The sequence below is a fragment of the Actinomadura decatromicini genome, assembly GCF_008121305.1.
Classification (GTDB): Bacteria; Actinomycetota; Actinomycetes; order Streptosporangiales; family Streptosporangiaceae; genus Spirillospora; species Spirillospora syzygii.
Genome location: NZ_VSRQ01000003.1, coordinates 167998 through 283340, shown reverse-complemented (window position 1 = coordinate 283340; position 115343 = coordinate 167998). Strand labels below are relative to the sequence as shown.

The 115343-nt window shown below is 72.5% G+C and carries 102 protein-coding genes and 2 tRNA genes (2 of these 104 only partly in view); 50 read left to right on the top strand and 54 right to left on the bottom strand.

Going from position 1 to position 115343, the window contains the following annotated elements; all coding sequences use genetic code 11:
• The 4 genes in view from FXF68_RS15110 to FXF68_RS15095 are tightly spaced (at most 16 nt apart) and all read left to right on the top strand, a layout consistent with a single transcriptional unit that may run on beyond the window.
• Positions 1-488, top strand: the 3' portion of a protein-coding gene (locus FXF68_RS15110) for a DUF6758 family protein (protein WP_148759626.1). It extends 160 nt beyond the left edge of the window; 488 of the gene's 648 nt are visible here — the last part of the coding sequence; its start codon lies beyond the left edge, outside the window; it ends in the stop codon at positions 486-488.
• Between the two features lie 16 nt (positions 489-504).
• Positions 505-1371, top strand: a complete 867-nt coding sequence (locus tag FXF68_RS15105; RefSeq protein WP_148759625.1) for a PHP domain-containing protein — start codon at positions 505-507, stop codon at positions 1369-1371.
• A 10-nt stretch (positions 1372-1381) separates the two neighbouring features.
• Positions 1382-2089, top strand: coding sequence for an MBL fold metallo-hydrolase (locus FXF68_RS15100; RefSeq protein ID WP_148759624.1), 708 nt, complete (start codon positions 1382-1384; stop codon positions 2087-2089).
• A gap of 1 nt (position 2090) precedes the next feature.
• Positions 2091-2966 (top strand): RecB family exonuclease, encoded by an 876-nt coding sequence (locus tag FXF68_RS15095; RefSeq protein ID WP_148759623.1) that lies wholly within the window; start codon positions 2091-2093, stop codon positions 2964-2966.
• 6 nt (positions 2967-2972) lie between these two features.
• Here the strand turns inward: FXF68_RS15095 and FXF68_RS15090 are convergent, their stop codons facing one another.
• From FXF68_RS15090 to FXF68_RS15065, 6 genes are all read right to left on the bottom strand, one after another.
• Complete coding sequence (locus FXF68_RS15090) at positions 2973-3881, bottom strand: oxygenase MpaB family protein (RefSeq protein ID WP_148759622.1); 909 nt, start codon at positions 3879-3881, stop codon at positions 2973-2975.
• A gap of 111 nt (positions 3882-3992) precedes the next feature.
• On the bottom strand, positions 3993-4811 hold the full coding sequence (locus tag FXF68_RS15085) for an alpha/beta fold hydrolase (protein ID WP_148759621.1): 819 nt from the start codon (positions 4809-4811) through the stop codon (positions 3993-3995).
• A gap of 95 nt (positions 4812-4906) precedes the next feature.
• Entirely contained in the window at positions 4907-5548 is a 642-nt protein-coding gene (locus FXF68_RS15080) for a class I SAM-dependent methyltransferase (RefSeq protein ID WP_148759620.1), read from the bottom strand.
• 54 nt (positions 5549-5602) lie between these two features.
• Positions 5603-5794, bottom strand: a complete 192-nt coding sequence (locus FXF68_RS15075) for a DUF1059 domain-containing protein (protein ID WP_148759619.1) — start codon at positions 5792-5794, stop codon at positions 5603-5605.
• Positions 5795-6095: 301 nt separating this feature from the next.
• On the bottom strand, positions 6096-6926 hold the full coding sequence (locus tag FXF68_RS15070) for a helix-turn-helix domain-containing protein (protein ID WP_148759618.1): 831 nt from the start codon (positions 6924-6926) through the stop codon (positions 6096-6098).
• Between the two features lie 118 nt (positions 6927-7044).
• On the bottom strand, positions 7045-7926 hold the full coding sequence (locus tag FXF68_RS15065) for an alpha/beta fold hydrolase (RefSeq protein ID WP_148759617.1): 882 nt from the start codon (positions 7924-7926) through the stop codon (positions 7045-7047).
• A 68-nt stretch (positions 7927-7994) separates the two neighbouring features.
• Between FXF68_RS15065 and FXF68_RS15060 the strand changes: the two genes are divergently transcribed.
• Positions 7995-8681 carry a glycerophosphodiester phosphodiesterase gene (locus FXF68_RS15060; protein ID WP_148759616.1) on the top strand — a complete coding sequence of 229 codons (687 nt, stop codon included), beginning with the start codon at positions 7995-7997 and terminating at the stop codon, positions 8679-8681.
• 142 nt (positions 8682-8823) lie between these two features.
• On the opposite strand, the gene FXF68_RS15055 is transcribed toward FXF68_RS15060, so the two are convergent.
• From FXF68_RS15055 to ligD (FXF68_RS15020), 8 genes are all read right to left on the bottom strand, one after another.
• Positions 8824-10434, bottom strand: a complete 1611-nt coding sequence (locus FXF68_RS15055) for a DEAD/DEAH box helicase (protein ID WP_148759615.1) — start codon at positions 10432-10434, stop codon at positions 8824-8826.
• A gap of 383 nt (positions 10435-10817) precedes the next feature.
• Positions 10818-11111, bottom strand: a complete 294-nt coding sequence (locus FXF68_RS15050; protein ID WP_148759614.1) for a GlsB/YeaQ/YmgE family stress response membrane protein — start codon at positions 11109-11111, stop codon at positions 10818-10820.
• Positions 11112-11281: 170 nt separating this feature from the next.
• Positions 11282-11515, bottom strand: coding sequence for a DUF3107 domain-containing protein (locus FXF68_RS15045; RefSeq protein ID WP_148351338.1), 234 nt, complete (start codon positions 11513-11515; stop codon positions 11282-11284).
• Between the two features lie 130 nt (positions 11516-11645).
• Positions 11646-12272, bottom strand: coding sequence for a TetR/AcrR family transcriptional regulator (locus FXF68_RS15040; RefSeq protein ID WP_148759613.1), 627 nt, complete (start codon positions 12270-12272; stop codon positions 11646-11648).
• A 230-nt stretch (positions 12273-12502) separates the two neighbouring features.
• Entirely contained in the window at positions 12503-12727 is a 225-nt protein-coding gene (locus FXF68_RS15035) for a hypothetical protein (protein WP_148759612.1), read from the bottom strand.
• Entirely contained in the window at positions 12727-14091 is a 1365-nt protein-coding gene (locus tag FXF68_RS15030) for a dihydrolipoyl dehydrogenase family protein (RefSeq protein ID WP_246178704.1), read from the bottom strand. Before FXF68_RS15030 ends, FXF68_RS15035 begins: the two co-directional genes overlap by 1 nt.
• A gap of 110 nt (positions 14092-14201) precedes the next feature.
• On the bottom strand, positions 14202-15110 hold the full coding sequence (gene ligD / locus FXF68_RS15025) for a non-homologous end-joining DNA ligase (RefSeq protein ID WP_148759611.1): 909 nt from the start codon (positions 15108-15110) through the stop codon (positions 14202-14204).
• Between the two features lie 26 nt (positions 15111-15136).
• Complete coding sequence (ligD, locus tag FXF68_RS15020; RefSeq protein WP_148759610.1) at positions 15137-16111, bottom strand: non-homologous end-joining DNA ligase; 975 nt, start codon at positions 16109-16111, stop codon at positions 15137-15139.
• A 112-nt stretch (positions 16112-16223) separates the two neighbouring features.
• Here ligD (FXF68_RS15020) and ku point away from each other — a divergent pair, with 112 nt between their 5' ends.
• A complete protein-coding gene (gene ku / locus FXF68_RS15015) occupies positions 16224-17126 on the top strand; it encodes a non-homologous end joining protein Ku (protein WP_148759609.1) in 903 nt (300 codons plus the stop codon).
• Between the two features lie 37 nt (positions 17127-17163).
• Here the strand turns inward: ku and FXF68_RS15010 are convergent, their stop codons facing one another.
• Positions 17164-17682, bottom strand: coding sequence for a superoxide dismutase family protein (locus FXF68_RS15010; RefSeq protein ID WP_187437933.1), 519 nt, complete (start codon positions 17680-17682; stop codon positions 17164-17166).
• 269 nt (positions 17683-17951) lie between these two features.
• Entirely contained in the window at positions 17952-20144 is a 2193-nt protein-coding gene (locus tag FXF68_RS15005; RefSeq protein ID WP_148759607.1) for an MMPL family transporter, read from the bottom strand.
• Between the two features lie 155 nt (positions 20145-20299).
• On the opposite strand from FXF68_RS15005, the gene FXF68_RS15000 reads away from it, so the two are divergent.
• Positions 20300-21034, top strand: a complete 735-nt coding sequence (locus FXF68_RS15000) for a TetR/AcrR family transcriptional regulator (protein ID WP_148759606.1) — start codon at positions 20300-20302, stop codon at positions 21032-21034.
• On the opposite strand, the gene FXF68_RS14995 is transcribed toward FXF68_RS15000, so the two are convergent.
• The 7 genes from FXF68_RS14995 to FXF68_RS14965 all read right to left on the bottom strand — a co-directional run bounded on the left by FXF68_RS14995 (position 21025) and on the right by FXF68_RS14965 (position 29819).
• The gene (locus FXF68_RS14995; RefSeq protein WP_148759605.1) at positions 21025-22071 is read right to left on the bottom strand and encodes a sensor histidine kinase; all 1047 of its coding nucleotides are present in this window, start codon (positions 22069-22071) and stop codon (positions 21025-21027) included. The two genes, FXF68_RS15000 and FXF68_RS14995, sit on opposite strands and share 10 nt — an antisense overlap.
• Entirely contained in the window at positions 22068-22754 is a 687-nt protein-coding gene (locus FXF68_RS14990) for a response regulator transcription factor (RefSeq protein ID WP_246178703.1), read from the bottom strand. The genes FXF68_RS14995 and FXF68_RS14990 overlap by 4 nt, the downstream gene beginning before the upstream one ends.
• Before the next feature lie 163 nt (positions 22755-22917).
• Positions 22918-24225 carry a cation:proton antiporter gene (locus FXF68_RS14985; protein ID WP_148759604.1) on the bottom strand — a complete coding sequence of 436 codons (1308 nt, stop codon included), beginning with the start codon at positions 24223-24225 and terminating at the stop codon, positions 22918-22920.
• On the bottom strand, positions 24197-25576 hold the full coding sequence (locus FXF68_RS14980; protein WP_148759603.1) for a cytochrome P450: 1380 nt from the start codon (positions 25574-25576) through the stop codon (positions 24197-24199). The genes FXF68_RS14985 and FXF68_RS14980 overlap by 29 nt, the downstream gene beginning before the upstream one ends.
• Positions 25570-26619: an alpha-hydroxy acid oxidase gene (locus FXF68_RS14975; RefSeq protein ID WP_148759602.1), complete on the bottom strand. Its 1050-nt coding sequence runs from the start codon at positions 26617-26619 to the stop codon at positions 25570-25572. Before FXF68_RS14975 ends, FXF68_RS14980 begins: the two co-directional genes overlap by 7 nt.
• Position 26620: 1 nt before the next feature.
• Positions 26621-28204: an NAD(P)-binding domain-containing protein gene (locus tag FXF68_RS14970; protein ID WP_222869951.1), complete on the bottom strand. Its 1584-nt coding sequence runs from the start codon at positions 28202-28204 to the stop codon at positions 26621-26623.
• A gap of 82 nt (positions 28205-28286) precedes the next feature.
• On the bottom strand, positions 28287-29819 hold the full coding sequence (locus FXF68_RS14965; RefSeq protein WP_148759601.1) for a class I adenylate-forming enzyme family protein: 1533 nt from the start codon (positions 29817-29819) through the stop codon (positions 28287-28289).
• 98 nt (positions 29820-29917) lie between these two features.
• On the opposite strand from FXF68_RS14965, the gene FXF68_RS14960 reads away from it, so the two are divergent.
• Complete coding sequence (locus FXF68_RS14960) at positions 29918-30607, top strand: sulfotransferase family protein (protein WP_187437932.1); 690 nt, start codon at positions 29918-29920, stop codon at positions 30605-30607.
• A gap of 3 nt (positions 30608-30610) precedes the next feature.
• On the opposite strand, the gene FXF68_RS14955 is transcribed toward FXF68_RS14960, so the two are convergent.
• On the bottom strand, positions 30611-32035 hold the full coding sequence (locus tag FXF68_RS14955) for an APC family permease (RefSeq protein WP_148759600.1): 1425 nt from the start codon (positions 32033-32035) through the stop codon (positions 30611-30613).
• A gap of 99 nt (positions 32036-32134) precedes the next feature.
• On the bottom strand, positions 32135-33277 hold the full coding sequence (locus FXF68_RS14950; RefSeq protein ID WP_148759599.1) for an ABC transporter substrate-binding protein: 1143 nt from the start codon (positions 33275-33277) through the stop codon (positions 32135-32137).
• Between the two features lie 49 nt (positions 33278-33326).
• Here FXF68_RS14950 and FXF68_RS14945 point away from each other — a divergent pair, with 49 nt between their 5' ends.
• A complete protein-coding gene (locus tag FXF68_RS14945; RefSeq protein ID WP_222869950.1) occupies positions 33327-33788 on the top strand; it encodes a MarR family winged helix-turn-helix transcriptional regulator in 462 nt (153 codons plus the stop codon).
• A gap of 60 nt (positions 33789-33848) precedes the next feature.
• On the opposite strand, the gene FXF68_RS14940 is transcribed toward FXF68_RS14945, so the two are convergent.
• Positions 33849-34574: a hypothetical protein gene (locus FXF68_RS14940; protein ID WP_148759597.1), complete on the bottom strand. Its 726-nt coding sequence runs from the start codon at positions 34572-34574 to the stop codon at positions 33849-33851.
• Positions 34575-34646: 72 nt separating this feature from the next.
• Positions 34647-35828 (bottom strand): adenylyltransferase/sulfurtransferase MoeZ, encoded by a 1182-nt coding sequence (gene moeZ, locus FXF68_RS14935; RefSeq protein ID WP_148759596.1) that lies wholly within the window; start codon positions 35826-35828, stop codon positions 34647-34649.
• 221 nt (positions 35829-36049) lie between these two features.
• Between moeZ and FXF68_RS14930 the strand changes: the two genes are divergently transcribed.
• The 7 genes from FXF68_RS14930 (at position 36050) to FXF68_RS14900 (ending at position 46653) form a co-directional block, all read left to right on the top strand.
• Positions 36050-36970 carry a hypothetical protein gene (locus FXF68_RS14930; RefSeq protein ID WP_187437931.1) on the top strand — a complete coding sequence of 307 codons (921 nt, stop codon included), beginning with the start codon at positions 36050-36052 and terminating at the stop codon, positions 36968-36970.
• Positions 36970-38337: a S8 family peptidase gene (locus FXF68_RS14925; protein ID WP_148759594.1), complete on the top strand. Its 1368-nt coding sequence runs from the start codon at positions 36970-36972 to the stop codon at positions 38335-38337. The genes FXF68_RS14930 and FXF68_RS14925 overlap by 1 nt, the downstream gene beginning before the upstream one ends.
• On the top strand, positions 38337-38645 hold the full coding sequence (locus FXF68_RS14920) for an MGMT family protein (RefSeq protein ID WP_148759593.1): 309 nt from the start codon (positions 38337-38339) through the stop codon (positions 38643-38645). The genes FXF68_RS14925 and FXF68_RS14920 overlap by 1 nt, the downstream gene beginning before the upstream one ends.
• Positions 38646-38809: 164 nt before the next feature.
• On the top strand, positions 38810-41959 hold the full coding sequence (locus FXF68_RS14915) for an ATP-dependent helicase (RefSeq protein WP_246178702.1): 3150 nt from the start codon (positions 38810-38812) through the stop codon (positions 41957-41959).
• A gap of 36 nt (positions 41960-41995) precedes the next feature.
• Positions 41996-45376 (top strand): ATP-dependent helicase, encoded by a 3381-nt coding sequence (locus FXF68_RS14910; protein ID WP_148759591.1) that lies wholly within the window; start codon positions 41996-41998, stop codon positions 45374-45376.
• Between the two features lie 92 nt (positions 45377-45468).
• The gene (locus tag FXF68_RS14905) at positions 45469-46248 is read left to right on the top strand and encodes a class I SAM-dependent methyltransferase (RefSeq protein ID WP_148759590.1); all 780 of its coding nucleotides are present in this window, start codon (positions 45469-45471) and stop codon (positions 46246-46248) included.
• Positions 46249-46347: 99 nt separating this feature from the next.
• Positions 46348-46653: a hypothetical protein gene (locus FXF68_RS14900; protein ID WP_148759589.1), complete on the top strand. Its 306-nt coding sequence runs from the start codon at positions 46348-46350 to the stop codon at positions 46651-46653.
• A 15-nt stretch (positions 46654-46668) separates the two neighbouring features.
• On the opposite strand, the gene FXF68_RS14895 is transcribed toward FXF68_RS14900, so the two are convergent.
• Entirely contained in the window at positions 46669-48234 is a 1566-nt protein-coding gene (locus tag FXF68_RS14895; protein ID WP_246178701.1) for an AMP-binding protein, read from the bottom strand.
• A 273-nt stretch (positions 48235-48507) separates the two neighbouring features.
• Between FXF68_RS14895 and FXF68_RS14890 the strand changes: the two genes are divergently transcribed.
• A complete protein-coding gene (locus tag FXF68_RS14890) occupies positions 48508-49077 on the top strand; it encodes a maleylpyruvate isomerase N-terminal domain-containing protein (RefSeq protein WP_246178700.1) in 570 nt (189 codons plus the stop codon).
• 32 nt (positions 49078-49109) lie between these two features.
• Here FXF68_RS14890 and FXF68_RS14885 read toward each other — a convergent pair whose 3' ends face one another.
• The 6 genes from FXF68_RS14885 to FXF68_RS14860 form a co-directional block, all read right to left on the bottom strand.
• Positions 49110-49997 (bottom strand): TIGR03620 family F420-dependent LLM class oxidoreductase, encoded by an 888-nt coding sequence (locus FXF68_RS14885; RefSeq protein ID WP_222869949.1) that lies wholly within the window; start codon positions 49995-49997, stop codon positions 49110-49112.
• A 79-nt stretch (positions 49998-50076) separates the two neighbouring features.
• On the bottom strand, positions 50077-50406 hold the full coding sequence (locus FXF68_RS14880; RefSeq protein WP_148759586.1) for an ArsR/SmtB family transcription factor: 330 nt from the start codon (positions 50404-50406) through the stop codon (positions 50077-50079).
• Positions 50407-50486: 80 nt separating this feature from the next.
• Positions 50487-51563, bottom strand: coding sequence for a type III PLP-dependent enzyme (locus FXF68_RS14875; RefSeq protein WP_148759585.1), 1077 nt, complete (start codon positions 51561-51563; stop codon positions 50487-50489).
• Positions 51560-53170 (bottom strand): IucA/IucC family protein, encoded by a 1611-nt coding sequence (locus FXF68_RS14870; RefSeq protein WP_148759584.1) that lies wholly within the window; start codon positions 53168-53170, stop codon positions 51560-51562. Before FXF68_RS14870 ends, FXF68_RS14875 begins: the two co-directional genes overlap by 4 nt.
• Positions 53161-54744: an IucA/IucC family protein gene (locus FXF68_RS14865; RefSeq protein ID WP_246178699.1), complete on the bottom strand. Its 1584-nt coding sequence runs from the start codon at positions 54742-54744 to the stop codon at positions 53161-53163. Before FXF68_RS14865 ends, FXF68_RS14870 begins: the two co-directional genes overlap by 10 nt.
• Positions 54741-55886, bottom strand: a complete 1146-nt coding sequence (locus FXF68_RS14860; protein WP_246178698.1) for an ATP-grasp domain-containing protein — start codon at positions 55884-55886, stop codon at positions 54741-54743. Before FXF68_RS14860 ends, FXF68_RS14865 begins: the two co-directional genes overlap by 4 nt.
• Positions 55887-56046: 160 nt before the next feature.
• On the opposite strand from FXF68_RS14860, the gene FXF68_RS14855 reads away from it, so the two are divergent.
• Positions 56047-56655, top strand: a complete 609-nt coding sequence (locus tag FXF68_RS14855) for an HD domain-containing protein (protein WP_148759582.1) — start codon at positions 56047-56049, stop codon at positions 56653-56655.
• Positions 56656-56662: 7 nt separating this feature from the next.
• Here the strand turns inward: FXF68_RS14855 and FXF68_RS14850 are convergent, their stop codons facing one another.
• The gene (locus FXF68_RS14850) at positions 56663-56938 is read right to left on the bottom strand and encodes a DUF4031 domain-containing protein (RefSeq protein WP_148759581.1); all 276 of its coding nucleotides are present in this window, start codon (positions 56936-56938) and stop codon (positions 56663-56665) included.
• 159 nt (positions 56939-57097) lie between these two features.
• On the opposite strand from FXF68_RS14850, the gene FXF68_RS14845 reads away from it, so the two are divergent.
• Together FXF68_RS14845 and nudC are read left to right on the top strand one after the other, a co-directional pair.
• Entirely contained in the window at positions 57098-58483 is a 1386-nt protein-coding gene (locus FXF68_RS14845; protein ID WP_246178697.1) for a dipeptidase, read from the top strand.
• A gap of 50 nt (positions 58484-58533) precedes the next feature.
• Positions 58534-59448 carry an NAD(+) diphosphatase gene (gene nudC / locus FXF68_RS14840; protein ID WP_148759579.1) on the top strand — a complete coding sequence of 305 codons (915 nt, stop codon included), beginning with the start codon at positions 58534-58536 and terminating at the stop codon, positions 59446-59448.
• Positions 59449-59512: 64 nt separating this feature from the next.
• Here the strand turns inward: nudC and FXF68_RS14835 are convergent, their stop codons facing one another.
• A complete protein-coding gene (locus tag FXF68_RS14835) occupies positions 59513-59794 on the bottom strand; it encodes a mycoredoxin (RefSeq protein WP_148351374.1) in 282 nt (93 codons plus the stop codon).
• A gap of 192 nt (positions 59795-59986) precedes the next feature.
• On the opposite strand from FXF68_RS14835, the gene FXF68_RS14830 reads away from it, so the two are divergent.
• From FXF68_RS14830 to FXF68_RS14810, 5 genes are all read left to right on the top strand, one after another.
• Entirely contained in the window at positions 59987-62053 is a 2067-nt protein-coding gene (locus tag FXF68_RS14830; RefSeq protein WP_148759578.1) for an ATP-dependent DNA helicase UvrD2, read from the top strand.
• 68 nt (positions 62054-62121) lie between these two features.
• Positions 62122-62997 (top strand): acyl-CoA thioesterase II, encoded by an 876-nt coding sequence (gene tesB, locus FXF68_RS14825; protein ID WP_148759577.1) that lies wholly within the window; start codon positions 62122-62124, stop codon positions 62995-62997.
• Positions 62998-63333: 336 nt separating this feature from the next.
• Positions 63334-63711: a hypothetical protein gene (locus FXF68_RS14820; RefSeq protein ID WP_148759576.1), complete on the top strand. Its 378-nt coding sequence runs from the start codon at positions 63334-63336 to the stop codon at positions 63709-63711.
• Positions 63712-63830: 119 nt separating this feature from the next.
• Positions 63831-64109 (top strand): WhiB family transcriptional regulator, encoded by a 279-nt coding sequence (locus tag FXF68_RS14815; RefSeq protein WP_067891475.1) that lies wholly within the window; start codon positions 63831-63833, stop codon positions 64107-64109.
• A gap of 6 nt (positions 64110-64115) precedes the next feature.
• Positions 64116-64340, top strand: coding sequence for a hypothetical protein (locus FXF68_RS14810; protein ID WP_148759575.1), 225 nt, complete (start codon positions 64116-64118; stop codon positions 64338-64340).
• Positions 64341-64643: 303 nt separating this feature from the next.
• Here FXF68_RS14810 and FXF68_RS14805 read toward each other — a convergent pair whose 3' ends face one another.
• On the bottom strand, positions 64644-65999 hold the full coding sequence (locus tag FXF68_RS14805; RefSeq protein WP_187437930.1) for an ABC1 kinase family protein: 1356 nt from the start codon (positions 65997-65999) through the stop codon (positions 64644-64646).
• Positions 66000-66177: 178 nt separating this feature from the next.
• Here FXF68_RS14805 and FXF68_RS14800 point away from each other — a divergent pair, with 178 nt between their 5' ends.
• The 3 genes from FXF68_RS14800 (at position 66178) to FXF68_RS14790 (ending at position 68359) form a co-directional block, all read left to right on the top strand.
• On the top strand, positions 66178-66978 hold the full coding sequence (locus tag FXF68_RS14800; RefSeq protein WP_148759573.1) for an enoyl-CoA hydratase/isomerase family protein: 801 nt from the start codon (positions 66178-66180) through the stop codon (positions 66976-66978).
• 194 nt (positions 66979-67172) lie between these two features.
• The gene (locus tag FXF68_RS14795) at positions 67173-67706 is read left to right on the top strand and encodes a M48 metallopeptidase family protein (RefSeq protein ID WP_148760716.1); all 534 of its coding nucleotides are present in this window, start codon (positions 67173-67175) and stop codon (positions 67704-67706) included.
• Positions 67703-68359 (top strand): nucleotidyltransferase family protein, encoded by a 657-nt coding sequence (locus FXF68_RS14790; protein ID WP_246178695.1) that lies wholly within the window; start codon positions 67703-67705, stop codon positions 68357-68359. Before FXF68_RS14795 ends, FXF68_RS14790 begins: the two co-directional genes overlap by 4 nt.
• Here FXF68_RS14790 and FXF68_RS14785 read toward each other — a convergent pair.
• From FXF68_RS14785 to FXF68_RS14775, 3 genes are read right to left on the bottom strand one after another with little or no spacing between them, the layout of a single operon-like run.
• A complete protein-coding gene (locus FXF68_RS14785) occupies positions 68341-68904 on the bottom strand; it encodes an NUDIX hydrolase (protein ID WP_187437929.1) in 564 nt (187 codons plus the stop codon). The two genes, FXF68_RS14790 and FXF68_RS14785, sit on opposite strands and share 19 nt — an antisense overlap.
• On the bottom strand, positions 68901-69086 hold the full coding sequence (locus tag FXF68_RS14780; RefSeq protein WP_148759572.1) for a hypothetical protein: 186 nt from the start codon (positions 69084-69086) through the stop codon (positions 68901-68903). Before FXF68_RS14780 ends, FXF68_RS14785 begins: the two co-directional genes overlap by 4 nt.
• Positions 69083-70483: a zinc-dependent metalloprotease gene (locus FXF68_RS14775; protein WP_148759571.1), complete on the bottom strand. Its 1401-nt coding sequence runs from the start codon at positions 70481-70483 to the stop codon at positions 69083-69085. Before FXF68_RS14775 ends, FXF68_RS14780 begins: the two co-directional genes overlap by 4 nt.
• Before the next feature lie 89 nt (positions 70484-70572).
• Between FXF68_RS14775 and FXF68_RS14770 the strand changes: the two genes are divergently transcribed.
• Positions 70573-71655, top strand: a complete 1083-nt coding sequence (locus FXF68_RS14770) for an NAD-dependent epimerase/dehydratase family protein (protein WP_148759570.1) — start codon at positions 70573-70575, stop codon at positions 71653-71655.
• A gap of 18 nt (positions 71656-71673) precedes the next feature.
• On the opposite strand, the gene FXF68_RS14765 is transcribed toward FXF68_RS14770, so the two are convergent.
• The gene (locus FXF68_RS14765; protein WP_148759569.1) at positions 71674-74583 is read right to left on the bottom strand and encodes a UPF0182 family membrane protein; all 2910 of its coding nucleotides are present in this window, start codon (positions 74581-74583) and stop codon (positions 71674-71676) included.
• 112 nt (positions 74584-74695) lie between these two features.
• Here FXF68_RS14765 and FXF68_RS14760 point away from each other — a divergent pair, with 112 nt between their 5' ends.
• The 4 genes from FXF68_RS14760 to FXF68_RS14745 all read left to right on the top strand — a co-directional run bounded on the left by FXF68_RS14760 (position 74696) and on the right by FXF68_RS14745 (position 76905).
• On the top strand, positions 74696-75235 hold the full coding sequence (locus FXF68_RS14760; protein ID WP_148759568.1) for a PPA1309 family protein: 540 nt from the start codon (positions 74696-74698) through the stop codon (positions 75233-75235).
• 10 nt (positions 75236-75245) lie between these two features.
• Complete coding sequence (locus FXF68_RS14755) at positions 75246-75686, top strand: molybdenum cofactor biosynthesis protein MoaE (protein WP_281292209.1); 441 nt, start codon at positions 75246-75248, stop codon at positions 75684-75686.
• Positions 75687-75713: 27 nt separating this feature from the next.
• A complete protein-coding gene (locus FXF68_RS14750) occupies positions 75714-76763 on the top strand; it encodes a YlbL family protein (protein WP_148759567.1) in 1050 nt (349 codons plus the stop codon).
• Positions 76764-76828: 65 nt separating this feature from the next.
• Positions 76829-76905, top strand: a tRNA-Met gene (locus tag FXF68_RS14745).
• Between the two features lie 264 nt (positions 76906-77169).
• Here FXF68_RS14745 and FXF68_RS14740 read toward each other — a convergent pair.
• The 6 genes from FXF68_RS14740 to FXF68_RS14715 all read right to left on the bottom strand — a co-directional run bounded on the left by FXF68_RS14740 (position 77170) and on the right by FXF68_RS14715 (position 84090).
• Complete coding sequence (locus FXF68_RS14740; RefSeq protein WP_148759566.1) at positions 77170-78060, bottom strand: hypothetical protein; 891 nt, start codon at positions 78058-78060, stop codon at positions 77170-77172.
• Positions 78057-79481: a phenylacetate--CoA ligase family protein gene (locus tag FXF68_RS14735; protein WP_148759565.1), complete on the bottom strand. Its 1425-nt coding sequence runs from the start codon at positions 79479-79481 to the stop codon at positions 78057-78059. Before FXF68_RS14735 ends, FXF68_RS14740 begins: the two co-directional genes overlap by 4 nt.
• 774 nt (positions 79482-80255) lie before the next feature.
• Positions 80256-81377, bottom strand: a complete 1122-nt coding sequence (locus FXF68_RS14730; protein WP_148759564.1) for a sensor histidine kinase — start codon at positions 81375-81377, stop codon at positions 80256-80258.
• Positions 81378-81504: 127 nt separating this feature from the next.
• Positions 81505-82491: a D-alanine--D-alanine ligase family protein gene (locus FXF68_RS14725; RefSeq protein ID WP_148759563.1), complete on the bottom strand. Its 987-nt coding sequence runs from the start codon at positions 82489-82491 to the stop codon at positions 81505-81507.
• A gap of 13 nt (positions 82492-82504) precedes the next feature.
• Complete coding sequence (alr, locus tag FXF68_RS14720; RefSeq protein WP_148759562.1) at positions 82505-83632, bottom strand: alanine racemase; 1128 nt, start codon at positions 83630-83632, stop codon at positions 82505-82507.
• The gene (locus tag FXF68_RS14715) at positions 83629-84090 is read right to left on the bottom strand and encodes a M15 family metallopeptidase (protein WP_246178694.1); all 462 of its coding nucleotides are present in this window, start codon (positions 84088-84090) and stop codon (positions 83629-83631) included. Before FXF68_RS14715 ends, alr begins: the two co-directional genes overlap by 4 nt.
• Positions 84091-84332: 242 nt before the next feature.
• Here FXF68_RS14715 and FXF68_RS14710 point away from each other — a divergent pair, with 242 nt between their 5' ends.
• A complete protein-coding gene (locus FXF68_RS14710) occupies positions 84333-84755 on the top strand; it encodes an AMP-binding enzyme (protein WP_222869948.1) in 423 nt (140 codons plus the stop codon).
• On the opposite strand, the gene FXF68_RS14705 is transcribed toward FXF68_RS14710, so the two are convergent.
• Positions 84752-85843, bottom strand: coding sequence for a PucR family transcriptional regulator (locus FXF68_RS14705; protein ID WP_148759559.1), 1092 nt, complete (start codon positions 85841-85843; stop codon positions 84752-84754). The two genes, FXF68_RS14710 and FXF68_RS14705, sit on opposite strands and share 4 nt — an antisense overlap.
• A 117-nt stretch (positions 85844-85960) precedes the next feature.
• Here FXF68_RS14705 and FXF68_RS14700 point away from each other — a divergent pair, with 117 nt between their 5' ends.
• Entirely contained in the window at positions 85961-86869 is a 909-nt protein-coding gene (locus FXF68_RS14700; protein WP_148759558.1) for a proline dehydrogenase family protein, read from the top strand.
• Between the two features lie 82 nt (positions 86870-86951).
• Positions 86952-88583: an L-glutamate gamma-semialdehyde dehydrogenase gene (pruA, locus tag FXF68_RS14695; RefSeq protein ID WP_148759557.1), complete on the top strand. Its 1632-nt coding sequence runs from the start codon at positions 86952-86954 to the stop codon at positions 88581-88583.
• A 10-nt stretch (positions 88584-88593) separates the two neighbouring features.
• Here the strand turns inward: pruA and FXF68_RS14690 are convergent, their stop codons facing one another.
• Entirely contained in the window at positions 88594-89802 is a 1209-nt protein-coding gene (locus tag FXF68_RS14690) for a cytochrome P450 (protein WP_148759556.1), read from the bottom strand.
• Positions 89803-89868: 66 nt separating this feature from the next.
• Between FXF68_RS14690 and FXF68_RS14685 the strand changes: the two genes are divergently transcribed.
• The 6 genes from FXF68_RS14685 to FXF68_RS14665 all read left to right on the top strand — a co-directional run bounded on the left by FXF68_RS14685 (position 89869) and on the right by FXF68_RS14665 (position 97484).
• Positions 89869-90507: a TetR/AcrR family transcriptional regulator gene (locus FXF68_RS14685; protein WP_148759555.1), complete on the top strand. Its 639-nt coding sequence runs from the start codon at positions 89869-89871 to the stop codon at positions 90505-90507.
• A gap of 32 nt (positions 90508-90539) precedes the next feature.
• Positions 90540-90616, top strand: a tRNA-Met gene (locus FXF68_RS14680).
• Between the two features lie 469 nt (positions 90617-91085).
• Complete coding sequence (locus tag FXF68_RS14675; RefSeq protein ID WP_148759554.1) at positions 91086-92300, top strand: hypothetical protein; 1215 nt, start codon at positions 91086-91088, stop codon at positions 92298-92300.
• A gap of 100 nt (positions 92301-92400) precedes the next feature.
• Complete coding sequence (locus tag FXF68_RS42340; RefSeq protein ID WP_187412397.1) at positions 92401-92571, top strand: hypothetical protein; 171 nt, start codon at positions 92401-92403, stop codon at positions 92569-92571.
• Between the two features lie 25 nt (positions 92572-92596).
• Positions 92597-96499 (top strand): FxSxx-COOH system tetratricopeptide repeat protein, encoded by a 3903-nt coding sequence (gene fxsT, locus FXF68_RS14670; RefSeq protein WP_246178780.1) that lies wholly within the window; start codon positions 92597-92599, stop codon positions 96497-96499.
• 34 nt (positions 96500-96533) lie between these two features.
• Complete coding sequence (locus tag FXF68_RS14665; protein ID WP_148759552.1) at positions 96534-97484, top strand: hypothetical protein; 951 nt, start codon at positions 96534-96536, stop codon at positions 97482-97484.
• On the opposite strand, the gene FXF68_RS42335 is transcribed toward FXF68_RS14665, so the two are convergent.
• The 3 genes from FXF68_RS42335 to FXF68_RS14650 are packed head-to-tail and all read right to left on the bottom strand — an operon-like array spanning position 97481 to position 101350.
• The gene (locus FXF68_RS42335) at positions 97481-99892 is read right to left on the bottom strand and encodes an ATP-binding protein (RefSeq protein ID WP_187437928.1); all 2412 of its coding nucleotides are present in this window, start codon (positions 99890-99892) and stop codon (positions 97481-97483) included. The genes FXF68_RS14665 and FXF68_RS42335 overlap by 4 nt on opposite strands.
• Entirely contained in the window at positions 99882-100892 is a 1011-nt protein-coding gene (locus FXF68_RS14655; protein ID WP_148759551.1) for a P-loop NTPase family protein, read from the bottom strand. The genes FXF68_RS42335 and FXF68_RS14655 overlap by 11 nt, the downstream gene beginning before the upstream one ends.
• On the bottom strand, positions 100889-101350 hold the full coding sequence (locus FXF68_RS14650) for a hypothetical protein (RefSeq protein WP_148759550.1): 462 nt from the start codon (positions 101348-101350) through the stop codon (positions 100889-100891). Before FXF68_RS14650 ends, FXF68_RS14655 begins: the two co-directional genes overlap by 4 nt.
• A gap of 758 nt (positions 101351-102108) precedes the next feature.
• On the opposite strand from FXF68_RS14650, the gene FXF68_RS14640 reads away from it, so the two are divergent.
• Positions 102109-103452 carry an HEXXH motif domain-containing protein gene (locus FXF68_RS14640; RefSeq protein ID WP_187437927.1) on the top strand — a complete coding sequence of 448 codons (1344 nt, stop codon included), beginning with the start codon at positions 102109-102111 and terminating at the stop codon, positions 103450-103452.
• Positions 103449-104633: an FxsB family cyclophane-forming radical SAM/SPASM peptide maturase gene (locus tag FXF68_RS14635; protein WP_148759548.1), complete on the top strand. Its 1185-nt coding sequence runs from the start codon at positions 103449-103451 to the stop codon at positions 104631-104633. The genes FXF68_RS14640 and FXF68_RS14635 overlap by 4 nt, the downstream gene beginning before the upstream one ends.
• Positions 104634-104705: 72 nt before the next feature.
• On the opposite strand, the gene FXF68_RS14630 is transcribed toward FXF68_RS14635, so the two are convergent.
• A complete protein-coding gene (locus tag FXF68_RS14630; RefSeq protein WP_148351409.1) occupies positions 104706-105065 on the bottom strand; it encodes a hypothetical protein in 360 nt (119 codons plus the stop codon).
• Between the two features lie 240 nt (positions 105066-105305).
• On the opposite strand from FXF68_RS14630, the gene FXF68_RS14625 reads away from it, so the two are divergent.
• From FXF68_RS14625 to FXF68_RS14600, 6 genes are all read left to right on the top strand, one after another.
• Positions 105306-105674 carry a DUF3054 domain-containing protein gene (locus FXF68_RS14625; RefSeq protein ID WP_148759547.1) on the top strand — a complete coding sequence of 123 codons (369 nt, stop codon included), beginning with the start codon at positions 105306-105308 and terminating at the stop codon, positions 105672-105674.
• 138 nt (positions 105675-105812) lie between these two features.
• Entirely contained in the window at positions 105813-107465 is a 1653-nt protein-coding gene (locus FXF68_RS14620) for an AMP-binding protein (protein WP_148759546.1), read from the top strand.
• 103 nt (positions 107466-107568) lie between these two features.
• A complete protein-coding gene (locus tag FXF68_RS14615; protein WP_148759545.1) occupies positions 107569-110568 on the top strand; it encodes an AMP-binding protein in 3000 nt (999 codons plus the stop codon).
• Positions 110569-110689: 121 nt separating this feature from the next.
• Complete coding sequence (locus tag FXF68_RS14610; RefSeq protein WP_148759544.1) at positions 110690-112048, top strand: cytochrome P450; 1359 nt, start codon at positions 110690-110692, stop codon at positions 112046-112048.
• Between the two features lie 66 nt (positions 112049-112114).
• On the top strand, positions 112115-112942 hold the full coding sequence (locus FXF68_RS14605) for an SDR family oxidoreductase (protein WP_148759543.1): 828 nt from the start codon (positions 112115-112117) through the stop codon (positions 112940-112942).
• 85 nt (positions 112943-113027) lie between these two features.
• Positions 113028-114494 carry a carboxylesterase/lipase family protein gene (locus FXF68_RS14600; RefSeq protein ID WP_148759542.1) on the top strand — a complete coding sequence of 489 codons (1467 nt, stop codon included), beginning with the start codon at positions 113028-113030 and terminating at the stop codon, positions 114492-114494.
• Between the two features lie 7 nt (positions 114495-114501).
• Here FXF68_RS14600 and lhgO read toward each other — a convergent pair whose 3' ends face one another.
• A protein-coding gene (gene lhgO / locus FXF68_RS14595) for an L-2-hydroxyglutarate oxidase (RefSeq protein WP_187437926.1) crosses the window boundary here: on the bottom strand, positions 114502-115343 show its 3' portion. Its footprint extends 346 nt past the window's final position; 842 of the gene's 1188 nt are visible here — the last part of the coding sequence; the start codon falls outside the window, past its right edge; it ends in the stop codon at positions 114502-114504.

Here is a 115343-nt window from a genome sequence, read left to right as displayed (position 1 = left end):
GGGTCCCCGTCTGGACGCCCTGGCCCCTTCCGCAGGGCTGGCTCGTCACGGGGTTCGCCACGGTCGGGGACGACCGCTCGGGCGCACGCGCGGCGGCCGTCGCCCTGTCCGGGCCGGGGCTGCTCAGCGGCCCCGCCGACATGGCGCTGATCGCCGAGGAGCCCGGCGTCGGGTTCGGCGCCTACCTCGCCGGGCTGGCGGGCCCCGATCCCGGCGCGGGGTTCGACGGCGGCCCGCCGCACGTGAAGCTCGACGTCAGCGGCCCCGCCGCGACCAACGACCACTCGCTGCCGATGTGGGCGGTCGACGGGCGCCCGGACCGCGCCGTCTACGTCGGCGAGGCGATGGGGAACTGGCTGTGGGCGGTGCTCTGGCCCGCCGACGCGGGCGTCCTGATGCTCGACAAGCAGAGCCTCCTCGACCTCCGGGAGCCCGGCATGGAGATCGACCTCCCCTACGGCGCGTTCAGCCCCCGGCTCGACGACTGACGCCGGGGGCCGACCGATGCGCATCGACCTGCACAGCCACAGCGCCATGTCCGACGGGACGCGCCCGCCCGCCGAGGTCGTCCGGCGGGCCCGGGAGCGGGGCCTGGACGTCCTCGCGCTCACCGACCACGACACCGTCGCCGGATGGGACGAGGCCGCCGCCGCCCTCCCTGACGGCCTGACCCTCGTCCCCGGCATCGAGCTGTCCTGCAAGCTGGACGGCCACAGCCTCCACATGCTCGGCTACCTGTTCGACCCGTCCGAGCCCGTCCTCGCCGCCGAACTCGCCCGGATCCGCGACGACCGCGTGATCCGCGCGCAGGGCATGGTCGAGCGCCTCCAGGAGCTGGGCGTGGACGTCACCTGGGACATGGTCCGCGGCCTGGCGGGCGGCGAGGCGATCGGACGTCCCCACGTCGCCCGCGCCATGATCGACGCGGGCGCGATCCGGACGGCCGACGAGGCGTTCACCGGCGACTGGATCGCCCAGGGCGGCCGCGCCTACGTCGAGCGGTACGCGCTCGACCCGGACGAGGCGATCCGGCTCGTCCGCGCGTCCGGGGGAGTGTGCGTCCTCGCGCATCCGCGGGCCCGCCGCCGCGGCTACACGGTCGGGGACGACGCCGTCGAGCGCCTCGCCGCCGAGGGCCTCGCCGGGATCGAGGTCGACCACCCCGACCACGCCCCCGACGACCGCGCCCGGTTGCGCGACCTCGCCGCCGCGCTGGGGCTCGCCGCGACCGGGTCCAGCGACGACCACGGCGCGCTGACCGGCGACCGGCTCGGCGCCGAGACCACCGACCCGGACGCCTTCGCGCAGCTCGCGGAGGCCGCGTCCGGTGATGATCTCCGCGACCGCTACCGGGGGCCCGAAGCACGGTAGGGTGCGAGGCGTGGAAGCGCGCATCGAACAGGTGGTGACGTCGGGCACGCTGTCCCTTGACGACACCGACCACGACGTCGAGAACAACACCTACATCGTCGGCGACGACGACGAGGTCATCGTCATCGACCCGGCGAACGACGCCGAGGCCATCCTCAAGGAGGTCGGCGACCGCGAGGTCATGGCCGTCCTCCTCACCGACGGCAACGAACACCGTCTGAGCGTGGTGCTCGAAGTCGCCGCCGCCGGGGAGGAGGACGAGGAGAACTGGGCCCCGATCGCGCTGCACCGCGCGGACCGGCTGCTCTGGCGTGACTACTTCGGCCGCCTCGCCAAGGAGGAGGAGGACGAGGACGACGCCAAGGCGCTGCGCTCCCTCGAACCCGACATCTGGCTCGAGGACGGCGGCATCTTCGAGATCGCCGACGCCCAGCTGGAGATCGTCCACACGCCGGGCCACACCCCCGGCAGCGTGTGCGTGATCAGCGAGCAGATCGGCGTGCTGTTCGCGGGCGACACGCTGCACCGGGGCCGTCCGGGCTCGATCGGCGGCGTCTACGAGGACCTGCGCAAGCAGCTCAACTCGATCGGCGCCCTGCTCACCCCGCTGCCGAAGGACCTGCGGATCCTGCCCGCCCAGGGCGAGGAGACCACGGTCGGCGACGAGGACTCCCGCTGGGAGACGTGGGGCGCGCTGGCGCGGGAGTCCGACGACTAGCGTGGAGCAGCTCGGCTTCGAGGGCATGCCGCGGCGGCTCTACACCTGCACGCCGTCGAGGCTGAACACCTGGCTCGACTGTCCCCGGCGGTACCGGATGACGTACCTCGATCGTCCGATGCCGCCGAAGGGCCCGCCGTGGGCGCACAACAGCGTGGGCGCGAGCGTCCACAACGCCCTGGCGGGCTGGTGGCGGCTGCCGCTGCGCGAGCGCACCCCCGAGGCGGCCGGACGGCTCCTCGTCCGCGGCTGGCTGACCGACGGCTTCCGCGACGACGCGCAGTCCGCCGAGTGGCGCGAGCGGGCCCGCGAGATGACCGAGCGGTACACGGCCGGGCTCGACCCGTCCGACGAGCCGCTCGGCGTGGAGCGGACCGTCGCGACCCGCACCGACCGCATCGCCGTGTCCGGGCGCATCGACCGGCTGGACGGCCGCGGCGCCGAGCTCGTCGTCGTCGACTACAAGACGGGGCGGCACGTCCTCACCGCCGACGACGCCCGCGGCTCGCTGGCCCTCGCCCTGTACGCGATCGCCGCCGCGCGGGTGCTGCGGCGCCCGTGCCACCGGGTGGAGCTGCACCACCTGCCGTCCGGCGAGGTCGCCGCGTGGGACCACACCGACGAGTCGCTGGCCCGGCACCTGCGCCGCGCCGAGTCGATCGCCGGGGAGGCCGCCGACGCCGACGAGGGGTACCGGGCCCGCGTCCCGAAGCCGCGTCCGGCGGGCGACGTCGACCACGCGCAGCACGACGACCTGTTCCCGCCGCGTCCCGGCAACCTGTGCTCGTGGTGCGACTTCGCCCGGCACTGCCCCGAGGGCCAGGAGGCCGCCCCGCGCAAGGAGCCCTGGGCGGCCCTGCCCGTAGACGCCCCCTGAGCCCGTCTAGGCGTGGGCCAGGGCCGTGCGGTCCGGCCAGCGGCGCGGGTCGCGGAGGCCGTAGAGGCCCTTGCCGACGTCGTAGCCCTCGGCGGCGAGCCGCTGCCTGGCACGTTCCAGCATGTCCCGCGTGTTCTTGGCGAAGGCATAGTCGTGCACCCGCTCCGGCAGCGAGTTCATCGTCAGCCGGAACGACCGAAGTGCCGCCGTCACCACCGGGCGGGGAAGCTCGGGAAGCGCCCCGTACATCTCGCGGGCCCAGTCGGGCAGCGAGTAGTAGCAGAGCGCGCCGAACGGGAAGTATCCCGGCTTCCCCGGCGCGAGGAACCTGAGGTTCTCCGGCATCGCCGGCCACATCAGGAACCGCACCGTGGCCGCCGCCTCCTCGGTGACCCGCAGCTTCGGCCGCGTCTCGGCGAGGTACGCCTCCAGTTCGGCGACGCTGCCGGGGACGTCCTCCGCGTGCAGCCCGACGTAGGTCGCGGTGTGGCGCTGCTCGTCCAGGTAGCGGTCGGCCATGGCGCGGGTCAGCGGCAGCCCGGCCCGCCGCGCCACGTCCAGGTACGAGGACACCTCGGCGCAGTGCACCCAGAGGAGGAGTTCCGGCTGGTCGAGCCGCTCCTTCCTGCCCGTGTCGTGGTTGAGGATCCGCAGGCTCCGGTGGATCTGCCGGACGCGGGACGCCAGCTCGTCGATCTCCTCGTGCGTCCCGAACGTGGAGACGCCGACGAAGTCGGCGGTGCGCTGGAGCCGCCCGAACGGGTCCTCCTGGAAGTTCGAGTTCTGCCAGACGCCCCACATCGCCATGGGGTGCAGCGCTTGGAGCATGAGGCCCCGCACGCCGCCGATCCACATGGTCCGGTCGAGATGGACGCGCCACGTGACGCTCTCGGGGGGCTGGACGGTCGCGGGCATCCTGCGGCACACCTCCATGAGACAGACTCAAGTAAGTGTGTCATTACTTGCCCGCGACCGCGACATGGGGGTCCGGTGAGGCCCGTCACCCCCGGTGGCCCGCCGCGCCGTTTAGACGGACGTCCGGTCGAGCAGCGCCCGCAGGCGGTCGGCGAACCGGGCGGGGTCGTCGGTGAAGCCGACGTGGTCGCCCGGGAACAGCGTCGGCTCGACCCCGAGATGCGCGGCGAGCGCCCGCGACGCCCGGTCGCAGAGCTGCCCCGCCGACGCCTCGCCGATCCCGACGACCAGCCGCTCCCGGACGGCGCGCAGCGCGTCGAGGTCGGGCGTCCAGCGGACGGTCTCGCGCATCTCGTGCGCGAACCAGCGGCGCTCGTCCGCCACCTGCCGGGGGTCGCGCTCCCCGCCGAACATCTGCTCCAGCACCGGGTCGGGCAGGTCGATGCCGGACGTCGCCATGAACTTCCGCCACGCCCCGATGACGTCGCCGTCGAGGTAGGTGGCGATCAGGTCGTCTGTGGCCTTGAGCAGCGCCTCGGCGTCCGGCAGGACCCGGTCGAGCGGCGGCTCGTGCGCGATCACCGTGCTGACCCGCTCGGGGTGCGACTGGGCCAGCGCCAGCACGGTGCAGGCGCCGCCGCTCGTCCCGAAGACGGTCGCCGGGCCCGCGCCCACCTCGGCGATCAGCCGGGCCAGGTCGTCCGCGCGCAGCGGCGGCGTCGAGTCCTGCGCCGGGTCGTCGACGGGGCTGCGGCCGATGCCGCGCGGGTCGGTCGTGAGGACGGTGCGGTCGGCGGCGAGCAGGTCGGCCAGCGGCTCGAACGCCGCGGCGTCCATGGGCGCGCCGACGAGCGCGACGAGCGGCCCCCGCCCGCGCACCTCGTAGTGCAGGCGGGCGCCGGGAACGCGCAGGGTACGGACGGACGTCATCGGGTCTCCTCCAGGCTTCGGCCGTTTGGAGGTGCAGACCTCCGTCCCCGCCGGAACTCATCGCCCCGCCGGGGACGTCGTCCGGCCATCCCCGCTCAGCGGACGGCGGTTCCCGCGATGAAGGCCGTCCCGACCGGCCGGACGCGCGCGGTCCAGCCCCAGCCCGCGAGGTCCCGGACGAGCCGCTCCGGTTCGTGGAAGACCTTCACGACGCGGTGCACGCTGCCGTCGTCCAGCGTCCGCCGGACGGCGGGCACGGGCTCCCCGTCGAGGACCTCCTCGTACACGGCCTCGCCCGGCCCGTTGTCGAGGAACACGGCGGTGCCGCCGGGGGCCAGGGCGTCCGCGACGGTCCGCCAGAACCCCGCGAGCCTTCCGGGCGGGACGTGCGACAGCCAGAACGCGAAGAAGACCGTGTCGTACCGCCGCTCCGGCCGCCACTCGAACAGGTCGGCGCGCGCGAACTCGACGTTCGGCGACGCCGCCCGCTCCCGCGCGATGGCGAGCGCCTCGGGCGCGGCGTCGAGCGCGGTCACGGACCGGGCCCGCGCGGCGAGGGAGCCCGTCCACTGGCCGGTGCCGCAGGCCAGCTCCAGCACGTCCCCGCCGACCGGCAGCTCCTCGAACACCGGCCGCAGTTCCGCGATGTCGTCGCGCTCCTCGTACTCCCTGTCGTACTCGGGCGCGCGGGCCCGGTAGTACGCGATCTGCTCCTGGACCATGGCGTCCGCGTCCATGGCGACACGGTAACCCGATCATGGAGTTCCGGCCATGCCCCCGGGCGGACGGCGTCAGTGGGCGGCCAGGTGCTCGTCCTTGAGTCCGCCCCGGATCATCTCGCGCAGCTCGGGCGTGTCCTCGTGCCCGTGGACGGAGGCCGCGTGCTCGGCGGCGGCGCGGACGACCTCGTCCTCCTCGCCGCTGATGGTGAGCGTGCAGCCCGACTCGCTCGGCATGTCCCGGCAGTCGGCGACCTTCCGCATCGTTCCTCCTCCCCGCACCGCATCGCCAGATTTCCCCCTCTTCGTGTTAAGCGTTACATATCCCCAGGTGAGCGGGAAGGGAGGCGGGGGCACGTCCCGGCCAAGTCTCGGTCACGCGGGCAAAGGAGCGCCCCCGCGCGCGGTCGGTCGCACCGTCGGCGCACCCGGTGTTCGGCCCCGGTGAGGGTGACGACCCACCGGTCGGTGATTCGATGATGATCTTGTATCAGACGCTAGGACCCACCCACCCCGCGCACGATCCAGCAAGCGCACCCATTCCAGGTGCAGCATGCACTATCGGCTAGAGGGCGGCGCGGTGGGCTTCGAGGAGGGCTCGGGAGTCGGCGGGGGAGAGGGTGACGTCTTCGAGGAGCTTCCAGGTGTCCCAGAGGTCGGCCTGGGCGGCGTCGATGCCGAGCGCGGTGTGGACGAGCGAGATCCGGTCGGTGACGCCCGGGAACTCCAGGACGTCGAAGGACCCGTTGAGGCCCGCGTGGACGCCGTTGGCCGTCGGGATGACCCGGACGGTCGACCGTCCGTCGGCGGCGAGGTCGAGCAGGTGCGTGAACTGGGCGCGCATGACGTCGGCGGGGCCGCCGTGGTGCTCCAGCATGTAGCCGTCGAGGATGACGTCCAGGGTGCGGGGCCTGCCGGACGGGGCGTGCCGCTGCCGGTTGCGGAGGAGGTCGAGCTCCTCCTCGACGTCCAGCCGGGGGACGTGGTGCTGGAAGAGCAGCCTGGCGTACTCCTCGCAGCGGACGAGCTCTGGCATCCGCGCGATGCCGAACGTGTGGATGATCGGGGACTCGGACTCGACGGTGTAGATGTCGCGGACGAGGGCCTTCAGCCGTCCGACGTGCCGCGCGAGCCACGGCGGGCCGGCCGGTCGGGACGCGAGGTCGACGAGGACGTCCCGGACCCGCGGCGGCGCGCCGTAGGCGTCCAGGATCTCGCCGACCTGGTCGGGCGTGACCTCGCCGAAGCCCGTCTCGACGCGGGCGAGCCAGTTGGCGTCGCGGCCGAGCAGGGACGCGGCCTCCGGATAGGACAGTTCGAGGATCTCCCGGATCTTCCGCAGGTGCTGCCCCAGGCTCCGGGCATTGATGTTGGGGGCTCGGTAATCCACCGGCATACGCCCAGCCTAGGCCGAATCCGGCTCCGGTGCGCACACTTCCGGTCGCCCAGCGTGCACATGTCGGATGTCCGTCTGGTGGATGTTCGGTGGCCTGGACGCTACCCCGGGCTCCGGCTCAGCCGAGCCCGGTGCGCTCCGCCTGCGCCCAGAAGTCGCGGAGGGCGGTGGCCGTGGTCTCGGGGGCGTCCCAGGCGGGGGAGTGCGCGGCGCTGGGGATCACGACCTTGGACGCGCCGAGCCGCTCGGCCATCTCGGCCTGGGCGGGCGGGAGCCAGACGTCGTCGTTCTCCCCGTAGAGGACGAGCACCCGGAGCCCGGTGTCGGCGCAGTGCTTGACCAGCTCGTCGACCCGGTCGGGCGCGCTGAGGATCTCGTCGGACATCCGGACGAGGCCCGTCTCGGAGTTGCCGAGCGTGCGCGCCTTGACGAAGGCGATGATCTCCTCGGGGACGCCGCGCGAGGAGTAGTCGGGCTCCAGGGCGATCTCCCAGATCGTCGGCATGCCGAGCTCGGGGATCGCGTCGCGCAGCGACTGCGCCCTGGTCGCGGCCTTCCCGGTGACGGCGGACGGCCCGGAGCTCATCAGCGTGAACGACGCGGGGCGCACCCGGTCGGCGAGCACCGCCTCCCGGCACACCAGGCCGCCGAAGGAGTGCCCGACGAGGTGCGCCGGGTCGGGGCCGAGCGCTTCGAGCAGGGCGGTGACGTCCTCGCCGAGGGCGGCGCGGCCGTAGGCGGCCTCGTCGTCCGGCCCGGCGGACTCGTACTGCCCGCGCATGTCGATCGAGAGGACGCGCCGGCCGGACGCCGCGAGGCTGTGCAGGACGGCGAGGAAGTCCTCCTTGCTGCCCGTCAGGCCGGGGACGAGGAGCGCCGGGCGGCGTTCGGGCACCCCGGATCCCGGGAGGGCCTCCAGGGCGGCGAACGAGCCGCGGGGGGTCTCGACGTTCGTCCGGCGCACGCCGGGGGGCAAGGTCAGGAACCGGGGCGTACTCACGGGGGACCACCATACTCAATGCGCGATGCTCACCGTTGGTGAGAAAGCGTCGGTGGTAGCGTCGCAGGGTGCGTCCGAAGCCTGCGATCTCCGCGCACCGCCGTGACGAGGCGGGCCTGGCGGGGCTCACCGAGGCCGTCGAGTCCGGGGCCGAGTACGTCGAGATCGACATCCGCCGGACGGGGGACGGGCGGCTCGTCGTCCACCACGACCCCGAGGTCGGCGGCCTGGCGCTGAAGCGGCTCACCTACCAGCGCGTGCAGGACCTGTCGCCGCGTCCCGTCCCGCTGGTCAGCGACGCCATGCGGATCATCGCGGGCCGCGCGCAGGGCCACCTCGACCTCAAGGAACGCGGCTGCGAGCACGAGACGGTCGAGCTCGCGATGGACGCGTTCGGGCCCGACGACTTCGTCGTCACCACCCGCGAGGTGGTCTCCCTCGTGCAGATCAAGAAGAGCTTCCCGCGCGCCCGGACGGCCCTGTCGGTGGGCCGCAACCTGTGGGAGCGCGGCGTCGCGCACGACTTCGCGCCGCTGCGGCTGATCCGCAAGGCGGGCGCCGACATGGTCGCCGTGAACCACCGGCTCGCCCGCGTCGGCGTGCTGCGCCAGTGCGCCCGCGCCGGGATCCCCGCCATGGTCTGGACAGTCAACGCCGAGCCCGTCATGCGCAGATTCCTGCGCGACCCGAGGGTCGCCGTCCTCGTCACCGACCGCCCCGGCACCGCGCTCGAACTCCGCGACCGCAAGGACTGACCCCAACCGGGGCAGAGACGACCGACCCGGCCGGAGGCGGAGACGGAAGAACCGCGAGACCGGGGCTCCGGTCTCGCGGTTCGGCGCTCTCTTGCTGTGTGCCGGTCGGACCGTGTGCTGGTCAGACCTCGTGTGGTGCTGGTCAGGCCGTCTGGGACTCGGCCTCGGCCGTCCCGGACGCCTGCGCCGCGGGCTTGCCGGCGCGGGTGCGGCGGCGGCTCCGGCTGCGCTTGCGCTCGGTGGCCACGGCGTCGACGACGTTGTCGTCCGCCGGGGCGCCGGCCTTGTGCGCGGCGGTCTCGGCCTCCGCCGCGGCGGCCTCGACCGGCTTGCCGGCGCGGGTCCGGGCCCGGTTGCGCTTGCGGCGGCGGGGCCGCGGGCGTTCCCGCTCGCGCTCCCGCTCCCGGTCGCGGACGTGGGTGCGGACCTTGCCGGTCTCGCCGATGTCCTCCAGCTCCTCGGCGTCCAGCCCGGCGCGCCCGCCGCGGAGCTCCGTGGGCAGCGTGCCCGTCGTCCCCTCGGGAATGCCGAGCGACTCGAAGAAGTGCGGGGACGTGGAGTAGGTCTCCTCCGGGGCGGCGAACGGCAGGTCGAGCGTGCCGTTGATCAGCTTCCACCGGGTGAGGTCGGACCAGTCGACGAAGGTGACGGCGACGCCCTCCTTGCCCGCGCGGCCGGTCCGGCCGATGCGGTGCACGTAGGTGTCGGCGCTGTCCGGGCACTCGTAGTTGACGACGTGGGTGACGTCGTCGACGTCGAGGCCGCGGGCCGCCACGTCGGTGGCCACGAGGACCCCGATCTTGCCGTTGCGGAACGCGCGCAGCGCGCGCTCCCGCTGGCTCTGCCCGAGGTCGCCGTGCACGGCGGCGGCGTCGAAGCCCCGCTTGGCGAGGTCGGCGGCCACCCGGTCGCAGGCCCGCTTGGTCTGGCAGAAGATCATCGTCAGCCCGCGGCCGTCGGCCTGCAGGAGGCGCGCGAGCATCTCCGGCTTGTCCATCTGGTGGGCCTGGAAGACGTGCTGGACGACCTGCGGCGTCGCCTCCGACTCGGTGTGCGACTCGGCCCGCACGTTGGTGGGCCTGGTCAGGTACCGGCGCGACAGCGCGACGATCTCGCCCGGCATCGTCGCCGAGAACATCATCGTCTGGCGCTTGGCCGGGACGCGCTCGATGATCCGCTCGATGTCGGGCAGGAACCCGAGGTCGAGCATGCGGTCGGCCTCGTCCAGCACCAGGACGCCGACCTTCGACAGGTCGAGGTGCTTCTGCTTGACGAGGTCGAGCAGCCGGCCCGGCGTGCCGACGACCACGTCGACGCCCTCGCGGAGCGCGTCGATCTGCGGCTCGTAGGCCCGTCCGCCGTAGACGGACAGGACGCGCGTGCCGAGCTTGCCGCCCGCCACGAGCAGGTCGTCGGTGACCTGGAGGGCCAGCTCGCGGGTCGGCGTCACGACGAGCGCGCGCGGCTCGCGGCCGCCGTGCTCGCTGCGCTGCAGCAGCGCCACGCCGAAGGCGAGGGTCTTGCCGGTGCCGGTGCGGGCCTGGCCGATGATGTCGTGCCCGCCCAGCGCGATCGGCAGGGCGAGCTCCTGGATGGGGAACGCTTCGACGATGCCCTCCGCTTCAAGGGCATCTGCTATCTCGGGGACGACCCCGAGTTCACGAAAGGTAGTCAGGGCTTTCAGCCTCCAATATGCGGGGTCTCCACTCCCGGGTGCGGCGCGGCACGACCGAGGGCGTCGGCGTAGGGACATGCCCGCCGCTCGTTTCCTGTGGCCGCGCGCTCGCGCGGGAGGGACCAGCCGTTGCTCAAAATCTCTCGGCGACCGCAGTCAGGGGTTGAAAGCAGTCACTCGCTGTGGCTGCGTGCGGTCACACTCCGCGACGCAGTGTACCGACCGTTGATTCCATACACCAATAGCCGTTCACCGCACCCAACGTTTCCACGGTTTCGTCTATTCCATGCCCCGCCCGCCAGGGACTATCCGCCGCGGGAAGATCGGCGCGGCGGGCCCGCCGCGCCGCCGCCGCGGCGGCCACATCCGGACACGCCGGTTCCGCCGGGAATGGCCGAAGGCCCCCGCCGCGGACGGCGGGGGCCTTCGGGCAGCGCATCGTCGGCGCCTTCTCCGGACGGTCAGAACGTGCGGCGGCGGGCCCGCAGGCCGTGTCGCCGGCCGCCGCCGATGCCGCGCGTGTTCGCGGACGTGAGCACCGCCACACCGAGCGCGGCGACCAGCACCGAGAATATGAACGCGATGATCGCGCCCGCGCCGAGCGCGTTCGCGATGACGCCGCCGACTATCGCGCCGACGATCCCGGCGAGGATCGTGAGCGGGATGCCGATCGGGTTGCGTCCGGGGAGGAGGAGCCGTGCCAGAGCCCCGATGACGGCACCGACGACGATGAACCAGAGAATCGTCGTGAGCATGTCGATCATCCTTCGTGTTCCGAGGCCCGCGAGGTGCGGTCCGTGGTCGGAGATCGGTGTGCCCACTCAGTCGGAATCAAACAAAGCCCAGGTCAAAAGTTATCTACTGGCGCGAAGACGTCCCGGGCACGGCTCACCCGCACCCGCACCGGCATCGCGTGCCCGGCGGCTCAGGTGTACTGGCCGCCGAAGCCGACGCTGCGCTGCTCGTCCTCGGAGATCTCCAGGTAGGCGAGCCGCGCGGCGGGGACGACGACCCGTCCGGCGCGGCGGTCGCGGAGCACGAGCACGCCGTTCGGCTCGGCGAGCGCGGCGGCCAGCGCGGCCTGCACCTCGTCGGCCGACTGGCCGGTGTCGACCTCGAGCTCCCTCGGAACGTTCTGCACGCCGATGCGGACCTGCACGCGTTGCTCCCGTCGTCCGTCGCGTCCCGCCGACCTCCGGCGGTCCGTCTCCGATGGTCGCATGTGGATCACCGGATGCGCCGCCGCCGGGTTCGGCCCTGGGTGAAACCTCGGCTGTGCGTGAGACCCGTCAGGACGCGTCGGCGCGCGGGAAGCCGGAGATGCCGCGCCAGGCCAGCCGGGCGATGATCTTCTCGGCGGTGTCCTTCGGGACCGCGCGCTGCTGGGACAGCCAGTAGCGGGCGCTGACCTCGGCCATCCCGACGAGGCCCATGCCGAGCAGGTGCGCCTCGTCGTTCGGGGCGTCGGTGTCCTCGGCGATGACCTGGGCGATCATCTCGGCGCACTGCTGGTTGGCGCGGTCGACGCGGGCCCGGACGGGCGCGACGTTGCGCAGGTCGGACTCGAACACCAGCCGGTACGCCTCGCCGTCGCCCGCGACGAAGTCGTAGAACGCCCCTATGCTCGCCTGGACGCGGAGCTTGTTGTCCGTGGTGGACTCCAGCGCCTCGCGGACGGTGTTCACGAGCGCCTCGGCGTGCTCGTCCAGCAGCGCGAGGTACAGCTCAAGCTTGCCCGGGAAGTGCTGGTAGAGCACGGGCTTGCTGACGCCCGCGCGCTCGGCGATCTCGTCCATCGCAGCGGCGTGGTACCCCTGCGCGACGAACACCTCCTGGGCCGCGCCGAGCAGTTGCCTGCGGCGCGCCAGCCGCGGCAGCCTGGTGCCGCGGGGGCGTGCGTCCGGGGTCGCTGTCACCACCATCTCCGATCAGCGGTCGTCGCGGCGGATCCGGGGTCGTCCGCCGCGCGGGAACAATCACCTCATCGTACGCGGGAGTAACTCCGTCGGTCACGGCAAACGGCCGCCGGCGTTCCTTCGCGCAGGTCAGTGTATTTCCGGGGACGGCCTCCGGGCATCCCCGCCCCGGTTTTCGGGAAACCTTCTTTTCAATGCGCCGGCGCACCGGACGGCGCGCCGGCGCGGGGTCAGCGGTACTCGTCCTCGTCGAGACGGACCTCGCGCAGTTGCTCCGCGGCGTCGGCCTCGTTGGCCTCGTCCGGCAACTGCGCGGACCATTCGCGGGGGGCGTCGTCGTCCAGCGCGGCGCGCTGCTCGGCGGCGTCGGCCTCGTTCGCCTCCGCCACCGCGACGTCCTCGGCGGCGTCCTCCACGGCGTCGGACGGCGTTTCCAGGTCGTCGGTCTCGCTCATCACGGGTCCTCCTCGCGCGTGCTCTCGTCGCGGGCCGCCGCGCACGCCGCGGCCAGTTCGCGCAGCGGCGCCTCCACCGACTCGCCGTACGTCGGGAAGGCGTGGACGACGTCGGCGAGCAGGCTCAGCGGCGTCTCCGCGCGGATGGCGAGGGCGATCTCGCTCATCCACTCCTCCGCGCCGAGCCCGGCCGCGGCGGCGCCGACCAGCAGCCCGCGGGCGCGGTCGGCGTACAGCTCGACCCGGCCGCGCTCGTCCGCCCCGACCGCCGCCCGGGCGGTCGCGGCGAGGTCGTACCCGGCGGTGCGGAGGTCTATGCCGAGTTCGGCCGCCCGGCTCGGCGAGATCCCCACCGAGTAGACGGTGGGGTTCGTGTAGACGACGCGGGGGATCGCGCGGTAGTCGGCCTCGCGGCGGTGCCCGAGCAGGTTGGAGAGGACCACCCGCGCCTGGTAGCGGGCCGCGTGGGTGGTGCGCGCGACGCCGGTGACGTCGCCCGCCGCCCACACGCTCCCGGTCGCGGACGGCACCCGGCACGTCTCGTCCACCGGCAGGCCGTGGCCCGGCGCGACCGCGACGCCGAGGTGCTCCAGCCCGAGGCCCTCGACGCGCGGGCGCCGCCCGGCCGCGACGAGGACGCGGTCGGCGTCGAGCGTGCCGCCGTCCGACAGCCAGAGGCGGAGCCCGGTGTCCTTGCGCTCGACGTTGCCGAGACCGGCGCCGAGCCGCAGGTCGACGCCCATCCGGCGGAGCTCGTCGGCGAGCGCCTCGCCCGCGAACGGCGCCTCCGCGGTGAGCAGCCGCCCGGACGCCTCGACCACCGCGACCTGCGACCCGAACGCCGCGTAGACCTGCGCCAGCTCGCAGCCGACCGGGCCGCCGCCGAGGATCACCAGGCGGCGCGGCAGGTCGGGCACGGACAGGGCCTCGTCGCTCGTCCACAGCGGGACGTCGGCGAGCCCGTCCGCCGCCGGGACGACGGGCTCGCTCCCGGTGCAGACGACGAGGTCGGCGAAGCCGTGCTCGACGCCGTCCACCTCGATCCGGCCCGGCGCGGCGACGCGCCCCGCTCCTCGCAGCACGGTGACGCCCGCCTCGGCCATCCGCGCGACGGCGGGGTCGTCGGAGCGGCGGCCGGTCAGCTCGTCCCGCCGGGCGAGCGCCATCTCCCAGGTCTCGCCGCGCCGCGCCGACAGCAGCAGGCTCTTGGACGGCACGCACGCGAAGTACGGCGACTCGCCGCCGACCAGGCGGTTCTCGACGAGCGCGACGTCCCGTCCGGCGCGGGCGAGGCCGGCGGCCACCAGTTCGCCCGCCGTCCCCCCGCCCAGCACCACGGCGTCGTAATGGTGGTTGCGCGCCAACTTGCCCTTCCTTCCGCCCGGTGGATCCCCGGCGACCATGGTGGCGGAATCCGGCGCCGGAGAGTGCCGGTTCGACCACATAGGGCACGTGAATCACGGACGGCGGCGCGTTAGGGAATCGGTCGCCCGCCGTTCAGCAGCGGTTCCAGGAGGTCGCCGTGCTCGTCCACGCGGTCGAGGACGTCGGCCGGGGAGAACACCAGGTCGGCGGCGTCTGCGCAGGAGTCCAGCTCGGCCCATGTGATCGGCGTCGACACCGAGGGGCTGCGCGCGGCGCGCAGGGAGTAGGGCGCGACGGTGGTCTTGGCCGGGTTGTTCTGCGACCAGTCGACGAAGATCTTGCCCTTGCGGAGCCGCTTCTCCATCTTCGCGACGACGAGCTTCGGATGCTCCTCGGCGAGGCGCTGCGCCGCCGCCTTCGCGTACTCGGACGTCCGCTCCGCGTCCTTCGGCTCCTCCACCGGGACGTACAGGTGCAGGCCCTTCTTGCCACTCGTCTTCGGGTACGACTCCAGGCCGTCCTCGGCGAGCAGGTCGCGGAGCAGCCGCGCCACCTCGCACGCCTCCACGATCGTGGCGGGGTCGCCCGGGTCCAGGTCGAAGACGATCAGGTCGGGGGTGTGGACCTTGCCGCGCGGCCCGACCTTCCACTGCGGGACGTGCAGCTCCAGCGCGGCGAGGTTGGCGCACCAGACGAGGGTGGCCAGGTCGTCCACGACGACGAAGTCGAGCGTGTCGCGTCCGGTCGAGCTGCCGGGCGTCGGGATCGTCGCCGTCCGCACCCAGTCGGGCGTGTGGGACGGCGCGTTCTTCTCGAAGAACTTGCCGCCGTCGATACCGTCCGGCCAGCGGATGCGGGTGGCGGCGCGGTCCTTCAGGTGGGGCAGCATCACGGGGGCGACGCGGGCGTAGTAGTCGATGACCTCGCCCTTGGTGAACTCGGGGTACATGTCCTTGTCGAGGTTGGACAGGGACAGGCGCCGCCCGTCCACCTCGACGCTGGTTCGCTTAGAACTCACGGATGCTCCGGTGCGGGGCGTGCCGGTCACTCTTCACTGGTGACCTCCAGGGGGTCCTTGTCGTCGCGCAGGCCGCGCCAGGACGGGAAGCGCAGCCGCCCGTCGCGCGTCCGGGCGCTGTAGGCGACCTCGCCCACGAGCCGGGGCTCGACCCACTGGGCGTCGCGGGCGAACTCGCGCGGGACGGGCTCGTCGTACGGGCTGGTGGGGCGGCGCAGCGGCCAGAGCGTCTCGTACAGCTCGTCCAGGGCCCGGTCGGTGAAGCCGGTGCCGACGTGCCCGACGAAGCCGAGCAGGCCCTTGACGTCGTACTCGCCGAGCAGCAGCGACCCGACCCCGCCCTCGCGGCGGCCCTTGCCGGGCTTCCAGCCGCAGACGATGACCTCGCGCGTCATGAAGTTCTTCACCTTGCGCCAGAAGTCGACGCGGCGGCCTGGACGGTAGGGCGAGTCGAGCCGCTTGGCGAGCAGCCCCTCCAGGTGTTGCTCGCGGGTGAAGGCGAGTAACTCGTCCACTTGGTCGGTGTCGCCGCCGTGCAGATATGGGGGGACCTCCACGGGTCCGGTCCCCGCCAGGTCGAGGTCGGCGAGGAGGGCGCGGCGCTCTGCGTAGGGCATGTCGTAGAGGAGGTGGCCGTCCAGGAACAGGACGTCGAACACCACGTACCTGACGGGCACCTCGCGGATCAGCCGGGGGTCGGGGTGGGTCACGTGCATGCGGCGCTGGAGACGCTCGAAGCTCGGACGTCCGTCGTCGAAGGCGACGACCTCGCCGTCCAGGAGGACGTCGTGGTCGGGGAGGAGGTCGGCCAGCGCGGACAGCTCCGGGTAGCGGCCGGTGACGTCGCCGCCGCGCCGCCCGCCGGCGCGGACGCCGTCCGCGGACACGTGCGCGAGGACGCGGACGCCGTCCCATTTCAACTCCAGCCCCCATCTGTCTCCGTCCGAGGGCAGTTCTCCGGTCGCGGCCATCATCGGCTCAACGGGCCACGGCATCGTCATACCGGCGTCTTACCCTGTCCCGCCCGACGGAAAAGGATCAAGGGCGCGCTGTGGCGCAAATCGAACGGGATTGCGACGCTAGGGGCAAGAACCCGCTGGGTAAGGACGGGACATGCGCAGTATTTGGAAGGGCTCCATCTCGTTCGGGCTGGTCACGATACCGGTGAAGCTGTATTCGGCGACCGAGCAGAGGGACGTCAGCTTCCACCAGGTCCACCGCGAGGACGGGGCGCGCATCAAGTACAAGCGGGTCTGCACGGCGGACGGCGAGGAGGTGTCCTACTCCGACATCGCGAAGGGGTACGAGCTGCCGTCCGGCGAGATGGTCGTGCTGACCGACGAGGACTTCGCCGACCTGCCGCTGACGACCAGCCGCCGGATCGACGTCCTGCAGTTCGTCGAGCGCGAGGAGGTCGACCCGATCTACTTCGCGAAGTCGTACTACCTGGAGCCGGACGCCCAGGGCGCCAAGCCGTACGTCCTCCTGCGGGACGCGCTGGAGAGCTCGGGCCAGGTCGCCATCGTCAAGATCGCGTTGCGGCAGCGGGAGTCGCTCGCGACGCTGCGGGTGCGCGGCGGAGTGTTCGTGCTGGAGACGATGCTCTGGCCGGACGAGGTCCGCGAGGCCGACTTCCCGTTCCTGGACGAGGACATCGAGGTCCGCAAGCAGGAGCTGTCGATGGCGACCTCGCTGATCGAGTCGATGGAGGGCGAGTTCGACCCGACCGAGTACAAGGACGCCTACCGCGAGGCGCTGCAGGCCGTGATCGACGCGAAGATCGAGGGTCGGGAGGTCGCGCGTCCCGCCGAGGAGGCCGAGGAGGCGCCCGCCGCCGACCTGCTCAGCGCGCTGCGCGCGAGCGTCGAGGCGGCGAAGAAGAGCCGCGGCGAGAAGAACGGGAAGGCCGCGTCCGGCAAGGACGGCGCGGCGAAGAAGTCCGCCTCGCGCAAAGCCTCGTCGGGGTCGGGGACGAAGAAGGAGCCGGCGAAGGGCCGGAGCCGCAAGTCGGCCTGACGGCCCGCCGCCGGCTCGTCCCGCGAGTGAGACCGGGCTAGAACGGGACGGTCGTGCAGATGTTCCGCGCTCCCGCGTCGCCCGTGTCGTGGTTCGTCGGCTTGGCGTGGATGACGAGCGCGCCCGCGGCGCCCTTCGCGACCCGCCAGTTCACGATCGACCCGGACTTGGTGACGCCGTCCTCGTTCACGGTGGCGTCGAGCCAGATCTCCTTGCTGTGCATCGGCTCGTCGGGCTTGGCGTCCGGGTTCTGGTAGTGCGGCCCGGCGTCGGCGGGGAGCGGCCCGCACTTGTTGACGTGGACGTGCACGCCGAACGTCTTGCCGACGGCGTCCTTCGGGAAGCCGGAGGCGTACAGCCGGACCTCGGTCCTGTTCTCCTCCCGGGTGACGGTGATCCTGGTCTTGACGTCCTTGTACGCCTGGTCGTACACGTACGACGGACCCTTGACGACGATCCTGTCCGGGCAGCTGTGGGCCATGGCCGGGTTGGCGAACGCGATGACGGCGGCGCCTGCGACGGCCAGCGGGGCGGCGGCGCGCACGGATGGGCGCATGACGTTCCTCTCCCATACGACGGGGTTTGCGACTGGGCGTGATTCGGCCACCGGTGCCCGGGACCGGTGGCTCACGATCATGCCCGGCGAGCCGGGGAGGTCACCCCGCGCGCCGTCGCGGGGGTCGACGAGTGGCGCGAGCCGCGCGCCGAGCGGTCGGGTTCTCCCGGCGGGCGGTCGGCACGGGGTGCGGTGCGGGGTGCTGCGCGGATGCGAAGGCCGATGGCCGGCGCCTCTGACGAGACGCCGGCCATCGGGGGAGGGGGAGATCAGCTCACGGGCTCCAGCGGAGCCGACGGAGGGGCGGACGGAGGGGCGGACGGCGACGCGGGTGCGGGCGCGTCGCCCTCGTGGATGCCGTACCGGCGGTACAGCCGGGCGAGCGGGCCGGGCGCCCACCAGTTCGCGCGGCCGAGCAGCCGCATCGTCGCGGGCACGAGCAGCGCCCGGACGACGGTCGCGTCCAGCAGGATCGCGACGGCCATCCCGACCCCGACCATCTTGATGAACGAGACGCCGGAGGTGGAGAACGCGCCGATGACGACGATGAACAGCACCGCCGCGCTCGTGATGATGGAGCCGGTGCGCTGCACGCCCGCCGCGACGGCGGCCGTGGTGTCGCCGGTCAGGTCGTACTGCTCGCGGACCCGCGACAGCAGGAACACCTCGTAGTCCATGGAGATCCCGAACAGCATGGCCAGCATCAGGATCGGCATGGCGGGGGAGATCGCGCCGGTCGCGGTGAAGTCCAGCAGGCCGGACAGGTGGCCGTCCAGGAAGATCCACACGACCACGCCGAACGTCGCCGACAGCGACAGCATGTTCATCGCGATCGCCTTCAGCGGCAGCACCACCGACCCGAACGCGAGGAACAGCAGGACGAACGTCGCGCCGCCGACGAACAGCGCGAGCCACGGCAGCGTCGAGCCGATCCCGCCGAGCTGGTCGACGACCTCGGCGGTGACGCCGCCGACGCGGGACTGCGCGCCGGGCGGCGGCGGGACGTCCCGCACCGACTTGACCAGCGAGCGGGCCTCGTCGGAGTTCGGGTCGGCGTCGTGGCGCAGCGCGATCCGCGTGGTCTCGCCCTTGGCGCCGGTGACGGTCGCGGAGGTGATGCCGGGCACGGCGGCCAGGCGGTCCCCGTACGCCTGGACCGCGGCCCGGTCGGACGTCCCCGTCACGATGGCCTCGATGGGGCTCGTCCCGTTGCGGGGGAACTGCGTCTCCAGGGTCTCGGAGACGACCCGCGCGTCCGCGCCCTCCGGGAGCGCCTTGGCGTCCACGCCGCCCCAGTTGATGTGCAGCAGCGGGGAGCCGAGCGCGAGGAGCAGCGCGACGGTCGCGACGACGTAGCCGATCGGGCGCCGCATGACGCTGTGCGCGAGCCGTCCCCACAGGCGGCCCTGCTCGCGGGCCTCGGACCTCTTCCGCCGCCGGACCGACAGCGCGTTCACCTTCGGGCCGAGGACGGCGAGCAGCGCGGGCAGCACGGTCAGCGCGCCGACCATGCAGACGAGCACGGTCGCGATGCCGCCGTAGCCCATCGAGACGAGGAAGTTCTGGTTGAACAGCAGCAGCCCGGACAGCGACACGGCGACGGTCACGCCGGAGACGGCGACGGTGCGCCCGGCGGTGGCCATGGTGGCGGCGAGGGCGTCCTCGGCGGACGCGCCCTCCCGGCGGATCTCCTCCCGGAAGCGGCTCACCATGAACAGCCCGTAGTCGATGGCGAGGCCGAGCCCGAGGAACGTGGTGATGTTCACCGCGAAGATCGACACGTCGGTGACGTAGGTGAGCGCGTGCAGCGCGGTGAACGAGCCGAGGATCGCGAAGCCGCCGATCAGCAGCGGCAGGCTCGCCGAGACCAGCCCGCCGAAGATCAGCACGAGCAGGATCAGCAGCACCGGCATCGCCATGCCCTCGGCGCGCGCGATGTCGGACGAGACCCGCGAGTTGATCGCGTTGCCGGTGCCGACGTTGCCGCCCACCTTGGCGGTGAGCCCGCCGCCGACCTTGGTCAGGTCGTCTTTGATCAACTTGTAGTTGTCGCTGCGGGCGCCCTCGTCGGCGCCGGCGAGCTGGAGGACGGCGTAGGTGGCGGTGCGGTCCTTGCTGACGAGCTGCGGCGAGTGCGTCGTCCAGTAGGTGGCGGTCCCGGTGATCTTGTCCTTCGGGAGGCCGGCGAGCGCCCGCTCGACGGCCGTCCGGTAGCCGGGGTCGTCGACGGACGTGCGCCCCTGGTAGAGGATCACGACGTCGGCGGCGTCCCGGCCGAGGTCCCGCTCGACGATCTGCGCCGCCTTCGCGCTCTCGCTGCCCGCCTCGTCGAAGCCCCCGCCGCCGCCGAGGGCGCCGAACACGCCCGTTCCCCAGACGCCGCCGAAGACCAGGGCGGCCCCGGCGATCGCGAGGACCCAGCGGCGGCGCCGGTGGACCCATCGTCCCCATCGATCGAACATCGTCTGCTCCCGCTCAGTGACGCCGTGTAAATTTGGTGAACGCTGTAAACTGCGAACAGCGTTAACTTTGCATACGGCGTTCGCTTTCGTCAAGGGCGTTCTTGGGGAATCATCGGAGGCGGCCGGACGGCAGGCCGCGGACCAGGGAGGGCGACGTGGAAACCCGACGCGACCGGCTACGCGCGGCCACGGTCAAGGAGATCTCCGAGACCGCACGGTGGATCCTCGTCGAGCAGGGGCCGGAGGCGGTCACGCTGCGGGCCATCGCCCGCGAGATGGGCATGACGGCCCCGGCGCTCTACCGCTACTTCGACAGCCACGGCGAGCTGCTCAGGCACCTCGTCGGCGAGCTGTTCAACGAGCTGACCGACGAGCTGCACGCGGCCATGCACGCGGTGCCCCCGGGCGACATGAGCGGCAAGTTCCTCGCGGTGTCCCGCCAGTTCCGGTACTGGGCGCTGGCGCATCCCCGCGAGTACGCGCTGCTGTTCGGCGCGCCCGTGCGCGGCGCGGACAGCGAGGAGGTCGACTTCGCCGACGAGTGCGCCCGCCGGTTCGGCTGGACGTTCATGACCCTGTTCCTGGAGCTGTGGAAGAAGAGCCCGTTCCCCGTCCCGCCGGACGAGGACATCGACCCCGCCCTGCTCCCGCAGCTGCGCCGCTACCGCGACGAGGTCGTGGAGGTGGAGCTCCCGCTCGGCGTGATCCAGGAGTTCCTGCGGTGCTGGATCAGGCTGCAGGGCGGCGTCAGCCTCGACGTCTTCGGGCACCTCGACTTCGCGCTGGAGGACGCCGAGCCGATGTTCGAGCTGATGCTCAGGGAGACCGGCGAGACGCTCGGCCTGAAGTACACCCCGCCCGCCCGGCCTGCCCCGCCCGATCAGGGCTGAGCGGCCGCGGGGAGCCGGACGGTGAACGCCGCCCCCGCACCCGGACGGCCGTGCGCGGTGAGCGTGCCGCCGTGGCCGTCCACCACCTCGCGGGCGAGGGCCAGCCCGAGCCCGAGGCCCCGTCCCTCGGCGGCGCGGGTCCCGGGACGGACCGGCGGCGCGCCCGCGAGCAGCCGGGCCGTGTCGCGCGGGTCGAACCCCGCGCCGTCGTCGCGGACGGTCAGCTCCACCGTCCCCGGCGTCCCGGACAGCGTCAGCCGGATGTGGCCGCCCGGACTCGTGTGCCCGAGCGCGTTGTCGACCAGCGCGGACAGCACCCGCCGCAGCGCGGGCGCCGAGCCCTGGACGAGGGCGCCTCGGACGACCGCGCCGTCGGGACGGCCGACCTCGATCGTCACGCCGCGCTCGCGGGCGCGGGGCGACTCGGCGGCGGCCAGCTCGGCGGCCAGCGCGCCGAGGTCGACCGGGCCGAGCGCGGCGGGCCGCCGCCCGATCCGCGCGGACGTCAGCAGGTCCTCGACGACCTCGCCGAGCTGCCGCGTCCCGGCGACCAGGCCGTCCAGATCGGCGGCGAGGTCGGCGGTCACGCCGGCGTCCGCGTCGGCGCGCAGGCGGCGGGCGGCGAGCTGCGCGCGGGTGTGCAGCCGGGTCAGCGGGGCGCGCAGCTCGTGGCCGACATCGGCCGCGAAGCGGCGGCGCCGGGCGAGGGCCTCGTCGAGCGGCGCGAGCGTCCGGTCCGCGACGGCGCGGCCGAGCAGCAGCGCGGCGGGCAGGCCCGCGATCTCGGCGGCGGCGAGCGCGCGGCGTAACCGGCGGCGGGCGGCGGCGTCCAGGCCGGGCGCGGCGGCGGCGTAGACGGCCGGGCCGAGCGCGGCGAGCAGCAGCGCGGCGCTCCCCGCCGCCCCGGCGGCGACGCGGCGGCGGGCCCGGTCGAGGAGCGGCCGGTCCGGGTCCGGGACGCGCCGATCCGGGACGTGCCGAGCGGGGACGCGCCGATCCGGGACGTGCGGGCCCCGCCGCCCGCGGTGGCCGTTCACAGCTCGCCCAGCCGGTAGCCGACGCCCCGGACGGTCCGCACGACGTCCGCGCCGAGCTTGGCCCGCAGGTAGTACACGTAGGTGTCCACGATCGACTCCGTCCGCGCCTCGTCGAACACGCGCTGCCGCAGCGACGCGCGGGTGTGCACCTGCCCCGGCCGGGTCGCGAGCGCCATCAGCAGCCGCGCCTCCTGCCCGGACAGCGCCACGTGCTGCCCGGTCGGCAGCCGGACGAGCCGCGAGCGCGGGTCGAGCCGTCCGGCGCCGAGGGGCAGCACCTGGGCCCGGTCGAGGTGCCGCCGGTGCAGCGCCCGGACGCGGGCGAGCAGCTCGTCGATCTCGAACGGCTTGACGAGGTAGTCCTCGGCGCCCGCGTCGAGCCCGGCGACCCGGTCGGCGACCGAGCCGAACGCGGTCAGCACCAGCGCGGGCGCGGTGACGGCCCGGCCGCGCAGCCGCCGGACCAGCTCCACGCCGTCCAGGACGGGCAGGCCCCGGTCGATCACCATCGCGTCGTAGTCGCGGCTCAGCCCGAGGTGCAGCCCGCGCTGGCCCTCGGCGGCGAGGTCGACGGCGTATCCGTGCTCGGCGAACAGAGCGGCCAGCATCCGCGCGAGCTCATGGTCGTCCTCGACGATCAACAGCCGGCGTGGCGGGCCGCCGGGTTCCGTTGAATCGGCCACGCCACAACGCTCCCACCGCCGCCGCCGGGGGGCCATAGGTCCGGGCAATACTGGTCAACTTTCTTTAAAATTTGAACCGATTCCCCCGGCGGCCCGTCTTCTCTTGATCAACTTTTGCCGCCGGAACCGCCGGAACGCGCCGGAACGCGCCCGGCGCGCGCCGTCAGGCCGCCTCCGGGACGGTCTCCGGCCCGGCCGGGACGCGGGTGCGCTCCAGCCGCTCGGGCAGCGCCAGCCGGTACAGCGGGACGGCGCTCGCCGTGGTGATCACCGCGACCAGCACCAGCATCGCGAACAGCTCCCGCGTGATCATCCCCTGCGCCAGCCCGATGTTGATGAAGATCAGGATCATCAGCCCGCGCGCGTTCATCAGCCCGCCGACCGCGTAGGAGTCGCGCCGGTCGAAGCCGAGCCCGCGCATCGCGAGCGCGCAGCCGAAGTACTTCCCGCAGAACCCGGCGGTCATGATCGCGAGGAACGCGAGCAGCATCGTCCCGCCGGCGATGCCGCCGAGCTCGGTGTTCAGGCCGGAGAAGGCGAAGAACACGGGCAGCAGCAGGGTCGAGACGACGCCCATCATCCGGGCGTGCAGCACCTGCCGGAACGCCGGGTCGCGGGGCATGGCGAGCCCGGCGACGAACCCGCCGAACACCGAGTAGACGCCGATCCAGTCGGTGATCCAGCCCGCCGTGAGCGGGACGAGCACGACCACGTACAGCGCCGTCGGGCCGAGCGAGCCGGTCCGGCCGACCTCCCGGCCGAGCGGGCGCAGCAGCCGCCTGACCGGCAGCAGCATCACGGCGGCGAACACGGCGGCGAGGAGGATGGTGCGCAGCGCGCCGTCCACGCCCGTGCCGAGGCGCCACGCCGACAGGACCGCGAGCAGGCACCACGCCGCCGCGTCGTCGATGGACGCGGCGAGCAGCGACAGGCGTCCGAGCGGGGAGTTCTCCAGGCCCCGCTCGTACAGGATGCGGGCCAGCATCGGGAACGCGGTCAGCGACAGCGCGCCGCCGACGAACAGGGCGAAGTGCCACCGGCTGACGTCCGTCCGCGACAGCGTCCCGTACAGCGCCGCGCCGACCGCGAAGCCGAGGGCGAGCGACGGCACGATCCCGGACAGCGCGAGGACGGACGCGCGGCGGCCCTCGCCCGGCGTCCGGGAGCCGTGGTCGAGGCCCGCGCCGACGAGGAACATGTAGAGCGTCAGCCCGATCGTGCTCAGCACGTACAGGATGGGCCTGACGTGTTGCGGGAACACGGCCTCCTGGCCGTCCGGCCACACCTGGCCGAACAGCGTCGGGCCGAGCAGCACGCCCGCGACCATCTCGCCGAGGACGCGCGGCTGCCCGACCGTGAGGGCGAGCCGCCCGCACGCCCACGCGGCGAGCAGGATGACGACGAGCGCGGGCAGGACGTCGAGGACGAGCGCGAGGTTGGGGTCAGCGGGAGCCGCTGCGATCTGGAGCATGGTCGGTCTCCATCTGCGCGAACTGGGCGAAGTGGCGTTCGCAGAGCCGCTGCCGGCGCGCGTCCCAGACCATGTAGGTGCCGAGGACGAGCTGGACGAGGCTGCGCCCCACGTCCTCCACCCGGTCGCGCGACCAGAGGAACAGGAGCGCGGCGCGGCGCGTCCGGGCCCGTGCCGCTCGCGGGACGAGCAGGCACGGCCCCCGGTTGGGCAGCGAGCGGGTGTGCGCCGCCGCCGTCGCGAGCGCGTACCGGCGGACGGTCTCGCGGGCCGCGGCCCGCATGGTGAGGGGAGCGAGCCGCCAGGCCGGGCAGGGCCGGTTGGCGGGCATGCCGAACGGGATGTGGTTGACCTCGCGGGCGGCCGGGCCGTCCCGGAACCGCTCCGGGCAGAACCGGTCGGGCTCCGCGAACCCGGCGCGGTGGAACTCGGGGTAGTCGAAGCAGAGCACCGAGCCCTCGGGGAGGGTTGTCCCGTCGCCGAGGTCGATGTCGCCGGTGGTGATTCGGTGCGCGACGCCGAACAGGGGGTAGAGCCGCAGCGTCTCCTGCAGCACGCGGTCGAAGGCGCGGTCGTCGCCGGTGAGCGCGGTGGCGGCGGCGTCGGGGTGGCGCGCGAGCACCATCAGGAGGTGCGCCATCGCCTCCGACATCTGCACGACCGCAGTGTTGAAGAACGTCCCTTGCAGGTAGTAGGCCTGTTCCTCGGGGGAGAGGCCGTCCGGGAGCGGGTGCCGGACGTCGTCCAGCCGCCCGAGGAGGTAGCGGGTGAGGCGGTCCCGCCGGGCCATGTGGCGGAGCCCGCAGCACTTCAGCGCGGTGACGACGTCGTCGGCGTTGCCGACGATCAGGTCGCGGGCCGCGCGCGGGCACGGCTCGCCGAACACCAGCTCGTAGTAGAACTCGGCCCACACCGGCATCATCAGGTCGCGCAGCCGGACGAGCCGCGCCCGCTCCCCGACGCCCTCGTCGAGCACGCGGGCGGCGCATCGCCGGGCCAGCTCCTCCGCCTCCCCGCGCGGGACGGCGAGGAACCGCCGCGTCGCCCGCGCGACCTCGTCGTACCGCTCGCCCGCCTCCAGGTGCTCCTGGTGGACGTGCGCGCCCGGCGACAGCCAGTACCAGAACAGGTCCGACAGGACGGCGCCCCGGCTCCGCCCGCCCGCCGCCGGGTGCGAGTACACGTCCCGGAACAGGCCGACGCCGACGAGGTCGCCGGGCACCGGGATGCCCTCGTCGCCGTTGATCCGGGCGAACACCCGGCCGCGCAGCGCGACGACCCGGCCGGGCAGCCACCACGGCAGGCTCGCCAGGACGGCGAGCGCCGCGAGCAGGACGAGCGCGGTCAGCATGGCCGCAGCACCAGGTCCGCCCCGAGGTCGTGGACGGACCGCGCCCCGCACAGCGTGAGCGCGTCCTCCACCTCGGCGCGCAGCAGGTCGAGGACGCGCCGCACGCCGCGCTCGCCGTCCGCCGCGAGGCCCCACACCACCGGCCGCCCGACCCCGACGGCGGACGCGCCGAGCGCCATCGCCTTCAGCACGTCGGTCCCGCGCCGGACGCCGCCGTCCAGCAGCACCGGAACGGTCCCCGCCACCGCCTCCACGACGCCGGGCAGCGCCTCGACCGCCGCCGGGACGGTGTCGAGCTGCCGCCCGCCGTGGTTGGACACGATCAGCGCGGAGACGCCGTGGCCGAGCGCCCGCCGCGCGTCCGCCGGATGCAGGACGCCCTTGAGGACGATCGGCAGCGACGTCATGTCGCGGAGCCGGTCGACGTGCTCCCACGAGATGGCGGGGGAGAACTCGATCGGCCGGACGCGGCCGGTCTCGTCGCGCATGTTCTCGCAGCACAGCCCGGTGGGCAGGTCGTGGAAGCCGTGCCGCTCGTCCCGGTCGCGGCGGCCCCGGACGGGCGAGTCGGCAGTGACGACGAGCGCGCCGCAGCCCGCCTCCTCGGCCCGCCGGACGAGCAGCTCGGTGAACGCCGGGTCCGGCTGGACGTAGAGCTGGAACCACAGCCGGGCGCCGGGCGCGGCGGCGGCGACGTCCCCGACCGCGACCGTCGACGCCATGCTCACGATCATGATCGTCTCGGCGGCGGCCGCCGCCCGCGCGGTGGCCTTCTCGCCCTCGGGGTGGGCGAGCCGGTGGAACGCGGTCGGCGCGACCAGCACCGGCGCGGCGGCGCGGTCGCCGAGCAGGGTGACGCCGAGCTCCGGCTTCGCCGCGCCGCCGAGCACGCGGGGCAGCAGCGCGAGCCGTCCGAACGCGGCCTCGTTGGCGCGCAGCGTCACCTCCTCGCCCGCGCCGCCCGCGAAGTAGTCGTAGTGCGCCGGGTCGAGCCGCGCGCGGGCGGCGGCCTCGAACTCCCGGACCGACGACGGTGGCCGCACGTCACACCGCCGTCGCCCTGGCGGCCTGCCGGGCGAAGAACGCGCGCAGCGGCTCGGCGTGGACGTCCTCGGACGTCCACTCGTTCTCCAGGTTCTCCGTCACGTGGTGGACGGCCACGACCGCGCCGTCCACGTGGTGCCGGACGATCGGGTGCAGGTAGTGCCCCTCGTGCGCCCGCCCGGCGTCGCTCTGGCGGATCCGCGTGACCGTGATGTCGAACGGGTCGACCCTGTCGTGGTCGGGCCCGTAGTCGAGCGTGATCGTGAAGTGCCCGAGCGGGCGGCCCGGCACGGCCGTCGCGACCGGCTCGTCCAGGTCGGCGGGGACCTCCTCCAGGTAGCGGGCGCCGCCCGCGTGGTCCAGGACGATCATGTCCGCGAGCACGCCGAACTGCTGCCACAGCCCGGAGCTGCGGTTGACGCGGGCGAGCACCGCCGCCGCGAGCTCCGCCGGGTCGGCGGACAGCGCGGCGCCCGGCCACGCGGCCCCGTGGTAGCGGGACTCCAGGACGCGGTGCAGCGCCCGCGTCCCGTACCGGAACCCGTGGATGAACCCGCTGGTGCCGTGCTTGAAGTCGCGCGACTGGGTGAGCGTCCCGGCGAAGTACATGCCGGGGACGTCGACCGACTCGTAGGCGGCGGTGAGCGCGGGGAACCGGCCGTTGATCGTCAGCGCCGGACGGCAGCGGGGCGTGAAGATCGAGGCGTCCAGCGCGAAGCCGGTGCAGACGATCACGTGGTCGTAGGGGATGTCCTTGGTGACCTCGTCCGCGCGGGCGAACGCGACCGTGGCGAGGTAACCGCCGCCGGGCCGCCGCTCGATCCGCCGGACCTCGCCGTCCAGGATCGCGTTCTGCGACTTGAGCTGGTAGGTGTCGAGGAAGTTGTTGTTCACGGCGCGCAGGTGGCCGACGAAGTGCGTCCGCCACGCGAGCTTCAGCGAGCGCGGCCCGGCGACGTGGATCACCGCCGCCGTCTCGATCAGGTTCTCCGCCGTCTCGAACGCCGAGTTGCCCTTGCCGAGGACGAGGACGCGCTTGTCCACGTAGTCGCGCGGGTCGGTGGAGTGGTCCCCGTACAGCTCGGCCGTCTCGATGCCCGGGATCGGCGGGACGTTCGGCCGCCCGAACCCGGTCGCGACGACCAGCCGCTCCGCGACGTGGACGCCGCCCCGGTCGTCGGTGACCTGGAAGCGGCCCTCGGGGTCCTTCGCCACCTCGACCGCGCGGGTGCCGTAGGCGATGTCCAGCCCACGACGCTCTGCGAAGTCCGCCAGGTAACGGACCATCTCGTCGGCCGGCGGGAAGTACCGGTCGGAGTAGCGGGTGAACAGGAGCTCCGGGTCATCGGAGAGCAGCGAGTTCCAGTCCATCCGCAGGTTCAGCTCCGGGTCGGCGGTCCCGGTGTGCTTCTTGTTGATGGAGATCAGCGTCCGGTGCCGCGGGTACGTCCGGAAGAACGTGCCCGGTCCGGGGCCCGCCTCCAGGATCAGGTACGCGCGGCCCGCCTCGGCCAGGAAATGGCCCAGTTGCAGGCCCGCCGGCCCGGCGCCGATCACCAGGTAGTCCAGGGGTTGGTTCGCCACGACACCCTCCGCCACGACGATGTGATTGAACGGTCAACCCAAGTGAAATCGCCGAATCTCAGAGGTTGATCAGAAACGTTCGTCAAGAAGGCAGGGGGCGCGGATGGGGCCGGAGGTGGGGCCGGTGCGCGGTGAGAAGGGCGCGTTTGTCGGGCTTTCCGCTCGGCGCGGCGGGGACGCCGGGGACGACCGTGATCGTCCGGGGGACGTTGTCGTCGCCCAGCTCGTCCCGGACCAGCGCCGCCATCTCGGCCAGCGCCGCGTCGTCCGGGGCCCGGCCGCGCGCCGGGACGACGAACGCGTGCACGGCCTCCCCTGTCTCCTCGTCCGGCGCGCCGGCGACGTACGCCTCGGCGACGTCCCGGTGCCCGGCGAGGACCCGCTCGATCGGGCCCGCGTACACGACCATCGCGTTCACCATGACCGCGTCGCGGGTGCGTCCGTCCAGGTGGAGGTAGCCGTCGGCGTCGAGATGGCCGAGGTCGCGGGTGCGGAGGCGGCCGTACCGGAGGACGTCGCCGGTCTCGCCGGGGTCGTCCCAGTAGCCCGTCATCTGGTACGGGCTGCGGACGTGGATCTCGCCCGTCACGCCGGTCGGGGTGGCGCGGCGGTGCTCGTCCCGGACACTCACCTCCACGCCCGGATGCGGGCGGCCGACCGACGTCAGCCGTCCGGCCGCGACGTCGGCGGGCGTGAGCATCGACACCGAGCCCGCCTCCGTCTGCCCGTACCCGTTGTAGACGACCGGGCCGAGCCGCTCCGCCGCCTCCGCCAGCCGGTTCGGGCCGAGCGGCGACCCGGACACCATCAGCGCCCGCAGGGACCGGACGTCCGGCGCGTCGTCGCCGCGCAGCAGGTCGAGCATCCGCCCGAACCTCGGGACGGTCACGATCGACCCGGTGATCCCGTACCGCTCGACGGCGTACGGGAACAGCGGGCGGCCGTCGTCCTCGGGGATCACGGCGGTGCCGCCGCCGAGCAGGCACGGCGCGAGGAACTCCAGCACGACCATGCTGGCCAGCGTCCCGAACAGCAGGTAGCGCTCGAACGCGTCCGCGAAGGCGGCGGCGACCGGGCCCCACCTGTCCGGCTGCCACGCCCAGTGCGCGCTGAGCGCCCGGTAGGTGACGGCGCAGCCCTTCGGCCGTCCGGTGCTGCCGCTCGTGTAGGCGAGCAGGGCCGCGTCGTCCGGGCGGGCCATCACGTCGAGCGTCGGACGGCGCGACGCGGCCAGCTCGTCCAGCCGCAGCACCTTGACCGGCCCGGCCGCCGCGAGCAGGCCGGGCGTCCCGGTCGAGCGGTCGACGACGAGGGCGTCGACGCCCGCCCGCAGCACGTGCGCGAGCTGGCCCGGCGGGTACCCGGGCCGGACGCCCACGACCCGGCAGCCGCGGATGTGCGCGGCGAGGTGCGCGGCGAACGCCTCCGGCGACACGCCGGTGCGCACCGCGACGCCGTCCCCCGGCCCGAGTCCCGCGTCGCGCAGCGCGCCCGCCATCGTCCCCGCGAGCTCCAGCAGCCCGCCCCGGGTCACGAGCCGGTCGCCGTGCTCGAACGCCGCCGTGCGGGGCGACTCCAGGAGCGCGCCGATGAGGGGACGCGGGAAAAGGCTCATTGTCCGGCTCCCTGGTTCCACGCAGAATGCATGAGCACCGAAGAAGCTACGCGGCACGGATCAGAACCGGATCAGAGGCGAACCTAAGGCGGACCGGAGTGCTGGAAGTGATCGGCGCGGGATTCGGGCGGACGGGCACGGCCTCGCTGAAGGCCGCCCTGGACCGGCTCGGCCGCGGCCCCTGCTACCACATGTCCACGATCATCGCCGAGCCGCGCCGCGTCCGGCAGTGGCTCGACGTGGGGGAGGGCCGCGCGGCCGACTGGGACGCGCTGTTCGACGGGTTCCGCGCCGCGATCGACTGGCCCGCCGCGTCCTACTGGCGGGAGCTCGCCGCCCACTACCCGGACGCGAAGGTGATCCTGACCGTCCGCGACCCGGAGCGCTGGTACGGCAGCGTCAGCTCGACGATCTTCGCCCGCGCGCTCGCCGAACGCCGGCCGCCGCCGCGGCGGCGGGCCGTCCGGTGGCTGGTGGCGCGGCGGCAGCCGGACTTCGCGCTCTACCCGAGGATGGCCCGCGCGACGGTCTTCGACCGGGTGTTCGGCGGGCGCATCGACGACCGGGAGCACGTCCTCGCCGTGTTCGAGCGGCACATCGCCGAGGTCAAGGAGGCGATCCCGGACGAGCGCCTGCTCGTCTTCGACGTCCGGGACGGCTGGGAGCCGCTGTGCGCATTCCTCGGCGTCCCCGTCCCGGACGAGCCGTTCCCCGAGTCGAACGAGCGCGCCGCCTGGCACCGCAAGCGTCCGCGCAGGCTGGCTCGCCTGATCCTGCGCGGACGCTGAGGCTCACTCCCGCTCGCCGTCCTTCCCGCCGTCCCCGTCGCCCGAGATGTCGGACAGCGCGGGACGCCGGTGCAGCACGAGCAGCCCGATCAGGACGACGACGCCGATGCCGAGCCAGACGAAGCCCAGCTCCTGCGCCGCGACGTCCGCGTTGTAGACGACGTAGCCGAGGATCGCGAACCCGGCGGCGGGCGCGATCAGGTGGCGCCACCAGTCCCGGCTCCCGGACCGGACGACGTAGTGCACGACGACCGACACGTGCAGCACCAGGAACGCCGTCATCGCGCCGAAGTTGACCAGCGAGCTGAGCAGCGTGATGCCGTCGTCGCGCTGCTCCATGTAGAGGCCGAGCGCCAGCGAGACCGCCGCGACGAGCAGCGTCGCGTTGACCGGGACCTGCCGCCTCGGGTCCACCTTGGCGAGGAAGCGGGGGAGCTGCCGGTCCCGCGCCATCGCGTACAGCAGCCGGGACGTCGCGGCCTGCGCGACGAGCGAGTTCGCGAAGCCCCACGCGATCGCCGTGGCCGCCGCCGTCAGCTTGGCGAGCCAGACGCCGCCCGCGACGTCGGCCGCGTCGTAGAACGCGGTGCCCTCCGCGTCGCCGTTCTTGATCAGCCCGTCCGGGTCGGAGACCAGCAGCGACGCCACCCACGTCTGGACGATGAACAGCACGCCGACGAGCAGCAGCGCCGCGACCATGGACCGGCCGATGGCGCGGGCCGACTCGCGGTTCTCCTCCGCGAGCGTCGAGATGCCGTCGAAGCCGAGGAAGCTCAGCACGGCGATCGACACCGCGCCGAACACGAGGCTCCACGAGAACGTCGCGTCGTTGTAGATCGGATGGAACCCGCCGCCGCCGTTGCCCTTGCCCTGGGCCAGCGCCACGACGCCGATCACCAGGAAGACGGCCAGCACGATCAGCTCCGCGACGAGCATGATCCGGTTGATCCGCGCGGTCATCTCGATGCCGAAGTAGTTCACGGCCGTGTTCAGCAGGACGAACGCGACCAGCCAGAGCCACACCGGGACGTCCGGCACGAGCGAGTTCATCGCCACGCTCGCGATCAGGTACAGCAGGCTCGGGACCAGCACGTAGTCGAGCAGGATCATCCAGCCGGACAGGAACCCGACCGGCGCGTTGAGGCCGCGTCCCGCGTAGGTGTAGACGGAGCCCGCCATGGGGAACGCCCGCGACATCTGCGCGTACGACCCGGCGGTGAACAGCATGGCGAGCATCCCGATCGCGTAGGCGAGCGCGACCATCCCGCCCGAGCCCTGGAAGACGCTGCCGAAGATGCCGAACGGCGCGATCGGCACCATGAAGATCAGCCCGTAGACCACCAGGTCGCGGAAGCCGAGCGAACGCCGAAGCTCCTGGGTGTACCCGTAGCGCTCGATGCCCTCGGGCTGCGCTGAATCGACGGCCATTGGCGGTCCTTCCTCCGGCGCGGCCCTGATCGGCCCGCCGGTCCAGCGCGCAGCCTAGAGACATTCCTTTCAAATGGAAAGCTTTAACGAACAACCAGTTCACAGGCGTGCGATGACGGTGAGGTCGAGGCCGTCCGCCCTCGCCAGGAAGCCGTCCGCGGACGGCGGTCCGAGCGGTGCCGCCGACCACGCCCGCCGCACCGCCGGGTCGCCCGAGCCCGCTCCCGCGAGCAGCCGGGCCGCCGCCCGCTGCGCCCTTCGCGGGGTCAGGGCCCCGGCGGCGGCGAGCGCCGCCAGCAGGTGCACGCCGTCGTAGCAGCCCTCCGCGTACGTGTCGAGGACGGGACCGGTGGCGCCGAACGCCGTCCGGTAGCGCTCGGCCAGCGCGAGCCGCCGCTCGTCGCCCTGCCCGGCGAACGACCGCATCACCGAGTACAGCTCCCCGGTGTCGTCGCCGCCGCCCGCGAGCAGGACGTTCTCCTCCAGCGCCCCCGACAGCCGCACCACCCCGGACGCCAGCCGCGACGCCGCGAACACCCGGTTGAACACCGCCAGGTCGCGTCCGACCAGGTTGACCAGGACGGCCTGCGCGCGCGCCAGGGCGAGGGCGTCCACCAGCTCCTCGAAGCCCGCCTCGCCCGCCGCCCAGGGGAAGGGGAGCAGCCGGTCCAGGACGACCGTGCCGCCGAGCGAGCGGACCGTCCGCGCGGCCACCCGGTGCACCGACTGCGGCCAGATGTAGTCGCTGCCGACCAGCGCCCACCGCCGCAGGCGGCGCCGCTCGGCGAGCCGCAGCATCGCGGGCGTGAACTGGCGTCCGGGCGAGTCGCCGAGCAGCACCACGCCGTCGCCGCGCGGGCCGCCCTCGTGCGGGGGCGTGAACACGTAGGGGGCGCGCCCGGCGAGCGCCGCCTCCAGGGCCCGGTGGACGTCGCTCGTGTGGAACCCGACGAACGCGTCGACGAGGCCCGCGTCGACGAGCAGCCGGGCGTCGCCCGCGACCGCGCCGGGCGCGCGTCCGGCGTCCACCGGCACCAGCTCGACGCGCCGGTCCAGCGATGCCGCCGTGTTCACCTCGGTCGCGGCGAGGCAGGCGGCGCTCAGCCCGGACGGCCCCGTCAGCCCGAGCGACCCGGACAGCGGGAGCAGCAGCCCGATCCGCAGCGCCGCCGGGTCCGGTCCGGCGACCAGCAGTTCCATGCTGTCCCTGACGACTGTGCGCACGACCGCCGAACTGTTCATGACCCGGCAAGTATGCTCTGCACGGGGCCTGGACGGCGAGGGAGGAACAGTGGCGGAGCGGCACGAGACGACCCTGGACCGGACGACCGGCGCCGAACTGGCCGAACTGGTCGACCTGCTCACCCGCACGCAGCGCGCCCTGGCCCGCGGCCTCGGCGCCCTCCTCGACGAGGAGGGCATGTCCGTCGAGCAGTGGCGGGTGCTGCGCGCCCTCGCCCACGCCGACGACGTCTCCATGGGCGAGCTCGCGGTCGTCGTCGAAATTCCGCACCCCACGCTGACCCGGCTCGTCGACTCCCTGGTCGACTCCGCCTACCTCTACCGCACCCACTCCGCGCGCGACCGCCGGCGGGTGTCGGTGCACGTCTCCGAACTGGGCCGCGCCAAGCTCACCCGACTGGACGCGCTGGCCCGCGCGCACGAGCGCTCCCTCGCCGAGCGGTACGGGTTCGAGACCGTCCACGACCTGTCGGCCCTGCTCAGCCGCCTGTGGAACGAGCCACAAATCTGAGGCTCCGAGCCGCCCCGCGTCCATTCGGGGACGCGAGGCGGCCGATTTCATTCCTGGAGATCAGCGAACCTGGACGTAGTCGTCCCGGGACGCCTGCTTGTCGAAACGGCTCGTGCCGGGGAAGTAGGCCCGCCACGTCCCGGACGCCTTGGCCTTGAATCCCTTGCGGAAATCACCGCTGGAGTTCGTCTTCGCGGACCCCATGTACGTCCAGGTCTTTCCGCCCGTGGGACGGAAATAGATCCGCATGCTCTTGCCCGAGTAGCCGGTGTACGCCGTGCCGATGTTGTTCACGCGGCGCAGCCGCCCCGACACGTAGAGGGTCTTGCCTTTCCGCACCGGTTCGGGAGCCGCGTTGAAATTCTGGACGACGGTGTCGAACTTCTCGTACCAGTAGTCCTCGCGACTGCCGAGCGCCTTTCCGCTCTTGTCGTAGGCGACGACGCGGATCCGGTATTTGCCGGCGTGGTCGACGGAGCCCGCGCAGCCGACCCCGTAGCCGACCTGGTAACCGGGCAGGACCCGGTTGTACGGGGGCGGGTTGTGACCGTTGGGTGCGATGACGGAGACCTTGGAATAGGCGACCGCGGAGCCTTCGGTGCCCCACGCCCACACGTCCATCGCGCAGGCATTGCTGTACTCGCCCTTGCTGACGGACAGGTGCCTCGGCACCTCGATGCGGAACTTCAACGTCTCGGCGTCGGCGCCGCCACCCACCCCGACCAGCGCGCCCGCGGCGACGGCCAGCGCCGCGGCCCCGGACACGATCCGGTGTTCAATTGTCATGAACCAAGATCATGCCAGCGGAAAGGCCCCCGGGCCTCCCCTTTTCGGGAGTCCGGGGGCCTTCTCGCGCGCTCAGTAGCTCGGCTGGGACGGGTCGATCTGGTTGACCCAGGCGAGGATGCCGCCGCCGACGTGGACGGCGTCGGCGAAGCCCGCGTTCTTGACGACCGCGAGGGCCTCGGCGGAGCGGACGCCCGACTTGCAGTGCAGGACGATCTTCTTGTCCTGCGGCAGCCGCTCCAGCGCCGACCCGTTCAGGAAGTCGCCCTTCGGGATCAGCGTCGCGCCCGGGATCGAGACGATCTCGTACTCGTTGGGCTCGCGGACGTCCACGAGGAAGATGTCGTCGCCGCGGTCCTGCATGCCCTTGAGGTCGATGACGGTGATCGTGGAGTCCTGGGCGGCCTCGGCGGCCTCCTCGGAGACCGCGCCGCAGAACGCCTCGTAGTCCTCAAGGAGCTCGGTCTGCGTCGGGTTCTTGCCGCACAGCGGGCACTCCGGGTCCTTGCGGACCTTGACCGACCGGTACGTCATCTCCAGCGCGTCGTAGATCATCAGACGGCCGACGAGCGGCTCGCCGATCCCGGCGAGGAGCTTGATCGCCTCGTTCACCTGGATGGAGCCGATCGACGCGCAGAGCACGCCGAGCACCCCGCCCTCGGCGCAGGACGGGACCATGCCGGGCGGCGGCGGCTCCGGGTAGAGGCAGCGGTAGCAGGGGCCGTGCTCGGCCCAGAACACCGACGCCTGGCCGTCGAACCGGTAGATCGACCCCCACACGTACGGCTTGCCGAGGAGCACGGCCGCGTCGTTCACCATGTAGCGGGTGGCGAAGTTGTCGGTGCCGTCGAGGATCAGGTCGTAGCCGGAGAAGATGTCCATGATGTTGTCGCGGTCGAGCGCGGTGTTGTGCACGACCACGTCGATCAGCGGGTTGATCTCACGGACGGTCTCGGCCGCCGACTCGACCTTCGGCTTCCCGAGGGACGACTGCCGGTGGATGATCTGCCGCTGCAGGTTGGACTCGTCCACGACGTCGAAGTCGATGACGCCGAGCGTGCCGACTCCGGCCGCGGCGAGGTACAGCAGGGCCGGAGAGCCGAGCCCGCCCGCGCCGACGACCAGGACCTTGGCGTTCTTGAGGCGCTTCTGCCCGGACATGCCCACGTCGGGGATGATCAGGTGCCGCGAGTAGCGGTTGACCTCGTCGCGGGTGAGCTCCGCTGCGGGCTCTACCAGAGGTGGCAACGACACGGTTGACGCTCCTGTGCTGGGCTGTACGAACGGCGGGGCCGGACGGCGGGTGTCACCGTCCTCCCACCCGACAACCTTGCCATGCGCCGCCGCATTCCCGGATGTCGCCCAGGCTGTATCCCCGTGGGAGAGGCCCGCCACGCCCCTGGAACGGGCCCGGACGCCCCCCTCACCGCGATGTCAGGGCGGAATGTCGTGAAGCACAGTTAATCTTGACTGTTGTGGCGTTCCTGCCCCCCTCCGAGCAGCCGCATCCGCCGCGGCCCCCGCAGCAGCCCGGCATGCCCGCCGGTCCGTCCGGCGTGCCCTTCGCCGGGGGCCCGCCGTGGGCGCCGCCCGGTCAGCCCGGTCCGCCCGGTCCGCCGCGTCCGCTCGCTCCGCCGGGTCCGCCGCCGCTGACCGTCCTCGGGCTCCGCGCGCGGCAGTGGATGGTCGTCGCGCTCGTCGTGGGATGCACCTACCTGCTCACCACCGGCGTGTCCCTCACCGCCGCGTGGACGACCCTCAACCGCCGGCCGACCAGCGCCGAGCTGCAGATCGCCGCGAACAAGGAGGTCGCGCGCCGCTGGGAGGCGTGGCCCGCGCGGCGCATCTTCCCCGACCGGATCACCTACCAGCCGATCGCCGGGCACAGCGAGTACGCGACGCGGACGGGCATCGTCCCCGACACGGCCTGCGCGGAGGGCGTGGACGACGAGATCGCGAACACGATCGGCAGGCACGAGTGCCGGGCCGTCCTGCGCGCCACCTACGTCGACCAGCTCCAGGGCATCGTCGTGACCGTGGGCGTCGTCGCGTTCCCCGACCCGTGGAAGGCCGACCGCGCCTACAAGGAGCTGCCCGGCGCGCAGGGCCCGGACGGGTCGGGCGGCGTCAGCCCCGCCCTGCACGCCGCGCCGTTCGCGGGCACCGCGTCCGCGCGGTTCACCGACGACGCCCGCCAGGACAAGACGATCGACCGCGGCGGCCCCTACGTCGTGCTGACGACGTCCGGCCAGGTCGACGGGCGGCCCGCCGCCGCGGTCAAGAAGGAGCGGCCGGGCGAGCCGTTCGCGCTGGCGCCGCAGCTCGGGCACACGATCGCGCGGTCGCTGTCCGCGAAGTCGCTGCCGGACTGCGACGACCCCCTGTGGCGGTGCTGATGCCGTCCCCGAGACGCAGGGTCAGGGCGGCGGCCGCCGTCGGCGCCGTGGCGCTGGCCGGGACGTGGCTCGCGCCCGTCCCCGCGCGCGCCGACGAGGTCCGCGACCGGCAGCGGCCCGTCCTGAACCTGCTCGGCATGAACGCCGCCTGGAAGGTCACCAAGGGCCGGAACGTGACCGTCGCGGTCGTCGACTCCGGCGTGGACGCCCGCCAGGCCGACCTCACCGGGACCGTCATCACCGGCCCGAACATGCTCGCCGAGATCGACGCGGGGACGAGGCCGAAGCGGCTGCACGGCACCGGGATGGCGTCGCTGATCGCCGGGCACGGGCACGGCCCCGGCGGCGGGGCGGGGATGATCGGGATCGCGCCGGAGGCCCGCGTGCTGGCGATCCGCGCGATCGGCGAGCCGGAGGACAAGAGCTACCTCAGCTACCGGACGTCCGACAAGGCCGAGGGCGCGGTCGCGCGCGGCATCCGCTACGCGACCGACCACGGCGCCGACGTGATCAACCTGTCGCTCGGCAAGGACGAGGAGGTCGCCGACGAGCGCGCCGCCATCGGCTACGCCATCGGGCGGGGCGTCGTGGTCGTGTCGGCGGTCGGCAACGACGGCGACGACAAGCGCTCCCTCGACGGGGACGGCTTCGCGCCCTACTCCTACCCGGCGTCCTTCCCCGGCGTGATCGCGGTCGCCGCGACGCGGCCGGGGCACGAGCGCGCGCCGTTCTCCAACCGCAACTACTCGGTGGTCGTGTCGGCGCCGGGGGACGGCCTGCCCGTCGCCGCGCCCGGCGGCGAGTACTTCCTGAGCAGCGGGACGAGCGACTCCAGCGCGATCGTGTCGGGGATCGCCGCGCTGATCCGGGCGAAGCATCCGAAGATGGCCCCGGCGCTGGTCGCGCAGTCGCTGATCCAGAGCGTGAAGAACGCGCCGTCCGGACGCTACGACGCCAACGTCGGGTTCGGCGAGGTGCACGCGGCGCGGGCGCTCGCCGCCGCCGACTCGCTGGCGTCCGCCCAGGGCGGCGGGACCCCGGGCAAGCCCGAGGGACGGCGGTTCGGCGCGGCCGACCCCGGGCCGGTGGAGATCATCGAGCGGCCCGGCTGGGTCCGTCCGCTGATCTTCGGGCTGCTGCTCGGCGGGGTCGGCGGGACGGTCGCGGCGGGCGCGATCGCGCTGGCGTTCCGGCGCCGCCATCCCCGTCCGGCCGACGATCCGCCGTTCGCGGGGCCGGGGGCCGCGCCTTTCCCGGCGCGGCCCGGGGCGCAACCTCCGTATCCGCACCGGTTCGGCCCGCCCGGTCCGCCGGGGCCGCCGCCTCCGCTCGGCCGGCAGGGCCCGCCGCCGCTAGGGTCGTCGTGATGTTCGCGGAGCCCGACGAGTACGCCGAGGCCGTCCTGGACGCGGTGGAGCGGATCCCGCCCGGCCGCGTCCTCGCCTACGGCGACATCGCCGAACTGGTCGGACGCGGCGGTCCGCGCCAGGTCGGGCGGGTGATGTCGCTGTACGGCGGCGGCGTCCCGTGGTGGCGGGTCGTCCGCGCGGACGGCCGCCCGCCGGACGGTCACGAGATCGAGGCGCACGAGCAGTACCGCGTGGAGGGCACGCCCCTGCGCCCGGACGGCCGCCGCGTCGACATGACCCGCGCCCGCTGGGCGGGCGGCACCTAGCCCGTCCGCCCTTCGCGCGTTCCAAGAGAAGGCCGCCGTGTGAGCCCTGTGTGAGCTCCCCTGTGAGCTCGGTGGTTTCTTGGGCGACATGAGTGTGTTGTGGTCAGAACCGCCTCGGTGATCTGTTCCAATGAACTGTTGTGCCGCCCGCTTCCTACCGTCTCGTGCGCCGCGCGGGTCCCGCGCGGGCCGTCCCGCCCGTGCTCGACGACCAGCAGCGGCGGGTGGTCGAGCATGCCGGGGGGCCGATGCTGGTGCTCGCCGGGCCGGGCACCGGGAAGACGACGACGATCGTGGAGGCGGTCGTCGACCGCATCGAGAACCGCGGCGCCGACCCGGAGCGGGTGCTCGTCCTGACGTTCAGCCGCAAGGCGGCGGGCGAGCTGCGCGAGCGGATCACCGGACGCCTCCGCCGGACGACGCGGACGCCCCTCGCGCTCACCTTCCACAGCTACGCCTACGCCCTGCTCCGCCGGGACGCCGTCCTGAACGAGGAGCCCGCGCCGCGCCTGCTGTCCGGGCCGGAGCAACTGCTGGAGGTGCGGAGGCTCCTCGAAGGCGAACTGGCGGACGGCGCGCGCGAATGGCCGGAACGGCTGCGGGCCGCGCTGGCGACGCGCGGTTTCGCCGAGGAATTGCGCGACTTCACCCTGCGCGCGGTCGAGCGCGCCTACGGCGCGGAGGACCTCGCCGCCCTGGGACGCCTGCGCGGCCGTGACGACTGGCCCGCCATCGGCGAATTCATGGACCGGTATGTGAACCGTTTCCTGCTCGACCCGGTCCCCACCTACGACTACGGCGAGCTGATTCACCTCGCCGCCGGAATGCTCACCGACGAAGAGGTCCGGTTCCGCGAGCAGGACGCCTACGACATCGTTTTCGTGGACGAATACCAGGACACCGACCCCGCGCAGGAAGCCCTTCTCCAGCACCTCGCCGGAGCCGGACGCGACCTCGTCGTCGTCGGCGACCCCGACCAGTCCATCTACGGTTTCCGGGGCGCGGACGTGCGGGGCATCCAGGAATTCCCCGACCGTTTCCGCACCCTGGACGGCGACCCCGCGCCCGTCGTGGCGCTACGCACCTGCCGCCGTATGGGCCCGCAGATCCTCGCGGCGTCGCGGCGGATAGCGCGCCGCCTTCCCGCCGGTGCGGCGGGCGCCGCCGAACACCGCGCCCTCCGATCCCCGGACGAATTGGACGACGGCGAAGTGCGCGCCGTCATAGCCGACTCCGAAAGCCAGGAATCGGCGCTCGTCGCCGACGAACTGCGCCGCGCGCATCTGCTCGACGGCGTCCCGTGGTCGCGAATGGCGGTCCTGGTGCGGAGCGCGGTGCGGCAGGTCCCGGTGCTGCGGCGGGCACTGGCCCAGGCGGGTGTGCCGGTGGTCGTGGCGGGCGACGAGGTTCCGCTGATCGGTGAGCCCGCCGTCCGTCCATTCCTGATCCTGCTCAACGCGGCGCTCAAGAAGGGCTTCCTGGACGAGGTCGTCGCCGAGGACCTCCTCACCGGGCCGCTGGGCGGCGCCGACGCGCTCGCCATGCGCCGCCTCAAGCGGGCCCTGCGGGATTCGGAGGAATTGTCGGGCGGGCAGCGTCCGCTCGGGGAACTCCTCGTCGCGGCCGTGAACGACCCGCGCGAACTGGTCCTCGTCCACGAGAGGGTGCGGGCGCCGGCCGAGAAGGTCGCGCACCTCATCGACGTGGCGCGGCGCGGCGTCCACGAGGGCGGCACCGCCGAGGACGTCCTGTGGTCGGTGTGGAAGGAGAGCGGGCAGGCGGACGTCCTGTTGGAGCAGAGCGCCAAGGGCGGGACGCGCGGCGCCGCCGCCGACCGCGACCTCGACGCCGTCGTCGCCCTGTTCGACCACGCCGCCCGGTTCGTCGACCGGCTGCCGCAGGCGGGCGCCGACCTGTTCGTCGACACCATCGCGGCCCAGGAGATCGCCGGGGACACCCTCGCCGAGCAGGCGCCGCAGGGCGAGGCCGTCCGCATCCTCACCGCGCACCGCTCCAAGGGCCTGGAATGGGACGTTGTCATCGTCGCCGGAGTCCAGGAGGGCGTCTGGCCCGACCTGCGGCTGCGCGGCTCGCTCCTCGGCGTCGAGGAGCTGGTCGAGCACGCCGCCGGGGCCGAGCCGGACGGCGACGTCGCGGCGGGCGCGTCCATGGCCGCCAAGATGCTGGACGAGGAACGCCGCCTTTTCTACGTCGCCGTCACCCGAGCCCGGAAACGGCTCGTCGTCACCGCGGTCGGCGGCGACGACACCGAGGAACGCCCGTCGCGGTTCCTGAACGAACTGCTCCCCGGCGCGATCGAGCAGTCCCAGCTGGACGAGAAGACGCGGTGGCTGTCGCTGTCCGCGCTGGTCGCCGACCTGCGCTCGGTCGTGTCCGACCCGGCCCGGCCGGAGCCGCTGCGCCGCGCCGCCGCCGGGCACCTGGCGCGGCTCGCGCGGGCGGGCGTGCGCGGCGCGAAACCGGAGAACTGGTACGCCATCACCGCCCTCTCCGACGCGGGCCCCGCGTTCGCCGAGGACGAGCCGATCACCATCTCCCCGTCCCAGGTCGAGGCGTTCACGACCTGCGGCCTGCGCTGGCTGCTCGCCTCGGCGGTGGGCGCGCAGGACGGCGGCCCCAACGAGTACAGCACGATGGGCAAGGTCGTCCACGCCGTCGCCGAGATGGCGGGCGCGGACGACGGCATCGACGAGGTCCACGTCGCCGAACGGCTCAACGAGATCTGGAACGACCTCGAATTCCGCAGCGCCTGGTATTCCGAGAAGCAACGTGAGCAGGCCACCCGGATGGTGGACAAATTCCTCACCTGGCACCGCGACAACCCCAACGAGGTCGTCGCGCTCGAAGAATCGTTCAAAGTCGACTTGGGCCGTGTCGTCATCAAGGGCCGCATCGACCGTGCCGAGCGCGACGAGCAGGGCCGCGCGGTCATCATCGACATCAAGACGTCGTCTACGGCCGTCCCCAAGGACGACCTGGCCCGGCACCCGCAGCTCGGCGTCTACCAGTACGCGGTCATGCTCGGCGCGTTCGAGCGGCACGGGCTGATCGAGCCCGGCGGGGCGAAGCTCATCCAGCTCGGCAAGGCCGCGTTCGCCGCGAAGGCGCGCGAGCAGGAACAGCCCGCCCCGTCGGAGGACTCCGACCCGGAATGGCCCAAGAAGCTGGTCGAGATCGTCGCGAACGGGATGGCGAGCGATGTTTTCCAGGCGAGGGCGAACGACAAGTGTCGCACCTGTCCCGTACGCTCCTGCTGCCCCGTCCATGACGAGGGCGGGCACGTGGGTGAATAAGCAGGCGAGTAAGCAGGCGAGTGGCTCGGGGGTTGGGTGATCACGCCGGAGGAGCTCGCCCGGTTGCTGGAGATCCCGGAGCCGACGGACGAGCAGGCGCGGGTGATCGAGGCGCCGATGGCCCCGATGGCGGTCATCGCCGGGGCCGGGTCGGGCAAGAGCGAGACGATGGCCGCGCGGGTGGTGTGGCTGGTCGCGAACGGGTTCGTCCGGCCCGAGCGCGTCCTCGGGCTGACCTTCACCCGCAAGGCCGCCGCCGAGCTCGGCGTCCGCGTGCGCAAACGGCTCGACCGGCTCCGCGAGGTGCTGCCCGGCGACGAGCTGGAACGGCTCGGCGGCGAGGCGCTCTTCGACGGCGAGCCGATGGTGTCGACCTACCATTCCTACGCGGCGCGGCTCTTCGGCGACCACGCGCTGCGCGAGGCGCTCGAACCGACGATGCGGCTCATCTCCCCGGCCGTCGCCTGGCAGATCTGCTCGCGCGTCGTCGACTCCTACAACGGGCCCATGGACCAGATCGAATGGCAGCCCGACACCGTCACCAAGGCCGTCATGGAACTGTCCGGAGACCTCTCCGAACATCTGCGGACCGCCGACGACGTCCGCAAGGTCGGCTCCTGGCTGGACGAGCGGTTCGCCGCGCTCAAGAAACCGCTGAAACCGCAGCGCGACATCCTCGCGAAACAGGCCGTCCGCGAGCAGCTCATGCCGCTCATCGAGGCGTACGGGCGCGCCAAGGCCGACCGCGAGGTCATCGACCACGGCGACCAGATGGCCCTCGCGGCGCGGATCGCCTTCAAGCACCCCGAGGTCGGGATGATCGAGCGCTCGCGGTTCTCGGTCGTCCTGCTGGACGAATACCAGGACACGTCGCAGGCGCAGCTCGTCCTGCTCACATCGCTGTTCGCGGGCGGGCACGCGGTGACCGCCGTGGGCGACCCGTGCCAGTCCATTTACGGGTGGCGCGGCGCGAGCGCAGGGAATCTGCTGCGGTTCGCCTACGACTTTCCCTCGCAGCCGGCGGTGGGGGGCGGGCGTCCGACGCCCGCGCCGGTCGTCCAGCTCAGCCGGTCGTTCCGGAACGGCGAGCACATCCTGGAGGCGGCGGCCAAAATCCAGGAGGAACTGCGCGCCGAGACCCGGGCCGTTCCCCGGCTCGTCCCGGGCGCGGGCCGGGAAAAGCGCGGACGCGTCGAATGCGCGTTGTTCGAAACCGTCGAGGACGAGGCCGAACGGATCGCCGCGCGCATCGCCGGGCTCATGGCCGACGGCCCCGGCCTCGCGCCCGACGGCGGATGGTCGGAATCGGAGCTCGCGTATTCCGATATCGCCGTGCTCGCTCGGAAACGGTCGCAGTTCCCGCTCATCCGGCGGGCATTGGAAGGGCGCGGCATTCCGGTCGAGGTCGTCGGGCTCGGCGGGCTGCTCACCGTCCCCGAAGTGCAGGACGTCGTCGCGACCCTGCGCGTCATGCACGACCCGTCGGCGGGGGCGTCGCTCGCCCGGCTCCTCACCGGGCCGCGCTGGCGCCTCGGACCGCGAGACCTCGTCGCCCTCGGACGCCGCGCCCGCGTCCTCGCCCAGGACGCGGCCCGCGACGTCACCCCACCGGAATCCGCCGACCCCCCGGAGCCGGCTCCCGACGTCGCTGAAGACGTCGCCGAAGGCGTCGTCGACGAGGCGCCCGACGATCCGCTCCGGCAGCTCGTCAGCGAGCTGAACCAGGAGACCGGCAGCCTCGTCGACGCGCTCGACGACCTCGGGCCGCCGGACGCCTACTCGCCCGAAGGGTACGGCCGCCTCCGGCGGCTCCGCGACGAACTGCGCGGCCTGCGCGCCCAGGTCGGGTTGCCGCTGCCCGACCTGGTCAACGAGGTCGAACGGGCCCTCGGGCTCGACATCGAGGTCGCCGCGCGGTCCGGGCTCGACCCCGTCACCGCCCGCGCCGACCTCGACGCCTTCATCGACGCCGCCGCCACGTTCGCCGGGGACGCCGAAGACCCCACGCTCGGCGCGTTCCTCGCCTATCTCAAGGCCGCCGAGACGGAGGAATTCGGGCTGGAGGCGGGCCGCGTCGGCGAGACCAACAGCGTCAAACTCCTCACCGTGCACGCGTCCAAAGGGCTGGAATGGCCGGTCGTCGTCGTTCCCGGCCTGTCTTCCGTCCCGCAGAAGAACGGCGCGCCCGCCAAGGGCTCGATATTCCCGTCGCCGCCGCAGAACGCCACCCGCTGGACGGCGAACCCGCGCGTCCTGCCGTTCATGCTGCGCGGCGACCGCGCCGACCTGCCGTCCCTGACCGGCCTGGAGAAGGACGACCTCGCCGCGTTCGACGAGGCGTGCTCCGAACGCGATCTGCGGGAGGAAAGGCGGCTCGCCTATGTCGCCGTCACGCGCGCTTCGAGCCTCCTCATCGCGACCGGATACTGGTGGGGCGCCTCGGGACGTCCGCTCGGGCCCTCGCCATTCCTGGAAGAGGTGCGGTTCGTCTGCATGACGGGCGAAGGCGTCGTCGGGATATGGGCCGACGCGCCCGAGGAAGGCGACGCCAACCCGTTGCTGGACGACCCCGACGAAGCTCAGTGGCCCATCGCCCCGGGCGACCGCGGATGGTCCGACATCGCGGCGCGGGAACGGTATGAGGCCGTGGTCGAGGCCGCCCGCATGGTCGAGGACGAAATGGCCGGGCGGACGCGCCACTGGGCCGGAATCGACGGGCTCTCCGTCACCGACCGCGCCCGGATGACGGCCTGGGCCCGGGACGTCGAACTCCTCCTCGCCGAACGCGACCGAGGACGCGGCGGTGACGGCATGCAGGTCCAATTGCCCGCCCATCTTTCGGTGTCGTCGCTGGTGTCGCTCGCACGCGATCCGGCGGGGCTGGCGCGGCAGATTCGTCGTCCGATGCCGCGCCCGCCCGCGCCGTACGCGCGGCGCGGCACGGCTTTTCACGCCTGGCTGGAGAGCAGATGGGGCCAGCAACGGCTTCTCGATCCCGATGAACTGCCCGGCGCCGCCGACGAGGGCGCCGCCGAGGACGCGCAACTCGCCCATCTCCAGGCCCGGTTCGAGGAGTCGGAATGGGCGTCGCGGGAGCCGCTCGACATCGAGGTGCCGTTCGAGACGGTCATCGGCGACCGGCTGATCCGCGGGCGCATGGACGCCGTCTTCCGGACGGCCGACGGGTACGAGATCGTCGACTGGAAGACCGGGGCGCCGCCCGCCGGGGACGAGGCCCGCTTCGCCGCCGTCCAGTTGGCCGCCTACCGGCTCGCCTGGGCCGAACTGAACGGGGTCGAGGTGGGCCGGGTCAGCGCCGCGTTCCACTACGTCGGGGCCAATGTGACCGTCCGCCCCGCGGATCTCCTGGACGCCGACGGCCTCGCCGCTCTGCTGGACGGCGTGCCCGCCGCCTGATTCCTCCGGGTTTCCGGTGATGAGTCTCACTCACCCCTGTTCACCGTGCGTGGTTTCGGGGATGATCCGGGCAACCGTTCGAGGGAGGCGACGTGGCGGTCACGCATGACGAGAAGGTCGTACAGGAGTTCTCCAAGCAGGCGCCCGGATTCGCCGATCCCCGGCTGAACGCCGCGCTCACCCGCCACCTGGACCGGCTCGTCCGGTTCATGGAACCGGAACTCGACCTGGAGGACGTCGTCCTGGAGGTCGCGGCGGGGACCGGGCTCGTGTCCCGCGCGATCGCGCGGCGCGTCCGGCACGTGACGGCCTTCGACCTCACTCCGGCGATGCTGGCCGAGGGCAAGCGTGACGCCGACCACGCGGGGCTTACGAATGTGACGTTCACGCAGGGGGACGCCACCGCGCTGCCCTACGTCGACCGGTCGTTCACGCTCGTCGTCACCCGCTTCTCCCTGCATCAGGTCGCCGATCCGGAGAGCGTCGTCCGGGAGATGGTTCGCGTCAGCCGGCCCGGCGCCGCCCTGATCATCGCCGACCTGGTCCGGCCGGACGGGGTCGCGGGCGATCCCGACCGGATCGAGCGGCTCCGCGACCCCTCGCATGGCGCCCTGCTCACCGAGGCGCGGATCGCGGAGCTGGTCACGGAGGCCGGGGCGCAGGTCAAACGAGTCGAACGGATCGAATACGCGCGGCCGCTCGACCCCTGGCTCGAGCTCTCCCAGACGCCCTCGGACGTCGCGGACGGGATCAGGCGGGAGCTGCGGGACGAGCTGGCGGGCGGCCCGGCGACGGGCATGCGTCCCAGCGAGGTGGACGGCGTCCTGCATTTCACGCACTCCTACGTGTTCCAGCAGGCCATCGCCGATTAGTGGGTGGTCGGCCGGGCGGTCGGGGCGCGCGCTGCTTTCCGGTAACGAGTTCGACCAAATGTTCGACGAGTGTCGTTCGTGTGTTCTAGGGTGTCGAACATGGGTTCTAGCACTGTGCGTTCCCTCGACCGCGAGCCTGCCGCGCTGGCGATGCGCATCGGCGTCGTCGCCGCCGAGGCCGCCCTCGCCACCTTCGCCCGCAACCTCGACGTGGACGACCTTGAGGACGGCGTCGACTTCCAGGGCGTCATCGGCCCCGCCGAATGGCCGGTGTTCTCCCTGGTGATCGACACGCTCGCCGAAGCCGGGCCCGGCGACCGCCGGTCGCTGGACGAACGCCGCGCCGACGCCCTCAACGACCTCGCCCGCATCTGCATGGCCGCCAAGAACCGCGGCGCCGCCTGATCCGGGCCGGGCGGGTCAGCCTTTCAGGGCCCGGGATTTGACCTTGCCCGTGCTGGTGCGGGGGAGTTCGGCCACGAAGTGGACGTCCCTCGGGACCTTGTATCTTGCCAGATGCTCTCTGACGTGGGCTTTCACCTCGTCCGCGGTGAGGTTCGACTCCGGTTTCCGGACTATGTGGGCGGCCAGGCGGTGGCCGAAATCGTTGTCCTCCACACCGGTCACGGACACTTCCGCGATGTCGGGGTGAGCGTCCAGGAGGGTTTCGACTTCGCCCGGGAACACGTTCTCCCCGCCGGAGACGATCATGTCGTCGGCGCGGCCGTCGATGAAAAGGCGTCCTTGGTCGTCGAAATGGCCAAGGTCGCCGGTGCTGGTCAGGTTGTCGTGGTGGTTTCTGTGCTTGTCGCCGCCGCCTGTGTATCCCGCGAAGCGTAGGCCGCCGCTGGTGTAGATCTCGCCGGTCTCGCCCGGTGGAAGTTCCCGGTTGTTCTCGTCCAGGATCTTGATGGTCAGCCGGAAGGACGGTCTGCCTACTGTGCCGGGGGCTTCTCGCAGGTCGGTGGGAGTGGCGATCGTGGCCCAGCCCGTCTCGGTCGCGCCGTAGACATTGACGAGGACATCGCCGAAGTGGTCCATGAAGGCGGTGGACAGGTGAGGGTGGAGGGCCGCGCCGCCGCACACCACTGTGCGAAGGGTTTCGGGGCGGGGTTTCTTCTCGTCCAGAATGCGCTGAAGCATTACGGGGACGGCTACTAGCGTTTCTGCATGATGCTTTTCGATGCTCTTCAAGGTTTCGTGTGCGTCGAAACGCTTGTTGAGGATCAGCGGCAGGCCCATGCCCAGCGCGACCGTGGTGTAGGCGAAGCCGAGGATGTGGAACAGCGGGGGAGCGACCACGATCGGCGCGCCCGAACGGACGGGGACTCGGTTCAGGTGACTCAGCGCGGCCGGAAGGACGGACCTTATGGAGAGGTCGTGGCTTGCGCCTTTCGGTGTCCCGGTCGTGCCGGAGGTCATCACGATTATCTTGCTGGTTCTGGTGGGGTGTACTGGTTGGGGTGACGGTGTTTCGGTGGTTTGCGGTTGGAGTGTTTGGTTCTTGTAGCCGGAATCTTTGATGGTTTGGGTGAACTCGTCGTCGTGGAGTAGGAGGCCGATCCTTTCGCGTTCGGCTACTTGTCCTAGTTGGGTGGGAGCGAAGTCCGTGTTGAGGAGGACGACGTCATTGCCCAGGCGGGATGCGGCCAGGACCGCCTCCACGAAGCCCCGGTGGTTGCGGCAGAGGATTCCGATTTTCTGGGTGGTGAGGGGTTGGAGTTTGGTGGCCAGTGCTGCTGCCCGGTGTTCCAGTTCCGCGTAGGTGAGTGCGCCTTGTTCGTCGATCAGTGCTGTTCGGGTGGGGAAGCGTAGAGCGGACATGGCGCCGAGCGTGGCGGGGGTCGGGCCGTAGCGGGCGTAGGCGAGGAAGAGGCGGGCGGCCCTGTCCGGACGGACGGGGTGCATTACGCCTGCGTCGCGGATCGCGCGGGTTGCGTGGAGCCCGAGGGCGGTCAGGTCGCGGAGCTGGTCCAGGGGGCGCAACACTCTCTCCTCCGGTGGTGGTGCGGTGGTGGGTGTGGGCGTACCCCGTGTTCTTCTTATGACCCTGCGGTCGGATATCGGGGATTGTCGGGCATGAGGCGGCCGTCGAATCGGCAGCGGCGGCTCGAACTGTGGGGAGCTCGGCCGGAACCGCTGATGTCCGGCCTGATCGGCGGTGAGTCAGAGGCTGGATAGTGTCGGGGCATGAAGCGCTCGGCCGATGTCGTCACTGCGGACGATCTCGAAACGTCCGTCCGTCTTGCCGTTGCCACCATGCGCCAAGCGCCGTCCGAGCGGGCATGGGACGCCAAAGCCGGGACCCTTGAGTGGACCTGCTGGGAAACCGTGGAACACCTCAGCGACGACCTTTTCGCGTACGCCGCGCAGTTGGGCCCGCGGACCCCGCCCATGGACGGTGAAGTGCCGTTCGTATGGGAGAGCCGCAGGCCCGGAGGTCCGGCGAACGTCATCCACGCCGACCCGAAAGCGGGCCCGGCCGGACTCCTCCAAGTACTGGACGCCTGCGGCGGCCTGCTGGTCGCCATTGTGCGCGCTACATCGCCCGACGTCCGTGCCCATCACGCGTTCGGGGCGTCGGACCCCGAAGGGTTCGCCGCGATGGGAATGGTCGAGACCTTCGTCCACACGCACGATGTGGCGGAGGGCCTAAAGCTGAAGTGGGAACCGCCCGCCGAACTGTGCTCCCGCGTCCTCACCCGCCTTTTCCCGGACGCTCCCCGCGACACCGACCCGTGGCAGACCCTGCTCTGGGCCACGGGACGCGCGGAACTCCCCGGACGCCCGCGTCTGACCTCCTGGCGCTGGCAAGGCACCCCACGCTGAACGTCCCAAGCGACCCACGTCTGAAATACGCCCTAGAGAAGCGCCTCGGCGAGGCGTCGCCAGTGCGGCATGGATTCGCCTGGAGCCGTCCCGATCACCTGCACGGTGACGTGGTCCGCGCCCGCGTCGACGTGGTCGCGGAGCTTCTTGACGATGGTGTCCAGGTCGCCCCAGAAGACCAGGTCGTCGACCAGGCGGTCGGCGCCATGCGTGATCTCGTCTTCCGTGTAGCCCAGGCGGCGGAACTTCTCGACGTTGAACGGCGTGTTCAGGTAGGGGTGCAGGTGCTCGCGAGCTATCGCGCGGGCTTCGGTCGCGTCTGACTCGAAGAGCACCGGGTGTTCCACACCGAGAAATGCGACCGGCCCTAAGGTCTCCCGTGCCTGCACCGTGTGTGCGACGGTGACGTGGTAGGTGTGCGCCCCCGCCGCCCGGTCCCGGGACAGCTCCAGCATCTTCGGCCCGTACGCGGCCAGGACCCGTCGAATCGGGGTCTCGGCGCCCGGCGCGTCTGGGGCGTCCATCGCGTCGAGGTACTCGCGCATGGCGGCCAAGGGTTTGACCCCAGGTCGCCTCTGCCCGCCGTACCCCAACCCGAGGACGTGCCGTCCCGGATAGGCGTCCGCGAGGAGGGCGCCGCCGCCGCGTGCCGAACGCGCGTCCCGCGCCCAGATCTGCGCGATGGCGTTGACGGCCCGTATCCGTTCGGTGGACGAGAGGATGAGGCTCGCGAGCGAGAACGCCTCGCGTCCGCCCACCTCAGGGAACCAGAACGACCGCCAGCCTTGCTCCTCAAGTTCCTGCACCGACTCCCGGATCCTCGCCGCGGGCAACTGCTCGAACTCGAAGCTGTAGAGCCCGAACGTGCCGAGATCCTCGAACGCGCCCATCGGATCGCCCCTTCGCGTGTCGTCGCCCATCTACGAATCGAAATATCGCAGATCCTCGATATGACTGTCAAAGTGGTCGAGGTTGGGGCGGACGCGAGGGGCTTGGGTGTTAGAGCGTTCGGCCCAGGGTGGCGACGAGTTGGGCGATGCGCTCCTCGTCGCGCTTGTAGTGGGTCCACTTGCCCACGCGCGTCGCACGGACCAGCCCTGCCCGCTGTAGTTCGGCCATGTACGCCGACACGGTCGACTGGGCCAGACCCGCCTTCGCCTGGAGATGGCTCACGCACACCCCGACTTCGACCGGGTCCGCGATGTGCTCCTGGGTGAAGTGGCGCTCGGGGTCGCGTAGCCAGGAGAGCAGTTGAAGACGCACCGGATTCGCCAGCGCGCGCAGCGCTGTGACCAGGTCGAGGTCGGTTGAACCGGCGCTTTCTGCCATGAACGCGAGTATAGGTCGGCATCGACGTTTCGCATCACGTCGATATGGGGTTGGACGCTCGTGCTCAGTGGATCTCGTGCTCAGTGGATGTAGTGGAACGCGGGCTTGGGGTGCATCAGGAAATCGTGGTGGGAGATGTTCCAGGCGTAGGCCCCGGCCATGGTGAAGGCGATGATGTCGCCACGGGAGAGGGGCGGGACGGGCACGTTGCGGGCGAAGACGTCCTTGGGTGTGCACAACTGGCCCACCAGCGTGGCCGGGCTCTCCGGGCCGCTTGCGGTGAGGACCGTGAACGGCTGATCGTGCCCCTTGGTCACGGGTGTTCTCAGGTGATGGGTGCCGCCGCGCAGGATCACGTAGGTCTCGCCGCGGGTCGTCTTCACGTCCAGGACGTCGGTGACGTACCAGCCGTGGTAGGCGGTCATCGCGCGTCCGGGCTCTATCCGGATCGTGGCGGAGATGTGGGTCAGGCCCGTCCCGTACAGGGGCCAGTCGAAGCGGCTTTGGGGGGACGTGTAGTCGACGGCCATGCCGCCGCCCACGTTCAACTCGGGATCGTCCACTCCAAGGGACTCAAGCCAGGGGAGCGCCCAATCCGCTATCCGGTGCGCCAGGTCGAGCATGGTGGGTGCGTCCAGGCCGGAGGCCAGGTGCGCGTGGACACCCCGGAGGGTGAGGTGCCGGTTGTCCGCCAGTAGGCGGGCGCATGTGGTGAGGGCGTCTTCGTCCATGCCGAAGGGGCCGCTCATGGCGAGGGCGGCGTTCGGGGTGCTGAGGGGGAGGTTCGCGCGGAGCAGGATGTCGGCGGGGCCCAGTGCGGCGAGGCGCGCCAGTTCGCTCGGGCTTTCGATGTGGATTCGGTCGACTTTGATGGCCTGGGACAGTTCCTCGTCCGTCTTGCCCGGGCCGCCGAAAGCGATGCGGGCATCGGGCAGTGTTTCTTGGACGTGGGTCAGCTCGCCACCGGACGCGACCTCGATGCCGTCCACGTGTGGCGCGAGCGTACGGAGGATCTCGGCGTCCGGGTTGGCCTTGGCCGCATAGAAAAGTTCCGTGTTGTCGAGGGCGGCGCGAATCTGCCTGATGTGGGCTTCGAGGCCGGACAGGTCGTAGAGGTAGGCGGGGTACCGGTCCAGGTTGACGGCTTGTTCGTTCATAGCGGCCTGGGTGCGGCAAGTGGGTTGGGGACGGGGACGTAGGTCGCGCCACGGTCGGCCGTCCGGGACCAGCGGGTGCGAAGGTTCGCCTTGGCGGGCAGCGGCACCCCGGCCAGCAGCGCCCTGATCTGCGGATGGTCGTCGTAGGCGGCGAAGTGCTTTCTCGCAGTCGGCCACAGTTCGTCTTGCAGGGACGGGTGCAGGTCCGCGACCGCCGCCGCTATTTCGGTGAGGTGGTTGACGAGCAGGCAGTAGACGACGCGGTTCCATCCCTGGGCGGGTGCGTAGGTGAGGCTTTCGGTGACGCGGGGCGGCACGTGGTCCAGGTTCCAGCGGCCCGTGGTCAGTTTCGTGCCTTCCAGGTCACGGAACGCGGCGCGAATGGGCATGCCGTCGTGGTCGACGCAGATGAGGACGTTCTGCAGGTGCGGTTCGAGGACGACGCCATGGTCCAGGTAGGCGCCGAGTACCGGCGGAGCCACGTGCCTGACGTAGGCGTCCCACCAGGCTTGTGCGCCTTCGGGTGTCGATAGGGCGGGCAGGTCGGAGAGGAACGTGCTGTAGGGATCGGCCAAGGCGCCCGCCAGCAGTGGTGTGCCGGGGAGGGCTCTGACCCCCTGTCGCAGGATCACGCCCAAGCCCTCGTACAGGCGGCGGTCGGCGAACGCGATGGTGCGGTAGGCGGGCTCTGCGAGAAGTGTGGAATTCAGCTTCTCGAACAAGGGCGGCAGCAACTCGTTGAGCGCCATGGCGCTGGCCAGTTCGTACCAGGCGTTCTTGCGGACGCAGTTGGTGATGCGCACGTCCAGACTGAACTTGCAGAACACATCGGCGTCCGGCAGATACACCGTGCGGACGGACGACGTGGGCACCGCCTCCACACCGGACGGCCCAAGGTCCAGGAGCGACCCGTCCGCCAAGGCTTTGCGCAACATGTCGTTGTCGGTCAGGAGCTTGAACTGCCACGGGTGGACGGGAATCAGCCCATACCCAGCGGGAGCGCCGGGTCCGTACGTTTCCAGCCTGCTGAACGCCTCTGGGTCGCCCTCCTCTGCGATGAGGTGGTCCTGAATGCCCAGCCAACGCGGACGAAAGCGCGCTCTAGTCTCCGGCGCGTACGGCAGCCAGTCGGCAGGCGATCCCTGACGCGCCTTGGGAGAGGGATGAAACCGGTGGCCCGCCACCAGTGACTGCTCAGAGTCGATGTAGGCCGAACCTGTGTGGTGTTCACCGCGTGCGGTGAGGATGGCCGCCAGGGCGTTGTGGCTGTCGCGCACCTGGTGGAGGAATTCGGGGTTCGGATGACCCGTCGCCAGTTCCAGCTCACCGGCGACCAGGTTCGCGAGCCTGTCCCAGGGGGCCGGGATCCATTCGTCCCCGCGCCGCTCCTCGAACGGTGGGACGAGACGGTAGGTCGCTCCGGACGGTGGACGGCTCAGCCCGGTCCGCAGCAGGACGCCCGCTCGCGGCAGCCGGGCGACCAGCCGCGCACCGTCCTGCCACACCTGCTGCTCTGGCGCGCACACCTCCCGGACGAGGCAGTTGAGCAGTGCGGTCGAGGTGGTGTCCTCAGCTTGGGCGGCTTCGGTGAGTTGGGTCAGCGGCACGTCTCGTCCAGTAGGTAGTTGGGGCCTGGCGGGCCGTAGTGCTTGTTGATGTCGGCCGCGCCGGTCCGCGCCTTGTCGACGAGGGTTCCGGCGGTGACCATCGCCTTGCCCGGCAGCGTTCCGGCGTCCAGCGTGCGGGAGCGCAGGAACGCCTGGTCCGGTCCGAGGGCGGCGTCCAGGCGCTCGCGGATCATCCGGCGGCCGTCGCGCCAGGGGAGCAGTCCGCGCTCGGCGAGGCCCAGGGCGGGCGCCGCCGCGCACAGGTGCAGCGTGATGGTGACGAAGACCCTGGCGAGCGCCTCGTCGTCCGTCGTCGTCATGCGCCGGTCGATGAGGTCGCGGGGATCGGTGCCGGGCGATGGGGGGAGCCGCTCACGGAGTCGGGACGTGTTGATGAGCGCGCCGTCGTTGTCCTTGATGAGGAGCCGCGGTGGTGTGTCGTCGTCCAAGACGAGCGCCACGTTCTGCTGGTGCGCCTCTAGCGCGATCCCGTATCGGAACAGCGTGACGTTCCACGAGAACAGGGCCGACAGGTAATCGCCGAAGAGCGACTCCACATCCCAGCGTTCGATCACGTAACCGTTGTCTGGAGACTCGGCGAGCAATGCCGCTACCGGGATGATGTGCGCGCGCGCCGTCTCGGGTGGGAAATACCGCACGAGGTAGGCGAGCAGCGGGTCCTGCGCATGCCCGTAGGTCTGTTCGTCGGCGAGGAGTATGGGAAGCGCGGGTTCCCGTGCGAGGACCCGGTGCAGGACGCGTTCGACGAGCGCCCCGTCCGGCAGCGTCCCCGGCATGATCGTGCGGCGGTTGCGCCGTCCCAGCGTGCTGGTCGGCAGCGGCATCTTCAGGTGGGCGAGCGGCGCGGCCACCACCGTCCGCATCGACAGCGTGGGCATGACCTGCAAATAGGGCTCGGGTGCGAGGACGGCCGCCGGATGCCCGCGCACCTGCCCGGCCGCGAGCGGGTGGACGGGGAACAGCGCGTCAGCCGAGGTCAGCCCCACGTCGGACGCGGCGGGCCACCAGTCGGGGAGCGTCCCCGCGAGCTCCGGCCCCCGCACCGCCGCCCACCGCAGCGCGAACGCGGGCGCGAACTCCGGCGCGTAACGGCTCAGATCCGCCATGGACAGCCCCGCGCGACTCCGCCCCGCCGGATGCACCGGGTGCCCGTCGTAGGCCGCGAGCGTCTCGTAGAACGCCCCCGGCCCCCTCCTCAGCCCGTCCGGCACCCGTGCCAGCCGCCGCAGCACCGCCGGACGCGCGTCGCCGTGCAGCTTGATCGTCGCGAGCGCCTCCCGGCATTCGCGCTCGAACGCGGCCGTGTCGTCGCGCGGGTCCGCCAGCACGCGGACGGCGGCGAAGACGTCGCTCAGGCTCAGGTTCTGCTCCGGGTCCACGACGAGTTCGGACAGGAACGCGGGACGCGCCTCAAGCAGCCGCACACTCCGTCCGGGCAGTTCCAACGTCCCGTTCCGGAGGCGGTCGCGTAGGCCCGCGTAGTTCTCCCGTAAGAGCGCGTCCAGGACGCGGGCGGCGAGCCGACCTTCCGCGCTGTCCACGTGGAGGGTCACGCGATCGTCCAGTCGTGGGCGGCGCGGAAGCGTGCCAGTGCGGCGTTCACCTCGTCCGGGCCGGGCCCGATCGCTCTGACCGTCCCCAAGTAGTCGCGGTTGGTGCGGGTGACGTCGACGGAATCGCCCACCGCGCGTTGGGGGCGGTAGGAAAGGCGTACGGGTCCGTCGTCCAGGTGCAGTGGTCCAGGGGCGGACGTGAGCGTGCCGGAACGTTCGGCGATGACCGGCTCGGCGATCGCGTGCCGCCGCCGGGGAAGCTGGAAATCCGCCAGAGGCTCACCCAGATGGACCAGCAGAATCTGCTCGAACAACGGGACGCCCAACAGATCGGCCAACAGGAAGTCGCAGTGGTCACCGATCAGCCGGTAATTGACCTCGATGATGCGGGCTCGCCCCTCGTGGACGACGAACTCCGTGTGACAAGCCCCGAACCCGACGCCCAGCGCGTCGAGCTGCGCCAGGACTTGCGGTGTCTCTGGGGGCGGCTCCGTCCATTCCAAGCGTTCTTCCACGAAGAACGGCGGCGGCGAGACGGTCGTACGGAACGAACCCAGGACGCGCAGATCCCGCCCGTCACCGAGCGTCTCCAGCGTGTGGAGCCGTCCTGGCAGATACTCCTCGGCCACTAGCGGATCGTCCCGCCGCGCGGAAATCTCCTCAACGCGCGTGGACAATTCCAGGGCGTTCTGGACGAGGAACACGTCCTCACTCGCGACGCCCTCCCTAGGCTTCACGACAAGTGGGTACGGAGCGTCTTCGGGCACGCGCCGGGCGTCCGCCGAGAAGACCGGGTCCACCAGGGCGAGGTGCCGCCGCATGAGCGCCTTGTTCTTCGCTCGCGTCGCCGCGCGCCACTCCTTGGCGGGGAGCCCGAAATAGGCGGCTGCCAGTGCTGTGGGCGCCTGGAGGAAGTCGCTGTTGGAGAACACGGCGGCGGGCTCGTCCTCGACGGCGGCGACGATCTCCCGGAAGTCGGTGACGTCGCATTCCACGACCGGCCCGTCGTACGAGCGGGAATGGACGGACGGACGATCGGTGAGCAACGTCACGTCCAGACCCAGGCGGGCGGCGGCGGGCAGGAACCCGTGCGTCACGGAATCGGTCGCCTTCCCGGCGACGAGATAGAGCGAGGCGGCCACAAGCGGCCTTTCCAGTGCGTGGGACGAGCGTGCGCGCGAGCCCCGGCCGAGGCGATCAGTGAGGTAAGGCTTGCCTAACTCGCAGTCACCATAGTGGCGGGGCGGGAACGCGGGGGCAAGAACGGCGACATGGCGTGTCCCGGCCCGCCAGGATGGGGTCATGGACCTTGTCGAACGGTGGGTGGCGCTGGCGGGACCCCACACCCGCCACATCGGCGCGGAACTGGACCAGCGCTACGGCGAACCCCATCGCCGCTACCACACGCGCGATCACCTGACCGCCGTCCTCGACCTCGTGGACGAGCTGGCGGCCCACGCGGCGAATCCCGGCAACGTCCGTCTCGCGGCCTGGTTCCACGACGCCGTGTACGACCCGGAACGCGCCGACAACGAGGAGCGCAGCGCCCGCCTCGCCGCACGCATGCTCGCCGACACCGACCTCCCCGGACCGGACGTCGAGCAGGTCGTCCGGCTCGTCGAGCTGACCGCGTCGCACGCCCCAGAGGACGACGACCCGGACGGCCAAGTCCTGTGCGACGCCGACCTCGCCATCCTCGGAGCGGACCCCGACCGGTACGCCGCCTACGCCGCCGCCGTCCGCGAGGAGTACGCGTTCGTCCCCGACGAGTTCTTCAAAGCCGGAAGGGCCGAAGTGCTCAACGGCCTACTGGCACTCCCCAAGCTCTTCCACACGCCCATCGCCCGGGAACGCTACGAAGAACACGCGCGCCACAACATCCGAACAGAACTGATGCTCCTCAACGCCTGACCACGACTCAGCCCGTGACCCTGGGGCGGGACACCTTGCGCTGACGCAGGCCCGCCGCCGTCAAGCGCAGAAGCAATTCCCGGCAGCCCACCGGTTTCGCCCCCTGCCGGAGCGCGGCCTCGTAAAGTTCGGACGGGACGTCGTAGTGGTCACGCTCGAACGCCCGCGGCGGCATCCCGAGTTCCGCGGCGAACGCGTGCAACTCCTCGTACGAGACGTCGCTTACCATGTGCGACCACACCCGGCCGCGCGCCGGCCACAGCGGCGGGTCGATGAGGATCAAAACCGCTCCCCTGAACCGGTCGACGGCGGCCGAGAATCCGGCAACGGCATCCCTTACTGTGAGTTTCCGCGCGTCTGCGATCCAGACGGCGCGACGAGTTCGGGAGCCCCGAGGTGAAGGGGCCCGGCCCGACAGTACGACATGCGAAGGGGCATGCAGGTGAACGAGGTAGTGGCCTACATCCAGGCCCGCAGGGACCGGTTCGTCGCCGACCTCAGGGAGTGGCTGGCGATCCCGTCCATCTCCGGGGACCCCGCCTACGCCGGCGACGTGCGGCGGTCGGCGGAGTGGCTCGCCGGGCACCTGCGCGAGCAGGGCTTCCCGACCGTCGAGGTCTGGGAGACCCCGGGGCACCCGGCCGTCTACGCCGAATGGCCCGCCGAGGACCCTGACGCCCCAGCGGTCGTCGTTTACGGGCACCACGACGTCCAGCCCGTCGAACCGCTGGAGGAGTGGGACACCGACCCGTTCAAGCCCGTCGAGAAGGGCGACCGCCTCATCGGCCGGGGCGCGTCCGACGACAAGGGGCAGGTCTTCTTCCACACGCTGGGCCTGCGCGCCGGGCTCGCCGCGTCCGGGCGGGCGGCCCCGCCCGTCACGATCAAGCTGCTGGTCGAGGGCGAGGAGGAGTCGGGGTCGGTGAACTTCGCCGACCTCCTGCACGCGCACCGCGACCGTCTCGCCTGCGACGCCGTCGTCATCAGCGACACGACGATGTGGTCGGCGGACGTCCCGTCCATGTGCACGGGCATGCGCGGCCTCACCGAAGCGGAGGTCACGCTGCGTGGGCCTTCACGCGACCTCCATTCCGGGTCGTTCGGCGGGGCCGTGCCGAACCCGCTCCAGGCGATGGCGGCGCTGATGTCCGCGCTGCACGACCCGGACGGACGGGTCACCCTTCCCGGCTTCTACGACGACGTCGTCCCGCTGACGGACGAGGAACGCGAACTGTTCGCCCGCCTCCCGTTCGACGAGGACGAGTGGCTCCAGAGCGCCGGTGACAGCCGCGCCGCCCACGGCGAAAAGGGCTACACCACCCTGGAACGCATCTGGGCGCGGCCCACCGCCGAGATCAACGGCATGTGGGGCGGGCACACTGGGCCCGGCGGAAAGACCATCGTCCCCCATGAGGCGCACGCCAAAGTGTCGTTCCGGCTCGTCGCGGGGCAGGACCCACGCAAAGTCCAGCAGGCGTTCGAGGCATGGGTCGAGGAACACACCCCGCAGGGGGTCGAGGCAGAGGTGCGCCTGCAGCCCGGCGGTGTTCGTCCGTGCTTCTCGCCGATCGACTCTCCCAGCGTCAAGGCCGCGCGGCGGGCGATGGAACGCGCCTTCGGCACCGAGGTCCTGTTCACCCGCGAAGGCGGCAGCGGACCGGAGGCCGACCTCGCCGACGTCCTGGAGGCGCCGCTCGTCTTCGTCGCGGTCGGGCTGAACGGCGACCGCATCCACGCCACCAACGAGAAGGTCGAGATCCCGCTCCTCCTCAAGGGAGCGGAGGCCGCCGCCTATCTCTGGGAAGAACTCGCCGTCGCCCTGCGCTAGAAAGTGCTGCAGGAGAGGGCCGTGCGGTAAGGGCCCCGGGGGAGGAGTTCATGGTGACGGACAGGCCGCTGGAATGGCTCGCGCTCGCGCGCGGCACGCTCGACCGGGTGGCGCTGAAACGCCGCGACAACGCGTGGCTGGACGCCGCCTGGGACGACCCTGGGACGCGGGTCGTCGTCGTCCAGGACGGCAGGGCGCTCGCCACGTTCGAGCCCAGTCCGGCGCTCGTGTTCGTCCCGCCGGGGCAGGCGCCGGACGGCGACCGGTGGCTCCTCGGCGTGGACGACGACGGGACCGCCTACTTCGGCACGTCCGGCCCGCTCCCCGCCATCGAGGGCGCGCAGCCCGCCGGGCTGCGCCGCGTCGGCGCGCTCCTCGGCGACCGCGACTCGGGCCTGCTCACGCACGTCGTCGCGCTGGAGCACTGGCACCGCGACAACCGGTACTGCCCGCGCTGCGGCGCGCAGACGCGGGTGGAGTCCGGCGGGCACGTCCGGGTCTGCCCCGACGACGGATCGCAGCACTTCCCGCGCGTCGACCCGGCCGTGATCATGCTGGTGACGGACGAGTCCGACCGGATCCTGCTCGCCCGCGGCCCGCAGTGGCCCGCCGACCGCCGCTCGATCCTCGCCGGGTTCGTCGAGCCCGGCGAGTCCCTCGAACAGGCGGTCGCGCGGGAGGTGGAGGAGGAGGTCGGGCTGCCCGTCCGGGACGTCCGCTACCTGGGCAGCCAGCCGTGGCCGCTGCCGCGGAGCCTCATGCTCGGCTTCACCGCGCGGACGGACGGCGACGTCCCGCTCCGCCCCGACCCGGAGGAGATCCTCGACGCCGCCTGGTACACCCGCGAGGAACTCCGCGCCGCCATCGACGCGGGCGAGGTTGTGGCACCGGGCCCGCTGTCCATCGCCGCCCAGCTCATCATGCGCTGGTACGGCGGCGAACTGCCCAACATGCCCGCCTTCTAGGTCCGGTCAGGCAGGGGCAGGCAGGGGCGTGCCCGCACAGGGCCTTGCTCAGGCAGGGCCTCGCTCAGGCCAGGGAGGCGAGCTTCGCCTTGACCGCCTTGGCGCTCGGGTTGGTCACGGCCGTGCCGTCGGGGAACACGACGGTGGGGACGGTCTGGTTTCCGCCGTTGACGCTCATGACGAACTCGGCGGCGTCGGGGTCGCGCTCGATGTCGACCTCCACCATCTCGATGCCGTCCCGGGCGAGCTGGCGCTTGAGCCGCCGGCAGAACCCGCACCAGGTCGTCGTGTACATGGTGAGCTGGCCGGCCTGACCCTCGGTCCGGTCGGTCGTCGGCGTCGCCATCGCTGCGTCGTCTCCCTCGCTCGTCTGTGCTCGTGACCACGATCGGCTCGTCACTGCGACTCGTCACTACGATCGGCCTTCCCGAGAACAGTAGACAGGTCGCCCGCATTCCTCCGGTAGCCCGGGGGCGGCGGTTATCCACAGGTGGCGGAGTTGGGTGATGCCGGTGGGACGGGCTGCGAGTATGGGGGCATGTCGACTGAGGCGGTGCTGGAGGGACTCGACCCCGAACAGCGGGAGGTCGCCGAGGCGGTGCAGGGCCCGGTGTGCGTGCTCGCCGGCGCCGGGACGGGCAAGACCAGGGCCATCACGCACCGCATCGCGTACGCGACGCTGACCGGCGTCGTCACGCCGCAGCGGGTGCTCGCCGTGACGTTCACCACACGCGCGGCGGGTGAGCTGCGCAGCAGGCTCCGCCAGCTCGGTGCGCCCGGCGTGCAGGCGCGCACCTTCCACGCGGCGGCGCTGCGCCAGCTCAGCTACTTCTGGCCGCGGGTCGTCGGCGGCGAACCGCCCAAGATCATCGAGTCGAAGATCGCGGTGGTGGCGGACGCGGCCAAGGCGTGCCGGCTGTCGCTCGGCCGGTCGGAGCTGCGCGACGTCGCGAGCGAGATCGAATGGGCGAAGGTCACCCAGCACCGCCCCGAGGACTACCCCGCCGCCGTCGTCAAGGCCGGGCGCAAACCGTCCACCGACGTCGTCGACGTCGCGCGCCTCTACGCCATGTACGAGCAGCTCAGGCGCGAGCGCAACCTGCTCGACTTCGAGGGCATGCTGGAGCTGACCGCGGCCGTCCTCACCGAGCACCGGGAGGTCGCGAACCAGGTCCGCGAGCAGTACCGGTACTTCGTCGTCGACGAGTTCCAGGACGTCAACCCCCTGCAGAAGCTCCTGCTCGACACCTGGCTCGGCGACCGCGACGACCTGTGCGTCGTCGGCGACCCCAACCAGACGATCTACTCCTTCACCGGCGCGTCGCCGTCCCACCTGCTCGACTTCACCCGCGAGCATCCGGCCGCGAAGGTCGTCAGGCTCGTCCGCGACTACCGGTCGACGCCGCAGGTCGTCCGGCTCGCGAACGGGGTGATCGGGCAGGCCCGCGGCGCGCGGCACGGGCTGGAGCTGATCGCGCAGCGCGAGGCGGGCCCCGAGCCGGTGTTCAACGAGTACGACGACGAGATCGCCGAGGCCGACGACGCCGCCCGCCGGGCCCGCAAGCTGATCGACGAGGGCGTCCCGGCGCGCGAGATCGCGATCCTCTACCGGGTCAACGCGCAGTCGGAGGCGTACGAGTCGGCGCTGGCGGCGGCGGGCGTCCCGTACGTGCTGCGCGGCGCGGAGCGGTTCTTCGAGCGGCCCGAGGTCAAGCAGGCCGTGATCATGCTGCGCGCCGCGACCCGGGTCGGCGCCGACGCCGAGACCGACGGGACGGGGCTGATCCACACCGTCCGGCACGTGCTGTCCGGGGCCGGGTTCTCCGACCGCGCGCCCGAGGGCGCGGGCGCGGCCCGCGCGCGCTGGGAGTCGCTCGCCGCGCTGGCCCAGCTCGCCGAGGACATGGCCGCCGACAACCCCAAGGCCGCCCTGCCCGACTTCGTCGCCGAGCTGGAGGAGCGCGCCGCCGCGCAGCACGCGCCGCCGCTGGAGGGCGTCACGCTCGCGTCGCTGCACGCCGCCAAGGGCCTGGAATGGGACGCGGTGTTCCTCGTCGGGCTCGTCGAGGGCACCCTGCCGATCGTCTACGCCGAGACGCCCGAGCAGGTCGAGGAGGAGCGGCGGCTGCTGTACGTGGGGGTCACGCGGGCGCGCGTCCACCTGTCGCTGTCGTGGGCGCTGTCCCGGTCGCCCGGCGGGGCGCGGCGGCGCCGCCCGTCCCGATTCCTGGACGGCCTGACCGGCAAGACCACCACCCACACCCCGGTCCGCGCCGACCGGACGAAACGCCGTCCGGCCAGGGGCCCGCAGCCGTGCCGCGTGTGCGGCCGCCCGCTGACCGCCGCCGTCGAACGCAAGCTCGGCCGCTGCGAAGACTGCCCGTCCGAGCTGAACGAGGAGCTGCTGATCGCCCTCAAGGAATGGCGCGCCCAGGTGTCGGCCGAGCAGAAGGTCCCCGCCTACGTCGTCTTCACGGACGCCACCCTCCAGGCGATCGCCGAACACGACCCCGGCTCCCTCGAAGACCTCGCCCGGATCCCCGGCGTCGGCAAGGTGAAACTCGACCGCTACGGCGAAGCGCTCCTCGGCCTCTGCGGCCCCTGAGCCAAAGAGATGGAGGCCACGCGGGGCGTGATCCTGATCATGGGGGGTGATGCGGAAGACTGGCCGGTGTGAAGGACTCCCTGAAGGCGCTGCTCGATCTACTCGACCTCGAACAGATCGAGAACGACATCTTCCGCGGCCGGACGTCCGATGAGCGGCGGCAGCGCGTCTTCGGCGGGCAGGTCGCCGGGCAGGCGCTGGTCGCCGCCGGGCGGACCGTCCCGGTCAACCGGCCCGTGCACTCGCTGCACGCCTACTTCATCCGGCCGGGCGACCCGCTCGTCCCGATCGTCTACACCGTCGACCGGGTCCGGGACGGGCGCTCCTTCACGACGCGGCGGGTCACCGCCGTCCAGCACGGCAAGGCGATCTTCACGCTGTCGGCGTCGTTCCAGATCGCCGAGGACGGCCCGACCCACCAGGCGGCGATGCCGGACGCCCCCGCCCCCGAGACGCTCCCGGACGGCCTGACCCGGCTGACGCCGCAGTTCGGGGAGGTCGGCGCCCGCGAGTTCATCGCGCGGCGGCCCTTCGACATCCGGCACGCGACCCCGCTGACCTGGGAGGCCGCGAAGGACCCGGCGCTGATCAGCCCCGAGTCGAAGGTCTGGCTGAAGGTCGACGGCGACCTTCCGGACGACCCGCTCCTGCACGTGTGCCTGATGACCTACGCCTCCGACATGACGCTGCTCGACACCGTCCTGCTGAACCACGGCCTCGCCTGGGGCGACAAGCGGACGATGGGCGCCAGCCTCGACCACGCCATGTGGTTCCACCGCCCGTTCCGCGCCGACGACTGGCTGCTCTACTACCAGGACTCCCCGTTCGCCGGCGGCGCGCGCGGCCTCGCCCGCGGCCAGGTGTTCACCCGCGAAGGGGAGCTGGTCGTCTCGGTGATGCAGGAGGGCCTGATCCGCGTCTCCAACCAGGCCAACTCCGGCTAGGGGCAGTCTGGCGACACGCTCGGGTCAGCGCGCTCTGACCGGGCGCGCTCTGGCCCGGGAGTCTGGTCAGGAGTGCTGACGGGGGTGGGTGCTGACGTGTAGGATGATCGTTTGGTATGGGGTCCCGTGCGGGCTCCGGCGCCCGGCGGGGCGTCCGGGCTCCCGGGGTTCTGCGGGAAAAGGGTGAAGCGACCCACAGAACCGCAGGTCAAAAATACCTTGATTGATTTGGCGGAAGCCCCGTACGCTCTAACGCGAGCAATGAACAGGCCCGTCGGAGAGGACCCAGCGTCCCCCGGTGCGGCCCGAGGAGCCAGGAAGGTGGTGTGCAGTCCGGTGAGCAACACGTTGATGAAATCCGCGTCGTCCTGGACCGCATGGCCTGGCGCCTCGATTCCCGGCATCCCAGTCGCCTATTCGGACGCCGTCGACCCGCGAGCGCGCGAGCAGCGCACTCTGCGCGACCAGCGCACCCTGCGCGGCCTGAAGCCGAGCGACCTGAAACTGCGTGGCATGGAGCCGCGCGGCATGAAGGTCCGCGGCGCCAATTCGTGTGTTCTGCGCGTCGACCAGCGATTCCAGGACGGCCAGGGGCGGAGTGTCTCCGAACACCTTCTCGGCGACATGTCCGTCCAGGCTCCGGCCACGGCCCACGTGGGCGTCACCGTCACGGGTGACGTGTCGGGTCCGTACCCCTGGAGGCCACCGGTTTAGAACAACCGGAAAGCCCCCAGGCCGCGGATCCAGACACCGGATCCGCGGCCTTCTTATTTGCCCAGACAACCCACCGAAACGCCCGTTGAGATCCAACGAGAGGAACAAGGGTGACTGTGATGCAGGGGGCTCTCGCAGTAAGCGAGGAGGACCTCACTCTTCCGTGCCGGACCGACCCGGAGCTGTTCTTCGCCGAGTCTCCCGCCGACGTCGAGCTCGCGAAGGCCCTGTGCCAGGAGTGCCCGCTCCGCCGCGAGTGTCTCGCCGGTGCGCTTGAGCGCAAGGAGCCCTGGGGCGTCTGGGGCGGCGAGCTGTTCGTCCGCGGTGTGATCGTGCCGCGCAAGCGGCCGCGCGGCCGCCCGCGCAAGCACCCGCGGCCCGACGAGCTGACCGTGTGAGGCGACATGCCCAGCACGCTCCACCGGCCCGATGCCGAGGGCGCGGCGCCCACCGCGGCGCCGCGCCTCCGGCCGGACGAACTGGCCGTCCGCGTCCGCGCGCTGCGGCGGGCGCGCCGCGACGCGCGGACGCGGGCGTCCCGCGTGCGCCGCGTGCTGCTCGCGCCGACCCCGGTCGGCGACACGTACGCGCAGGTGCCGGAGACCCGGCACCAGCACTGGGAGAACTGACCACCACCGATGAGCTGACCAGTACTGACGAGAATGCCCGCCGGGTCGCAGGCCCCCACTCACCTCCGCCCTTCTTGGATGGTTTGGCGGACGGGAGCGCCTCCCCGCGGGCGGATGGAGCGCGACCGGCGGCCCACTCGCCGGACGCGCGAGAAGCGGGGCCCCGCGTGTCTCATCAACGCGCGGGGCCCCGCTGAGCTTTCGCGAGGAACCGTCCAGCCAGCCGAAGCGGACCGTCCAGCCGGTCGAAGCGGGCCGTTCAGCCAGCCGAAGCGGGCCGTCCAGCCGGTCGAACAGAACCGTTCAGCCGGTGACGAGTTCGCCGTCCTCGTCGCCGGCCTCCTCCTCGACGGAGTCGTCGGCGAATCCGGGGACCCACTTCAGGGATTCCGCGCGCGCCGGGATCTCGCATTCGAGCTGGCACAGCACGCCCGTCCCGGCCGACAGGACCCGGTGGATGATGACGTATTCCGGCGGCAGGTTGAGCTGCCGGACGACGTTCGACGGCCGCAGGTCCGTGACCCGCGCGGCCATGTCGCGCAGCCATTCCCGGCTGAACCTGAACGTCTCCGTGACGAACGGCTCGGTGATCGGGGCGAGGAAGCCCTGGAGCGAGTCGGCGTCGACGTCCACGCCCTCGCGGATGAAGTCCTCGCGGCGGAGGGCCTCCTCGATCTCGGCGATGTCGGCCATCGTGCCGATGCGGAGCAGCAGGCCGAGCCGCCGCTGGAACCCGCCGGGGATGCGGTCGACGGCGCCGAAGTCGAGGACGCCGAGCCGCCCGTCCGCCAGCAGCCGGAAGTTGCCGGGATGCGGGTCGCCGTGCAGCATTCCGCACCGTTTCGGCCCGGACAGCAGGAAACGGCAGTACAGCAGCGCCGCGTGGTTCCGCGTCTCCTGGTCGCCGTCGCTGATGATCTTAGAGAGCGGGGTGCCGTCCATCCACTCGGTGATCAGGATGTTGCCGGACTGCGCGACGACCGCGGGAATGAGGAAGTCAGGGTCGCCGTCGTAGGCGTCCCGGAAGTTGGTCTGGGACTCGGCCTCGATCGTGTAGTCGAGCTCCTCGGCGACCCGTTCCTTCAGCTCGGCGAGCATCGACTTGACGTCCAGCCCGGGCATCAGCACGCCGAACAGGCGGCCGAGCCGCGCGAGCTGGTTGAAGTCGCTGATCAGCGCCTTGCCCGCGCCCGGGTACTGGACCTTCACCGCGACGGCCCGGCCGTCGTGCCACACGGCCCGGTGCACCTGCCCGATGGACGCGGCGGCGGCGGGCTCGTCGTCGAACGAGTCGAAGTAGTCGCGCCAGTCGTCCCCGAGGAACTCGGCGAGCACCTTGTGGACGGTCGCGGCGGGCAGCGGGGGAGCGGCCTCCTGCAGCCGGGTCAGCGTGGCGCGGTACGGTCCGGCGATCTCCGGCGGCAGCGCCGCCTCGAAGATCGACAGCATCTGGCCGAGCTTCATCGCCCCGCCCTTGAGCTCGCCGAGCACCTTGAAGAGCTGCTCGGCGGTGCGGGTCTGGATCTCCATCGCGACGGCCTCGGCGGGCCGGCCGAACGTCCGCTTCCCCATGCCGAGGGCGGTGCGCCCCGCGAAGCCGATGGGGAGGGACGCCAGCTTTGCTGACCGCGTCACCGCGCGGCGGGGAAGATCGCTCACGCGGACCATTCTCGGTGATCGGCTGTGCGTCCCGCCACAACGATCCGCAACAATCGCCCGCTCTTGGCCGAGGGTGGCGCGATGACCTGCCCGGATGTGGTAAGTGTGCGCTTTCTCACGCCTCCGTGCGGGGCCACCCGGGCGCGGCGGGACGCTTCCGGTCCGGTACGGTGCCGCCATGCCCGAGGAGATCGCGGACGTCCTGCGCGTCGAACGCCGCCCCGGCGGGGTCGTCGTCCTGACGTTGAACGACCCGTCCCGCCGCAACGCGATGTCGGACGCGATGACCGCCGCCTGGACGGCGGCCATGGACGATCTCCGCGCCGACCGCGACGTGCGGTGCGTCGTGCTGACCGGCGCCGGAAGCGCGTTCAGCTCCGGCGGCGACCTGCCCTGGCTCGCCGACGCGAACGCCGTCCCCGTGCCCGCGCTGCGCGACCGGATGCTCGCCTTCTACCGGACGTGGCTCGCGATCCGCGACCTGGAGGTCCCGACGATCGCCGCCGTCAACGGGCACGCCGTCGGCGCCGGGCTGTGCCTCGCGCTCGCCTGCGACCTTCGCTACGCGGCGGTCGGGGCGACGCTCCTCGCGCCGTTCACCGCGCTCGGCCTGCACCCCGGCATGGCCGCGACCTGGCTGCTCCCCGAGGTGGCCGGGCTGCCGCTCGCCCGCGAGATGCTGCTCGCCGGACGGATTGTCACCGGCGCGGAGGCGGAGCGGCACGGCCTGGTCAACCGCGCCGTCGAGGACGGGAAGGCGCTCGACGAGGCCCTCGCCGTCGCCGACCGGGTCGCCGCGCAGGCGCCGATCGCGACCCGGCTCACCAAGGTCGCGCTCGCGGGCGGCGGGCACCCCGACCAGGAGTCGGCGCTGCGCTGGGAGTCGCTCGCGCAGCCCGTCACGATGACGTCCAAGGACATGCTGGAGGGGCTCGCCGCGCAGCGGGAGAGACGCGGCCCGCGCTTCACCGGCGAGTGAACGCGCGCCACCGGGAGGTGAACCCCGGGCGGCACGCCGCGGACCATTGTGGTAAAGCACTGAGGTTCGTAAAAACATAGGCTCTGACCTGCGCCTACGTCAAACACCCCCTTTGGGGGCGGCAAAATTTCGAGTACGGTTCAGGCGTGCCCCCTAACGTTGAGGTCCGCCGCAGCGCCAGGCGCAGGCGAACCGTGTCCGCCTACCGCGATGGCGACAAGGTGGTGGTGATGGTTCCGTCCAGGCTCAGCAAGGCCGAAGAGGAACAGTGGATCGCGACCATCCTTGAGCGGCTCGAGGAGCGGGAGCGCCGCCGCCGTCCCACCGACGCCGACCTCCAGTCGCGCGCCCGGGACCTGTCCAGGCGCTACCTCGCCGGACGCGCCGACCCCGTCAGCGTCCGCTGGGTCGCGAACCAGCGCGCCCGCTGGGGATCGTGCACCCCCGACGACGGCACGATCAGGCTGTCCACCCGGCTGCGCGGCATGCCGTCCTGGGTGGTCGACTACGTGCTCGTCCACGAGCTGGCGCACCTGCTCATCCCGGGGCACGGCGCCGACTTCTGGGAGCTGGTCGGCAACTATCCGAAGGCCGACCGCGCCCGCGGCTACCTGGAGGGCGTCGCCGCCGCCGCGCACCTGCCGCTGGAGGCCGACACCCTGGACGACGAGATCGTCGCCGAGGGTGTCCGGCACGGGGACGACTTCCCGCACGAGGCCGCCGGGTGACCCTGGCCCGCTTCGCCGCGGTCCTCTCCCTGCTCGACCGTTCGCGGCCCGACCGTGAGTCCGCCGTGCCCGCGGGCGTCGACCCGGACGGATTCCGCCTCGCCCTGCTCGAAGACGCCTACGAGGTCGTCGCCGGGCTCGAACTCGTGACGCCCGCCCTCGTCCTCGACCCGCCGGACCAGCCGGACGCGGAGGCCGTGACCTGGCCGGGCACCCCGATCGTCCGCGAGCCGACGCTCGCCGGCGCGTTCGCCGCGCTGCACGCGCTCGGCGCCGAGACCGCCGTGCTCGTCGCGCCGGACGCCCCCGACCTGCCGCCGCTGCTGATAGGCAAGCTGTTCCGCGCCCTCGGGAACGCGCCGTCCGCGGCCTGCGCGGCCCACTCCGACGGCGGGCTCGTCGCCCTCGCCGCCCGGCTGCCGCTGCCCGGCTGGCTCGCCGCCGCACTGGACGGCACCGGGACCGCGGTCGACCTCGACACCCCGGACGCGCTGGCGCGCCTGCGCGCCGCCGCGCCGCGACCCGGCCTCGTCCCGCAGGGACCGCCCTGGCACCGCCTCCGCACCGCCGCCGACCTGCGGTTCCTCGACCCGGGGCTGGAAGGCTGGGAGAACACCCGGGCGCTGCTCGAAGGTCATCCGCTCGGCTCGTAGCCCGCGCTCCGCGCCCGCGCCACCAGGCGGCGGACGGCGTCGTCGGTCGGCTCGGGCAGCTCGTCCACGGGGAACCAGCCGAGCGCGTCGGACTCGTCGCTGACCGTGTGCCGGGCGCCGTCCGGCGCGATCACCGTGTACTGGACGTCCAGATGCCAGGTCTCCCGATCCCGGCAGCGGACCGCGTGCCGGTCGAGCTGGACCGGCCCCGGCACCAGCCGCAGCCCGCCGATCCCCGACTCCTCGGTCGCCTCCCGCAGCGCCGCGCCCGCGAGCGTCGCGTCGCGCGGCTCGCAGTGCCCGCCGAGCTGGAACCACGCCTTGAACTTGGCGTGCAGGGTCAGCAGCACGCGCGACCTGGACGGGTCGAGCACCGCCGCACTCGCCGTGATGTGCCCGGCCGCGCACTCCCGCCACAGGCCGTCCGCCGGATGCTCCTCCAGGTGGCGGAGGAACTCCAGGCGGGCCTTCTCCTGGCCCGGGTCGGGCGCCGTCCACGAGGACAGGACCCGCACGGCGTCGTCGTGCAGGACGCTTCGCGTCACGTGCGGCCCACGCGCGGATACCGGGAGTTGACCGGGTGGCGGCGGCGCCGCTCCTGGTCGACCGGGCGGTGCCAGCACAGGCTCGCGCGGGCGATCCGCCGCCGGACCGCGTTCGCGGACGACCCCGGCGCGTACCCGCAGCCATGGACGTGCGACACGCGCGACTCGCGCGGGCGGCTCATGCGCGGGGCCCGCCGTCGCCGGAGCCGTCGCCCTCGTCGTCGGGCTTCTCGCCGGGCTCGTCGCCGGGCTCGTCGTCCGGCTTCTGGTCGGGTTCGTCCTCGGGCTTGGTCAGCTTGGACAGGTCGAGGTCGGACAGGCCCTCCAGCTCGTCGCGGCCGTGGACGAACCCCTCCGGGTCGTCGAGGTCGTCGGACGTCGGGAGCAGGTCGGGGTGGTCCCAGAGGGCGTCCCGGCCCTGGGCGCCGCGCACCTCGGTGAGCGTCCGCCACAGGGTGGCCGCCTCGCGCAGCCGCCGGGGCCGCAGCTCAAGCCCGACCAGCGTCGCGAACGTGCGCTCCGCGGGGCCGCCGGTCGCGCGCCGCCGCCGGACCGCCTCGGCCAGCTTCACCGAGCCGGGCAGCCGGTCCTTCGCGGCCTCGTTCACGACCGTGTCGACCCAGCCCTCGACCAGCGCGAGCGCCGTCTCCAGGCGGGCGAGCGCCGCCTTCTGGCGGGGCGTCTCCTCGGGCTGGAGCTGGAGCTCGTTGCCGAGCGCCTCCTGCAGCGCCTCCGGGTTCGACAGGTCGAGACCCTGGACGGCCTGCTCGATGCCCGACAGGTCGACGGTGATGCCGCGCGCGTACTCCTCGACCGCGCCCAGCAGGTGCGACCGCAGCCACGGGACGTGGGTGAAAAGCCGCTGGTGCGCGGCCTCGCGCAGCGCCAGGTAGAGCCGGACCTCGTCGCCGGACACCTCGAGCCCGGAGCCGAACGCCTCGACGCCCGCGGGCAGCAGCGCGCCGACCCCGTCCGGGGCGAGCGGCAGGCCCACGTCGGCGGAGCCGGTGACCTCGCGGGCCAGCGCGCCGAGCGCCTGCCCGGCCTGGCCGCCGACCATCGCGCCCGCCATCTGCTTGACCATCCCGATCAGCGGACCGGCCATCGCCTGCACGTCCGCGGGGATCTCGCCCGCGCCGAGCGCCCCGCCCATGGACTCGACCATGCGGGCCGCGATCGGGTCGCACACCTTCGCCCACACGGGGAGCGTCTGCTCGATCCACTCCGAGCGGCTCCACGCCTGCGGCGTCCGGATGCCCGCGGGCAGCGTCGTGGCGCCGTCCAGCCACAGGTCGGCGAGGCGCAGCGCCTCCTCGACCTGGCGGCGCTCGGTGTCGACGACCGACGGGTCGCCCTGCTCCACCACGCTGTGCCGCGCGATGTTCTTGGCCAGATCCCAGTTGAGGGGGCCGCCGCCCGCGCCGCCGGCCGCACCCTGGCCGCCGATCATGTCGGCGAACCGGTGCAGCATGTCGGCGAACTGCGCCATGTCGCCGCCCATGCCCTTGAATGGATCCTGGGACCGGTCGTCGTCGTCGCCGTCGCCTGGACGGTTGAAGCCGAAGGGAGTGTTGCTCATCGGTTCGCCCCTGGGATGCATGATGGGCTCATATCCGCAACGTTAGCCGGTCTGGGCAAGGTCGCGTACACAAGGAAGGGGGCACCCCCGTGGCAACGGGCAAGGTTCGCCCTCGGCGTAGCAAGGGCCCGGTCGTCGCCGTCACCGGCGCGGCCACCGGGGCGGGACGGCTGCTCGCCGCCCGGCTCGCCGAACGGGAGGAGATCCGCAAGGTCGTCGCCATCGACGCGCACCGCGGCGACGTGCCCGGCGTCACCTGGCGTGTCGTCGACATCCGCGACCCGCTGCTGTCCAGCCGGCTGTCGGACGTCGACGTGATCGTCAACCTGGACGTCGAGCACTCCCCGGACGTGGACCCGCGCGAGCGCCGCACCCACAACGTCCGCGGGGCGCAGACCGTCGTCACCGCCGCGGCGGCGGCCCGGGTCCGCCGGGTCGTGCTGGTCACGTCCGCGATGGTGTACGGGGCGGAACCCGGCAACGAGGTGCCCCTGCCGGAGGACTCCCCGCTCCTCGCCGAGGCCAGCACCAGCATCGCGGGCGACCACCTGGAGATCGAGGAGCTGGCCGCGACCGCGCCGATCACGCACCCCGGGCTGGACGTCACGGTCGTCCGTCCGGCGGCGCTCGCCGGGCCCGGCGTCGACACGGTCGTCACCCGGCACTTCGAGGCGCCCCGGCTGCTGACGGTCAAGGGCAGCACGCCTGGCTGGCAGTTCTGCCACCTCGAAGACCTGGCGTCCGCGCTGGAGGTCGTCGTCGCCGCGGAGCTCACCGGCCCGGTCGCGGTCGGCTGCGAGGGCTGGCTCGGCCCCGAGGAGGTCACCGAGATCACCGGCAAGCGCAGCTTCGAGCTGCCCGCCGCCCTCACGTTCGGGATGGCGCAGCGCCTCCACCGGCTCGGCATGACGCCCGCGCCCGCCACCGACCTGCACTACGTCGCCTACCCGTGGGTCGTCGACTGCGCGCGGCTGCGGGCCGCCGGGTGGAAGCCGATGTACGACAACGCCGCCGCGCTCCGCGCCGTGATGGACGAGACCGCCGGGCGGCACGCCGTCGTCGGGCGCCGCGTCGGCGGCAAGGAGGCCACCATGGCGACGGCGGCGGGCGCCACCGTCGCCGCGATCGGCGCCGCCGCCGCGATCCGCCGCGCCCGCAGGCGCCGCCGCTGAGCCTTCTGCCGGCCCGGGCTAGCTCGGGGACGGCGTCGTGGACGGCGTCCCCGAGGGACTCGGCGACGGGCTGCCCGGCGGCTTCGCGGGCGTCGTGGCCTTGGCCTCGGTCGCCGCCGCCAGCGCGGCCTGCGCGTCCTTGATCCGCTTCCAGGCGTCGCCCATGCCCGGGTAGTCGCCCTTCTTCTGCGCGTTCTCGTAGTCCTGGACGGCCGTCCGCAGGTCGTTGATCGCCTTCTGCGCCTCCGCGCTGAGCTGCCCGCCCGGCGCGGTCGCCGTCGGCGGCGGCGGACCGGCGCCCGCGCCGCCGAGGACCTGTTCGAGCGCGTCGTCCAGGGTGTCGGCGGCGGCGATGCTCTCCCCGAACCGGACGAGGATCTTCCCGAGGATCGGGTACGGCTGCTGCTCCTTGCCGCCCGCCGCCTTCGTGTACATCGGCTCGACGTAGAGCAGGCTGCCGCCGAACGGGATCGTCAGCAGGTTGCCGGGGACGGTCTTCGTCCCGCCCTGTCTCAGCGCGAACAGGTCGTTCTTGACCTTCGCGTCGGTCTCGAACGAGTTCTGCACCTGGCCGGGACCGGTCGGCTGCGCGTTCCGCGGCATCTGCAGGATCTCGATCTGCCCGTAGTCCTGCCCCGGCGTCGACCCGACCGCCATGAACGCGGCGAGCTGCGCGTTGCCGCGCGGGTTGAACACCGTGGTCAGCGAGAACGACTCGGCGGCACGGCCTGGCATCCGCAGGCTCTGGTAGTAGGGCGGCTGCCGCTTGTCCTTGGCGGACGGGTCCTCCGGCACCTCCCAGAAGCCCTCGCCGTTGTAGAACGCCGACGGGTCGGTCACGTGGTACTTGGTGAGGATCTTCCGCTGCACCTTGAACAGGTCCTGCGGGTACCGGAAGTGCGCCTCAAGCTCGGGCGGGATCGACGACCGCGGCTGGACGGTGTGGTCGAACACCTTCATCCACGTCTTGGTGATCGGGTCGTTCTCGTCCCACTGGTACAGGTGGACGCTGCCGTCGTAGGCGTCCACCGTGGCCTTGACGGAGTTCCGCATGTAGTTGATGTGGTCGTCGGCCTGCCGCGCCACCGCCGACCGGGTGTCGGTGATCGTGTCGCGGGTCGCCTCGCCGAGGCTCGTCTCCTCCGCGTACGGGTAGCCGTTGGACGTGGTGTAGCCGTCCACGATCCACAGGATGCGGCCGTTGACGACGGCCGGGTACGGGTCGCCGTCGAGGGTGAGCCAGGGCGCGGCCTTCTGCACCCGCTCGCGCGGCGACCGGTCGTACATGATCTTGGCGTTCTTGTTGATCGCGCCGGACAGCAGGAGGTTCTTGTCCTGGAACTTCGCCGAGTACAGCAGCTTGTTGAGGAACGAGTCGATCGGGACGCCGCCCTCGCCGTCGTAGGTGCTGCTCTGCTGGCCCGACTCGCTGTTGTCGGGGTAGTTCAGCTCCTGCTGGCCGCGTCCGCCGACCACCGAGTAGCGCGGCGAGCGCTCGCCGAAGTAGATCTCCGGCTTCCCGACCTTGATCTTCTGGGCCGGGTCGGCGGGCATGTTCTTGGTGATGAAGTCGGGCACCCGTCCCGCGTCGAACCGGTCGCCGTACGCGGACACGAACCCGTAGCCGTGGGTGTAGACCATGTGGTCCTTCACCCAGCTCCGCTGCCCGGCGGGCGCCCCGGACAGCTCCCGGAGCGCGACGATCGTGTCGACGGGCTTGCCGTCCACCTGGTAGCGGTCGACGTCCAGGGTGTCGGGGAACCGGTAGAACGGGCGGATCCGCTGGAGCTGCTGGTACGTCTCGCCCACCACGGCCGGGTCGAGGACGCGAACCCCGCCCAGCTCGTCGGCCTCCTTCTGGAGGGCCTTCTTGTCGGTCACCGGCTGCGACCCGTACGGGACGACGCGCGCCCCGTCCACCCCGTACGCCTTGCGGGTGAACTCGATGTTGCGCTGGATGTAGTCGCGTTCCTTGGCCAGTTCGTCCGGCTTCACCTGGAACTGCTGGATCAGCAGCGGGTACACGCCGCCGAGCAGGATCGCCGACAGGACGAGGAGCGTGAACCCGACGCCGGGCAGCATCATCCCGCGCCGCAGCAGGTTGCCGAAGAACATCGCCATGCAGAGCACCGCGATGATCATGAGGATGGTCTTGGCGGGCAGCAGGGCGTTCACGTCGGTATAGGACGCGCCGGTCGTCACCCCCCGCTCGGAGTGCACCAGCCCGTACCGGTCGAACCAGTACGCGACCGCCTTCAGCAGGATGAACACTCCGAACAGCACGGACAGGTGCGCCCGCGCGGGCGGGCTCGCCTTGTCGCCGGGCCCCTGCAACCGCAGCCCGCCGTACAGGTAGTGCACCATCACGGCGGCCAGGATCGACAGGATCACCGTGGCGAACACCACGCCCAGCACGAGCCGCAGGAACGGGTACGTGAAGACGTAGAACGACACGTCCTTGTGGAACTGCGGGTCCTTCACATGGAACGGCGTCCGGTTCAGGAAGGCCAGCCACACCGGCCACTGGCCCGCCACGGACGAGCCCGTCAGGATCCCGAGCAGGCCCAGCAGCGTCCAGGAGATGATCCTGCGGCGCGGGTCGATCACCGCGCGGTAGCGCTCCAGCCCCTGCTGCTCCACCGACAGCGGCCGGTACGCGGGACGCAGCCGGTACGCGATCGCCACGTTCGCGCCGACCACCAGCGTCATCAGCAGCCCGGCGCCGAGGAACAGGACCACCTTCGCCTGCAACTGGGTCGTGTAGACCTCGGAGAAGCCGATCGAGTCGTACCAGAGCACGTTCGTGTAGACGGCCGTGAAGACCATGAACGCGACCAGCAGCACGGCGAGCGCCACCAGCGCCGGCAGCAGCAGCCGCGTCCGCCCTGTACCGAGCCGGCGCCCGAATCCGGGAGTCCGGAAGGTCACTGGCCCCTCCGATCGAGAACTTCGCCCCCACCGGCCGGGGGCCGGTGCTGTAGAAGCAACTTACCGACTGGGGCGGGGGTTCCCGCATGTCCCCGAGCCCAAAGGGGGAAAGATGGGCGTTGTGAGTCTTCTGGAAGAAGTCGTACGCGACCTCGAACGCCACTCGGCCCAGGCGGGCTGGGACGCCGCCCCCCGGCTGTACGCGCTCGTCCGGAGCAGCGAGCTGCGCCGCGCCGAGCCGGGCATCGCCGACCAGCTCCCCGACGACGCCGAGGCCCTCGTCCCCGTCGAGCAGGAGGCCCTCCCCGACCAGGACGACCTCGAGAAGGCCCTGGCCGCGATCGTCTGGCCGGACGCCGTGGACGGCTGCGCGCTCGTCATCGAGCGCGTCATCCTCCCGTCCGACGTGGAGGCCGAGATCCCCGAGGACCCCGACGAGGCGCAGGCGTTCATCGGAGCGCACCCGGCGCGCGAGGACGTCCGCATGGTGGTCGGTGTGCTCCGCGACGGCACGCGGGCCTCCGCCCTCCGGATGCGCGGCCACGACACCGAGGACGAGGTGCTGACCGGGCCCGACCTCGTCCGGAACATCCCGGACGCCCTCGTCGCGACCTTCGAACCGGACGAACCCGGCGCCGCATCGGAAAGGTAGCCTGCGGGACGTGAGCCACGACAGCCCCGCCGCCGTCATCCGGCTGATCGGCGTCCGCGACACCCCGCTCTCCATGGACGAGGCGTACGCCGCCGTCGCCGACCCCGGCGCCGGCGGCATCGCCGTCTTCGTCGGCGCGGTCCGCGACCACGACCACGCGCGGGCCGTCAGCGCGCTGTCCTACAGCGCGCACCCGACCGCCGAGCGGCGGCTCCGCGCGATCATGGAGAAGGTCGCGGCGGACCACCCGGTGATCGGGCTCGCGGCCGTCCACCGGGTCGGCGACCTGCGGGTGGGCGACCTCGCCGTCGTCGTCGCCGCGTCCAGCGCCCACCGCGCCGACGCGTTCGACGCCTGCCGCAGGCTCATCGACGACCTCAAGGAGCACGTCCCGATCTGGAAGCACCAGACCTTCGCCGACGGCGGGGACGAGTGGGTCGGGATCTGCTGACCCCCTTGACGGCATAGAGTTCCGACCATGTCTCGTCGTGCCGCCACGCTCACCGCCGCGAGCGTGCTCGTCCTCGTGCTCGCCCTCATCGGCTCCGTCATGCCGGTCCCGTATGTCGCGCTGATGCCCGGGCCCACGAGCAACACCCTCGGCACCAACGACAAGGGACAGCCCCTCATCAGGATCGACGGGCGCACCACCTACCCGGACGAGGGCCACCTCAACTTCACCACCGTCACCTACCGCGGCGGGCCCGGCGGGCGCATCGACCTCCTCACCGCGCTGCGCGGCTGGCTCGCGAAGGACACCGCGATCGTCCCCGAGGAGACGATCTTCCCGGACGACGAGTCGCAGAAGCAGATCGACGAGGAGAACACCCGCCAGATGCAGGACTCCCAGCAGAGCGCCGAGGCGGCCGCCCTGCACGAGCTCGGCATCTCGGTCTCCACCCAGGTCGTCATCGAGGGCATCCAGAAGGGGCGTCCGGCGGACGGCGTCCTCAAGCCCGGCGACGAGATCACCGCGCTGGACGGCGCCAAGGTCACGAGCGTCTCCCAGGTCACCGGCACGATGGCCAAGCGCAAGATCGGCGACACCGTCACCCTCACCTACAACCGGGCGGGCAAGGAGGGCAAGGCGACCCTCAAGACCGTCGGGGACCCGGAGGGCAAGCGCGCCGTCGTCGGCGTCGTCCTCGGCGACCAGTACAAGTTCCCGTTCAAGATCGACATCAGCATCGGGGACATCGGCGGCCCGTCCGCGGGCCTGATGTTCTCCCTCGCCATCTACGACAAGCTGACGCCCGGCCCCCTCACCCAGGGCAGGTTCTTCGCGGGCACCGGCACGATCACCCCGGAGGGCGAGGTCGGCCCGATCGGCGGCATCCAGCAGAAGATGATCGCCGCCCGCAAGGCCGGGGCCACCGTCTTCCTCACCCCCAAGGACAACTGCGCGGACGCCCTCTCCGCCCGGCCCGATGGGCTCCGGCTCGTCCGCGCCGACACGCTGCACGGCGCCGTCCAGTCCATCAACGCGATCACGTCCGGCAAGGGAAGCGTCCCGGCCTGCACCAAATGACGCCGCACCAAATGACGCCGAACGTTCAGACCACGCCCACGCGTGCAATACACTGGAGACATCGCCGCGGGGTGGAGCAGTTCGGTAGCTCGCTGGGCTCATAACCCAGAGGTCGCAGGTTCAAATCCTGCCCCCGCTACCAAGTAGTCACAGGTCAAGGCCCGGTTCTCGACATCGAGAACGCGGGCCTTCGATCGTTTTCCCGGTCGCCGGCGGGGGCGACGGGTTGTGGTCGTGCCCGAAAGGGAGTGTCCTAGTGGGAAGGACACCGGCCGCCACGGTTGGCGCGCGGCGGCCGGTGCCTGTTCTCACCTCACCCGATCGGATCAGGTGGACCCGTGCGCGCCGAAGCCGACCGCCGCGAGCGTCGAAACCGCGTACCGCAGGTAGCGCATGTTCGCCTTGATCATCTCTGTTCACCTCCCTCCGCTGCCGTGACGAGTGCGGGCGCCCTCGCCGGGAGCGGATCGGCCCGCAGGTACTGCCGGGTCGATCGCTCGCCGCCGCGGGCGAGTCGCCAGTACAGGTACTGGGCGACGATCAGGGGGCCTAGGAAGACCATGGCCGGGATGGTGTGGCCGATGACGTCGTTGCGGACGAGCGCGAACACGAGGCCCAGCGCGCCCAGCCCGGCGACGAGCGCGCACAGCCCGGCGGTCCGCCCGTACGCCTTGCGCATGACCAGCGGGAAGAGGGCCACGAACAGCAGGTCGCCGAGGCCGACGAGGTAGGACGTCGAGACGCGGGTCAGTCCCCAGCCGACGAGCGGGAACAGGGGCGCCTTGGTGAGCTTGACGAAGAGGTCCAGGGTGACGGTGAACGACCACGTGGTGACGGCGTCGTAGACGACGAGGGCGGCGGCGAACAGCGCCGTGTGGGAGGCGCGCAGCCCGCTCTGCGCCCACAGGTTGGCGACGCCGACCACCACGATCACCACGATCAGGTTGTTCACGACCAGGAACGCCGGGCCCTTGACGCTGACGACGAGGCCGAGCGCCAGGTCGAGGCCGAGCAGGGTGGCGCAGACGCCCCACAGGACCATCCCGCGGATCACGGGCTCCAGGGTGATCTGCAGCGCGCTGAGCGTGACGGCGGCGACGAGGACGACGACGACCGGCAGCGGCAGCCACAGGTAGAGGAACGGCACGAGGAGGATGCCGGTCATCGCGATCGCCACGTCGCCGAGGTTCATCACCCCGAACGGCGGGCGGGCGATCCGCCTGGTGCGGAAGTAGGTCCAGCTCCCGAGCGCCGCGAGGACGGCGAAGCCGTACACGACGACCACCGACAGGGTCATGGCCGCGGCCCTCCCGCCGGGACGAGCGCCTGCCGCGCCCCGAAGTCGCCCTCGCGCAGGTCGCAGCGGAGCGGCAGCGGGGAGCGCAGCTCGTCGGGGTCGGTCACCAGCCGGAGCCCCGCCAGCGGGACGCCCCGCTCCGCCAGCGCGGCCTCGACCGCCGCCTTGGCGGCGTCGTCCGCCGAGCGGACCACCGCCTCCACGGCGACACCGCCGGTGGTGGCGCGCATCCCGTACCGGGCGGGCAGCGGGACGGCGTCGAGCGCCTCGAGCGCCTCGGCCACGGGACGGGTGAACGTCCACCCGTGCTCGTGCCGGACGGCGTGCCGCCGCTTGCCCAGCAGCTCGGCCACGGCGGGGAGGTTGCCCATCGCGCAGTCGGCCGGTCCGTCGAGGAGGCGCACCACGTCCTCGGTGTCGTACCTCAGCAGGACGGTGGTGTCGCGGAAGGGCGGCAGCGGGGTGCCGACCAGGGTCCCCGGCGCGCCGCCGGCCGCGGGCCCGCCGTCGTCCAGGTCGAGCGCCTCCACCAGGCAGGTCGCGGGCTCGAAGTGGTAGTGGCCCCGCTCGCAGCGGCCCGCGGCGAACGGCACCAGCTCGGTCAGGGCGTAGTTCTCCAGGATCTCGGCGTCGCCGAACAGCCGCGCCGCCCGGCGGCGCAGCCCGGCGGTGAGGAGCTCCCCGCCGACGATCACGCGCTCCAGCCCGAAGTCGGCGGGGGTGCGGCCGAGTGCCTCCCCGGTCTCCACCAGCGCCGCCAGGTAGGACGGATGGGCGGTCAGCACGCTGGTCCGCGGCTTGTGCCCGGGGAGCGGCTGGACGGCGGACAGCCGCGCCAGCATCGCCTCCGGCTCGACCATCCCGGTGACGTCGACGCTCGCGCCCACCGCGGTCGCGGCGAAGGCGGTGGCGTGCACGGCGATCCGGTTCCGGGGGCTGACGGCGATCACCACCCGGTCGTCGGGCCGGACCATGTGGGACTGGAAGTACGTGATGGCGGACAGCGACGCGATCAGGTGCAGCTCGTCGTCGGACAGCCAGATCATGGTGGAGCGGCCGGTCGTGCCCGTCGTCCCGCACTGGTGGGCCGGGGCGCCGCCGCGCCGGACGAACGCGGCCGGGTCCTCCCGCAGCGTCTCTTTCGCCGTGACGGGGATCGTCGCGATGTTCTCCGCCGTCAGTGCACCCGGGTCCAGGCCGATCTGGTCGAACAGCCGGCCGTAGTAGGGGGTCTCCAGCGCCCGGACGGCCTGCGCCCGCAGCCGCCGCCCCTGCACCAGCCGCCTCGTCCCGGGGTCGAGCGCCGCTCCGGCGAGCACGTTGTCGTCGTCGCGGATCTCCCCGAACTCCTCCAGCGCCGCGCGCATGCCCTCGATCAGGCGGTCCAGCGACCGGCGGTGGAACGGCCTGCCCAGCGTCATCGACATTCCGAATCTGGCGGCGGCTATCGCGTTGATGAACATGGACCGCTACCGATCCGCCATTCCGGCGCATGCCGAAGCGCCGCGGACGTGCCGGGACCTATTACGGCACGTCCCATTCGTATCGATTGCAGGCCGGAATGCTCCGCCACTATTCATCACGAGACCTTCCCCTGTGCAGCCCGCGGTACGGGCTTCGGGACCGCAGTTCCATCCGCAATGTTCACGAGTGCAATTCGGAACTGAATGATGACCGCCGGTAATGCGGATCATGAGAATCCACGTTGGACCGGTGCCATGATTCGGTGCGTCGGAATTCGTTGTCTCGGTCCGCCTGCAACAAGGGGCCGCCGGTGGCAGCGTGACCGATCGTGTGCGCTGACCTGGTCTAGCGCGGTTTCGCCGAGGTGCCGGGACCAGGGTCTCCGCCCTGGTCGGCTCAGCGCCTTCGGTTTGACTCCGGCTCGCGAACCCTCATTCTCGCCGTCCTCGGACTTCCCTCGCGGGCGGCGTCTCGCGCCGCAGGTCAGAGGAATGTCCGCTCGATTTCGAGGATTGTCGGCCGGTGTCTCCTACCATGCCCCCTATGGTTTGTCCTCTACCCGACCCCCTCCGGGCGGGCGGTTGAGCATGACAGTAGAACCCACTTCCCGAACCGTCCAGTCTTTTCGCGCGCGGCTTTCATTTCTGGCAAATTCCGGCCGCCCGTGAAGACATTTCGCATCCGGCCGGGGCCGGGTCAGGACGCTGCACCGCGCCGCGCCGCTGCCGACGTCAGGGGCCGGTTCTCGTCATCGAGAGCACGGGCCCCTGGTTCTGCGCGGTGGGAAGCCGGACCGTCACGATCAGGCCGCCGCCCGAGCGGGGCGTGAGATCCAGGGTGCCGTGGTGGGCGTGGACGATGCTCTGCACGATCGCCAGGCCGAGGCCGACGCCCGCGTGCTCGGTGGTGCGGATGCGCTGGGTGCCGCGCTGGAAGGGCTCGGCGAGGGTCGGCAACAGCTCGGCCCGCAGCCGAGGCCCGGTGTTGTGGACCTGGAGGACGCTCGCGCCGTGCTGCGTCGCGGTGTGGACGGTGACGGCGCCGCCGGTGGCGATGTTGTGGACGACGGCGTTCTGGACGAGGTTGGTCACCATCCGCAGGAGGAGTTCGGCGGAGCCGGTCGTCTGGGTCGGTTCGCCGGTGACTTCGAGGGTGATCTGGCGTTGCTCGGCGAGCGGGAGCAGTGTTTCGGACGCTTCCTCGGCGATGAGGGACAGGTCGACGGGTTCGCGGGCCAGGCCCTGGCCCTTGCTGCGCGACAGCAGCAGGAGGGCCTCGGTCAGGTCGATGGCGCGGGTGTTGACCTTGTGCAGGCGTTCGAGGAGCTCGCGCTTGTCGCGGGTGGGGTCGGTGCGGGCGACGTCGAGGATCGCGCGGGTGATCGCCAGGGGAGTGCGCAGCTCGTGGGACGCGTTGGCCGCGAACCGCTGCTGTTCCGCGATGTGGGCCTCGTGCTGGTGGAGCATCGCGTCGAACACGTCGGCGAGTTCGCGGAACTCGTCCGCCGGGCCGTGCAGGTCGATCCGGTGGGACAGCGACCCGCCGGCGGCCAACCGCGCGGCGGTGGTGATCTGGGTGAGCGGGGCGAGCATCCGTCCGGCCAGGAACCACCCGCCCGCGAGGCCGAACAGCAGCAGGACGAACATCGCGGTGGCCGCGCGGGGGAGGAAGGCGCGCACCAGGTCGCCGCGGTTCGGGATGTAGCCGCCGGGGCCGTACAGCGTGTTGACCGGGACGTACCGCAGCAGGAACACCCACACCACGGCCAGCAGCAGGGCGCCGGCGAGCAGGAGGAACCCGGCGTAGCTGATGGTGAGTTTCAGCCGGACGCTGAGCCCGGGGCGCCTACCCACGGGCGCCGCCGATGCCGGTTCGGCGGGCGGCGCCCGCCGGGCGGGGGTCGTCGTTCACGGTCAGCACGCGCATACCCGCAGGCTAGGCGGGATGGCGTATCGCTGACATATCGAAATCGGCGCGCCCTCACCCGGGCGTGTTCGCGGTGCGGCCGGGGACGGCGGCGGCGTCGACCAGGCGCGCGACCAGCTCCTCGTAGGACACCCCGGCCGCGGCGAACATCCTCGGCACCTGGGATTGGGCCGTCATCCCCGGCATGGTATTGACCTCGTTGAGGACGGGGCCGTGCTCGGTGAGGAAGAAGTCGACGCGGGCGACACCGGCGCAGCCGAGCGCGTCGAACATCCGCAGGGCCGCCTCGGTCAGTGCCTTCCGTTCCGTGTCGGTGATGTCGGCGGGGACGCTGAACCGGGCGGATCCGTCGTACTTCGACGCGGTGTCGAACACGCCGTCCGCGTGGATCTCCAGCGGCGGCGCCGCCCAGCTCCGGCCGTCCGCCTCCCGCAGGACGGCCACGTCGATCTCCCGGCCGACCACCACGTCCTCGACCAGGATGCGGTCGTCGAAGCGCGCCGCGTCGCGCAGGGCCTCGCGCAGCCGGACGGCGTCGCGCGCCAGGGCGACGCCGAAACTCGATCCGGCCGAGACCGGCTTCACCACCACGTCGGTCTTGAACTCGACGTCGAAACGGCCGGCCGTCACCAGGCGGCCGGGGGCGGTGTCGATCCCGACGGCCTCCGCGACGAGCTTGGTCGCCCACTTGTCCATGCCGAGCGCTCCGGCGCGCAGGCCGGAGCCGACCATCGGCGTGTGCGTGAGGGCGCACAGGGCCGCGAGCGTCCCGTCCTCGCCGACCGGGCCGTGGACGGCGGGGAACACGGCGTCGGCGCCGTCGACGACGTCCAGCGCGGCCGCCAGGGAACCGGCGGGCCGCGGGCGGAGCGCGCTCGGCCCGCGCCGCCACGTCCCGTCGCGGCCGATGGTCAGCTCGTCGACGTCGAAGCCGCCGGACCGCAGCGCCGCCGCGATCGCCGCCGCCGTGGCCAGGGAGACGTCGTGCTCGGCGTTCTCCCCGCCGCCGATCACCACGACCCGCCGTGTCGTCTTGTTCAAGGGGCGCTCCTTTTCACGCGGTGCTTCTGCGCACGCGGGGGCCGATGCCGGTGACGATGGTGTGCGGGATGGTCCCGGCCCAGCGGGCCCAGTCGTGGACGGACGGGGTGGCGCCCCCGTCCGGGCCGAACACGGTCGCGGACGTGCCGACCGGGAACGCCTCGGCGCCGGTGTCGATCACGATCTGGTCCATCGAGACCCGTCCGACGACCGGGAGGCGGCGCCCGTGGATCTCGACCCCGGCCTGCGGCGACAGCTCCCGTGGGATCCCGTCGGCGTAGCCGAGGGGGAGGACGCTCAGATGGGTGGCGCGGCCGGTGACGTACGCGCCGTCGTAGCCGACCGGCGTCCCGGCCCCGACCCGGGCGGTGTGCACGATCGGTGCGGTCAGCCGGGACGCGCCGTGCATCTCCACGCTCCCGGACGGGTCGATGCCCACCAGCCCCGCCCCGACGCGGACCAGGCCGAAGTGGGTCGCCGGGTCGGTCAGCGTCCCGGACGTGGCGGCGAGATGGGTGACCGGCGAACCGAACCCGGCCGCCCGGACCATCCGGACCGCATCGCGCATACCCGCGACCGCCCCTGCGTTCTCCGCCGGATCGGCGCGGTCGGCCAGCGGGAGATGCCCCATGACGCCCGTGACGCGGACACGCCTGGCCCGCTGCCCGCGCCGGGCGAGGCCGAGCAGCTCGTCCCACTGCTCGCGGGGGCAGCCGCCACGGGACATGCCGGTGTCCACATGGAGGTGAATCCGCACCGTCGTCGGCGCGGTTTGAGTCAGGAGCGTGGCGAGTTCGTCCACCGACCCGACCGCGACGTCCACCATGGCGACCGCCGCCGCTTCGGCGTCGATCCCGGACGGGTGCAGCCAGGTGAGGATCGGCACCTCCAGCCTGGCGGCGCGGAGCGCGGAAGCCTCGGCGAGGCTGGTCGTCCCGAGCCATCCGGCGCCGGCGGCGACGGCGGCCCGGGCGACCGTGACGGCGCCGTGGCCGTAGCCGTCCGCCTTGACGACGGCCATGATCGTGCTCCGCGTCCGCGCGCGGACCCTCGCCACGTTCGCGGTCACGGCGACGGGCAGCGTCTCCAGGGTGGGCGCGGGAAAGGTGCCCCGCTGGGCCGCGATGGCGGATCGGCTCACCGCCGCATCCTGGGGTCTTCGGTCGGATCGGCGTACATCGGCGGGCAGCCGTTCCTCACCGCCTCCGGACGCAGCTCGAAATGCCAGGGCTCGTTCCGGTAGATCTGGCACAGCCCGTACGCGGCGCCGTGGTCGGAAAGCCAGGCGGCGGCCTCCGGAGGGCCGATGTCGACCGCCTCGCCCGACACGTGGGCGGACGTCTCCGGAGTGGCCACCCAGCGGGCGGCCTCGTCCGGCGAGCCGTGCCTGGCGATGGCGTCCCGCAGCAGCCGCCGCTGGTGCTCGGGCGTCCGCCGGCCGCTGTTGACCCGGAGCCGGACGCCGTCGGACTCCGCGTCCGCCGCCGCCCGGCGGAGCGCGTCGCGGAGGTCCGGGTCGAGTCCCGCCACCGCCGGGGAGCCGTCGTCGAAGACCGAGACCGCCGCCCCGCCGGGAACGGCGCCGTCGCTCTCTGACACTGATGCGCTGTGGTTCATGCCTCCACTGAAGAAGGAAGATCGTTGCGAGGGCGTATGCGGTTTTCGATACGTCCGCGATACACGGCGTCGAGGCGCGGCCCCGGGCGCGGCGGGCGGGCGCGGTCCCCCTTTTCGGGGGTGGTCAGGGGCATCTGCCAGCGGCCGCGCACGCCCTCGCGGGACGCGGCATACGAAAGGGCGACCGGCTCGCGCTGCTCAACCACAACTGCTGGCAATACGCCGTGACGGTGTTCGCCACCGCCGGAATAGAGGGCGGCGTGCGCGGGGCGATAGGCGGCGCTCCCGCCGAGGGCTGGGAAGACGTCGACATCTGCTGGACGTCCGGCCCGGAAACCGCGCCCGACGTCCTCGTCGAAGACGACGACCCGCTAAGGCTCTACGAGCTGGACGGCGTCGCCGAGGTCGCGGTGTTCGGCATCGGCCACCTTCGCTGGATCGAGGCGGTCACCGCGGTCGTGGTCCCGAAGCCCGGCACGTTCCTGACCGCCGACGACGTCCACGCCCACACCCGCGCCCGCCTCGCCGGCTACAAACGCCCGAAGTACATCGGCTTCGCCGAGGCCCTCCCCAAGAAACCCAGCGGAAAAATCCTCAAACGCACTCTCCGCACCGAGCACGCCCACTTCGCCCAGGCGGAGTCCTAGGGGACGTCCTGCTTCAGGTGGGGGGCGAGGGTCAGGGCGAGGTGGAGGGTTAGGCGGTCTTGGCCGTTGGTCAGGGCCAGGGACGTCAGGTCTTCTATGCGGCGCAGGCGGTGGTAGAGGGTCTGGCGGTGGATGTTGAGGGTCTGGGCAGTCTTCTGGACGTTGCCCGCCAAGTCCAGGTAGGTGCGCGCCGTTTCGGCTAGGTCGGGGTGTTGGAGGAGGCGTTCGGCGCCTTCGGTCTGGGTCGACTGGGTGAGGGCCTCGTCGCCCGCCGTGCGGAGGAGGCGGAGGGCGCCGAGGGACCTCCAGTCGCGCGTCTCGCCGGGGGCCGCCACGCGGGCGGCGACGCGGGCGCGGAGCCACCCCTCGTGGACCTGGTCGAGCGCGAGGCAGGGGGAGTAGACGCCCGCCCGGACGGTGACGTTGCGCTCCTCCAGGAGGCGCCGGGCCCGGTCGATCGGCGCGGCCGACGTGGACGGGATCACCAGGACGTGGTCGCGCTGCCACACCGTCGTCAGGGCGGAGTGGGGGAGCAGCCACGGGTTGAGGGGCTCGGCGCTCGGGGTGCGCAGGACGGCGACCGTGAAAGGCGGCTCGGCGACGCCCGCGTCGGTCAGCTCGTCCGCCGCCTGGGTGCGGACGTCGAGGTGGGTGGAGAGCAGGTCGGCGACCCGCCAGCCGAGGTCGTCGCGCTCGCGGGCCTGGCGCGCCATGAGCAGGGCCGCGCGCTCGCAGAGGGGCATCGCCTGGGCGGCCTGGGCGGGGGTGATGCGCTCCTGGTCGTCGAGGAGCCAGAGGTAGCCGTAGGTCACGTTGTTCCAGCGGACGGGCAGGCACAGCCGTCCGAGCTGCCCGACGGACGTGTCCGCCGGGATGCGCACGGGCCCCGTCGCGCGGGCGATGCCGTGCCGCTCGAACCGGGTGCGGACGGCGAGCGTCGCGCGGCGGTGGAGGATCGAGTCCATCCGGACGGGGTCGATCGTGTCCCCGTGGGCGGCGTAGGCGACGAGGTGGAAGTCGCGGTCCTCCAGCGTGGCGGGGGCGCGGAGGAGGTCGGCCGCGTGTTCCGCGATCTCCTGAAGGTCCATGAACGCCCATCATACGTCTGTATGAAGAAATCGCGCGCTTAAAGTCGCATTTGGCTATACGGCGAGGTGGCCGGGCGCTCCTACCGTGCGAGGTGTTCCCAGACGTTGGAGGGTCCGATGCTCAGTCCCCTTCTGCTCGCCGCCGCGCGCAGCCGGCGGATGCGTGGCCTCGTCACGTCCATCCCCCTGACCAGGGGAGTCGTCGACCGGTTCGTCGCCGGTGACGATCTCGCCGGCGCCCTGCACGCGGTCGGCGAGCTGGACGCGGCCGGACTGCGCGTCACGCTCGACCACCTCGGCGAGGACACCAGGGACCGGGCGCAGGCGACGGCCACGCGGGACGCCTACCTGGAGCTGTTCACCGCCTTCGCCGACCACGGCTACGCGGGCGGCGCGGACGCCTCGGTGAAGCTGTCGGCGCTCGGCCAGGCGCTCCCCGGCGACCTCGCCCTCGACCACGCCCGCGAGATCTGCGCCGCGGCCGGACGGGTCGGGATGACCGTCACGCTCGACATGGAGGACCACACCACCGTCGACTCCACGCTGGAGATCCTCGGGAAGCTCCGCGTCGACTTCCCCTGGGTCGGCGTCGCCATCCAGTCGATGTTGCGTCGTACGGAAGGCGACCTCAAGGATCTGGTCGGCGAAGGGTCGCGGGTCCGGTTGGTGAAGGGCGCGTACGCGGAGCCCGCGTCGGTGGCCTTCCAGAGCAAGCGGGACGTCGACCGCGCCTACGTCCGCGCCCTCCGGACGCTGATGAACGGCGACGGATACCCGATGGTCGGCAGCCACGACCCGCGGATCATCGAGATCGCGCTGTCGCTGGCCGCGGGAAGAAGCCCGTCGTCCTACGAGTTCCAGATGCTGTACGGGATCCGGACGGCCGAGCAGCGGCGCCTCGCCGAGGGCCACCGGATGCGCGTCTACGTCCCGTACGGGGCCGACTGGTACGGCTACTTCATGCGGCGGCTGGCCGAGCGTCCCGCCAACCTCGTGTTCTTCCTCCGCTCCTTCACCTCCCGCTGACCCGCCTTCCGCTGACCCGCCCGCCGCTGACCCGCCCCCCGCTCGCCCGCTCATTCCGCCGACTCCACAGGAGGTTCCTTTCATGGACGCCGTGACCACCGTTCCGACGCCGGCGAACGAGCCGGTGCGCGGCTACGCCCCGGGCAGCGCCGAGCGGGCCCGGCTGGAGGCGAGGCTCGCCGAGCTGACCGCCGAGGCGCCGATCGACCTGCCCATGACGATCGGCGGCGAGCGCCGGCTCGGGGCGGGCGCGAAGGTCGCGGTGGTGCAGCCGCACAAGCACGCCTCCGTCCTCGGGACGTTCGGCACGGCCACCGAGGACGACGCCCGCGACGCCATCGACGCCGCGCTCAAGGCCGCCCCCGGCTGGCGGGCGCTGTCCTTCGACGACCGGGCCGCGATCTTCCTGCGGGCGGCGGACCTGCTCGCCGGGCCGTGGCGGGAGACGCTGCTCGCCGCGACGATGCTCGGGCAGTCCAAGACCGTCCAGCAGGCGGAGATCGACAGCCCGTGCGAGCTGGTCGACTTCTGGCGGTTCAACGTGCACTTCGCGCGGCAGGTCCTCGCGGAGCAGCCGATCAACAGCCCCGGGGTGTGGAACCGGTTCGACCACCGGCCGCTGGAGGGGTTCGTCTACGCGATCACGCCGTTCAACTTCACCGCGATCGCCGGGAACCTGCCGACCGCGCCCGCGCTGATGGGCAACGTCGTGGTGTGGAAGCCGTCGCCGACGCAGACGTACTCGGCCGTCCTGCTCATGCGCCTGCTGGAGGAGGCGGGCCTGCCGCCCGGCGTGATCAACCTCGTGACCGGGGACGGGCTCGCCGTGTCGAGCGTGGCGCTGGAGCACCGCGACCTCGCGGGGATCCACTTCACCGGGTCCACCGCGACGTTCCGGCACCTGTGGAAGACGGTCGGCGACAACATCGGGAAGTTCCGCGGCTACCCGCGGCTCGTCGGGGAGACGGGCGGCAAGGACTTCGTCGTCGCGCACCCCTCCGCCGACCCGGCCGTGCTCAAGACGGCGCTCGTGCGCGGCGCGTTCGAGTACCAGGGGCAGAAGTGCTCGGCCGCGTCCCGCGCGTACGTGCCGCGGTCGATCTGGGACGGCGGCCTCAAGGAGGCCCTGGCCGCCGAGGCCGACGGGCTCACCATGGGGGACGTCTCCGACCTGTCCAACTTCATGGGCGCGCTGATCGACGAGCGGGCGTTCGCCAAGAGCAAGGCCGCCATCGACCGCGCCAAGGAGGACCCGGGCGTCGAGATCGTCGCGGGCGGGACCTACGACGACTCGGTCGGGTACTTCGTCCGGCCGACCGTCCTCGTGTCGGACGACCCGGACAACGAGATCTTCCGCACCGAGTACTTCGGGCCGATCCTCGGCGTCCACGTGTACGAGGACGACCGCTACGAGGAGATGCTCGCCCAGATGGAGTCGATCGCCGACTACGCGCTGACCGGCGCCGTCATCGCGAACGACCGGGAGGCCGCCGCGCACGCCGCCGAGGTGCTCCGGTACGCGGCCGGGAACTTCTACATCAACGACAAGCCCACCGGCGCCGTCGTCGGACAGCAGCCGTTCGGCGGGGCGCGGGCCTCCGGCACCAACGACAAGGCCGGATCCGTGTTCAACCTGCTCCGCTGGACGTCGCCGCGCTCCATCAAGGAGACGTTCGTCCCGCCGACCGACTACCGCTACCCGCACATGGGCTAGCCGACGGGGGTCAAAGCGCTCGGATGCCCGTGGCTGGGAGGCTCTTCCAGCCACGGGTGAACGGCGACGCGATCCGTTCCGCGTTCTCCACGTCCACGCCGGCATGGGGATGGGCCCTCAGCAATTCCTCGAAGGCGACCCGGGCCTGGAGCTTGGCCAAATGCGAGCCGATGCAGAAATGCACGCCGCTGGAGAAGCCGAGATGGCGCGGGATCTCCCGGGTGACGTCCAGGGCGCCGGCGGACGGGCCGAACTCGCGGAAGTCGCGGTTGGCCGCGCCGAACAGCATCATCACCTTCTCGCCCTCGGGGATCTCCGTCCCGTGCAGGGTGACGGGGCGCGTCGTCGTCCGCCCGAGGGCCTGCACCGAGCCCTCCAGGCGCAGGAACTCCATCAGCGCGTTCGGGACGAGCGACGGGTCGGCCGCCAGCCGCTCGCGCTGCGCGTGGTCGCCGTCCAGCAGCGCCACGCCGTGCGAGATCAGGTTCCCGGTCGTGTCGTTGCCGCCCGCGACCATGACGAAGCAGAAGCCGAGGACGTCCCAGTCCGTGAGCCGCTCGCCGTCCACTTCGGCGACCGCGAGCGCGCTGATCAGGTCGCCGGACGGTTCCCTCCGGCGCGCGGCGATCACGTCGGTGAAGTAGGCGAACATCTCCGCCACCGCCTCGACCGCCTCGCTCCGCATCGACTGCGGGTGGAAGCCGTCGTCCTGGAGGGTCGTCAGCGCCGACACCCACGGGCCGAACCGCGCCCGGTCCGCCTCGGGGACGCCGAGCAGGTGCGCGAGCGCGAACGTCGGCAGCGCGGACGCGAAGTCGCGGTGCAGGTCGGGCGTCTCACCGTCCGCCGCCTTCCGCTCCATCAGCGCGATCCGCGACCGGGCGAACCCGCGCAGCAGATCCTCCAGGGCGGCGATCCGGCGCGGCGTGAACCCGTGACTGACCAGCCTCCTCAGCACGCTGTGCCGCGGCGGGTCGAGCATCACGATCGTCGGGGGCAGGCCCAGCGTGCCGATCTCGTCCGGGTAGAACGTCAGGCCCTGGGCGGACGAGAACGTCTCCGCGTCCCGGACCGCCGCCCAGACGTCGTCGAACCGCGACAGCGCCCAGAACGGCGGATCGTCGTGCCGGTGCACCGGGTCGTCGTCGCGCAGCCGCCGGTACGCCGGGTAGGGATCGGCCTGGAATCCGGGATCGAACGGGTCGTAGACGTCCGCCATGGGGCTCCCGTCTGCCGCGACTTATAACGGCCACCGTTAATAACGCCCCCTGTTAGTATCACCGCCGTGCCGAAGGACGCAACCACTACCCGCCGACGGCTCCTCCGCGCCGGCGCCCACCACCTCGCCGCCGACGGCATCGACGCCGCCCGCACCCGCGACATCGTCGCCACCGCCGGACAGGCCAACGACTCCGCCGTCACCTACCACTTCGGCTCCCGCGCCGGGCTTCTCCAGGCCATCCTCGCCGAGGGCGTCCAGCGCATGGAGCCCGCCCGCGAGGCCACCCTCCCCACCCTCGGCACCGACGACCTCCACGGCATCGTCGACGCCATCGTCCGTCCCACCGCCGACGAACTCCGCACCCCCGAAGGCCGCGACTTCCTCCGCATCACCGCCCAACTCGCCGGACGCGCCGGAATCCGCGACCACCGCCCCCCGCCCCTCCTGCACGGCACCGCGCTCGCCCGCCAGCTCGAACTCCTGGAGACCGCCTGCCGCGCCACCCTCCCCGAACCCCTCGCCCTGGAGCGCATCGCCGTCGCCATCGCCTTCCTCACCACGGCCCTGGCCGACCGCACCGGCCGCCTCGACCCCGCCACCCCCCAGCGCACCCTCCTCGACCACGACACCTTCACCGCCGACCTCACCGCCATGCTCGCCGCCGCCCTCCAGGCCCCCGTCCCTCCAAACCCGTTTGCCTAAGCACCTCCGGCCCCATAGAGTTAAGCCATCGCCGCGGGGTGGAGCAGTTCGGTAGCTCGCTGGGCTCATAACCCAGAGGTCGCAGGTTCAAATCCTGCCCCCGCTACCAAGAAGCACGAAGCAAGGGCCCGGTTCTCAACATAGAGAACACGGGCCCTTAGTCATTCGCCCGCCATCCGCTCGTGGCGGGGGCGATCTGGAATGGCGGGTGGACGGAAAGCCCTGCTGCCAACCACGCGGTCACGGCCGCGACCGTCCACGCCTCCCTTTATCGGGGGGCGTTATTTTTTTGGTGGGAGGGCCGGGGCTGAGAGTGGGGTTGTTTTGTTGTGGCTCTGGTGGCGGTTTGTCCATGGACAAGGTGGGTGGGAGGCGGGGTTTTCGGACGATGGAACGGGCTTAGTCCGGGTTCACGGTGGTAGCCGCATTTCGGTCAGGAGGTAAGTCGACCGGTGTCGCGGTGGCCTTTCGGTGGGTGGAGATCGTTTCTTATGATGTCCGTGCTCGCAGGCATCGGCGAGCCCGGCCGCCGGCGGTGATCCGCCGCACGGAGTCGGCCCCTGGAACGGAGTGTGCCGTTGGGCGCGCGCTTACCGTGGAGACGGCTGTCGCGGATCGTCCCGCCCATCGTGGTCGGGGCGGTGCTCGCCACGATGGCCGGGCTCGGCGCGGGCGCGCTCGTCCATCCCCATGATCTGGCGGGGTCGGCCCGGTACTCGCTGCTCGCCGGGTTCCTGCTCGCGATCGGGCTGTACGGGAGCACCCACGCGATCGAGCTCGGGGCGCTCAGGCGGGACGTCCGGGGCGTCCTCGTGGCCGTCACGCTGGGTGTGGTCCTCAAGGCGACCCTGATCGCGGGGGTGATGCTCCTGGCGTTCCACGAGGCCCGCTACCTGGTGCTCGGCATCGCCGTCGCGCAGATCGACCCGCTGTCGGTGGCCGCGATGCGGGCGGGCAGCCGGATGTCGGAACGGGCGAAGGCGCTCCTTTTCGCGTGGGCCTCGTTCGACGACCCGGTGACGGTGCTCCTCGCCCTCTACTTCTCGATCCTCGCCTTCCGGTTGTCCGGACGGGACGGGTCGCCGCGGGCCGGTCCGTCCGGAAGCGGGCTCGGCGCCTACCTGGTCGACCTCGGGTGGAACCTCGCGCTGGCGGCGGGGGCGCTGCTGGTGTTCCTCGCGCTGCGCGCCCTGCGGAGGCGTGTGGGCTCGGACGTCGAGGGGGGCGGGCGCGGCGTCGACCTGCTCTCCCTGGTGGCGCTGGCGGCCGTCTTCCTCGTCGCCGCCGACTCGATGCTGATGCTGGCCGTGGCCGTGACCGGCCTGTTCTTCCGCGTGGGGGCGTACGCGGGGTTCATCGACCGCGCCGTGTCGGTCGCGTTCCTCGTCGCCTCCTTCGCCCTCGGGCTGCTGCTCGTGGACGGCGTCGACCCGCTCCCCGCGCTGGTGCTGGGCTGCGCGGCGTTCGGCGCGCAGGCGCTCATCTCGCTGCTCGTGGTGCCCGTCCTCAAGCACGGGCTGAGCCGCCGCGACCGCGTCCACCTGGCGCTCGGCCAGCAGAACGGGATCACCGCGATCATCCTGGCGCTGGCGCTGGAGCCCGACTTCCGGGGCACCGTCGGCATCGTCGCGCCCGCGATCCTCGTCGTGAACGTCCTGCACTACGCCTCCAACGGGCTCCTGAACCGGTTCGCCGACCGGTTGCCGGACCCCGGCGAAGAGACCCTCGTCGGTCCTTGGCCGGACGTGGAAAAAGCGGCAGACGACGCAGTCGCCATTGCGGATCGGGACTAGCCTGACCCTGCCCATGCGGGATGGCGGAAGTGGCCTTGACATGTGCGGCCGAATTCGGTCAACCCCAAAGAACTCCCGTGTCAGCCGAATAGAGTGATCGATGGACGAGGCGAGCGAGGATCTTCCGACCACCATCATCGACGTGACCGACTTCGATCTCGATCAAATGGACGCGCTGCCGAGCGAGGCGCTTCGCAGGGCCGTCAGCCGCATCTATTGGGAGAACCTCGAAGAGTCGGCTTTGTACCTGACGTTCAAGGCGCGAATATGAGCCCGAAGGAGCCGCGTTGGTCCCCGTGCCCGACGTCCCGCCGCGCAGCGGCCCCCCGGACGTCATCGCCCTGACCTCCCCGGAGCGCGGCGCGGGCTGCACCACCGCCCTCGCGAACCTCGCCTGGATGCTCGCGCTCGCCGGCCGCGTCGTGCTCCTCGTCGACGGCGACCTGGCGTCGCCCGCCCTGGAGGACCACGCGAAGACGTTCGCCGCCTCCGGTCCTGACGACGCCGGGCTGGTCGACCTCGCCCGCGGCTTCGGCGCCGACGCCCCGGACGGGCTCGACCTGCAGTCCGTCCTGCGGCACCGGCGGCCGCCCGGCCCGCCGATCGCCGGCCGGGTGGACTTCCTCCCCGCGCTCGGCCGCGGCGGCGCCCGCGGGCACTGGACCGGACCGGACATCCCCGACCCGGTCGGATTCGCCGCCGCCCTCCGCGAGAGCCTGCGCCGCACCGAGTACGACCACGTGCTCGTCGACGCCGTCGGCCTCCCGGCGGGGGCGCTGGCGAAGCTCGCCGACACCGTGGTCGTCGGGGTCCGGGCCGACCGCGGCGGGATCGCGGCCGGTGAGGGGCTCGCCCGGGAGCTGAGGACCGCCGACGTCCCCCGGCTCGTCCCGCTGCTCATGCAGGTCGAGGACCCGGCGTGGCAGGACGAGGCTCGGGTGCGGTTCGCGTGGCTGTTACCCGGCACGATGCCGCCCGCCGCGCGCGACGGCTACTGGCGGCGGATGGCGACCCCCAAGGTCTCCGACGCCGCCTCCGGCACCGTCTCCGCCGCCGGGGCCGGGGCCGCCGGAAGGCTCGCCGTGTTCGGCGGCGACCCGGTCGCCGCCCGGCTCCTGCCCGCCTACCGGGACGCGCTCCGCGAGATCCTCGGCGACCCGGGGTTCGACCCGCCGCGGGCCGCGGCCGAGACGGTCGAGGCGTACCGGGAGCGCGTCGGCGCGGACGGCGCCTCGCGGACGCGCCGGTACCGCGTGGTCTACGAGCCCGCCCAGCGCGCCTGGGCCGACTGGCTCGCCGTCCAGCTCCGCTCGACGCCCTTCCGCCCGGTCGGGGACGGCGCGCCCCGCGATGACGACCTCGTCCTCGTCATCGGGCCCGAAGGCGCCGCCACCTCGGGGGCGGCGCCGGTGTCCGACGGCGGCTGGTATCTCAGGCTGTCGCCCGAGGACCCGGCCGACGGCGTCCCGGAGACCGCGCGGATCGACCTGTTCGCCCTCGACGAGCGGGACGCCCGCCAGGAGCTGTTCCGGCGGCTGATGCCCGCGCGCACGCCGCCCGAGCACCGGGACGTCCCGGGCGAGCCCCGGTTCCCCCGCCGTCCGCCCGCCGCCCGCCGCCTGCCCCCGCCCGCGGGCCCCTTCGTCGAGCGGGGCGACGAGATCGAGCGGATGCGCGACGCGCTGCTCGGCTCGGACCGTGACGGCGTCTACACGATCGACGGCCCGCCGGGCACCGGCAAGAGCCGGCTCGCCATGGAGTACGCGCACCGGTTCTCCGGCGACTACGACGTGATCTGGTGGATCACCGCGGCGTCGGCGCCGAGCGTGCGCGCCGGGCTCACCGCCATGCGCGACGCGGTCGACGCGCGCGGCGACGGGCGCAGGCCCGCGTCCGCCGCGGGCGATCCCGTCGCGCAGTTCGTCAAGGAGGAGGTCGACCGCGCCGGCACCTGGCTGCTGGTCTACGACAACGTCGAGCGCCCCGAGGACCTGGACGGCCTCGTCCCCGAGACCACTCGCGGCCGCCACGTCGTCATCACCGGCGGGAACGTCGAGGCCCTCCGCAACGGCGTGCTGGTCCGCCGCGTCGAGAAGGCCACCCGCGCGGGCGCGTTCACGCGCGCCGAGAGCCGGGAGCTGCTCCACGGAACGGTCCGGGCCCTCTCCGAGGAGCACATCGACCGGCTCGCGGAGCGCATGCGCGACCTCCCGCTCAACGTCGCGCTGGCCGCGGCGTGGGTGGAGCGCCACGCCGACCGGGCCCAGCGCGGCGCCGCCCTCCCCGAGGCGCAGGGCCTCCGGCCGGAGGCGGCCGCGTTCCGCGAGCTCCAGGCCGTCGAGGACGCGGCCGAGACGTTCCTGAGCCTGTTCGCCGACCGCTTCGCCACCGCGCCGACCACAGCGCCGACCGCGGCGCCGACCGCGGCGGCCGGGCCGGAGGACGCCGACCTGCTAACCGCCCGGACCGTCCTCGGGCTGACGCTGGAGTCCCTGCGCCAGGCCGACTCCGGCGACGCCGCCGTGCGGCTGATGCGGATGGCGGCGTTCCTGTCGCCCGACGGCGTGGGCCGCAGGCTGCTGTTCTCGCCCGCCATGCTCGCCGCGCTGGAGAAGCGCTGGCCCGACCTCGCCGAGGACTCCGTGCGGCTGGAGGCGCTGCTCATCCGGCTGGCCCGGTACGGGCTCGCCGAGGTGGACTACGAGCTCGGCGGGGAGCTGCGCGTCCACCGGATGGTCCAGAAGATCGTCCGGGAGTCGCTGGCGGACGACGAGCGGGCCGAGGTGGTCGCCGAGGTGCACGGCGTCCTCGCCGCGTTCGCGCCCGCCGACGCCGAGGTCGACCAGCCCTACCACGCCGCGACGTTCGCCGAGCTGGGGCGGCACCTGGTGGTCAGCGAGGCGTTCGCAAGCCGGGAGCGGCCCGTCCGCCGCTGGCTCGCCTGCCACCTGCGCCACCTGTACGTGGCCGGGGACAGGCACGACCGCTCGCTCGGCCTCGCCGCCGCCGAGCGGCTCGCGGCCGACTGGCGCGACCGCTGGGGGCCCGACGACCCGCTGCTGCTGCGCGTCGAGGTGCAGCGCGCCAACCTGCTGCGGGCGCTCGGCCGCTTCGACGAGGCGGCCGCCCTGTCCGCGGACGCGCTCAACCGGCAGATGCGCCTCGGCCGCACCGACATCCGGACGCTGATGAGCGCGCGCGGGTACGCGGCCGACCTGCGCCTGTCCGGCGACTTCGCCGCCGCGCTCATCCGCGACCGCGCGACGCTGCTCGGGCTGCGCCGCGAGTTGGGCGACGACCACGAGCTGACCAGGACCGCCGCGAAGAACCTCACGCTGTCGCTGACGCTGGAGGGGCTCGACTCGTCCGTCCGGGAGGCGCTGGAGCTCGAACGGCGCAACCGGGAGCGGCAGCACCGGGTCGACCCCGGCGACCGGCTGGAGGTCGCCGTCTCCACCTACCGGATCGGCGCGCTGCTGCGCCACCTCGGCCGGTACGAGGAGTCGGCGCGGGAGCTGACCGTCGCGGTCGCCGACCTCCGCGAGCTGTACCGGGAGGACGCCGCGAACCCCCACCTGCTGTGCGCCCAGCGGCACCAGCGCATCACCCGCCGGCACCGGCCCGGCGACCCCGACGCGCGGCACACCGACCTGCGGGAGCTGCGCCGGCTGCTGAGCCTCCACCTGGACGTCCACCCCGGCGAGAACTACGAGACGCTGGCCTGCCGGCTGGCCCTCGCCGCGGCCGAGCACGCCTGCGGCGCGCACGACGCCGCGCGCGCCGGGGCGGGCCGCGCCGTGCTCGGCTACCTCGGCCTGTACGAGGAGGGGCACCCGTTCGTCCAGCTCGCCCGCTGCAACCTGTCGGTCTACGCGCTGGCCTGCGGCGACGCCGAGTTCGCCGGGGAGCAGAGCGAGACCGCGCTGGACGCGCTGCGCGAGAAGCTCGACGACGACCACCCGTACGTGGTGGGGGCGCTGGTCGACCGGGCGAACGCGCTGATGGCCCTCGGCCGCCCGGAGGAAGCCCTCGACCTCGACGAGCAGGCCGAGGAGCGGCTCGCGTCCTGCTACCCCGACGACGACCACCCGTGGGCCCTCGCGGTGCGCGGGAACCTCGCCCACACCCGGGCGCGGCTGCGGGACGAGGCGCCCGGCACCGGGCGCCGCGCGTTCGAATGGGACGCCCCGCAGATCTGAGACCGGCCCGGAACCCCCTGGAGAGGAGACCGAGGTGAGCGAGACCGCGAGGCTTACCACCCGGCGTGCCGAGCACGTCGGCGGCAGCCCCGGAACGCTGTTACTGGAGCACACCGTCGAGGAGGAGTTCGAACGGGCCGCCGGGCTGGTCCACACGGCGAACTTCATCGACGGCATGTTCCGCTTCGCGGTGGAGGACCCCGGCCTGACCCCGAAGGACCGGAAGCTCCACACCCGCATCGGGTGCAGGCTCGGCCCGACGTTCGACAAGTGCGACGCCTGGACGGCCCCGCTGGACAGCGGGCGTCTCATCCGCATGGTCCTGTCCTGCGCCTCCGGCGCCGTCTACTACATCTCGCTCCGCCCGGGGGAGACCCAGTTCGGCGTCGCGCGGGAGGGCGAGCCCGCCGAGCTCGGCGACCGGCAGATGGCGTGGATCTCCGACCGGGTCCGCGCGCTCTACTCGCTGGGGCCGGAGAACCTGGGCGGCTACAGCACGTACGCGCCGGCGCTCCCGGACGTCCCCGAACCGGCGCCCGTCGTGTTCGAGGCCCCCGGCGCCGACGCTCGCCTCCTGGACCTCAGCCGCCGCCGGGTCTCGCCGCTCGACCTGCACTACGTCTCGGCCCATCGCGGCGGCGAGCACCTGTTCACCACCGACGTCCTCGCCGACGACGTCCTCGGGCAGTACTTCCGCAGGGTGTCGGTCGCCGAGCGAAGGAAGCGCTACGAGGAGATCAGCCTCTCCGCGCGGCAGCTCGTGCGGTCCCTGTCGTACCAGCTCGAACCGGTCCTGCGGGGACGGTTGGACCGCCTCGTCATGGACGTCGAGCAGGGCGCGCTGTACTACCGGGGGCTGCCCGACGGCCTCGTGCTGTTCGGGGTGACGCTGCGCCAGTCGAGCGTGTGGGACGCCGACCGGCGCCTGGAGACGATCATCGACGAGTACACCCGCGACCGGGCGGCGGGGCCGGGCCCGGCCTAGAGGGGCGGTGGCCCGGGGTCGCGGTCCATGGTCTCGGCGGCGCTGAGCACGTTGTGCCGGACGCGGCCGCTCAGCCCGTCCAGGCTCTCGGCGATCGCGACCTGGGCGACGGACCCGCTGAGGCCGGGCACCGCGTCGTCGGACAGGGCGTCGAGCTGGCTGAGCGACGACAGCGGGACGGCGTCGTAGCTCGCGTCGAACGCCTCGCACAGCTTGTCGAGCCGCGCGCGGTCGTCGGCGGCGGGGCCCGAACCGGGGCCCGACCGGGAGCGCACGTCGGCCAGCCAGGAGGCGACCGACCGCTCGAACGAGGTGACGAGCCGCCGCAGCACCATGCTCACCCCGATCGCCTCGAAGATCTCGTAGCGGCGTAACCGGTAGTTGAGCATCGCGCCGGTGGTGGCGGCGTCGTCGCGGGACAGGTCGAAGGCGCGGCCGATGTAGGCGTCGACGTCGTCGATGGCGGCGAGGGAGTCGAGCGCCATGGTGAACAGCCGGACGACGGCCTCCGGCAGTTCCCGTCCCGGGTCTTCCGGCTCCTCCCCGGCGGCGGCCGGGAGGTGCGCGAGGTCGCTCTTGATCGCCTGGAGCTGCCGGTCGGTGTGCCGCCGGATCAGCTCGACCTGGTTCTGCAGGTCGAGGACGCGGTCGTGGGAGGCGGTGACCTGCCGCCGGATCCGGTCCACCGAGTCGCGCATCAGCGCGATGTCGCCGTCGGCGGCCGGTCCGGGGCCGGGACGGCGGCCGAGGATCTCGCGGTTCAGCTCGTCCAGGCGGGAGGTGAGGACCTCGTGGAACCGGTCGGCGGCGTACACGATCGGCGGCGCTCCGCACGCGCGGGTCAGGGAGGGGCGGATCTCCTCGCTGAGGAACCCGGTCACCACGACCACGCGGCGCTCGGGGTTGCCGCGGCGCAGCGTCTCGACGCGCCCGATCAGCGGCTCGGCGTCCTTGGGCAGCACCAGCCGCCCGCTCACCACGATCGCGCAGCCCGCGGCGTCCTGCCCGGTGGGCATCGGGATCCAGAAGTCGGGACGCTCGCCGCCCGGCCGCAGCGGGTGCCGCGTCTCGGCCGCCCAGCCCCGCCCGGTGAGGATCTCCGAGACCTGCGAGCGGATGTCGTCCAGTGACGCGACGTAGCCGAGGTTCTCCCGCCGCGCCGCCTCGTGGACGGCGGGGACGTCGACCTTGGCGGGCGGCTCGGTGAGCTGGAAGCTGCGGTAGCAGAGCCGGACGACCTGCCGGGGACGGCCGCCGGTGAGCCGGTGGATCGCGTCGCAGGCCGACTGCTCGAACGGGTCGAGCACGCCGCCCTGGCGGCGCCTGACGTACTCGGCGATCTGCTCGCCGTCCAGCGGGGACGGCGAGATCAGGGTGCGGATCCGGGAGCGGACCTCGCCGGGGATCTGGTCGACGTACTCGGGCAGGCCGCCGAGGACGAGCAGCGCCCCGCTCTCCACGAACGTGCGCAGGAGCTTGTGGAACGACTTCGGGGTGTCGGTGGCGGGCTGGTCGGGACGGCCGAGGAGTCGTTCGATGTCGTCGACGAGGAGCGCGAAGTGCAGGCCCTGCCGCCCGTAGAGGCTGGTGAGCGCGCCCATGCAGTCGAGCATCTGGGCGTCGGACGACAGCTCCCCGGTGACCCCCTGCTCCTGGAGGCGGGCGTCGGGCGGGACGCCGCCGGCCAGCCAGTCCATCACCGCGAGCGCGAGCTGCGCGTCGGCGAGCAGCGCGAACGCGGTGCCGAACTGCTTGCTCCCGGTCACCTGCCAGAGCCGCTCCTGGAGCTGCCTCGGCACCCGGGCCGCGAGCCCGGTCTGCCGGGCGAGGGTCCGCGGGTCGACGGAGGGGTCGCGCCGCTCCAGCGCCCGCGCCTGCTCGGCCAGTTGCGGGAAGTCGGTCCTGAGGCGTTCGGCGACAACGTCGGCGTAGTAGCCGAGGACGACGCTCTTGAGCTCGTCGGGATGGAACCTGGGGATGAACGAGGTGCGGTAGAGGGTGCCGAAGTCGGACGCCTGGGCGGAGAGATAGACGATCTTGCGGGGGATCGCGGCCCCGGGAGCCGGATGGCGCAGCCGGTGGATCAGCGTGTTGAGCAGGTGGGTCTTGCCGGTGCCCGCCTCGCCGAAGACGGCGATGACCTCGCCGCTCGCGCCGGTGGAGGACGCCCGCACCGCCTCGTCGTCGGTCAGCGCCCGCGGGTCGGGGGCCGGGCCCGGTCGGGCGCGCGTGTCCCGCCAGGGCCGCAGGTTGCGCGCGAGGTACTCGTCGACCACGTGCCGCGCGGTGAGGATCGCCCGGGTGTCGAGGCCCGCCACCTCGTCCGGCAGTTCGCCCAGCATCGCGGACGCGCCGGGCGGAAAGGGGTTGGGCCGTGCCGCCGGCGACGGCTCATGATCATCGGTCATGAGGAGCCCGTTCCCTCGATCCGCGAGCCACGATGAATTGGGACTCCAAGTCACTGTAACTCACATCCCGCGAACTGTCAGTACCAATGATCTGCTCAAAAAGATCTACAAGTCCGTCCACCAGCATCCTTATCGTCATGCGACCCTCATAGGCGGTCATAATTCTCGTAATATCGTCTTCCTGAATCTTCCAGGATTCCTGGCCGTCCGTTTTCCCGGAGAGGCGCTTCCGGATGAATGCCCAGCCGTCCTCGACCTCCAGTGAGCGGGTGTGCAACTGGATGACGGAGATGTTGCCGTGGAACGGGGGTTCGTCCTTGTCGAGGTCCTCGTCCTGGATCTCGGTGAAGAAGAGCATGCAGGGCTGCACGACGTCGGCGTAGAGGCACACGTCGGCCAGGTTGGTGGAACGCGGGAGGATGACCACGACCAGCGGGCCGCCCCTGACGGAGGCGAGGTCGATCTCGAACAGCATGGTGCTGATCTCGGCTCGGATCATGTCCGGGGTGAGGGTCCGGTCCCCCTTCAGCCGCTCAATGTCGCTGATCACGTTCTGGACCTGCTGTTTCCGGTTCTGGTCGTCCCGAAAATGCTGGCTCGCCAGCAGTTCCCAGCAGATCCTGAGGGCCAGTCCGAGCATTCGCCGCTGCGGTGTGCCGGTGGGGCCGACCAGAGACCGCGCGTCGACCACGCGCACTTCGGCCGGAGTGGAGAGCTCCTTGAGGTAGTGGGCGCACCGGCATATCAGGGATGTCTTCCCGGTGCCGTGCGCGCCGTGGACGTAGACGAGATGTCCACGGTCGCGGATCATTTCGAGATCGCTGAATTCCTCTTTGAACTCGTCGAAGCACGACTTGAACGATCGGGTGTCCACGTAGTGTTCCTTGTGCTCTTTCACCCGGTGCGGTTCCAGGGCCAGCGGCGGCCTGTCGGCGTACCGCTCCAACCGGAGCGGGTTCTTCGTGGAGAGACGACCGCTCTGCGGCCTCGGCTCGTTCATCGCGGGGGGACCTTCTGCCAGAGCGTGAACCAGCGGAGGAGCGGCGGGCGCCAGGGATGCTCCAGGGCGCGCGCGGTGCCGCCGACCTGCGCGTCGATGCGGCGGACGGCGTCCATGACCGCGGTGTGCCTGGCCTTCCTGTCGTCCTCGCCCAGCTCGGTCCAGCCCCCCACCACGGACTCGTCCAGCCGGTCCGGGGCGAGCGCGGCGAGCACCGGGGACACGGTGCGCCACCAGGTGCGGCGGGCCTTGACCTCCTCCAGGCGGAGCGCCAGCGCGTGCCCGGCGGCGTGCACGGGCTGCGGGGGCGGCTGGTCGCCCCGCTCGCGCTGCCCGGCGTAATCGTCCGCGGCGGAGCGGAATTCCCGGCCCAGCCGCCGGAGTTCCAGGGCCTCCTTGCGGCCCCGGTCGACGGCCGCCCGCCATTCGGTGGTGAAGAGCGTGAGGAGCGCTCCCAAGAGGAGCGGTCCGAGAATCTTTCCAGCGGACACCCACGCCGACGAGCCCTTCTTCTCCTTCTCGCGCGAAACGGACTGGGAACCGATCAAGGCGTCGCACGCGCGATTGAATTCCCCGCTGTTATGCACGGCCCAGGCTTGCAGTTCGGACGGGGTGGGAGTGCGTGCGGCCACAGTCGGCCACGGCGAGGCGGCGGGGGAGGCGGCGGGGGAGGCGGCGGGCGGGGTGCCAGGCGGGGCGGAAGTGCCGGGCGGCGCGGTCGGGCCCGGCGTGCCCGGTGTACCGGGCGCGGCCCCGGGGACGGGAAGTCCCAGCGCGATGAGGGCGACGGCCATCTGGCCCGGGTGGGACACGCAGTAGACGGTGGCGGCCTCCCGCCGTGCCGCGGGGGCCTGGGACGGCGCCGCGTCCGATAATGCGGGCGGGATTTCCGCCGCCTCGGCCAAGGGCTGCCCCAGGCACGCTAAGAGCGCCGGACAGACAAGACGGAAGAGCAGCCTGCGAACGCCCATTGATCGCCCTCCGCGGTCAGAATAGCGTGCCGGGGCCGCCGCGCCGGGGACGAGTCGTGAACTCGCGACCAGGCGGGAAGCCGCAATCGAACGCATGGCGGACGCGGGCCGGACGGCATCGGCGTTTAACGATCTCGGGAGTCGGACTAAAATCCAGATGGGTGTCCGTTCGCCGAAGGCGGGGCGTTATGGCGTGGCTGAATCACTCCTTTTCCGGTGGCGATTTCGATTCGCTCGCCGCGGGAATGGCGACATCCGGTGCGATCGAATCGCTTGCAGCGATCCAGCACAGCCGGAATCTGCTCCTGCTGCGCGCGGTCGTGGACGCCGCCCGCCGGTCGGGCCACCCGGAGGCCGCCGCCGCGCGGCGCGGCTTCGAGCAGTTGATGGAGGTGAAGCGGCGCGCCCCGGACGCCGCCGCGGCCGTCATCCGGCACCCCTCGACCGGCGGGTGGGGGCTGCACGCGCTGCGCGCCCTGCGGGGCGGCGCGTCGCCCGGCGACCCGCCCGGGGTGCGTCCCGCGCAGCTCGCCGGGCTGGCAGCGGCGGCGGCGGTGCGCGGACGGAGCGCGGGAGCGTTCACCGTCCCCGTCTCCCACGGTGTGGCGTGCCTGCCGTCGGTGGGCGTCCTCACTCCGCCGGGAGACGCCGACACGGTGCGGATCGTCCACGACGGCCGGCAGGTGGTCGCCACGGCCGGAGGGACGACCACGCCCATCCCCGCCGACGGAGGCGAGGACGCGCCGGGCTGGCGGGCGCTGCGCACCCTCCGCGCGCCGGGCCCGGAGAAGGGCGAAGCGACACCGGAGATCGAACTCCTCCTCGACGACGTGGACCCGTTCCGCTTCCCCGGCGCGGCGTCCGGCGGAGACGGAAGGGCCGAGCGGCTCTCCGCCGCCGCCGTCGCCGAGCTGGAGCGGACGCTCGCCGAAACGTGGGACCTGCTGTCCCGCCACCACCGGTCCAGCGCGCGCGAGCTCTCCGGCATGGTGTCCACGCTCACGCCCCTGGACGCGGCGGGCGGCGCGTTCCGCAGCGCCACCTCGCGGGAGCACCACGGCTGCGTCGCGCTGTCCCTGCCGGTCGACCCGACGCAGCTCGCGGTCACCCTCGTCCACGAGGTCCAGCACGGCAAGCTCGCGGCGGTCACGGACGCGGTGCGGCTGCTGCCGAGGGAGGACGGCCGCCTGTACTACGCGCCCTGGCGCCCCGACCCGAGACCGTTCGCCGGACTGCTGCACGGCACCTACGCCTTCCTCGGCGTCGGCCGGTTCTGGCGGCGGCAGCGCTGGCTGGAGCGCGGCGAGCGCGCCCTGGCCGCGCACCTGGAGTACGCGCACTGGCGCGACGCGGTGCGGCTCGGGCTCGTCCAGCTCGGCTCGCACGACCGGCTGCCCGCGCTCACCGTGCGGTTCGTCCGGGGGATGCGGCGGGTGCTGGACCAGTGGTGCGCCGAGCCCGTCCCGGGGCCCGCCGCCGCGCTCGCGGCCGAGCGGTTCAACGCGCACCGCGAGCGCTGGATCGCCGCGAACGGACCGCTGCCCGGCTGCCTGCGCGGCGCCCGCGACCTGACGGGCCCGGTCGGATGAGCCCGCCCGCGCGCCCGGGGCCGCTGCCCTTCCGCGAGTTCATCCTCAAGATCCACAGCCGCTGCGACCTGGCCTGCGACTACTGCTACGTGTACGAAATGGGGGACCTGAGCTGGCGCGACCGGCCGGTCGCGATGCCGCCCGAGGTGGCCGACGCCGCCGCCCGGCGCATCGGCGACCACGCCCGCGCGCACAGGATCACCGAGGTGGACGTCGTGCTGCACGGCGGCGAGCCGCTGCTGGCCGCGCCGTCCCTCATCGAACGGGTCGTCCGGGGCGTGCGCGCCGAGGGCGTGTCCGCGTCGTTCTCCGTCCAGACGAACGGCACGCGCCTGGACGCGGCCCGCCTCGCCCTCCTCGACCGGCTCGGCGTCCGGATCGGCGTCAGCGTCGACGGCGACGCCGCCGCGCAGGACAGGCACCGCCGCCTGCCGAACGGCCGGGGGAGCCACGCCGCCGTGTCGGCCGGGCTGCGCGCGCTGGCGGACGGCCCGTACCGGCACCTGTTCTCCGGCGTCCTCTGCACGGTCGACACCCGCAACGACCCGGTGGCGACGTACGAGGCGCTGCTGCGCTACCGTCCGCCCCGGGTCGACTTCCTCCTGCCGCACGGCACCTGGTCGGCGCCTCCGCCGGGACGCGCCGAGGGGTCGCCCGCCACGCCGTACGCCGACTGGCTCATCGCGATCTTCGACCGCTGGTACGGCGCCGCCGAGCCGCCCACGGACGTCCGGACGTTCAGCGACCTGCTCACCCTGCTGCTCGGCGGGAGGGTCGGCAGCGAGGGGCTCGGGCTCGGCCCCGTGCGTTATGCCGTCATCGAGACCGACGGCGCGATCGAGCAGTCCGACCTGATCCGGCCCCTCACCGCCGCGTCGGCGGGCGTGTCCGCGGGGACGGGGCTGAACGTCCTGCGCGACCCGCTCGACGCGGCGCTCGCCCTGCCGGGCGTGATCGAGCGGCAGCGCGGCGCGGCGGCGCTGTGCGGGCGGTGCCGGGCCTGCCGGTTCGTCGCCGTGTGCGGGGCGGGGCTCCAGGCCCACCGCTACCGGGCCGGGACGGGCTTCGACAACCCCACCGTCTACTGCCCGGACATGATCCGGCTCATCGAGCACGTGCGCGGCCGCGTGGTCGACGACCTGGCGGTCGTGTCCCGCCGCCCCGGGCCCGACCGCGCGTGACGGGGCCCGCGCATGGGACCGGTCCCGGCCGCCGGGGACGGCGGCTCGGGACCGGCGGGAGGTGCGTACGCGTCAGTCGGCGCAGACCGCGTAGACGCTGATGCCGACGTCGTTGTAGCCGATCTGGCGGCCGAGCGCGATCCAGCCGCGGCCGTCCGGGGTGGGGAACGAGCCGACGAGGATGGCGCCGTTGCCCTGCGCCTCGCCGCCGCCGCCGAGGACGTGCTTGGTGCCGGGGCAGAGCACGGTCCGGCGCTGGAAGTTCGGGACGTTGGCGTTCGGCAGGTTGACGATCTGGTAGCCCGGCGGGACGTGGACGGCCGGCTTGGCGGGGGCCTGGGCGCCCTGGGCGCTGGCCACCCCGGCCGTGGCCAGGCAGGTGGCGGCGGTGACCGTGGCCAGGGCCAGGGCGGTGGTCTTCATCGACGGCATGGCGTTCTCCTTCGTGGGGGGCCAATGAGGCCGGACACGAAAAGTATTAGGCCAATCACAGCCGGTTTCCATTCGCTCTATGTGTCGAAAAGATTACGGAGAGTGCCTGGAACTGATTACGGAGGGTGTTCATTTGGGAGTGGAGCTTTGGGCCTGCGGAAATGCTGAGCAAAACGGTGCGCGACCGTCCGGATACGGTCAATGGCGGGGGTGCTCTCCGGGCTGCATAGGGTTGGCTATATGCGGAGAGTGGTGGCGGCGGCCCTTGACGTGGCCTGTGTGCTCGTGTTCGTGGCGATCGGGCGGGCGTCGCATGACGAGGCGGGCGGCGTTTCCGGTTTCGCCGCCACGGCCTGGCCGTTCCTCGCCGGGCTCGCGGCCGGATGGGCCGCCGGGCGCGGGTGGAGGCGGCCGGAGGGGCTCGTGCCCGCCGGGGTCGTCGTGTGGGTCGCCTGCGTCGCGCTCGGGATGGCGCTGCGGGCCGTGTCGGGGCAGGGGACGGCCTTCGCGTTCGTCGTCGTGGCCACCGTCTTCCTCGGGGTGACGCTGCTCGGATGGCGCGGCGGCGCCCGCGTCGCCGGGGTGCGGAGCGTGTCCCGCCAGGGGTGAGTTCTCGTCCCGCCGGGAGTGCGCCCGTTGTGGGACGTCTCCAAATGGCCGACCGGTCTCTTTGCTGATGGGCGCGGTTGACTGAAACGTGGCGCCCTGATGAAGTTACCGGCGAGTCACCCAGGCGAAAGGGACACGATGGCATCTGCGCTGCGCGACTGGCTGGACAAGCCGAACACCGGACGTGGCGTGCACCTGGCGGCCGACGACGGAGGCTGGGAGTACCGCGACTACGGTGAGCTGGCGTCCGCCGCGCGCCGCACCGCCGGGGCGCTGATCGAGGAGGGCGTCCGGCCGGGGGACGTCGTCTGCGTGATCCTCCCCACCGACTACACCTGCGTCGAGACCTACTTCGCGGTGTGGGCCGCCGGGGCGACCGTGTGCCTGATCACGCCGCCGCTGTTCCAGGACGGCGACGACTACGTCGCGCACGTCGCGGCGATCCTGCGGCAGGCCGCGCCCGCGCTGGTCGTCGCGTCCAAGGACCTGGACGACCACGCCCGCCGCGCCATGGAGCAGGCGGGCATGGACGGCGAGCCGTGGCCGCCCCGGCAGGCCGACGAGGAGGCGGACGTCCAGCCCGCCGGGGAGCTGGCGCTGCTCCAGTTCACGTCCGGGTCCAGCGGCGCCCCGCGCGGCGTCATGGTGACCTGGGAGAACCTCGAGTTCAACATCGAGCTGATCGCGCGGGCGGCCGGGTTCGCCGACGACGACTCCGTCGCGTCCTGGCTGCCGCTCTACCACGACATGGGGCTGATCGGCTGCTTCCTGACGCCGATCACCCGGCAGGCGACGCTCCGGCTGATGCGTCCCGACCACTTCATCCGCGACCCCGCGCGGTGGATCCGCTGCTTCGCCGAGGCCGCGCACACGGCCGCGCCGCCGTTCGCGTACGCGTACTGCGCGCGGCGCGTCAAGCCCGAGCAGTTGGAGGGCCTCGACCTGTCCGGCTGGCGGACGGTGATCGTCGGCGCGGAGCCCATCGACCCGCACGCGCTGGAGGTGTTCGCGCGGCTCGTCGAGCCGTTCGGGTTCTCGCGGACGGCGTTCAAGCCCGCCTACGGCATGGCCGAGACGACCCTGCTCGTCACGATGGACCAGGTGGCGCGCGACCCGCTCGCCGTCCGGCCCGACCCGGAGGCGCTGACCACCGGCGAGCCGGTGCGGATCCTGGAGCAGCACACGCTCGGGGACGAGTCGCTCGGCGCGAAGGCCGGCTGGGTCGTCGGGTGCGGCACCCCGGAGAGCGAGGTGCCCGTCGCGATCGTCGACGACGCCGGGCGCGAGCTGGACGAGGGGCTGCTCGGCGAGATCGTCGTCGGCGGCCCGTCGGCATGCCCCGGCTACTACGCGGGCGCCGAGGCGAAGTCGACGCGGTTCGCCGACGGCAAGGTCTACACGGGCGACGCGGGGTTCTTCCACGAGGGGCAGCTGTTCGTCCTCGGGCGGATGGGCGACAGCATCAAGGTCCGCGGGCGGTCCGTCTACGTCGAGGACCTCGAATCGAAGATCGCCGAGGTGAGCGGGCTCGGGAAGGGCCGCATCGTGGTCGTCGGCGTGCCGGGGGCGGGGCGCAAGGGGCTCGCCCTGTTCGCCGAGACGCAGGACGAGGCGTGGACCGGCGGCGTCCGCGAGATGCTCCGCCGCCGCGTCGGCGACGACGTGGAGCTGACGATCGTCGTCGGGACCGGGCTGATCCAGCGGACGTCCAGCGGCAAGCCGCGCCGCCGCTACATGTGGGAGCGGCTGCGCGCCGGGCACATGGAGGGGGCGCGGGTCGTCGCCCCCTGAGCGGCCCGGCGGCGCGCCGGCGCCCGCCCGTTCCCGTGATCGCGCGATTGCGGAAGCGGGCGGCGGCGCGCCACGATGACGTTGACGCCGTGAAAGGTCGACGATGCCGGCTGCTGCGAGAACGCTCCTCCGCCTGGGCGCACGCCTGGGCTCCACCGCCCAGAACGCCCTGGAGGTCGCCCGGTTCGGCGGCTTCGACACGGGCGAGGACGCGTCCCCCTGCGAGGTGGTGACCGAGCAGCGCGTGTACCGGCTGCGGCACTACTTCCCGGACGCCGGGGACGGGCCCGCCGTGCTGCTCGTCCCGCCGCTGATGATCACGGCGGAGGTGTACGACATCTCGTCGCGGGTCAGCGCGGTGCGGGTGCTGCGCGACCGCGGCGTCGACCCGTGGGTGGTCGACTTCGGCGCGCCCGAGCGGGAGCCCGGCGGGCTGGAGCGGACGATCTCCGACCATGTCCTCGCGGTCAGCGACGCCGTCGACCGCGTCCGGAAGGCCACCGGGCGGGACGTGCACCTCGCCGGGTACTCGCAGGGCGGGATGTTCGTCTACCAGGCCGCCGCGTACCGGCGCAGCGAGGGCGTCGAGTCGGTGGTGACGTTCGGGAGCCCGTCCGACACGAGCGTCGGGCTGCCGTTCGGGCTGCCGGGGTGGCTCGCGTCCGAGGGCGTCGAGCGGATCCCCGACTGGGTGCTGGGCGGGTTCGCCGTCCCGGGGTGGGTGACGCGCCTCGGGTTCCAGTTGCTCAGCCCGGTGAAGTCGGTGAGATCGCGCGTCGATTTCATTCTGCAATTGCACGACCGGGAGCGGCTCGCGGCCCGCGAGCGGCAGCGGCGGTTCCTGGAGCGGGAGGGCTGGGTGTCGTGGCCGGGGCCCGCGCTGGCCGAGTTCCTGCGCCAGTTCGTCCAGCACAACCGCATGCTGACCGGCGGGTTCGTCATCGGCGACCGGCTCGTCACGCTCGCCGACATCACCTGCCCGGTGCTCACCTTCGTCGGCGAGGTGGACGAGATCGCGCCGCCGCCGATGGTCCGCGGGATCCGGCGGGCCGCGCCGCGCGCCCAGGTGTACGAGGCGTCGCTGCGCGCCGGGCACTTCGGGCTGGTCGTCGGCAGCCTGGCGCTGGCGCAGACCTGGCCGGCCGTCGCCGAGTGGGCGCGGTGGCGCGCGGGCGAGGGCGGGCTGCCGGACATCGTCGCGCCCGTCGCCGGGGACGAGGAGGCCGCCCCCGCCGACCTGCCCGGCGGTCCCGCCGGGTACGGGCTCCAGCTCGCGATGGGCGTCGGGACGAGCGCCGCCCGCTCCGCCTACCGGACGGCGTCGAGCGTCCTGCACGGGACCCGGCAGCTCTCCGGCGAGGCCGCGCGGAACCTGCCCCGGCTTGCCCGGCTGGAGCGCATCCAGTCCGACACCCGCATGTCCATGGGACTGCTCCTCGACGAGCAGGCCCGGCGCAGGCCCGGCGAGGTGTTCTTCCTCTACCGGGGCCGCCCGTACACGCATGAGGCCGCGAAGAGCCGCGTCGACGCCGTCGTCCGCGGGCTGATCAGCATCGGGGTGCGGCGCGGCGAGGCGGTCGGCGTGCTGATGGACACGCGCCCCACCGCGCTCGCGCTGGTCGCCGCGCTCAGCAGGCTCGGCGCCGTCGCCGTGCTGCTGCGCCCGGACGGCGACCCCGCCGCCGAGGCGCGGCTCGGCCGGGTGTCGCGGGTGATCGCCGACCCCGAGCACGCGGCCCTCGCCGCGCGGCTGGACGGCGTCGAGGCGCACCTCCTCGGCGCGGCGGGCCGGGGCGAGCGGGGCCCGCTGCCCGACATGGAGGCGATCGACCCCGGCGAGGTCGAGCTGCCCGGCTGGTACCGCCCGAACCCGGGACGGGCCGGCGACCTGGCCTTCGTGGTGTTCAGCGGCGACGGCGAGCACCTGCGCGCGAACCGGGTCACGAACCGGCGGTGGGCGCTGTCGGCGTTCGGGACGGCGTCGTCCGCCGCGCTGTCGTCGTCCGACACCGTGTACAGCATCACGCCGCTCCAGCATCCGTCGGCGCTGCTGATGAGCCTCGGCGGCGCGGTCGCGGGCGGCGCCCGGCTGGCCTTGGCCAGTGCCTACGACCCGGAGACGTTCTGGGACGAGGCCCGCCGCTACGGCGTCACCGTCGCGTCCTACACCTGGACGCTGCTCCGCGACCTTGTCAACGCGCCGCCCGACCCGGCCGAGCGGCACCACGCCGTCCGGCTGTTCATCGGCTCGGGCATGCCGCGCGGGCTGTGGCGGCGCGTCGAGGAGCGGTTCGCGCCCGCCCGCGTGCTGGAGTTCTACGCGGCCACCGAGGGCGAGGCGGTGCTCGTGAACCTGAGCGGGAAGAAGCCCGGGTCGCTCGGACGTCCGCTGCCCGGCGGCGCCGAGGTGCGCCTCGCCCGCTACGACCTGGAGGAGGGCCGCCTCGCCGAGGGCCCGGACGGTCTCGCGATCGAGTGCGAGCCCGGCGAGATCGGCATGCTGCTCGCCCGCGTCCGGCTCGCCGCCGCCGCGACCGCGGTGTCCTATGCGGGGGGACGACCCCCCGCACCTCCCGATTGGGGGTTGCGCTGCGTGCGCGGCGTGTTCGCCCCCGAGGACGCCTGGACGATCACCGGCGACCTGTTCCGCCGCGACGCCGACGGCGACTTCTGGCTGGTCGGCCGGGACGCCGAGCTGATCCGCACGGCGGACGGGATCGTCCCGCCCGGCCCGATCAGGGACGCGCTCGGCGACCTCCCCTGCGTCGACGCGGTCGCCGTCTACGGGATCCCGGTGGGCGGCGCCGAGCTGACCGCCGCCGCCGTGACCCTGCGCGACTCCGCCGACCTCAGGCCGGTGGACCTGTCGGAGGCGCTGCTGCGGGTCGAGCCGGGGCTGCGGCCCGCGATCGTCCGGGTCGTGGACGAGGTGCCCGTCACCGCCGGCCGCCGCCTGCTGACCGCGCCGCTGCGCGCCGAGGGCGTGCCCGCCGCGGGCGACGGCCCGGCCTACTACCGCGACAAGGCGGGCGCGTACCGGCCGCTGACCGACGCGGCGCGCCGCCGCCTGCTCAAGGCCCCGGCCGCGCGGGAGGCGCGCTGACCGAGGGTTGATCGAGGGGCGTGCTGGCGGGGCCCGAGGTACGGGTGATAAGTATGGACTTACCGGGCATCGGCCGATCATCCGCCGCGTGCCGCCGCCCGTCCTTTCGTTCGGAGGGATCATGACGAGCGTGCTCGCGCCGCCGCCGCCGGGCAGCGGCCTGAAAGCGGTCCCCGGGGTCAAGGGCGTCCCGTACATCGGCAGCACGATCGCCGTCATGCGGGACCCGATCGGCATGGCGCGCAAGCGGTACGCCGAGCACGGGCCCGTCGCCTGGGGCTGGCTGCTCGGCCAGCGGACGGTCACCGTCCACGGACCGGAGGCGGCCGAGGTCGTCCTGGTCAACAGGGACAAGGCGTTCGCGAACGGGCCCGCGTGGAGCTACTTCATCGGCCCGTTCTTTAACCGCGGCATCATGCTCCTCGACTTCGAGGAGCACCTGCACCACCGCCGCATCATGCAGCAGGCGTTCACCCGCCCGCGGCTGCGCGCCTACCTGGACGCCATGGCGCCCGGCATCGTCAAGGGCGTCGAGGCGTGGTCGCCCGGCGAGGGCTTCAAGGTGTACGACCACGTCAAGCAGCTCACGCTCGACCTCGCCGCCGACGTGTTCATGGGCGTCGCGCTGGGCGACGCCGAACGGGCCCGGGTGAACGGCGCGTTCATCGACGCCGTCCGGGCGGGGACGGCCTACGTCCGCTTCCCCGTCCCCGGCCTGCGCTGGCATCGCGGCCTGCGCGCCCGCAAGGTACTGGAGGAGTTCTTCCACCGCCACCTGCCCGCCAAGCGCCGCGACGGCGGTGACGACCTGTTCGCCGCGCTGTGCGCGGCGGAGACCGACGACGGCGAGCGGTTCACCGACGAGGACGTCGTCAACCACATGATCTTCGCGCTGATGGCGGCGCACGACACGACCACCATCACGCTGACGAGCATGGCGTACCACCTCGCCCGGTTCCCCGAGTGGCAGGAGCGGCTCCGGGACGAGTCGCTCGCCCTCGGCAGGGCGGAGCTCGGCTACGAGGACCTCGACGCCCTCCCCGCCATGGACATGGTGATGAAGGAGTCCATGCGGATGATCGCGCCCGTCCCGGCGCTGCCTCGCAAGGTCGTCAAGGACACCTCCGTCCTCGGGTTCCACATCCCCGCCGGGACGACCGTCGTCATCCCGATGCTGAGCAACCACCGGATGGCCGACTGGTGGCCCGACCCCGACACGTTCGACCCGGGCCGGTTCTCCGCCGAGCGGCGCGAGGACAAGGTCCACAAGTACGCGTGGTCGCCGTTCGGCGGGGGAGCGCACAAGTGCATCGGGATGTACTTCGCGGGGATGCAGGTGAAGGCGGTCCTGCACCAGATCCTGCTGAGGTACCGGTGGAGCGTCCCCGGGCGGTACGAGATGCCGCTCGACACCACGTCCCTGCCGTCGCCGAAGGACGGGCTGCCCGTGCGGCTGGCCCGGCTGGAGGAGAACCCATGAGCCCGGAGCGGACGAGTTCGGAGCGGACCGGCCTGGAGTGGAGTGCATGAGCCTGGAGTGGAGAGCATGAGCAAGGTCATCGCGATCACCGGGGCGGCGCGGGGCATCGGCCTCGCCACCGCCCGCGCCGTCAAGGCGAAGGGCGCGACCGTCGTCATCGGCGACATCGACGAGGCGGCGGTCAAGGAGGCGGCCGAGTCGCTCGGCGTCGCCGGGCTCGTCGTGGACGTCACGTCCCGCGAGTCGTTCACCGCCTTCCTGGACGAGGCCGAGCGGACCGCCGGGCCGCTCGACGTCCTGGTCAACAACGCCGGGATCATGCCGATCGGCCCGGTCACGGACGAGAGCGACGCCGACGCCCGCCGCTGCATCGACATCAACGTCCACGGCGTGATGCTCGGCACGAAGCTCGCCCTCGGCCGGATGCTGCCGCGCGGGAGGGGACACATCGTCAACATCGCGTCGCTGGCGGGCGTCGCGTTCACGCCGGGCCTCGCGCTCTACAACGCCAGCAAGGCGGCGGTCGTCGCGTTCACCGAGGCGACCCGGCTGGAGGTCCAGGACCGGGGCGTCCACGTCGGCGCCGTCCTGCCGACGTTCACCAACACCGAGCTGGTCGCCGGGACGCGCAGCCCCAAGGGCCAGCGGAACTGCGAGCCCGAGGACGTCGCGGCGGCGGTCGTGGAGCTGATCGGACGGCCCCGCCCGCAGGCCGTCGTCCCGAAGAAGCTCGGACGCCAGGTCAAGATCGGCGCGCTGCTCCCGGACCGGGTGAAGCAGTCCATCGCGCGCCGCTACGGGCTCGACAAGCTCTTCCTGGAGTTCGACCCGGAGGCGCGGAAGGGCTACGACGCGCGCATCCGCACCGGCCCAGGGGTGACCGCCCCGGAGTGACCGCCCCCTGAATGACCGGCGACGGCTCCCGGGCCCGTCCCGTAGGCTCTGGACGTCGAACTTCGTTCTAGAACCGGAGGCGCGCATGGACGCCGTCGTTCGCACGGCCCACGGGAGCGTCCGCGGGACCACCGGGGACGGCGTCACCGCCTTCCTCGGCGTCCCCTACGCGGCGCCTCCGTTCGGGGCGGACCGGTTCCGCGCGCCGCGCCCGCCCGAGCCGTGGGACGGCGTCCGCGACGCCGTCGCGTACGGGCCGACCGCGCCCAAGCCCGCCTACACCCGCCCCTACGACCGCCTGCTCGACGACCCCGCCATCCCGGGCGACGACTGCCTCAACCTCAACGTCTGGACGCCCGACCCCGGCGCGGCGGGCCTTCCCGTGATGGTGTGGATCCACGGCGGGGCGTTCCGGAACGGGTCCGGCGCCATCCCCGTCTACTCCGGGCGGAACTTCGCCCGCGACGGCGTCGTCTGCGTGACGATCAACTACCGGCTCGGCGTGGAGGGTTTCGCGCATCTGCCCGGCGCCCCGTCCAACCGGGGGCTGCTCGACCAGATCGCCGCGCTGGAATGGGTCCGCGACAACATCGCGGCGTTCGGCGGCGATCCCGGACGGGTCACCGTGTTCGGCGAGTCGGCGGGCGGGATGAGCGTCACCACCCTGCTCTCCCTCGACCTCGGGCTGTTCGGACGGGCGATCGCGCAGAGCGGGGCGGGCGGCATCGCCCAGGATCCGGACGACGCCCTCCTCGTCACCCGCGAGATGGCCGCGCGGCTCGGCGTCGCGCCGACCGCCGAGGGGTTCGCCGCGATCGACCCGGCCGCGATCATTCCCGTCCAGGCGGCGGTCGCGGCCGAGGTCGCCGCGATGCCCGACCCGGGACGCTGGGGCGCCACCACGGCGGCGGGCGCCATGTCGCTGACGCCCGTCCTGGACGGCGAGCTGCTGGCCCGCCGTCCCGAGGACGCCCTCGCCGCCGGCGCCGGACGCGGCACGGACCTGCTCATCGGGTACACGGCCGAGGAGTTCCGGCTCTTCCTGATGCCGTCCGGGATCGCCGCCGTGCTGACCGAGGAGCTGGTCGGCCTCGTGACGGCGGGGATGGGCGTCCCGCGCGGGATCCCCGCCGCCTACCGCGACCGGCATCCCGGCCAGGGCCCCGGCGAGCTGCTGTCGACGATCATCACCGACGCGCTGTTCCGCGTTCCCGCGCACCGGGCCGCCGCCGCGCACGCCGCGTCCGGCGGGCGGACCTGGATGTACGAGTTCGCGTGGCCGTCGCCGAACCACGACCTCGGCGCCTGCCACGCGCTGGAGCTGGGCTTCGTGTTCGACAACCTGTCCGGCGACCCGGACGGGCTGTCCGGGCCGAACCCGCCGCAGGCGCTCGCCGACCGGATGCACCGCGCGTGGGTCGCCTTCGCCGCCGACGGCGATCCCGGCTGGGCGCGGTTCGACCCGTCGTCCCGCCTGGTGAACGTCTTCGACGACCCGTCCGACGAGGTGGTCGCCGACCCGCGCGGCGACGACCGCAAACTCTGGGACTAGGCGGGCGCTAGAGGCTCGCGACGACGTGCTCGGCGATGGCGAGCGCGGACGTAGCCGCCGGCGACGGGGCGTTCCGGACGGTCGTGACCGGCCCGACGCGGCCGAGGCGGAAGTCGTCCACGAGCGAGCCGTCCGCGTCCACCGCCTGCGCGCGGACCCCGGCGGGCGCGGGCACGACGTCGGCCGCGGTCAGCTCCGGGACGAACCCGCGCGCCTCCGCGACGAACGCCCGCTTCACCGCCGAGCCGTACAGCTCCCGCGCGCCCGTCCGCCAGTGCTCGCGGGCGAGGCGCCGGAAACCGGGCCAGCGGACCGTCTCCCACACGTCCGCCGGGCGGACGTCGCGCCACCGGTACCCCTCCCTGGCCAGGGCCAGGACGGCATTGGGCCCGACGTCCACGCCGCCGTCCACGCGGCGCGTGAAGTGGACGCCGAGGAACGGGTAGCGCGGGTCGGGCACCGGATAGATCAGGCCGCGGACGAGGTCCGTGCGGGACCGCGCCAGCCGGTAGTACTCGCCGCGGAACGGGACGATCGCGGGCTCCCGCGCGTCGCCCGCCAGCCGCGCCACCCGGTCGGACTGCAACCCGGCGCACACCACGAGCCGGTCGAACACCAGCTCCGCGCCCGGCGAGGCGACGGTGACGCGGTCCCCGGCCCGGCCCAGCCGGACGACCTCGAACCCGAGCCTGACCTCGCCGCCGCCGTCCGCCACGTCGCGGGCGAACGCGCGGGCCACCGTCGGGAAGTCGACGATCGCGGTCGTGGGGGAGTGCAGCGCCGCGATCCCGGCCGCGTGCGGCTCGATCTCGCGCAGCTCGCCGCCGGTCAGCCGCCGCAGGCCGGGGA

Coding starts and splice junctions, on each gene's coding strand:
- FXF68_RS14965 (WP_148759601.1), bottom strand. CDS start 29,819: ATGAGCCTTTTCCCGCGTCCCCTCATCGGCGCGCTCCTGGAGTCGCCC.
- FXF68_RS14985 (WP_148759604.1), bottom strand. CDS start 24,225: ATGCTCCAGATCGCAGCGGCTCCCGCTGACCCCAACCTCGCGCTCGTC.
- FXF68_RS14740 (WP_148759566.1), bottom strand. CDS start 78,060: ATGACCCTGTCGGTGGTCGTCGTGTACGGCTTCGCCGTCCTCGCGGCG.
- FXF68_RS14655 (WP_148759551.1), bottom strand. CDS start 100,892: ATGAACGAGCCGAGGCCGCAGAGCGGTCGTCTCTCCACGAAGAACCCG.
- FXF68_RS15005 (WP_148759607.1), bottom strand. CDS start 20,144: ATGTTCGATCGATGGGGACGATGGGTCCACCGGCGCCGCCGCTGGGTC.
- FXF68_RS14950 (WP_148759599.1), bottom strand. CDS start 33,277: ATGAACAGTTCGGCGGTCGTGCGCACAGTCGTCAGGGACAGCATGGAA.
- FXF68_RS15070 (WP_148759618.1), bottom strand. CDS start 6,926: ATGCCGGTGGATTACCGAGCCCCCAACATCAATGCCCGGAGCCTGGGG.
- FXF68_RS14940 (WP_148759597.1), bottom strand. CDS start 34,574: ATGACAATTGAACACCGGATCGTGTCCGGGGCCGCGGCGCTGGCCGTC.
- FXF68_RS14635 (WP_148759548.1), top strand. CDS start 103,449: ATGAGCCCGCCCGCGCGCCCGGGGCCGCTGCCCTTCCGCGAGTTCATC.
- FXF68_RS15050 (WP_148759614.1), bottom strand. CDS start 11,111: ATGCTCACGACGATTCTCTGGTTCATCGTCGTCGGTGCCGTCATCGGG.
- FXF68_RS14640 (WP_187437927.1), top strand. CDS start 102,109: ATGGCGACATCCGGTGCGATCGAATCGCTTGCAGCGATCCAGCACAGC.
- FXF68_RS14625 (WP_148759547.1), top strand. CDS start 105,306: ATGCGGAGAGTGGTGGCGGCGGCCCTTGACGTGGCCTGTGTGCTCGTG.
- FXF68_RS15080 (WP_148759620.1), bottom strand. CDS start 5,548: ATGGACGCGGACGCCATGGTCCAGGAGCAGATCGCGTACTACCGGGCC.
- FXF68_RS14885 (WP_222869949.1), bottom strand. CDS start 49,997: ATGGGCGACGACACGCGAAGGGGCGATCCGATGGGCGCGTTCGAGGAT.
- FXF68_RS14735 (WP_148759565.1), bottom strand. CDS start 79,481: ATGACGCTGGGCAGGCCGTTCCACCGCCGGTCGCTGGACCGCCTGATC.
- FXF68_RS15085 (WP_148759621.1), bottom strand. CDS start 4,811: ATGACGTCCGTCCGTACCCTGCGCGTTCCCGGCGCCCGCCTGCACTAC.
- FXF68_RS14780 (WP_148759572.1), bottom strand. CDS start 69,086: ATGAGCCGCCCGCGCGAGTCGCGCGTGTCGCACGTCCATGGCTGCGGG.
- nudC (WP_148759579.1), top strand. CDS start 58,534: ATGGTGACGGACAGGCCGCTGGAATGGCTCGCGCTCGCGCGCGGCACG.
- FXF68_RS14690 (WP_148759556.1), bottom strand. CDS start 89,802: ATGGCGGACGTCTACGACCCGTTCGATCCCGGATTCCAGGCCGATCCC.
- FXF68_RS15055 (WP_148759615.1), bottom strand. CDS start 10,434: ATGTCCCTACGCCGACGCCCTCGGTCGTGCCGCGCCGCACCCGGGAGT.
- FXF68_RS14700 (WP_148759558.1), top strand. CDS start 85,961: ATGCTCAGTCCCCTTCTGCTCGCCGCCGCGCGCAGCCGGCGGATGCGT.
- FXF68_RS14600 (WP_148759542.1), top strand. CDS start 113,028: ATGGACGCCGTCGTTCGCACGGCCCACGGGAGCGTCCGCGGGACCACC.
- FXF68_RS14980 (WP_148759603.1), bottom strand. CDS start 25,576: ATGCTGACCGCGCTCGTCCTGCTCGCGGCGCTCGCCGTCCTGGCGAGC.
- FXF68_RS15105 (WP_148759625.1), top strand. CDS start 505: ATGCGCATCGACCTGCACAGCCACAGCGCCATGTCCGACGGGACGCGC.
- FXF68_RS14750 (WP_148759567.1), top strand. CDS start 75,714: ATGTCTCGTCGTGCCGCCACGCTCACCGCCGCGAGCGTGCTCGTCCTC.
- FXF68_RS14610 (WP_148759544.1), top strand. CDS start 110,690: ATGACGAGCGTGCTCGCGCCGCCGCCGCCGGGCAGCGGCCTGAAAGCG.
- FXF68_RS15035 (WP_148759612.1), bottom strand. CDS start 12,727: ATGAGCGAGACCGACGACCTGGAAACGCCGTCCGACGCCGTGGAGGAC.
- FXF68_RS14620 (WP_148759546.1), top strand. CDS start 105,813: ATGGCATCTGCGCTGCGCGACTGGCTGGACAAGCCGAACACCGGACGT.
- FXF68_RS42340 (WP_187412397.1), top strand. CDS start 92,401: ATGGACGAGGCGAGCGAGGATCTTCCGACCACCATCATCGACGTGACC.
- FXF68_RS14955 (WP_148759600.1), bottom strand. CDS start 32,035: ATGGCCGTCGATTCAGCGCAGCCCGAGGGCATCGAGCGCTACGGGTAC.
- FXF68_RS14890 (WP_246178700.1), top strand. CDS start 48,508: ATGCGCCAAGCGCCGTCCGAGCGGGCATGGGACGCCAAAGCCGGGACC.
- FXF68_RS14815 (WP_067891475.1), top strand. CDS start 63,831: ATGCAGGGGGCTCTCGCAGTAAGCGAGGAGGACCTCACTCTTCCGTGC.
- FXF68_RS14835 (WP_148351374.1), bottom strand. CDS start 59,794: ATGGCGACGCCGACGACCGACCGGACCGAGGGTCAGGCCGGCCAGCTC.
- FXF68_RS14630 (WP_148351409.1), bottom strand. CDS start 105,065: ATGCCGTCGATGAAGACCACCGCCCTGGCCCTGGCCACGGTCACCGCC.
- FXF68_RS14855 (WP_148759582.1), top strand. CDS start 56,047: ATGGACCTTGTCGAACGGTGGGTGGCGCTGGCGGGACCCCACACCCGC.
- ligD (WP_148759610.1), bottom strand. CDS start 16,111: ATGACGATGCCGTGGCCCGTTGAGCCGATGATGGCCGCGACCGGAGAA.
- FXF68_RS15075 (WP_148759619.1), bottom strand. CDS start 5,794: ATGCGGAAGGTCGCCGACTGCCGGGACATGCCGAGCGAGTCGGGCTGC.
- FXF68_RS14900 (WP_148759589.1), top strand. CDS start 46,348: ATGGGTTCTAGCACTGTGCGTTCCCTCGACCGCGAGCCTGCCGCGCTG.
- FXF68_RS14705 (WP_148759559.1), bottom strand. CDS start 85,843: ATGGACCTTCAGGAGATCGCGGAACACGCGGCCGACCTCCTCCGCGCC.
- ku (WP_148759609.1), top strand. CDS start 16,224: ATGCGCAGTATTTGGAAGGGCTCCATCTCGTTCGGGCTGGTCACGATA.
- FXF68_RS14810 (WP_148759575.1), top strand. CDS start 64,116: ATGCCCAGCACGCTCCACCGGCCCGATGCCGAGGGCGCGGCGCCCACC.
- FXF68_RS14925 (WP_148759594.1), top strand. CDS start 36,970: ATGCCGTCCCCGAGACGCAGGGTCAGGGCGGCGGCCGCCGTCGGCGCC.
- FXF68_RS14800 (WP_148759573.1), top strand. CDS start 66,178: ATGCCCGAGGAGATCGCGGACGTCCTGCGCGTCGAACGCCGCCCCGGC.
- FXF68_RS14875 (WP_148759585.1), bottom strand. CDS start 51,563: ATGAACGAACAAGCCGTCAACCTGGACCGGTACCCCGCCTACCTCTAC.
- FXF68_RS15010 (WP_187437933.1), bottom strand. CDS start 17,682: ATGCGCCCATCCGTGCGCGCCGCCGCCCCGCTGGCCGTCGCAGGCGCC.
- FXF68_RS14760 (WP_148759568.1), top strand. CDS start 74,696: ATGGGCGTTGTGAGTCTTCTGGAAGAAGTCGTACGCGACCTCGAACGC.
- FXF68_RS14615 (WP_148759545.1), top strand. CDS start 107,569: ATGCCGGCTGCTGCGAGAACGCTCCTCCGCCTGGGCGCACGCCTGGGC.
- FXF68_RS42335 (WP_187437928.1), bottom strand. CDS start 99,892: ATGACCGATGATCATGAGCCGTCGCCGGCGGCACGGCCCAACCCCTTT.
- FXF68_RS14830 (WP_148759578.1), top strand. CDS start 59,987: ATGTCGACTGAGGCGGTGCTGGAGGGACTCGACCCCGAACAGCGGGAG.
- FXF68_RS14775 (WP_148759571.1), bottom strand. CDS start 70,483: ATGAGCAACACTCCCTTCGGCTTCAACCGTCCAGGCGACGGCGACGAC.
- FXF68_RS14920 (WP_148759593.1), top strand. CDS start 38,337: ATGTTCGCGGAGCCCGACGAGTACGCCGAGGCCGTCCTGGACGCGGTG.
- FXF68_RS14605 (WP_148759543.1), top strand. CDS start 112,115: ATGAGCAAGGTCATCGCGATCACCGGGGCGGCGCGGGGCATCGGCCTC.
- pruA (WP_148759557.1), top strand. CDS start 86,952: ATGGACGCCGTGACCACCGTTCCGACGCCGGCGAACGAGCCGGTGCGC.
- FXF68_RS15090 (WP_148759622.1), bottom strand. CDS start 3,881: ATGCCCGCGACCGTCCAGCCCCCCGAGAGCGTCACGTGGCGCGTCCAT.
- FXF68_RS14880 (WP_148759586.1), bottom strand. CDS start 50,406: ATGGCAGAAAGCGCCGGTTCAACCGACCTCGACCTGGTCACAGCGCTG.